This window comes from Pseudomonas sp. GW823-FHT02C02 (assembly GCF_058797635.1).
Genome location: NZ_JBXAJV010000002.1, coordinates 1 through 115,343 on the forward strand (window position 1 = coordinate 1; position 115,343 = coordinate 115,343).

Annotated in this window: 75 protein-coding genes, 1 rRNA gene and 3 pseudogenes (1 of these 79 running past the window's edge); 45 read left to right on the forward strand and 34 right to left on the reverse strand. The window is 61.3% G+C overall.

All coding sequences use genetic code 11. The features are described 5' to 3' along the window. Positions 1–205 precede the first annotated feature (205 nt). Positions 206–321 (forward strand): 5S ribosomal RNA (gene rrf / locus AC1ROI_RS02865). A gap of 111 nt (positions 322–432) precedes the next feature. Here the strand turns inward: rrf and AC1ROI_RS02870 are convergent. Further along, positions 433–1,356: a TIGR03571 family LLM class oxidoreductase gene (locus AC1ROI_RS02870; RefSeq protein ID WP_077748924.1), complete on the reverse strand. Its 924-nt coding sequence runs from the start codon at positions 1,354–1,356 to the stop codon at positions 433–435. 274 nt (positions 1,357–1,630) lie between these two features. Between AC1ROI_RS02870 and mrdA the strand changes: the two genes are divergently transcribed. After that, positions 1,631–3,523 carry a penicillin-binding protein 2 gene (gene mrdA, locus AC1ROI_RS02875; protein WP_077748923.1) on the forward strand — a complete coding sequence of 631 codons (1,893 nt, stop codon included), beginning with the start codon at positions 1,631–1,633 and terminating at the stop codon, positions 3,521–3,523. A 12-nt stretch (positions 3,524–3,535) separates the two neighbouring features. Here mrdA and AC1ROI_RS02880 read toward each other — a convergent pair. Next, positions 3,536–3,673 (reverse strand): annotated as a pseudogene (locus AC1ROI_RS02880) (LysR family transcriptional regulator); the annotation flags it as partial. On the opposite strand from AC1ROI_RS02880, the pseudogene AC1ROI_RS02885 reads away from it, so the two are divergent. From AC1ROI_RS02885 to qhpG, 5 genes and pseudogenes are all read left to right on the forward strand, one after another. Then, a pseudogene (locus AC1ROI_RS02885) lies at positions 3,672–3,878 on the forward strand (histone deacetylase family protein); the annotation flags it as partial. The pseudogenes AC1ROI_RS02880 and AC1ROI_RS02885 overlap by 2 nt on opposite strands. Positions 3,879–4,124: 246 nt before the next feature. Further along, entirely contained in the window at positions 4,125–6,029 is a 1,905-nt protein-coding gene (locus tag AC1ROI_RS02890; protein ID WP_102595847.1) for a sigma-54-dependent Fis family transcriptional regulator, read from the forward strand. Further along, a complete protein-coding gene (locus tag AC1ROI_RS02895) occupies positions 6,029–7,747 on the forward strand; it encodes an ABC transporter ATP-binding protein (RefSeq protein WP_010458394.1) in 1,719 nt (572 codons plus the stop codon). The genes AC1ROI_RS02890 and AC1ROI_RS02895 overlap by 1 nt, the downstream gene beginning before the upstream one ends. Continuing rightward, positions 7,737–8,414 (forward strand): subtilisin-like serine protease QhpE, encoded by a 678-nt coding sequence (gene qhpE, locus AC1ROI_RS02900; protein WP_010458395.1) that lies wholly within the window; start codon positions 7,737–7,739, stop codon positions 8,412–8,414. The genes AC1ROI_RS02895 and qhpE overlap by 11 nt, the downstream gene beginning before the upstream one ends. After that, positions 8,411–9,700 carry a flavin-dependent monooxygenase QhpG gene (qhpG, locus tag AC1ROI_RS02905; RefSeq protein WP_102599739.1) on the forward strand — a complete coding sequence of 430 codons (1,290 nt, stop codon included), beginning with the start codon at positions 8,411–8,413 and terminating at the stop codon, positions 9,698–9,700. Before qhpE ends, qhpG begins: the two co-directional genes overlap by 4 nt. A gap of 50 nt (positions 9,701–9,750) precedes the next feature. On the opposite strand, the gene AC1ROI_RS02910 is transcribed toward qhpG, so the two are convergent. Further along, on the reverse strand, positions 9,751–11,241 hold the full coding sequence (locus tag AC1ROI_RS02910) for an aldehyde dehydrogenase family protein (protein WP_102599738.1): 1,491 nt from the start codon (positions 11,239–11,241) through the stop codon (positions 9,751–9,753). 274 nt (positions 11,242–11,515) lie between these two features. Between AC1ROI_RS02910 and AC1ROI_RS02915 the strand changes: the two genes are divergently transcribed. Further along, a complete protein-coding gene (locus AC1ROI_RS02915) occupies positions 11,516–11,770 on the forward strand; it encodes a DUF1652 domain-containing protein (protein ID WP_010458398.1) in 255 nt (84 codons plus the stop codon). Positions 11,771–11,816: 46 nt separating this feature from the next. Here the strand turns inward: AC1ROI_RS02915 and AC1ROI_RS02920 are convergent, their stop codons facing one another. Continuing rightward, positions 11,817–12,173, reverse strand: a complete 357-nt coding sequence (locus AC1ROI_RS02920; protein WP_083374665.1) for a hypothetical protein — start codon at positions 12,171–12,173, stop codon at positions 11,817–11,819. Between the two features lie 345 nt (positions 12,174–12,518). On the opposite strand from AC1ROI_RS02920, the gene peaA reads away from it, so the two are divergent. The 4 genes from peaA to peaD all read left to right on the forward strand — a co-directional run bounded on the left by peaA (position 12,519) and on the right by peaD (position 17,079). Then, the gene (peaA, locus tag AC1ROI_RS02925) at positions 12,519–14,099 is read left to right on the forward strand and encodes a quinohemoprotein amine dehydrogenase subunit alpha (RefSeq protein WP_102595772.1); all 1,581 of its coding nucleotides are present in this window, start codon (positions 12,519–12,521) and stop codon (positions 14,097–14,099) included. Positions 14,100–14,180: 81 nt separating this feature from the next. Beyond that, positions 14,181–15,611 carry a quinohemoprotein amine dehydrogenase maturation protein gene (gene peaB / locus AC1ROI_RS02930; RefSeq protein ID WP_102595773.1) on the forward strand — a complete coding sequence of 477 codons (1,431 nt, stop codon included), beginning with the start codon at positions 14,181–14,183 and terminating at the stop codon, positions 15,609–15,611. A gap of 1 nt (position 15,612) precedes the next feature. Beyond that, a complete protein-coding gene (qhpC, locus tag AC1ROI_RS02935) occupies positions 15,613–15,936 on the forward strand; it encodes a quinohemoprotein amine dehydrogenase subunit gamma (protein ID WP_008027961.1) in 324 nt (107 codons plus the stop codon). Between the two features lie 24 nt (positions 15,937–15,960). Further along, complete coding sequence (gene peaD / locus AC1ROI_RS02940) at positions 15,961–17,079, forward strand: quinohemoprotein amine dehydrogenase subunit beta (protein ID WP_102595774.1); 1,119 nt, start codon at positions 15,961–15,963, stop codon at positions 17,077–17,079. Positions 17,080–17,214: 135 nt separating this feature from the next. On the opposite strand, the gene AC1ROI_RS02945 is transcribed toward peaD, so the two are convergent. Next, a complete protein-coding gene (locus tag AC1ROI_RS02945) occupies positions 17,215–17,616 on the reverse strand; it encodes a lysozyme inhibitor LprI family protein (protein ID WP_077748915.1) in 402 nt (133 codons plus the stop codon). 273 nt (positions 17,617–17,889) lie between these two features. Here AC1ROI_RS02945 and AC1ROI_RS02950 point away from each other — a divergent pair, with 273 nt between their 5' ends. Together AC1ROI_RS02950 and AC1ROI_RS02955 are read left to right on the forward strand one after the other, a co-directional pair. After that, the gene (locus tag AC1ROI_RS02950; RefSeq protein ID WP_077748914.1) at positions 17,890–18,378 is read left to right on the forward strand and encodes an SRPBCC family protein; all 489 of its coding nucleotides are present in this window, start codon (positions 17,890–17,892) and stop codon (positions 18,376–18,378) included. A 7-nt stretch (positions 18,379–18,385) separates the two neighbouring features. Further along, positions 18,386–19,186, forward strand: a complete 801-nt coding sequence (locus AC1ROI_RS02955; RefSeq protein ID WP_102595775.1) for an aminoglycoside phosphotransferase family protein — start codon at positions 18,386–18,388, stop codon at positions 19,184–19,186. 468 nt (positions 19,187–19,654) lie between these two features. On the opposite strand, the gene inhA is transcribed toward AC1ROI_RS02955, so the two are convergent. Beyond that, positions 19,655–20,332: an isonitrile hydratase gene (gene inhA / locus AC1ROI_RS02960; RefSeq protein WP_077748912.1), complete on the reverse strand. Its 678-nt coding sequence runs from the start codon at positions 20,330–20,332 to the stop codon at positions 19,655–19,657. A gap of 88 nt (positions 20,333–20,420) precedes the next feature. Between inhA and AC1ROI_RS02965 the strand changes: the two genes are divergently transcribed. After that, the gene (locus tag AC1ROI_RS02965) at positions 20,421–21,404 is read left to right on the forward strand and encodes a GlxA family transcriptional regulator (RefSeq protein WP_010458421.1); all 984 of its coding nucleotides are present in this window, start codon (positions 20,421–20,423) and stop codon (positions 21,402–21,404) included. Here the strand turns inward: AC1ROI_RS02965 and AC1ROI_RS02970 are convergent. The 4 genes from AC1ROI_RS02970 to AC1ROI_RS02985 form a co-directional block, all read right to left on the reverse strand. Beyond that, positions 21,373–22,275 (reverse strand): alpha/beta fold hydrolase, encoded by a 903-nt coding sequence (locus AC1ROI_RS02970; RefSeq protein WP_102595776.1) that lies wholly within the window; start codon positions 22,273–22,275, stop codon positions 21,373–21,375. The genes AC1ROI_RS02965 and AC1ROI_RS02970 overlap by 32 nt on opposite strands. A 58-nt stretch (positions 22,276–22,333) precedes the next feature. Then, entirely contained in the window at positions 22,334–22,723 is a 390-nt protein-coding gene (locus AC1ROI_RS02975; protein WP_102595777.1) for a hypothetical protein, read from the reverse strand. Positions 22,724–23,049: 326 nt separating this feature from the next. Continuing rightward, positions 23,050–24,876: a glycoside hydrolase family 15 protein gene (locus AC1ROI_RS02980; RefSeq protein ID WP_102595307.1), complete on the reverse strand. Its 1,827-nt coding sequence runs from the start codon at positions 24,874–24,876 to the stop codon at positions 23,050–23,052. Beyond that, the gene (locus AC1ROI_RS02985; RefSeq protein WP_102595306.1) at positions 24,869–25,657 is read right to left on the reverse strand and encodes a glucose 1-dehydrogenase; all 789 of its coding nucleotides are present in this window, start codon (positions 25,655–25,657) and stop codon (positions 24,869–24,871) included. Before AC1ROI_RS02985 ends, AC1ROI_RS02980 begins: the two co-directional genes overlap by 8 nt. Positions 25,658–25,889: 232 nt before the next feature. Between AC1ROI_RS02985 and AC1ROI_RS02990 the strand changes: the two genes are divergently transcribed. From AC1ROI_RS02990 to AC1ROI_RS03010, 5 genes are all read left to right on the forward strand, one after another. Next, entirely contained in the window at positions 25,890–27,062 is a 1,173-nt protein-coding gene (locus tag AC1ROI_RS02990) for an MFS transporter (RefSeq protein ID WP_083374656.1), read from the forward strand. Between the two features lie 206 nt (positions 27,063–27,268). Continuing rightward, the gene (locus AC1ROI_RS02995) at positions 27,269–28,003 is read left to right on the forward strand and encodes a thioesterase II family protein (protein ID WP_102595305.1); all 735 of its coding nucleotides are present in this window, start codon (positions 27,269–27,271) and stop codon (positions 28,001–28,003) included. A gap of 189 nt (positions 28,004–28,192) precedes the next feature. Then, positions 28,193–39,160 carry a non-ribosomal peptide synthetase gene (locus AC1ROI_RS03000; RefSeq protein ID WP_102595304.1) on the forward strand — a complete coding sequence of 3,656 codons (10,968 nt, stop codon included), beginning with the start codon at positions 28,193–28,195 and terminating at the stop codon, positions 39,158–39,160. Beyond that, the gene (locus tag AC1ROI_RS03005; protein ID WP_102595303.1) at positions 39,160–50,922 is read left to right on the forward strand and encodes a non-ribosomal peptide synthetase; all 11,763 of its coding nucleotides are present in this window, start codon (positions 39,160–39,162) and stop codon (positions 50,920–50,922) included. The genes AC1ROI_RS03000 and AC1ROI_RS03005 overlap by 1 nt, the downstream gene beginning before the upstream one ends. 128 nt (positions 50,923–51,050) lie before the next feature. Next, positions 51,051–52,007, forward strand: coding sequence for an alpha/beta hydrolase (locus tag AC1ROI_RS03010; protein WP_102595302.1), 957 nt, complete (start codon positions 51,051–51,053; stop codon positions 52,005–52,007). 257 nt (positions 52,008–52,264) lie between these two features. Here the strand turns inward: AC1ROI_RS03010 and AC1ROI_RS03015 are convergent, their stop codons facing one another. From AC1ROI_RS03015 to pvdM, 5 genes are all read right to left on the reverse strand, one after another. Continuing rightward, positions 52,265–54,730, reverse strand: a complete 2,466-nt coding sequence (locus AC1ROI_RS03015; protein WP_102595301.1) for a TonB-dependent siderophore receptor — start codon at positions 54,728–54,730, stop codon at positions 52,265–52,267. A 260-nt stretch (positions 54,731–54,990) separates the two neighbouring features. Continuing rightward, entirely contained in the window at positions 54,991–56,640 is a 1,650-nt protein-coding gene (locus AC1ROI_RS03020) for a cyclic peptide export ABC transporter (protein ID WP_083374651.1), read from the reverse strand. Between the two features lie 234 nt (positions 56,641–56,874). Then, complete coding sequence (pvdO, locus tag AC1ROI_RS03025) at positions 56,875–57,753, reverse strand: dihydropyoverdine dehydrogenase (protein ID WP_077748900.1); 879 nt, start codon at positions 57,751–57,753, stop codon at positions 56,875–56,877. A 137-nt stretch (positions 57,754–57,890) separates the two neighbouring features. After that, positions 57,891–59,171 (reverse strand): pyoverdine-tailoring periplasmic protein PvdN, encoded by a 1,281-nt coding sequence (gene pvdN, locus AC1ROI_RS03030; RefSeq protein WP_102594637.1) that lies wholly within the window; start codon positions 59,169–59,171, stop codon positions 57,891–57,893. A gap of 30 nt (positions 59,172–59,201) precedes the next feature. After that, positions 59,202–60,551 (reverse strand): pyoverdine-tailoring dipeptidase-like protein PvdM, encoded by a 1,350-nt coding sequence (pvdM, locus tag AC1ROI_RS03035; protein ID WP_010458449.1) that lies wholly within the window; start codon positions 60,549–60,551, stop codon positions 59,202–59,204. 242 nt (positions 60,552–60,793) lie between these two features. On the opposite strand from pvdM, the gene pvdP reads away from it, so the two are divergent. Continuing rightward, positions 60,794–62,422, forward strand: a complete 1,629-nt coding sequence (gene pvdP / locus AC1ROI_RS03040) for a pyoverdine maturation tyrosinase PvdP (protein ID WP_102594636.1) — start codon at positions 60,794–60,796, stop codon at positions 62,420–62,422. Positions 62,423–62,527: 105 nt separating this feature from the next. Here pvdP and AC1ROI_RS03045 read toward each other — a convergent pair whose 3' ends face one another. The 3 genes from AC1ROI_RS03045 to AC1ROI_RS03055 are packed head-to-tail and all read right to left on the reverse strand — an operon-like array spanning position 62,528 to position 67,076. Further along, positions 62,528–63,922, reverse strand: a complete 1,395-nt coding sequence (locus AC1ROI_RS03045; protein WP_102594635.1) for an efflux transporter outer membrane subunit — start codon at positions 63,920–63,922, stop codon at positions 62,528–62,530. 7 nt (positions 63,923–63,929) lie between these two features. Continuing rightward, positions 63,930–65,903, reverse strand: coding sequence for a MacB family efflux pump subunit (locus AC1ROI_RS03050; RefSeq protein ID WP_102594634.1), 1,974 nt, complete (start codon positions 65,901–65,903; stop codon positions 63,930–63,932). Beyond that, positions 65,904–67,076, reverse strand: coding sequence for an efflux RND transporter periplasmic adaptor subunit (locus AC1ROI_RS03055; protein WP_102594633.1), 1,173 nt, complete (start codon positions 67,074–67,076; stop codon positions 65,904–65,906). 321 nt (positions 67,077–67,397) lie between these two features. On the opposite strand from AC1ROI_RS03055, the gene AC1ROI_RS03060 reads away from it, so the two are divergent. The 6 genes and pseudogenes from AC1ROI_RS03060 (at position 67,398) to AC1ROI_RS03085 (ending at position 74,484) form a co-directional block, all read left to right on the forward strand. After that, positions 67,398–67,880: a sigma-70 family RNA polymerase sigma factor gene (locus AC1ROI_RS03060; RefSeq protein WP_042932216.1), complete on the forward strand. Its 483-nt coding sequence runs from the start codon at positions 67,398–67,400 to the stop codon at positions 67,878–67,880. Between the two features lie 122 nt (positions 67,881–68,002). Next, complete coding sequence (locus tag AC1ROI_RS03065; RefSeq protein ID WP_077748894.1) at positions 68,003–69,340, forward strand: lysine N(6)-hydroxylase/L-ornithine N(5)-oxygenase family protein; 1,338 nt, start codon at positions 68,003–68,005, stop codon at positions 69,338–69,340. 378 nt (positions 69,341–69,718) lie between these two features. Further along, positions 69,719–69,988, forward strand: a pseudogene (locus tag AC1ROI_RS03070) (hypothetical protein); the annotation flags it as partial. Between the two features lie 103 nt (positions 69,989–70,091). Then, a complete protein-coding gene (locus AC1ROI_RS03075) occupies positions 70,092–70,502 on the forward strand; it encodes a hypothetical protein (protein ID WP_010458467.1) in 411 nt (136 codons plus the stop codon). A gap of 142 nt (positions 70,503–70,644) precedes the next feature. Next, a complete protein-coding gene (locus AC1ROI_RS03080) occupies positions 70,645–71,265 on the forward strand; it encodes a response regulator transcription factor (RefSeq protein ID WP_042932214.1) in 621 nt (206 codons plus the stop codon). A gap of 36 nt (positions 71,266–71,301) precedes the next feature. Further along, a complete protein-coding gene (locus AC1ROI_RS03085; RefSeq protein ID WP_219734239.1) occupies positions 71,302–74,484 on the forward strand; it encodes a response regulator in 3,183 nt (1,060 codons plus the stop codon). A 3-nt stretch (positions 74,485–74,487) separates the two neighbouring features. On the opposite strand, the gene dkgB is transcribed toward AC1ROI_RS03085, so the two are convergent. Then, positions 74,488–75,291, reverse strand: a complete 804-nt coding sequence (dkgB, locus tag AC1ROI_RS03090) for a 2,5-didehydrogluconate reductase DkgB (RefSeq protein WP_102594630.1) — start codon at positions 75,289–75,291, stop codon at positions 74,488–74,490. A gap of 233 nt (positions 75,292–75,524) precedes the next feature. Then, on the reverse strand, positions 75,525–76,064 hold the full coding sequence (locus tag AC1ROI_RS03095; RefSeq protein WP_102594629.1) for a PaaI family thioesterase: 540 nt from the start codon (positions 76,062–76,064) through the stop codon (positions 75,525–75,527). 262 nt (positions 76,065–76,326) lie between these two features. On the opposite strand from AC1ROI_RS03095, the gene AC1ROI_RS03100 reads away from it, so the two are divergent. From AC1ROI_RS03100 to AC1ROI_RS03110, 3 genes are all read left to right on the forward strand, one after another. Then, a complete protein-coding gene (locus AC1ROI_RS03100) occupies positions 76,327–77,193 on the forward strand; it encodes a pirin family protein (protein ID WP_102594628.1) in 867 nt (288 codons plus the stop codon). A 201-nt stretch (positions 77,194–77,394) separates the two neighbouring features. After that, positions 77,395–78,837: a mechanosensitive ion channel domain-containing protein gene (locus AC1ROI_RS03105; RefSeq protein ID WP_102594627.1), complete on the forward strand. Its 1,443-nt coding sequence runs from the start codon at positions 77,395–77,397 to the stop codon at positions 78,835–78,837. A 173-nt stretch (positions 78,838–79,010) separates the two neighbouring features. After that, positions 79,011–79,451, forward strand: coding sequence for a carboxymuconolactone decarboxylase family protein (locus AC1ROI_RS03110; protein ID WP_077748887.1), 441 nt, complete (start codon positions 79,011–79,013; stop codon positions 79,449–79,451). On the opposite strand, the gene AC1ROI_RS03115 is transcribed toward AC1ROI_RS03110, so the two are convergent. Next, positions 79,452–81,050: a DHA2 family efflux MFS transporter permease subunit gene (locus AC1ROI_RS03115; RefSeq protein ID WP_102594626.1), complete on the reverse strand. Its 1,599-nt coding sequence runs from the start codon at positions 81,048–81,050 to the stop codon at positions 79,452–79,454. After that, the gene (locus AC1ROI_RS03120) at positions 81,047–82,168 is read right to left on the reverse strand and encodes an HlyD family secretion protein (protein WP_102594625.1); all 1,122 of its coding nucleotides are present in this window, start codon (positions 82,166–82,168) and stop codon (positions 81,047–81,049) included. The genes AC1ROI_RS03115 and AC1ROI_RS03120 overlap by 4 nt, the downstream gene beginning before the upstream one ends. 252 nt (positions 82,169–82,420) lie before the next feature. Between AC1ROI_RS03120 and AC1ROI_RS03125 the strand changes: the two genes are divergently transcribed. Further along, the gene (locus AC1ROI_RS03125; protein ID WP_102594624.1) at positions 82,421–84,148 is read left to right on the forward strand and encodes a ShlB/FhaC/HecB family hemolysin secretion/activation protein; all 1,728 of its coding nucleotides are present in this window, start codon (positions 82,421–82,423) and stop codon (positions 84,146–84,148) included. 105 nt (positions 84,149–84,253) lie between these two features. Next, positions 84,254–88,765 (forward strand): hemagglutinin repeat-containing protein, encoded by a 4,512-nt coding sequence (locus tag AC1ROI_RS03130; RefSeq protein ID WP_102594623.1) that lies wholly within the window; start codon positions 84,254–84,256, stop codon positions 88,763–88,765. 49 nt (positions 88,766–88,814) lie between these two features. On the opposite strand, the gene AC1ROI_RS03135 is transcribed toward AC1ROI_RS03130, so the two are convergent. The 6 genes from AC1ROI_RS03135 to AC1ROI_RS03160 form a co-directional block, all read right to left on the reverse strand. Continuing rightward, positions 88,815–89,576 carry an SDR family NAD(P)-dependent oxidoreductase gene (locus AC1ROI_RS03135; RefSeq protein WP_010458484.1) on the reverse strand — a complete coding sequence of 254 codons (762 nt, stop codon included), beginning with the start codon at positions 89,574–89,576 and terminating at the stop codon, positions 88,815–88,817. Positions 89,577–89,579: 3 nt separating this feature from the next. Continuing rightward, positions 89,580–90,401 carry an ABC transporter permease gene (locus AC1ROI_RS03140; RefSeq protein ID WP_010458485.1) on the reverse strand — a complete coding sequence of 274 codons (822 nt, stop codon included), beginning with the start codon at positions 90,399–90,401 and terminating at the stop codon, positions 89,580–89,582. A 10-nt stretch (positions 90,402–90,411) separates the two neighbouring features. Then, positions 90,412–91,677, reverse strand: a complete 1,266-nt coding sequence (locus tag AC1ROI_RS03145; RefSeq protein WP_010458486.1) for an ABC transporter permease — start codon at positions 91,675–91,677, stop codon at positions 90,412–90,414. Between the two features lie 72 nt (positions 91,678–91,749). Further along, entirely contained in the window at positions 91,750–92,790 is a 1,041-nt protein-coding gene (locus tag AC1ROI_RS03150; protein ID WP_010458487.1) for an ABC transporter substrate-binding protein, read from the reverse strand. A 170-nt stretch (positions 92,791–92,960) separates the two neighbouring features. Next, a complete protein-coding gene (locus AC1ROI_RS03155; RefSeq protein ID WP_010458488.1) occupies positions 92,961–94,067 on the reverse strand; it encodes an ABC transporter ATP-binding protein in 1,107 nt (368 codons plus the stop codon). Then, positions 94,064–95,452 (reverse strand): aminotransferase, encoded by a 1,389-nt coding sequence (locus tag AC1ROI_RS03160; RefSeq protein ID WP_010458490.1) that lies wholly within the window; start codon positions 95,450–95,452, stop codon positions 94,064–94,066. The genes AC1ROI_RS03155 and AC1ROI_RS03160 overlap by 4 nt, the downstream gene beginning before the upstream one ends. A gap of 193 nt (positions 95,453–95,645) precedes the next feature. Between AC1ROI_RS03160 and AC1ROI_RS03165 the strand changes: the two genes are divergently transcribed. The 4 genes from AC1ROI_RS03165 to AC1ROI_RS03180 all read left to right on the forward strand — a co-directional run bounded on the left by AC1ROI_RS03165 (position 95,646) and on the right by AC1ROI_RS03180 (position 99,649). Then, positions 95,646–96,533 (forward strand): transketolase, encoded by an 888-nt coding sequence (locus tag AC1ROI_RS03165; protein WP_010458491.1) that lies wholly within the window; start codon positions 95,646–95,648, stop codon positions 96,531–96,533. Further along, on the forward strand, positions 96,530–97,528 hold the full coding sequence (locus AC1ROI_RS03170) for a transketolase family protein (RefSeq protein ID WP_010458493.1): 999 nt from the start codon (positions 96,530–96,532) through the stop codon (positions 97,526–97,528). Before AC1ROI_RS03165 ends, AC1ROI_RS03170 begins: the two co-directional genes overlap by 4 nt. After that, entirely contained in the window at positions 97,518–98,810 is a 1,293-nt protein-coding gene (locus tag AC1ROI_RS03175) for an aspartate aminotransferase family protein (protein ID WP_010458495.1), read from the forward strand. Before AC1ROI_RS03170 ends, AC1ROI_RS03175 begins: the two co-directional genes overlap by 11 nt. 170 nt (positions 98,811–98,980) lie before the next feature. Next, complete coding sequence (locus AC1ROI_RS03180) at positions 98,981–99,649, forward strand: GntR family transcriptional regulator (RefSeq protein WP_010458497.1); 669 nt, start codon at positions 98,981–98,983, stop codon at positions 99,647–99,649. A 196-nt stretch (positions 99,650–99,845) separates the two neighbouring features. Here the strand turns inward: AC1ROI_RS03180 and AC1ROI_RS03185 are convergent, their stop codons facing one another. Continuing rightward, positions 99,846–101,027, reverse strand: coding sequence for an acetyl-CoA C-acyltransferase family protein (locus tag AC1ROI_RS03185; RefSeq protein WP_077748879.1), 1,182 nt, complete (start codon positions 101,025–101,027; stop codon positions 99,846–99,848). Beyond that, positions 101,024–101,806, reverse strand: coding sequence for an enoyl-CoA hydratase (locus tag AC1ROI_RS03190; protein WP_010458500.1), 783 nt, complete (start codon positions 101,804–101,806; stop codon positions 101,024–101,026). Before AC1ROI_RS03190 ends, AC1ROI_RS03185 begins: the two co-directional genes overlap by 4 nt. Positions 101,807–102,034: 228 nt before the next feature. Here AC1ROI_RS03190 and AC1ROI_RS03195 point away from each other — a divergent pair, with 228 nt between their 5' ends. Genes AC1ROI_RS03195 through AC1ROI_RS03205 form a run of 3 tightly spaced genes read left to right on the forward strand, consistent with a single transcriptional unit; the run spans position 102,035 to position 105,478 of the window. Next, entirely contained in the window at positions 102,035–103,138 is a 1,104-nt protein-coding gene (locus AC1ROI_RS03195; protein ID WP_102594621.1) for a polyamine ABC transporter substrate-binding protein, read from the forward strand. 31 nt (positions 103,139–103,169) lie between these two features. Continuing rightward, positions 103,170–104,588, forward strand: a complete 1,419-nt coding sequence (locus tag AC1ROI_RS03200; RefSeq protein ID WP_083374635.1) for an aminotransferase — start codon at positions 103,170–103,172, stop codon at positions 104,586–104,588. Positions 104,589–104,641: 53 nt separating this feature from the next. Next, entirely contained in the window at positions 104,642–105,478 is an 837-nt protein-coding gene (locus AC1ROI_RS03205) for a helix-turn-helix transcriptional regulator (protein ID WP_371857860.1), read from the forward strand. A gap of 73 nt (positions 105,479–105,551) precedes the next feature. Here the strand turns inward: AC1ROI_RS03205 and AC1ROI_RS03210 are convergent, their stop codons facing one another. Further along, positions 105,552–105,764: a hypothetical protein gene (locus tag AC1ROI_RS03210; protein ID WP_083374633.1), complete on the reverse strand. Its 213-nt coding sequence runs from the start codon at positions 105,762–105,764 to the stop codon at positions 105,552–105,554. 179 nt (positions 105,765–105,943) lie between these two features. On the opposite strand from AC1ROI_RS03210, the gene AC1ROI_RS03215 reads away from it, so the two are divergent. From AC1ROI_RS03215 to AC1ROI_RS03240, 6 genes are all read left to right on the forward strand, one after another. Beyond that, complete coding sequence (locus AC1ROI_RS03215) at positions 105,944–106,504, forward strand: hypothetical protein (protein ID WP_083374632.1); 561 nt, start codon at positions 105,944–105,946, stop codon at positions 106,502–106,504. Between the two features lie 421 nt (positions 106,505–106,925). After that, on the forward strand, positions 106,926–107,279 hold the full coding sequence (locus tag AC1ROI_RS03220; RefSeq protein WP_256580142.1) for a DUF6124 family protein: 354 nt from the start codon (positions 106,926–106,928) through the stop codon (positions 107,277–107,279). A gap of 279 nt (positions 107,280–107,558) precedes the next feature. Next, a complete protein-coding gene (gene srmL / locus AC1ROI_RS03225) occupies positions 107,559–108,710 on the forward strand; it encodes a PheS-related mystery ligase SrmL (protein ID WP_083374631.1) in 1,152 nt (383 codons plus the stop codon). Positions 108,711–108,952: 242 nt separating this feature from the next. Further along, on the forward strand, positions 108,953–109,453 hold the full coding sequence (locus tag AC1ROI_RS03230; RefSeq protein WP_010458519.1) for a sigma-70 family RNA polymerase sigma factor: 501 nt from the start codon (positions 108,953–108,955) through the stop codon (positions 109,451–109,453). A gap of 40 nt (positions 109,454–109,493) precedes the next feature. Continuing rightward, complete coding sequence (locus tag AC1ROI_RS03235) at positions 109,494–110,468, forward strand: FecR family protein (protein WP_102594619.1); 975 nt, start codon at positions 109,494–109,496, stop codon at positions 110,466–110,468. A 108-nt stretch (positions 110,469–110,576) separates the two neighbouring features. Then, the gene (locus AC1ROI_RS03240; protein ID WP_102594638.1) at positions 110,577–113,000 is read left to right on the forward strand and encodes a TonB-dependent siderophore receptor; all 2,424 of its coding nucleotides are present in this window, start codon (positions 110,577–110,579) and stop codon (positions 112,998–113,000) included. 86 nt (positions 113,001–113,086) lie between these two features. Here the strand turns inward: AC1ROI_RS03240 and AC1ROI_RS03245 are convergent, their stop codons facing one another. From AC1ROI_RS03245 to AC1ROI_RS03255, 3 genes are all read right to left on the reverse strand, one after another. After that, on the reverse strand, positions 113,087–114,238 hold the full coding sequence (locus tag AC1ROI_RS03245) for an MFS transporter (protein WP_083374629.1): 1,152 nt from the start codon (positions 114,236–114,238) through the stop codon (positions 113,087–113,089). A gap of 235 nt (positions 114,239–114,473) precedes the next feature. After that, on the reverse strand, positions 114,474–115,130 hold the full coding sequence (locus AC1ROI_RS03250; RefSeq protein ID WP_102594618.1) for a carboxymuconolactone decarboxylase family protein: 657 nt from the start codon (positions 115,128–115,130) through the stop codon (positions 114,474–114,476). 33 nt (positions 115,131–115,163) lie between these two features. Beyond that, positions 115,164–115,343: the end of a carbohydrate-binding module family 20 domain-containing protein gene (locus tag AC1ROI_RS03255; RefSeq protein WP_158243829.1), read on the reverse strand. The gene runs 330 nt beyond the window's last position; the window shows 180 of its 510 coding nt (coding positions 331–510); the start codon falls outside the window, past its right edge; it ends in the stop codon at positions 115,164–115,166.

Below are 115,343 nucleotides of genomic sequence, written 5' to 3' on the forward strand. Positions count from 1 at the left end.
TGAGGCGTTGAGCTAACCAATACTAATTGCCCGTGAGGCTTGACCATATAACACCCAAGCAATTTGCTGACCTGAAAGGGCACCAGATTGCGGTGTGTGAAGACGAAATGAACCGAAAGTTCGATTGTTCACAAACACCGAGATCTATCACATACCCATTCGCTGGAGCGTGCGCCGTAAGGCAAGCGACCTGGCTACCGAATTTCTTGACGACCATAGAGCATTGGAACCACCTGATCCCATCCCGAACTCAGCAGTGAAACGATGCATCGCCGATGGTAGTGTGGGGTTTCCCCATGTGAGAGTAGGTCATCGTCAAGATTAAATTCCGAAACCCCTATCTGCGTATGCAGGTAGGGGTTTTGTTTTGTCCGCAGGAAAGTGGCGTGACAAAAAAGGATAGCCGACGGGCTATCCCAGCTTTCAGCATCGTTAGTGAAACTTCGGCAGAACGTATTCAGCTATCTCTTCAATAACCTCTGCCACAGGGCGTTCGCTACGACGCATGTGCAAGCCGACATGCTGCACACCAGCCTCACGTAACGCCTGAAGCTCATCAATCAAGGCCAGCCGTCCACAACTGCCACCGAAGCGCACACGTCGCATGGGGGTATGAGGATTAGCAGTCAGGTCCAAGTGTACGAAGCTGATATAAGGCTTATCGCCTCCAACTTCCCGCCACAGCCCCACTCGACGTCGGTGCTCATCCGGCGTACCAGGGTAGGCGAGCCAACCATCCATGTGCTCACCAATCCAGGCCGGTGATTGTTGACCAAGACCTGCAACCAGCAGTGGCATAGGCTGATCTCGCTCCGGCAACAGGCGAGCGCCCTCAGGTAAACGACCTTCTCCCTGGCTGCGGATCAATTCAACCGTATCGCGAAAGATCTCCCCGCGCTGATCGTAATCCACCCCAAACAACGGATACTCCATCGGCCGGTCACCACTGGCCACCCCAAGGAGCAGACGCCCGTCACTCAGTTCATCAACACTGTTGGCGGCCTTGAGCGTTAGCCAAGGCTGACGCAATGGCAGCACAACCGCTGCTGTACCGAGCATGATGTTCTCCGTAATCCCGGCCAAATACCCAAGGTAAGAAAAGGTCTCAAAGACCTGTGCAGCGTCGCCAAAGTTGGGGTCGTAAACCGGCACATCACGTACCCAAAGTGCGCGAAAACCGGCGTTGTCAGCCAAACGTGCCATCGCCGCGTGCTGCTTCAAGTCGGGGACACCAAAAGGCCGATCCTGAGCGATCCGCAGCCGCTGTCCATCATTGGACCAATCGTTATCCAGCGGCAGTTCCAGTCCGATGGAAAATCCATTCGAGCCGAGTAATCGTTGAAATCGTGGATGCATGAAAAGACTCCAAAACAACAAAATGGAATGACATGCACCCAGTATCTACAGGCTCATCTACAAGAAAAATGCATGAATCGGAATATCAATCTTGAGCAAAACGCACGAGTCAAAGAAAAAGCCGACCGTCGTTTTGACCCTCAAGGACAACCATTCGAGAAAATCCCACTAAAGTGACTGCACAGTTTTTGGTATGGTGCAGCTCGTTTTTTAACGGATTGATTTGCAGGCCTAAGGATCGCCCTCCTTTTTTAGTCATAGAGCCGCTACAGAAATGCCCGAACCGATACCCATCAAGGACCACGAAAAAGAGACGCGTCTGGTCAACAAGCGGCTGATCGCCTGCGCCTTATTCGTCGCCGCCATTTCCTGCGCACTTGTGGTGCGCATGTATGTCCTGCAAGTGGTCGAATACGACTATCACTCGACAATCTCCGAAAACAACCGCGTCCATGTCCTGCCGATCACCCCGACCCGCGGGCTGATCTACGACCGCAACGGCGTAGTCCTCGCGGATAACCGTCCCAGTTTCAACCTCACCATCACCCGCGAACGCGCCTCCGATGTCAAAGGGGAGCTCGATGAGGTGGTCAACCTCCTGCACTTGCCAGCCGAAGACCGGACACTGTTCGACAAGGCCATGAAACAGGCGCGCCACCCGTTCGTGCCGGTTACTCTGTTCTACGAACTCAGTGAACAGCAAATCGCGGTTCTCGCGGTCAATGAGTTCCGTCTGCCGGGGATCGATGTCGAGCCCCAGTTCGTGCGCCATTACCCGTTTGGCGCACACTTTGCGCACTCGATCGGTTACGTTGGTCGTATCAACGAAAAAGAATCCAAAGCCCTCGACACGGTGGAGTATCGCGGCACCCAATCCATCGGCAAGACCGGCATTGAAAAATTCTACGAGTCGCAATTGCACGGCCAGGTGGGTTACGAAGAAGTCGAAACCAATGCCCAGGGCCGCGTACTGCGAGTGCTCAAGCACACCGATCCGATCCCCGGCAAAAACATTGTCCTGAGCCTGGACGTCAAACTTCAAGAAGCGGCCGAGGAAGCCTTGGGTGATCGTCGTGGTTCGGTGGTGGCGCTCGATCCATCGACCGGTGAAGTGCTGGCCATGGTCAGCAAGCCCAGTTTCGACCCGAACCTGTTCGTCACCGGCATCAGCTTCAAGGAATACGCGGCGCTGCACGACTCCATCGATCGGCCGCTGTTCAACCGCGTTCTGCGCGGCCTCTACGCGCCAGGTTCGACCATCAAACCCGAGGTGGCCATTGCCGGCCTCGATGCTGGCGTCGTCACCCCTCAGACCCGTGTCTTTGACCCCGGTTATTACCAGCTCCCGGACTTTGATCACAAATACCGTAACTGGAACCACAGCGGCGACGGCTGGGTCGACATGGACGCGGCGATCATGCGCTCCAACGACACCTACTTCTATGACCTGGCCCACAAGCTGGGCATCGATCGCCTGCACGACTACATGGCCATGTTCGGCCTCGGCGAAAAAGTCTCGCTGGACATGTTCGAAGAGTCTGCCGGCTTGATGCCGTCGCAAGCGTGGAAGCGCGCTACGCGCCGTCAGGCCTGGTTTCCGGGCGAAACCGTGATCCTTGGCATCGGCCAGGGTTATATGCAGGTCACGCCGCTACAGCTGGCCCAGGCCACCGCGCTGATTGCCAACAAAGGTGTGTGGAACCGACCGCACTTGGCAAAGACCGTGGATGGCGTAGCGCCGGTGGACGAGCACCCTATGCCGAACATCCTGCTCAAGGATCCGCGTGACTGGGAGCAGGTCAACCATGGCATGCAGATGGTGATGCACGACGCCCGCGGGATTGCCAGAGCCGCCGCGCAGGGCGCTCAGTACCGCATTGCCGGCAAGAGTGGTACCGCGCAAGTCGTCGCGATCAAGCAAGGCGAGCGCTACAACCGGGCGAAAACCCTGGAGCGCAACCGCGACAATGCCTTGTTCGTCGGCTTCGCCCCGGCCGAGCACCCGAAGATCGTCATCTCGGTGATGATTGAAAACGGTGAGGCCGGTGGTCGCGTCGCCGGCCCTGTGGTGCGGCAGATCATGGACGCCTGGTTACTCGATCAGGACGGCCATCTAAAGCCGCAATACGCCACGCCGAGCAAAGCTCCGGGCGACCCTCACGTCTAAGCGCTCAAAGCTTCACAGCACAGGCTCACGAATACTGAGCATGTGCTGGAAGCTTTCGAGGAAGACCGTTTCGGCCTGACTCATCTTCTGCTCGCGGGTCCACAACAGCTGAATATCGAAACCCACCATCCCATCCTCCGGCGGCCATCTGGTGCTGTCCCTGGGGTTCGATATTTTCGAACTGGACCCGCAGAGCAAAGTGGCAGTGACCCGTGAAGGGTTCGCGGTGTTGGGCGAACGGATTCGTAGCCTTGGGTTGCCGTGTCTGATTGTGCAGGAGGGCGGGTATCACCTGGAGAGTCTTGAGGACAATGCCCGGGCGTTTTTTGTGAATGCCGAGGTGTGGCAGCTCTGAGATCATTGGGGCCAGGTACGTCGCCTTCGCGGGCAAGCCTCGCTCCTACAGGTTATTTGCCTGGGGGGAAATTTTGGTTCGCCTCAACCCTGTAGGAGCGAGGCTTGCCCGCGAAGAACGATGACTCGGTCCACCTGACAGAACGCAAGTGCTGTAAGGCACTTGCCATCGCCCTGACGTTAACGTAAAGATTGCGGCAGGGCGCTGAACTTGAAAGGCGCAAAGCGGACCGATCCGGAGCGCTTGATGACGCTAATAAAAACACCTTCTCCCAAGCTGCACCTCGAAGCCCGGCTGGCCCGGGAAAAACTCCATCTGGAGGGCGAAGTCCCCGATGGTGTTCTGCGGGCAGAAATCGATGCGTCGTGGCGGCGCAGCCTCAGCCATGGCGTGCATTTCAACGCCAAGCACGAACTGGCGCTGGAATCGAGCGCCAGCCTCGACGTGCTGTTGGCAAGCAATCGCCTGCTGATCGACGCCGCATTACCGGCCATCGACTACCTGGCTGAACGCCAAGGCAAGGAAGGCCTGATCATCCTCGCCAACTCCGACGCCACCATCCTCGCCGTCGAAGGACGCGCCGACCGCCTCAAGGGCAGCGGCCTGCAAGACATCACCCTGGGCGCCTGCTGGAGCGAAGCCGCTCGTGGTACCAACGCACTGGGCACCGCACTGGTGGAAGCCCGGCCGACGATGATTGATTGCGGCGAGCATTACCTCGATCGTCTAAGCGATTTCTCCTGCACATCGGTGCCGATCCATTGCCCCCAAGGCGACATCCTCGGCGTCCTTGACCTGACCCGCGAAGGCCCCCTCGGCCGCGTTCATGACAGCACCGCGTTGCTGGCCATGGCCGTCAGCCAGATCGAAAGCCGCGTGTTCAACGCCAGTTACCCGGACGAAATCGTCCTCGCGTTCCACAGCCGTCGGCAATACCTTGAATCCCCTTGGCAGGGCCTGCTGGCGGTGAGTCTCGGCGGACAGATCCTGGCGGTCAGCGCGCAAGCCTGTCAGTTGCTGCGTGCCGAGCGTTCGGCCCTGGTCGGTCGGCGTTGCGAAGAGTTTCTCGGTGTCGATGGCCTGCAATTGCTGTCCCGTCTACATCAAGGTGGCGTCGGCAGTTTGCAGACCGCCAAAGGCGAGTTCTTCTACAAAACCCTGCGGGCGCCGCAACGTTCCATCAACGTCAGCACACCGCCGCGCAGCCCCGCGAAAACCGCCAAGCCACAACCGGATCTCGAATCCCTGGCCGGCAGTAACGTGCGTTATGCCCGGGCCTTGCGCATGGCCCGTCAAGGGCTGGCTAATGAATTGCCGGTGTTGCTGCTCGGTGAAACCGGCACCGGTAAAGAAGTCATCGCCCGTGCGCTGCACATGGCCGGAACCCGCTGTGACAAACCTTTCGTTGCGGTGAACTGCGCGGCAATCCCTGAAGGCCTGATCGAGTCGGAACTGTTCGGCTACCGCGAAGGCGCCTTCACCGGCTCCCGTCGTGGCGGCATGATCGGACGACTGCAACAGGCCCACGGCGGCACCTTGTTCCTCGACGAAATCGGTGACATGCCGCTGGCCTTGCAGGCCCGTCTGCTGCGGGTGTTGCAGGACCGTAAAGTGGCGCCGCTGGGCGCGGGCGAAGAACAAGACATCGATGTCGCGCTGATCTGCGCCACCCACCGAGACCTCAAGCGTCTGGTCGAAGAAAAGCACTTCCGTGAAGACCTGTTCTACCGGGTCAACGGCATCAGCGTGATGCTCCCGGCCCTGCGCGAGCGCGAGGATTTCAGCAGTTTGGTTGCTCGTCTGCTGGCCAAACTTGATGCCCCGACGATGGTCCTGCATGACGATCTGAGCCGCTTGCTCGACGGCTACCATTGGCCGGGCAACATTCGCCAACTGGAAATGGTCCTGCGCACCGCGCTGGCCATGCGCGAACCCGGGGACACGGTGCTCACCCTCGACCACCTGCCCGACAGCATGCTCGACGAACTGACCGCGACTGAACGCCCGGCATCGGGCAGCATTCGCGAAAACGAACTGGAGCTGATCCGCCAGGCCCTGGACAGCCATCAGGGCAACGTCTCGGCCGCCGCCGACGCCTTGGGCATCAGCCGCGCGACCCTGTATCGCAAGCTCAAACAGTTGCGTTCGTGATGCAGCGCTTGATCGTTCGGCTGATCGACAGCCAGAACCCCGAAGCCCTGCAAGCGGCGTTGCGTTGGCTCTACAGTTTTGTGCGCCCGCATCGATTGGCGATTGCCGGGCTGCTCGGCTTGTCGGTCTGCGCTTCGTCGCTGGTGCTGGTGCAGCCGTGGCTGACCAAACTATTGATCGACGATGGCTTGCTGGCGAAAAACTTCCCGATGCTGGTGTTGATTGCCGGATTGATGATTCTCGCCGGGCTGCTTGGCACGGCGCTGTCGGGGATCAATCGCTACCTGCACACGCGACTGTCCGGGCGGATTCTGTTCTCGCTGCGCGACGACCTTTATCGACATCTGCAAACCCTGTCACCGAGCTTCTATGGACAGCGGCGTATCGGTGATCTGATGTCGCGCCTGGATGGCGACGTCGCGGAGATCCAGCGCTTCGCTGTGGATTCGCTGTTCTCGGCGGTATCGAGCGTGGTTGGCCTGGTGGTGGCGGTGGCGATGCTGCTGACCCTGTCGTGGAAACTTTCACTGCTGGCATTGGTGCTGATTCCCCTCGACATCCTCTGGCTGCGCTGGATGCGGCGCAAAGTCGAGCGCGATGTACGGCAGTTGCGCGAGCGCTCGGCGGACATGTCCTCGTTCATGGTCGAGACCTTGCCGGTGATGAAATTCATCCAGTCTGCCGGCCAGCAACAACGCGAATCGCGCCGTCTGGAGTCGCTTGGTCAAGGCTATATGAGCCAGCTGCTGCGCCTGCAAGTCACCGAGTTTTTTACCCAGGCGGTGCCCGGCACGCTGACGTCATTGTCCCGGGCCTGTGCGTTTTTGATTGGCGGTTATTGGGTGGTGCAGGGGACCTGGCAACTGGGCGCGCTGATCGCGTTTTCCACGTACCTGGGGATGGCGGTCGGACCGGTTCAGAGCCTGCTCGGGCTCTATGTCGCGATTCAGCGGATGACCGTCAGCCTCGGCCGGGTCATGGAACTGCGCGGTGAAGAACCGACCGTGCTAACACCGGTTGAACCCAAGCCGATGCCGACCTCTGGCGAGTTGCGTTTCGACGACGTGCACTTCAGCCATCCCGGTCGTCCGACGACCTTGCGCGGCATCGAAGCGCGAATTCCCTATGGCTTGAAAGTCGCCCTGAGCGGCGGCTCCGGCGTCGGTAAATCAACGCTGATCGATCTGCTGCAACGCCATCACGATCCGCAAGCTGGCCGGGTGCTGCTGGGCGAGGTCGATCTGCGTGAACTGGACCTGTTCCAGCTGCGTCGGCGGATAGCCGTGGTCAGTCAGGACATCGTACTGTTTCGCGGCAGCCTGGCCGACAACCTCGCTTACGCGGTGCCGGACGCCAGCCGTGAAGCGATTGCCGAAGTCGCAAGGCTGGCGCAACTCGACAGCCTGATCGAATCGTTGCCCGAAGGTCTCGACAGTCCGTTGGGCGAACGCGGCCAGCAGTTGTCCGGCGGGCAGAAACAGCGGATCGCCATCGCCCGGGCGTTGTTGCAGGATCCGCTGATTCTGGTGTTGGATGAAGCGACCTCGGCGGTGGATGAAGCCACCGAGCGCGAAGTCATCGAGGCCATCGACCGACTGTTTGCCGGGCGCACGCGGATCCTGATCAGCCATCGTCCTTCCACGCTGGCTGATGCTGATGTGCGTTTTGAATTGCTCGACGGCGTACTCATTTCAAAAGCGGTGCTGCATGAAGCCTGAGCTAAGGATTGGCGTGGTCGACAGCGGACATTCGGCGGCGCAACGGGTGCAGGTGATCGCCGGACGGCGTTTTTCACTGCTGGAGGATGGCCTGGCCGAAAGCGACTTGCGTGACGACCCGCTGGGCCACGGCAGCGCGGTGATCGAAGCCATCGGGCGGCGAGCCCCTGCGGCGGTGTTTTGCGTGGGGCAGGTGTTCGACCAGCGCGGCGTCACCAGCGCCTTGCAGATTGCCAGCGCTATCGACTGGCTGGTGGCGCAGGATGTTCGCTTGATTAATTTGAGCCTTGGATTACGCCAGGATCGCAGCCTGTTGCGCGAAGCCTGCGCAGCGGCGGTGGCGCGGGGCATTTTGTTGTGTGCCTCCAGCCCGGCCCAGGGCGAGGGTGTGTATCCGGCGAATTATCCACAGGTGCTGCGCGTCACCGGCGATGCGCGTTGTGCCGAGCATGAATGGTCGTGGCTCAACAGTGCCCAGGCCGATTTCGCGGCGTGCGTGCATGGGACCTATCCGGGACAGTCCGGTGCGAGCCTTGGGTGTGCGGCGTTGAGCGGACATATTGCGAGTTTCCTGGTTGCCCATCCCGATGCGAGTAACGAGCACGTCATCGAGTGGCTGCGCGAGAACGCCCGCTATCGCGGCCCTGAACGGCGCTTCGGCGCATGATTGTGATTCTTGGCGCTGGACCCGCCGGGGCGGCAGTCGCCCTGGGTTTGCGGCGACTCGGTTATGCGGTGACCCTGGTCAGCGAGTGGCGCCGGTTTGCGGCACTGGAAGGCGTTTCGCTTCGGGTACTGGAGGCCTTGCGCGGCGCGGGCCTGCAGCAGGCGTTGGCGGATGCGGCGTTGCCCTCCCAGCGGCAGGTGTCGTGGAACGGTCAGCAACATGCGCAGAACATCGAATTTCTGTTGGATCGCCCGAGTTTCGACCGAGGTTTGCGCGAAGACCTGCGTCTGGCAGGTGTTGAGCTGATCGAAGGGCGGGTGCTGAGCGTTCAGGCCTCGGGGGTGGGGCATCGGGTCGAGATTGAAGGGCGCGAGGCGCTGTTTGCGGATTTTCTGGTAGAGGCCCGCGGACGCCAGGCGCCCGCACTGGGCAAAGGCCTGCGCGGGCCGGAGACGGTCAGCCTGCTCAATCGTTGGCAAGGCACGCCGGGCAGCACCGCCAGCGCGGTGGAAAGCCTTGAGGACGGCTGGGCGTGGATGGCGCGGCGGGCCGACGGTCAGTGTTATTGGCAATGGACGGTGGACGTGGCCAGCGCGCAATTGCCAGGCAAGGCGACGTTGCCGGATTACTGCCGCGCACGGCGTCAGGGTTCGGCATGGGCGCGTGAGTTTTTCGGTGTCGGGCCTGAGACCGATCTCCAACTGCATGCGCGCAGCAGCACGGCGATTTTGAGTCCGCAGGTCTGTGGTGATCACTGGATCCGGGTCGGCGATGCCGCGATGGCGGTGGATCCGCTGTCGGGCAATGGCATTTTCCAGTCCTTGTCTTCAGCGTTACAGGCGCCCACGGTGATCAACACGTTAGTGCGTAAACCGGAACGGGCGGCGCTGGCCCAACGGTTTCATCAGCAGCGGGTGGAGCAGCTGTTTTTGCGCTTTGCGCGGATCGGTCGCGACTTTTACGCCGATGAGCAGAGGTGGCTGGAGCAGCCGTTCTGGCAGGCACGGCGGCAGTGGCCGGATGCTGAAGTTGCCCATGCCGAGGCGGATTTTGCGGCGTTGAGGATTGAGCGGGCGCCGGTGTTGAAAGATGGGTTTGTCGATGAAGCCGAGGTGGTGATCACGGCGGATCAGCCGCTGGGGATCTGGCATGTGCAGGGGGTTGAACTGGCGCCGTTGGTGCGGCGGTTGCGGACCGAACCGGCCGAGCAGGTGCTGGCGGGGTTGACGGTGGAGCAGGGGCGGATGGTTCGGAGTTGGTTACTGTCGCAAGGCTTCAAACCCTAACCGACCGTTCCCGCGCAGAGCGTGAGAACGATCAGCGAAGAACGGCGCTATTACAACTTGATCAACACCGACTTCAACTCGGTGTAATGCTCAATCGCCGCATACCCCATCTCCCGCCCGACCCCGGACATTTTGTACCCGCCAAACGGCAGCGCTGGATCGAGCGCGCTGTGGCAGTTGACCCACACCGACCCCGATTTGATTCGCGGAATCATCCGGTGTACCGCCGCCAGGTCGTTCGACCAGATACTCGCGCCCAGCCCATAAGGACTGTCATTGGCCATGCGCAACGCATCGGCTTCATCATCGAACGGAATCGCCACCAGCACCGGGCCGAAGATCTCCTCCTGCACCAGCGAGTGCTTCTGATCGACATCGACAATCACCGTCGGCTTGACGAAAAAACCTGGCCCGAACTGCTCGCCGCCGCAGGCGATGGTCGCGCCACTTTCCCGGCCTTTTTCGATGTACCCGTACACCCGTTCCTGCTGGCGAGCGGAAATCAGCGGCCCCATCTCGACGCTTGGGTCCAGACCGTTGCCGAGTTTCATGGCGTTGGCGATGTCGGCGATGTCCGCCACCACATTGTCGAAATGCTTGCGCTGCACATACAGCCTGGAACCGGCGCAGCACACCTGGCCCTGATTGAAGAAAATTGCGCTGGCGGCCCCGGCTGCGGCGGTTTTCAGGTCGGCGTCGGCCATGACGATGGTCGGTGATTTGCCGCCCAGTTCAAGCGTGACACGGGTCATGGACTCCATGGCGATCTTGCCGATCTGCTTGCCCACGGCGGTGGAGCCGGTGAAGGTCAGCTTGTCCACCAGAGGGTTGTGGGTCAGCGCGGAGCCAGCGGTGATGCCGGTGCCGGTGACCACGTTGAACACGCCCTCGGGGTACCCGGCTTCCAGCACCAGTTCGGCCAGTTTCAGCGCGGTCAGCGGGGTTTCGTCGGCGGGTTTGAGCACCACGGTGCAGCCGGTGGCCAGGGCCGGGCCGAGTTTCCAGCAGGCCAGCAGCAGCGGGAAGTTCCAGGCAACGATGGCGCCCACTACACCTACCGCTTCGCGGCGGATGAAACTGTGGAACTGATCGTTGGGCATCAGCGGCAACGACACTTCAACGCTCGAGCCTTCGATCTTGGTCGCCCAGCCCGCCATGTAGCGCAGGAAGTCGATGGATAACTGCACGTCCATCACCTGGGCCACCGCTGCGCTTTTGCCGTTGTTCAGGCATTCCAGTTGCGCCAGCAGTTCGGCGTCGCGTTCCATCAGGTCGGCGAGTTTCCACAACAGGTTCTGCCGCTCCCGTGGGCGGGTGCGGGTCCAGGGCGAATCATCGAAGGCCTGACGAGCGGCCAGCACGGCGCGGTCGACGTCCTCGGGCGTTGCCCTTGGCACGACGCACAGCACTTCACCGGTGGCCGGGTTGTGCAGGGGCATGGTCTTGCCGTCGGCGGCCTCGACCCAGTCACCGCCGATAAGCATGCGCGGGGCGCGCTGGATGAACGCCGAGGTGGCGGGAAGCAAATAAGGGAGGGGCATGGCGAGACCTCTTGTTGTTCGTGAGAACGGAGGCTTTCGCAATGGCTGTGCCAAGTGCCAAGAAAGGCAGGTACGCCCTTGGTCGGCGGGGTTTTGGCGGCTCATGGGAACAGCGGACACAGAGGGGGTTGTTGCAAATTGCGACAACTATGAGACGACGAGCGACCTGCTGCGACCTTGAGACACCCACTTTAGGAGACTAGAATTTTCTGGCTCGGTGGATGAAGCGATGGTCCGTTCATCCGGCCAACCATCTGGCGTGAGGGAGGTAACGATGTTCCTTTCAACCCTGGAAATTCAAAACATCATTGAACACAGTATGTTGCCCGCTGTGTGCACATGCGTCATGGAGGCAGACCAGTCCCTGACGATCCGGGTCTGTGACTGCATGACAGGAAAAGTGGAACTGATCGCCACTAACGTCCCCATATGGAACTTGAACAGTCCCCATGACATTGCTGTACTTGTGGCGGATATTCAGCAAAAAATCGAGGCTCACAAAAACATTTCCTCGACATTGGCCAGTTGAGCCGGCGTCCCCCCGCAACACGCAAGTGCTGCGGGGAAATGGGAGATCAGGAATGGATCTTCCGAGAAATCTCTTCAAACGTGGCGCCATCTACGGCAGCCAACAGCTTTTTGTCATCATTGAGCGTCGCCAGAAAGGTCACTTCGGTCTCCTTGCCGGCCAACATGAACCCGGCGAGGGCGCCGATAGGGCCCAGCAACATCGCGCCCGCCACGCCGAAGCCGATGGCGTCCTTGATGTTGTTGATCGATTCCTGGTTAGCGACTTCCACACGCTTGAACGCTGAGAGCGGGAGGGTGATGCCGGGCCACGGGTGAAGCGACGTTCTAAGGGTAAAAACGCCGTCTCTGTACTCTCCATCACCCTGCAGAAAGTCCCCCGCCAGGACAGTGATGCTTGCCATTTTGTTTTCCCCTGACTGGCAATCGGTGAATCACCATTTCGCACCCGCCTGCAATGGCCGTCAATCGTCGGGCGATGAACTGTTCCGGCCGGGGCATCTATGCTTGTCTCAGGTTGCAACACCTGTCGCGATATTAGACGCAGGCGAACCCGCCCAGCCTCGATTCGCGGGCCTTGTCTTCGTGTAAGTGCTTGATAAGAAAGGCTGTCGTCAAGCTGGCACGCTCCGTGTATTGCTCATTGCAGACGTTTCTCTTGCCTCCGTCAGCGGTGCGCCGCCGGCGGCAGAAACCATAAAAACGATAAGCCACAAAAATAAGAAAGCACTGTGCGAGGTTCGACGTTGATGAAGAGAAGACTCCGATCAGGCCTGAGCGCCAGTCTGCTGGCCGTGGCCGCGTGTGTGGCGCTGCATTCGCCATACAGCCTGGCAGCCCGCGACGCCCAGACCATCCTCAAGGAAACCTGTCAGGGCTGTCACACCCCCGAAGCTGACAATGCCCTGAGCCGCATCAGCCACCAGCGAAAAACCCCGGAAGGCTGGCTGATGAGCATCGCCCGGATGCAGACCATGCACGGTTTGCAGATCAGCGATGACGACCGCCGCACTCTGGTCAAATACCTGGCCGACACCCAAGGCCTGGCGCCGAGTGAAACCGATGGCGTGCGCTATGCGCTGGAGCGCCGACTCAATACCGTCGAGAAGTTCGACGACCAGACCAGCCAGATGTGCGGCCGCTGCCACTCCGGTGCGCGGGTTGCCCTGCAACGGCGTCCGGCCCAGGAATGGGAGCGCCTGGTGAACTTCCACCTCGGCCAATGGCCGTCACTGGAATACCAGGCGCTGTCTCGTGACCGCGACTGGTTCGACCTGGCTCGAAAAGACATGGTGCCGCTGTTGGCCAAGCGCTACCCGCTGGACAACCCGGCCTGGAAAAAATGGCTGAGCAGCGCACCGAAAGCCGAAGCGCTGGTCGGCGACTGGAGCTTCAGCGGCCACTTGCCGGGTAAAGGCGAACTGGCCGGCATGATGAGCGTCACCGCCGATGGCAGCGACACCTTCAAGGTCGGCGTCAAAGGCCAATACGCCGACGGCAGCCCGTTCAATGGCGAGGGCAGCGCGATTCTCTACACCGGTTACGAATGGCGCGGCAACGTGACCATCGACGGCGTGACCATGCGCCAGGTGTTCGCGGCCCAGGGCAATGCCATGCAGGGGCGGATGTTCGAGGCCGAGCACGATGAGCGCGGTCTGGACTTCGTCGCCACCAAACACGGCAGCAGTCGTTTGCTGGCGGTGCAGCCGGGTTATCTGAAGGCAGGTACCGAAACTGAAGTGACCCTGATCGGCAGCGGTCTCACCGGTAAACCGAACTTCGGCAAAGGCGTGGACGTGGTGGAAGTCGTCGAGCAAAGCCCTGATCGCATCAAGGTCAAACTCAAGGCGGCCGGCAACGCCCAGCCGGGGCTGCGCAACGTCACCGTTGGCACGCTGAAAGGCCCGACCCTGTCGGTCTACAGCAAGATCAACCAAGTCAAAGTCGTGCCCGAGTTCTCGGTGGCACGGATCGGCGAGGGCGGTGGTTCGACGCCGAAAGTCCAGGGCCGGTTCGATGCCGAAGCCTGGGGCAAGGGTGCAGATGGCAAGCCGTATCGCATCGGCGTGTTCCCGGCGCAGTGGTCGGTCGAAGCCTTCGACGATCGCGCCAAGGAAGACGAAGACGTCAAGTTCGCCGGCACCATGCAGGCCGACAGCGGCGTGTTCACACCGGGCGATGCCGGGCCGAACCCGCAACGCAAGATGTCCACCAACAATGCCGGCAACCTCAAGGTGATCGCCGCCGTCGACGACGCAGGGAAATCCCTGACCGGCGAAGGCCACATGATCGTCACCGTGCAACGCTGGAACAATCCACCCATTCCATGAGTTCGCTGATCCCTAAGGCTTCAGACACTTTTTCGGAATGACCGCAGGCCCCGTCAACCGGGGTTTGCACAGGAGGTTGCAATGGGCGCTATTTTGAATCTGGTCGAACGGAACCTGCACGAAGTGCACGTCGATGCCGACCGCATGCTGTTTCATATCCCCAGCAGTTCGCTGTTCGCCAGCGATGAGCTGACGGGCACCATCATCGATACCTTGCGCGGTCCCGGCTGTTCGTCGGAGGACCTGATCCAGCTCCTGGCCTCGCGTTTCAACGGCGAGGAAATCACTGAGACCCTGCGCGAGCTGATGTCCCTGGAACTGGTCAGCGACGGCTCGCCGCTGACCCCGGACATCGGCACCAAACGGGTCGAGCGCACGGCGATCAATACCGTGGTGCTCAACGTCAACACCGGCTGCAATCTGAGCTGCACCTACTGCTACAAGGAAGACCTCGACAAGCCCTCGGCCGGCAAGAAAATGGACGTCGAAACAGCCGTCGCGTCGGTGGAAATGCTGCTGCGCGAATCGCCGGATGAAGAGCGCTTCACCGTGGTGTTTTTCGGTGGCGAGCCGCTGAGTAATCGCAAGCTGATCGAGTACATGGTCGACTATTGCGAGAAGCGCTTCCGCGAGGCCGGCAAGTTCGTCGAGTTCGTCATGACCACCAACGCGACGCTGCTCACTGAAGAGACCGTGGACTACCTGAATGCCCACCGTTTCGGCTTGTCAGTCAGTATCGACGGACCGAAAACCGTGCACGACCGCAACCGCATCACCGTGGGCGGGCAGGGCACTTACGACGTGGTACGGCGCAAGGCCGAGATGCTGTTGTCGCGCTACAACAGCCGTCCGGTGGGTGCCCGGGTCACGTTGACCACCGGCGTCACCGACGTCGAAACCATCTGGGATCACCTGTTCAACGAACTGGGTTTTGCCGAGGTCGGCTTTGCCCCGGTGACCTCCGGCGACATCAGCACCTTCAACCTGTCCAGCGACGAGCTGATCGAAGTCTTCGCCAGCATGAAGAGACTTGGTCGGCGTTACCTGGAAGCGGCTCTGGAACACCGCAACATCGGTTTCTCCAATCTGCACCAGCTGATCACCGACATCCACGAAGGTCACAAAAAAGCCCTGCCTTGCGGCGCGGGCCTGAAGATGCTGGCAGTGGATCACAAGGGCGAACTGAACCTGTGTCATCGCTTTACCGGGTCGAGCCTGCCGACCTTCGGCAACGTCCACAGCGGTGTGAAACAGGTGGAGTTGAATGACTTCCTGTCCCAGCGCCTGGACCGTACCAACACCGGCTGCGAAGACTGCCAGATCCGCAACCTGTGCTCCGGCGGCTGCTACCACGAGAGTTACGCCCGGTACGGCGACCCGACCCACCCGACCTATCACTACTGCGAACTGATGCGTGACTGGGTCGACTTCGGCATCGAGGTCTACACCCGGATCATGGCCCACAACCCTGCGTTTATCAGCAGCTACATCACTCCGCGCAAGGCTCACTGATATGAAACATCTCAAGGCAATCAATAACAAAGCGTTGAAACTGGATGAGGCCGCGGCCGAAAACCGTATCGAAGAAGTGGTGGCGATGAGCTCTGTCGCGGGCTGTGCCTCGACCACTGACCCGGGTTGGGAAATCGATGCGTTTGGCGGGGTGTCGTCGCTGTGCCAGCCGATGGAAGCCGACCTGTATGGCTGCTCCGACCCTTGCTGGTGGCCGGCCCAGGTGCCCGACATGATGAGCACCTACCCGGACTGGAACAAGGATGCCCAGGCGTCCAACGACAACTGGCGCAACCTCGGCACTGTCTTCCCGAAAGACAAGTGATCGGACATGAAGAAGGATTCCAGCATGCATCGCATTAAAGCCTGCGGCCTGGCCGCGTTCGCCGTCCTGAGCGTCTGTTCAATCAACGTTCTGGCCGATGAAAACACTGCACTACAAGCGGGTCACGAGTACATGGTGACCACCAATTACCCGAACAACCTGCACGTGCTCGACCTGGCGACGGACACCTTGTTCAAGACCTGCAAGATGCCGGACGCCTTCGGTCCGGGCACTGTGCAGTTATCGCCGGATCGCAAGACCGCTTACGTGCTGAACAATCACTACGCGGATGTCTATGGCGTCGAGCTGGACAGCTGCAAGCAAGTGTTCCACGCCAGCATCACCCAGAAACCTGGGGAGAAAGCGAAGTCGATGTTCGCCTTTACCCTCAGCCACGACGGCAAGGAACTGTTTGCCATCGCCAACCCGACGTTGATGCTCAACGACCGCTACGAAGTGCAACAGCCGCGGCTCGATGTCTATGCCACCGACGCCGGCCTGGACGCCAAACCCCTGCGCAGTTTCCCGGCGCCACGGCAGCTGACCATCATGCAGAGCGGTGACGACGGCACGCTGTACGTGGCGGGGGCGGATGTCTACAAGGTCGACGTGAAGACCGGCAAGTTCGACGTGCTGATCCCCAGCCGTCACTGGAAACGGGCGAACTACAGCGCGCCGGACGTGCTTTACGTGTGGAACCAGCAGACCTATCGCCATGATTTCTCGCTGCTCTACACCGCCGCGAAATTCAAGGATAAGAAACAGGATCCGGCCACCGCTGAATACCTCTACGGGCTGTTCAGCATCGACCTGAAAACCGGCAAGACCGAAACCACCGACTTCGGCCCTCTGACGGAAATCTACTTCAGCGGCATGCGTTCGCCCAAGGATCCGAACCTGATGTTCGGCGTGCTCAACCGCCTGGCCAAGTACGACATCAAGGAGAAGAAAATGCTCCAGGCGGCAACGCTGGATCATTCCTACTACTGCATTTCCTTCAACAAGGACGGCAGCAAGATCTACCTGGCGGGGACGTTTAATGATGTGGCGATCTTTGATCCGGAAAGCATGAAACAGATCGGCAACATCAAGTTGCCGGGGGGGGATATGGCGATCACGACGGCGCAGATATTTGTCCGGTAACGTGTGGCGTCTGAACTGACACCTTCGCGGGCAAGCCTCGCTCCTACACGGTCGCCTCGCACCCAATAGTGCGATCACTGCGAACCTGTAGGCGTGAGGCTTGCCCGCGAAGAGGCCCTCAGCGTCACCGAAGTGTTACACCCCAGGTACCGGGCAACCCATATCCCCTTCCTGACACTTCAGATAATTCTTGAAAGTCTCCACCCGCGCCTTGGTCAATTCAGTCACGCAGTTGCTGTAGATCAGCGGATACACACTCCCGCCTTCCACCCCGGCACTCGCGAACTTGCACTCGGCATCCCGAAACGCAATCCACGAACGCTGTGCCCCGAGCAGCAGCTTTTTGCTGTCCGGGTTGCTCTTCAAGCGCTGGGTGATCTGCTGGTAAAGCGCATTCAACTCTTTGTCCGCCGCCTTGTGCTGCTGCGCCGCGCATTGATTCATCGTGGCCTGGTCGGTGGCGTTGTCACAGTCCGCCGCGTGGGCGACGGTGGTGAACAGCAAAGGGGTCAGGGCCAGGAGGAAGCGTGGGTGCATAGTGATTCTCGCTGTGATGGGTAAACGTTGAGATGCAGTGTAGCGAAGAGGGTGGTCAACCAATAACGAAGTCAGGTGTAACCTCTTTAGCCAAGGGGCTTGCCTGCGTCAACGGTCCGCGTACTGTGCCAGGCATTCGTCTGCGAGCCAGAACTTCCCACTGGAAATGCAGCCGAATATTTCAGACATGCTTGATAACAACGCCCCCTTGATACAACTTTAAGGTTGGTCTTGTGGTCTTACAGGCCTACTGTTCAGTACAGGAGGTGACTTATGAACCCAGCATCAGATCGCATCGAAAGGAAAATCCTGCTCAAAGTACCGCGCTCGCAGGTGTGGCGCGTGCTGGCCAATGCCGAGGCCTTCGGGCAGTGGTTTGGCGTGGCGCTGGAGGGCAAGCGCTTTGTCGCCGGTGAATGGACGCAGGGGCAGATTACTTACCCGGGTTATGAGTACCTGCTGTGGAATGTGCTGGTGGAGCGGGTCGAGCCGGAGCGGGTGTTTTCGTTTCGCTGGCATCCCTATGCGGTGGAGCCGGACACCGATTATTCCCAGGAACCCACCACGCTGGTGAAGTTCGAGCTCGAAGACATGGATGAGGGCACGTTGCTGAAGGTCACCGAGTCCGGTTTTGATCACATCCCGCAGACGCGCAGGCTCAAGGCGTTCCGTATGGACAGCCGTGGCTGGGATGAGCAGATGAGCAATATCGAAGAATTTCTGAAAACCGGCGCCAAGGCTCGCGAGCGTCAGGAAGAGTAAAGGCTGCATGTTTGAAACCTGGTTGAAACGCTGGGCCCTGGTGCCGGACGGCGAACCGATCATCACGCCCGGCAGTCGTTTGCTGCCGGTACGGATGGGTGATTTGCCGGCCATGTTGAAGGTCGCCGTCGATGCCGAGGAAAAGTTCGGCAATCTGCTGATGACCTGGTGGAACGGCGAGGGCGCCGCACGGGTTTACGCTCATCATGGCGATGCGTTGGTGCTGGAACGTGCCGAGGGCGATCGATCGCTGATGCACATGGCGCTCAACGGCCAGGATGACGAGGCCAGCCGGATACTGTGCACAACGCTGGCTCGTTTACACGCCCCGCGTTCATCATCGCCGCCGCCCCTGATTCCCTTATGGTCATGGTTCGCTTCCTTGCGCATGGCCGCCGAACAGCAGGGCGGCACTTACTTGCTCAGTCTGAAAGCCGCCGAAGCGCTGCTCGCCGAGCCGCAGGATGTGGTGGTTTTGCACGGCGATATGCATCACGACAATGTTCTGGATTTCGGCCCGCGAGGCTGGCTCGCTATCGATCCGAAGCGGGTGATCGGCGAGCGCGGGTTCGACTACGCCAACTTGATCTGCAATCCCGATTTGCCGACGGCTAATGATCCGCAGCGCTTCAAAAAACAGATCGAGGTCGTGGCCCAGGCCGCGGGGCTGGAGCGTCAACGGCTGCTGCAATGGGTGTTGGCGTTTGCCGGGTTGTCGGCGGCCTGGTTTCTCGAGGATAAGGATGATCTTGCGGCGCAAGGACAGCTGCAGGCCGCTGAACTCGCGGCTTTCATGCTGATTGGCTGACGCGTCTAAGGGTTTTCGGAAGGGCGGGTATAGCGAATGTCTTACACGCGATGGTAGCTATGTCGTCTATTGCACATTGGATCCGAAGCGTAATCTAGCCTCATCAACTGAAGCACAGGAAGTGCTCCAGGATCACGGATGATCGACCATTAGCAAGGATTCGCTGCCGACAGGGAGTCGATATGGTCTTGGGAAAACCCGCTTCGGCGGGTTTTTTTTCGCCTTTTGAAAACTGTAGTGTTCGTGTGGATTTTTGATCTTATGGTCAAAGGCTTACACCTGCTGACGGGTATGTCGTCTTTTGGTGCTTCACCATTGCGCTTATTCTGGATCCATCAACTGAAGCACAGGGAGTGCTCAGGATCAGGGATGATCGACCATTGGCCAGGATGGCTGCCGACAGGATGTCGAAAATGGTCTTGAGAAACCCGCCGAAGCGGGTTTTTTTTCGCCTGTCGAAAAGTACTGCTACAGCCTGGCCGCCGCCCGTCCAGTGATCTGCGCCCTTTGCTGCAGGGATGGCGCCGCCCGCCGATGCGCTTCTGCCAATACGCTCGGCGGCGCTGTTTCAGGGCTGCCGGACTGGAACGGCGGTGCCGGGGCGTATTCCAGCTGCAACTGCACCAGCTCGGCCGTGTCCTTATCGAACAACTCGGCCGCCAGGGTCAGGGCAAAATCGATCCCTGCGGTAATCCCGCCACCGGTCAGCAGATTGCCGTCACGCACGACGCGATCCTTCACCGGTATTGCCCCCAAAGGCCCCAGCAATTCGTGATAAGCCCAGTGCGTGGTCGCGCGTTTGCCTTTCAGCAGACCGGCCGCGCCGAGCACCAGCGCGCCGGTGCACACCGACGTGACATAACGCGCGTTAGCCGCTTGGGCCTTGATAAACGCCAATGTCTGCTCATCCTCCATCAACGGCCCGACGCCGCTGCCCCCGGGAATGCAGATCACATCGAGTGGCGGGCAATCATCGAAGGTCGTGGTCGGCTTCAGCACCAGCCCGGTGCTCGAAGTAACCGGCACCAGGTCCTTCCAGATCAGATGCACCTTCACGTCCGGCAGCGAGGCCAGCACGTCGTAAGGGCCGGTGAGGTCCAGTTGTTGAACCTGTGGAAACAACAGAAAACCGATCTGCAACGTCATGGTGTTTTCTCATGAGGTGGGTGGACGGCTTCACTTTAGGCTCGTAGGATCTGGCGTATACGCCAATAACCCCACGAATTACGCCAATATGCCAAAAACCATTCATGTGCTCGCGTTCGCCAATGTGCAATTGCTCGACGTCACCGGGCCGTTGCAGGTGTTTGCGTCGGCCAACGACATCGCCCGTCAACAAGGCTTGCCGGCGCCCTACGCGCCGACGGTAATTGCCAACGGTGGCGGGGTGGTGATGTCGTCGGCGGGGCTGGCGCTGTTAGCCGAGCCGTTGCCCGAGCAAGGCAGCGACACCTTGATCATCGCCGGTGGTTGGGGTGTCTACGCGGCGGCGGAGGATGAATCGCTGGTGGCCTGGGTGCGTGAACAGGCGACGGCGTGTCGGCGGGTTTCATCGGTGTGTACCGGGGCGTTCTTGCTGGCGGCCAGTGGTTGGCTTGACGGTCGGCGTGTGGTGACTCACTGGACCCGTTGCGAGCAATTGGCGCAGAAACATCCCCGGTTACGGGTCGAGCCCAACCCGATCTTTATCAATGACGGCCCGGTCTGGACCTCGGCCGGCGTTACGGCCGGCATCGATCTATCATTGGCGATGGTCGAAGAGGATCTCGGTCGCACCATGGCCCTGGACGTCGCTCGGCAACTAGTGGTGTTCCTCAAGCGCCCGGGCGGTCAGTCGCAGTTCAGTGTGACCTTGTCTCTGCAAAAGGAAGGCAGCCGGTTCGACGAACTTCATGCCTGGATCAGCGAAAATCTCACCATGGACCTGGGCATTCCGACACTCGCCTTGCAGGCCGGCATGAGCGAACGCAGCTTCGTTCGCCATTACCGCGCCGACACCGGCCAGACGCCGGCGCGGGCCATCGAGCTGATCCGGGTCGAGACCGCGCGACGCTTGCTCAGTGATACCGGTCTGCCGATCAAACGGGTGGCGGTGCAGTGCGGGTTCGGCAGTGAAGAAACGCTTCGTCGCAGTTTTCTGCGGGCCATGGGCGTAACGCCGCAAGCCTATCGCGAGCGGTTTTCTGTCAGCGCTGAAGCAGATCCAGTAATGCCTTGAGCGTCGCTTCGGGTGCTTCTTCGGGAATGTTGTGGCCGACGCCCGCCAGCACTCGCCGCTCATAAAACCCAGAGAAATGTTCAATGTCCTCATCAATCTCCTCGGCCGGTCCGACGCCATCGTCGGCACCACACAGGGAAATCGTCGGGACGCTGATCGACGGTTGCCGGGTCAGCGCTTCTTCCATCCACGCCAGTGCCGGGTCCCCTGGCGCGTACATGAAGCGGTGACGGTACGAGTGAATCACCACCTCGACGAAATCCGGGTTGTCGAAGGCCGGCGCGCTCAGTGGGTAGCGCTCAGGGCCTCTGGCCCAGGTTGGTGACCATAATTTCCAGAGCAATTCGCACAAGTCCCGGCGATTTTTCGTCAGGCCCTCGACACCGCGCGGGGTGTGAAAGTAATACTGATACCAGAGGCGATGCTCGGTTTCCGGGGCCTGTGGCTGGGTGGAGCCGGGAATATTCTGCAGGTTGTAGCCATCGCCCGTCACCAGACAGCGAACCCGCTCCGGCCAAAGCGCCGCGACGATGCACGCCGCCCGACCGCCCCAGTCGTAGCCGCAAAGGGCGGCCTTCGGGATGGCCAGCGCGTCCATCAAGTCCAGCAGATCCTGGGCGAGGGCGGCTTGCTGGCCGGAGCGCAGGGTGTCGGGGCTGTTGAAGCGGGTCGGGCCGTAGCCGCGCAGGTACGGAACGATAACGCGGTAGCCCCGAGCGGCGAGGGCCGGGGCGATTTCGTCGTAGCCGCGTGGGGAATAAGGGAAGCCGTGAAGGAGGAGGATCGGGTCGCCGGCGGCAGGGCCGTGTTCTTCGTAGGCGACCGTCAACGTCGGGGTCTTGATGTTCTGGATCAACGCTTCAGTGTTCATCGGACACTCCAGAGGTGTTTGTCAGACGGAGGATGCAAAGAGACCAGGTTCCGCCAACTCAGACTTCGACTTCCGCGACCTGATTGAAGTACTTCGACCGGTCCGGCGTAAACGTCACCACCATCCTCGTCCGCGAACACGTCAGAGGCCGCTCTTCACTCAGATCAACATCCAGATCCTCCCCACGCAAACCCTGCCACTGGGCCAGGTATTTGAGGGATCCGTACTTTTCGAGTTTCTTCAGGCTGCGGCTGACGCCACCTTTCCAGCCCAGCACCGGCAGTTCGCCGGCAAGGCAGCGTTGGGCGAGTTCGGGGAAACGGGCGGCGCGTTGGCGGCCGATTTCCCAGCATTTGATGAGGCCTTTGTCGGGGGCCTCCCACAGTTCATCGCGGTTCAGGCCTGAACGCAGAGGGGTGTCGATGGGGCGGTGGATACGCTGGCTCATTCTGGTTCCTTGAATTCGGGTTTTATCGGGCAGCTCCGCTGCACCCGTTGACGGTCGATGGTAGGGGGGGATGTAACGGCTGGCAACAAACGTTTTCGGGGTGGCGGAATGAGCGGTTTCGGGTGATTGGGCAGGTTCGTTTAATGGTTGTAGGAGCCTGGACCCTACCGCTCACTTTTTTCGCCGGTATTCAGCCAGTCCCGAGCGATGGCTGATGACTTCTTCGCGAGCAGGCTCGCTCCCACAGGTTTGGTGTCGTTCACAAATAGCGTGTTTGACACAAATTCTGTGGGAGCGAGCCTGCTCGCGATAGGGGCAACGCGAACTCAAGGCTGCCAGTAATTTTTCTCCCCACTCAATTTCCGATCCAGAAAGCTGGCCGCGCTGATCAGCGCCAGGTGCGTCAACGCTTGCGGCGTGTTGCCCAGGTGTCGCCCATGGCTGTCGAACTCTTCGGCGTATAAGCCCAGCGGGTTGGCGTACCTGAGCAATTGTTCAAACTCCAGGTGCGCCTTTTCCACCTGGCCTGCCCGGGCCAGGCATTCGACGTACCAGAATGAACACGCAGCAAAGGCGCCTTCGGTGCCGCTGAGGCCGTCGATCTGGCTGTCTTCGTTGCGATAGCGGTAGACCATGCCGTCGCGCACCAGGGTTTTCTGAATGGCTTCGAGGGTCGATAACCAGCGCGGATCCTTGGCGCTGACGAAGCGCACCAGCGGCATCAGCAACATCGAACCATCCAGCGTGGTGCCGCCGATGTGCTGCACGAAATGCCCGCGTTCTTCGTTCCAGAAGTTGTCCCAGATGTCGGCGTAGATCGCTTGACGGGTCTGGTCCCAACGGGAAAAAGGCGCGGGCAGGGAGCGTTTGGAGGCGAGTCGAATGGCCCGGTCCAGGGCCACCCAGCACATCAGTCGCGAGTGCAGGAAGTGATGCTGTTCGCCGCGCATTTCCCAGATGCCCACATCCTCTTGCTGCCAGGTTTCACAGACTTGATCCACGACGCCCACGGCGTGTTTCCAGCCTTCATGGGAGATCGCGTCGCCGTATTTGTTGACCAGGTACACCGCGTCCATCAGCTCGCCGAAGATGTCGAGCTGGACCTGGTCATACGCTTGATTGCCAATGCGCACCGGCGTCGCGCCGCCATGGCCGGACAGATGCGAGAGCTCGGTTTCCGGCAGTTCCTGGCGCCCGTCGATGGCGTAGAGGATGTTGAGTTTCATCGGTTTGCCGTGGCAATCGCTGACCCGCCCGCGCAGCCAGCGCATGTAGTCGTTGGCTTCCTGAACAAAGCCCAGGCGCATGAACGCGTAGACGGTGAACGAGGCGTCGCGGATCCAGGTGTAGCGGTAGTCCCAGTTGCGTTCGCCGCCGGGTGTTTCCGGCAGGCCGAACGTGGCGGCAGCGAGGATCGCGCCGTGTTTGCGCGAGGTCAGCAGCTTCAGGGCCAGGGCTGAGCGGTTGACCATTTCCCGCCAGCGACCACGGTAGTTGGACTGACCGCTCCAGTCGCGCCAGAACTTCAGCGTGCGTTCCAGGCACAACCCGGCCGCGCCTTTGTTGAAACGCGGGTCGTCGATGCCGCCGAGCAGGAATTCCGCGCTCTGATCCTGTTTGAGGGTGAATTCAGCGACGGCCGCGTTGCCGTCGATACGCAAGGTCTGATCCGATGCCAGGCGCAGAGAGGGCTGATCATCGGCCTCGAATGCCACGTCTTTGGCATCCATGCGTGCGTGGGTCCTGGCGCGAGCGTAGTCATGCCGCACGGCGCAGCGCATGTGAAACGTTGCCTGGCCGCTGACCACCCGGACCCGGCGCATCAGCACCGGCAGATCATCTTCGCTGTCGCCGATGGGCAGCAGGTCGGTGACTTCGACCACGGCGCACTCGCTCAGCCAGCGGGTTTGCAGCACGTTGGTGTCGGGCAGGTAAATCTGTTCGCGGCGCGCATCAGGCAAGTCCGGCGATAGCTGGAAAATGCCTGCCTCGGGCGTGTCCAGCAGCGAGCAGAAGATCGACGGGCTGTCGAATTCCGGCCAGCAGAAAAAGTCGACGCTGCCCTTGTCATTGACCAGCGCCGCGCTGCGCATGTCGCCGATGATGCCGTGGGCGTCGATGTTGCTTTGTCGCTCGGGATGATGATCAGCCATTGCCGCGAAACTCCGGATAGAGGCTCATGCCGCCGTCGATGAACAGAGTGGTGCCGACGATGTAGTCCGACGCATCGGAGGCGAGGAAGACCACCGCGTTGGCGATGTCCTCGACTTCACCGACCCGGCCGTAAGGGATGAGTTTGAGCAGTTGCTCCTCGTTGGCATCGCGATTGATGTCTGTACGAATCGCCCCCGGTGCGATGCCATTGATGCGGATGCGCTGGTGGCTGACTTCCTGGGCGAGGGTTTGCATCAGCATGTCGACGCCGCCCTTGGACGCGGCGTAATTGACGTGGCCGGCCCAGGGAATGCGCTGGTGCACCGAGCTCATATGAATAATCTTGCCGGCGGCCCGGGACACGCCTTCGCGAATACCCTGACGGTTGAAAATACGCAGGGCGGCGCGGGCGCAGAGGAACTGTCCGGTGAGGTTGACGCCGATCACCTGGTTCCAGTCGGCGAGGGTCATGTCCACCGCCTTGGCGTCTTTTTGCATACCCGAATTGGCCACCAGGATGTCCAGCGAACCGAATGCCTCCAGGGTTTGCGCGAACAGCCGTTCGACGTCTTCTTCTTTGGAAACGTCGGCACCGATGGCGATAGCCCGACCGCCTTCAGCGTTGATCTGCCGGGCCAGTTCTTCGGCGGGTTCAGCCTGGGAATGGTAGTTGATCACCACCGTGGCCCCGGCGGCGGCCAATGCCTTGGCGGCGCCTGCGCCGATGCCTGAGCTGGCACCGGTGATGAGGGCGACTTGTTGGTCGAGGGAAATCTGCATCAGTGTGAGCGCCTTGAGTGTGAGGGCTTAATTAGCTGACTGACGGGGGCTGGCGAGAGTTCACGTCGAACCATGAAAGTTTCGTCACCTGACCGCATGACACCTGATCGTTCCCACGCCGAGCGGCGGGAACGATCAACGTGTGAGGCCTTCACATTCAACCAACAATTGCCTGCTTTCCCCTCGGTTCGCCTTATGGCAACTTGCTCGCCCTGACTGAGACTCGCACCCCATGACCAACCCCTACCGCGACCTGTTCAAAGCCCCTGGCAGCCGAGCGTTCGTGCTGGCCGGGATGATCGCGCGCATGCCCATTTCCATGACCGGCATCGGCCTGATCACCATGCTCTCGCAACTGCAAGGCGGCTACGGTCTGGCCGGTGCGGTGGCGGCGACGTTTGCTCTGGCCACGGCGTTTTGTGCGCCGCAAGTCTCGCGGCTGGTGGATCGCTTTGGTCAAGGCCGGGTTCTGCCGGTTTCGGCGTTGATCGGTGGTGGGGCGTTGTTGCTGGTGTTGCTTTGCACCCGCTTGCAGGCGCCGATCTGGACGTTGTTTGTGTTCGCCGCGCTGGCCGGTTGCATGCCGAGCATGTCGGCGATGGTCCGTGCGCGCTGGACCGAGGTGTATCGCGGCCAGCCGGAGCTGCAAACCGCTTATGCGCTGGAATCAGTGCTGGACGAAGTCTGCTTCATTGTCGGGCCGCCGCTGTCGGTGGGGTTGTGCGTGGTGGCGTTTCCCGAGGCCGGTCCGTTGGCGGCGTTGCTGATGCTGGCGATCGGGGTGACGGCGTTTGTCCTGCAACGGGACACCGAGCCGGCGGTGCATCCCCATGAAGAACACCATCAGGGCTCGATTATCCGTTCGCTCGACATTCAATTGCTGATGCTGTTGATGGTCGCCATGGGCACCATCGTTGGCGTGGTGGATGTGGTCAGCGTGGCCTTCGCCCAGCAGCAGGGCCAGCCGGCAGCAGCGAGCATTGTGTTGTCGGTGTATGCCATTGGTTCCTGCCTGGCGGGATTGGCGTTCGGGGTGTTGCGCTCGAAAGTGCCGCTGCCGCGATTGTTCTTGTATGGCGGGGTGGCGACGGCGGTTACCACGCTGCCGTTGCTGCTGGCGACGAACATTCTCGGGCTGTCGCTGGCGGTGTTTGTCGCCGGTCTGTTCTTTGCGCCGACGCTGATTGTGGCAATGGCGTTGGTGGAGCGCATCGTGCCGCCAGCCAAACTGACTGAAGGCCTGACCTGGCTGGTCACCGGGTTGAGTATTGGCGTGGCAATCGGTGCGGCCGGTTCGGGTTGGCTGATCGATGCATTTGGGGCCCGTAGTGGATTCTGGCTGGCAATTGCTGCCGGTGCGGTGATTCTCGGTTCCGCAGTCCAAAGCTATCGCCACCTGAGATAAGCGAAACACAGAACCTGTGGCGAGGGAGCTCGCTCCCGCTGGGTCGTGAAGCGGCCCCAAAAAACCCGTTTTACGACTGCTGCGCAGCCGAGCGGGAGCAAGCGCCCTCGCCACGATGTCAGTGTTCGGCACTTCTACAACCTTGGGACTAATTCAAGGTCGGCCTCATCCGTTCCCTTGATAGACAACTTTTCGAGGTAAGCCCGGTGACCCAGCTGACATTGCTGTGCCTGCCCTATTCAGGCGCGAGCGCCATGGTCTATAGCCGCTGGCGGCGCAAGCTGCCGGAATGGCTCACGCTGCAGCCGGTGGAACTGCCGGGGCGTGGCGCACGGTATGGCGAGCCGTTGCACACCGACATGCGACGCCTGGCGCTGCAACTCGCCCAGGAACAAAAAGCCACGCTCAAGGCGCCATACGCATTGTTCGGTCATAGCCTGGGCGCGTTGCTGGCCTGTGAAATGGCCCATGCGTTTCGCTCGCTGGGGTGCCCGGAGCCAGTGGCGCTGTTCGCCTCGGGCACGGCTGCACCCACCATGCGGGCCGACTACGATCGCGGCTTCGCCCAGCCCAGGACCGATGCCGAATTGATCGATCAACTGCGCGCCCTCAATGGCACCAGCGAAGAAGTGCTGGCCAATAAAGAGCTGATGAGCCTGACACTGCCGGTCCTGCGCGCGGACTTCCTGCTGTGCGGGCGCTTCGAACCGCAGCAGCGTCCCTTGCTCAAGTGCCCGGTGCATGTGCTCGGTGGCAAGGATGATCGGGCCACCACCGAGCAGTTGATCGGCTGGAGCAAGGAAACCCACGGTAGTTTTTCGGTGGACATGCTCGCGGGCGGGCACTTCTTTATCCATGAGCACGAAGCCAAGGTGTTGCGGGTGATCAAGGATCAGCTTGAGGTTCACCATCGGCGGCACGCCATGGCTGCCAGCGCCTGACGCAATCCCGGGCGTCACTCAATCCCTGTGGGAGCAAGCTCGCTCCCACAATGATTCTTATCCCTCTGACACCCCGTGTTTTACCTCCTGCCTGATACTTGTTCTCATTCGCTAATTTTTCCGGTCTGCATTCGTTTTATAGGGACGACGTGCCTTTGTGCTTCCCGCCACTGATCCGGATGCTTAGAAATGAATGCTGAAGACTCCTTGAAACTTGCTCGCCGGTTTATCGGGTTGCCCCTGGAAAAGCGCCAGATGTTCCTTGCGGCCTTGCAAAAGGAAGGCGTTGATTTCGCCCGGTTCCCCATTCCAGCCGGCGTCGACGCCGAAGATCGCCAGGCGCTGTCGTATGCCCAGCAACGCATGTGGTTTCTCTGGCAACTGGACCCACAAAGCGGCGCCTACAACCTGCCCGGTGCGGTGCGCCTGACCGGGCGTTTGAGCCTGCCGGCGCTGGAGCAAGCCTTCGCCAGCCTGGTGGCGCGTCACGAAACCCTGCGCACGGTGTTCCAGCGCCAGGCTGACGACACGTTGCTGCAAGTGCCGGCCAGCGCGCCGCTGGTCATCGATCATGTGGATTTCAGCGCCTTGCCAGCCACGGAGCGCGAAGTGGCAGTTGCCAAGGCAGCCGAGCAGCAATCGGTGTTGCCGTTTGATCTGTCAGTCGGCCCGCTGCTGCGCGTCACCTTGCTCAAGCTCGCCGAGCAGGAACACGTCCTGCTGCTGACCCTGCACCACATCGTGTCCGATGGCTGGTCGATGAACGTGCTGATCGACGAATTCATCCGCTGCTACGACGCCTTTGAGGCGGGCACGCAACCGCAAGTCGCGCCATTGCCGATCCAGTACAGCGACTACGCATTGTGGCAACGCCGCTGGCTCGAGGCGGGCGAACAGGCGCGTCAACTCGACTACTGGCAAGCGCAACTGGGTGATGAGCACCCGGTGCTGGAGTTGCCCACCGATCACCCGCGCCCGGCGATGCCGAGCTATCGCGGCACCCGTTACGAGTTTGCGGTCGACCCGCAACTGGCCGAGCAACTGCGGGCCACGGCGCAGAAACACAGCGTCACCCTGTTCATGCTGTTGCTCGGCGCCTTCAACGCGCTGCTGCATCGCTATACCGGGCAGACCGACATCCGCGTCGGCGTGCCGATTGCCAACCGTAACCGCGCCGAGATCGAAGGCCTGATCGGCTTCTTCGTCAACACCCAGGTGTTGCGCACGAAGCTCGATGGTCAGACCCGCGTCGACGAGTTGCTGCGCGCCATCAAGGAAACCGCCCTTGGCGCCCAGGCCCATCAGGACCTGCCATTCGAGCGCCTGGTCGAGGCGCTGAAACTGGAACGCAGCCTCAGCCACACGCCGCTGTTCCAGGTGATGTACAACCACCAGCCGCAGGTCGCGGACATTTCCACGGTCAGCACCGCCTCCGGCCTGGCGCTGGGCGTAATCGAGTGGGAAGGGCGCACCACGCAGTTCGACCTGACCCTCGATACTTACGAAAAGGGTGGCAAGCTGCACGCGGCGCTGACCTACGCCAACGACCTGTTCGACGCCGCGACCATCGCGCGCATGGCGCAGCACTGGACGCACCTGCTGCAGGGCATCGTCAGCGATTCACAGCAGCGCATCAGCGATTTGCCGCTGCTGGAAAGCACTGAATACCAGCGCATCGTGCATGACTGGAATCGCGCTGACGAAAGCTTCGCGCAGGATTTGTGCATTCATGAACTGATCAGCCAGCAAGTCGCGGCTAGCCCGGACGCGTTGGCGGTGACCTTCACCACCCAGCATCTGACCTACGCCGAACTCGACGCTCAGGCCAATCGCCTGGCCCACCGGCTGATCGAACTGGGTGTCGGCCCGGAAGTCCGGGTCGGCGTGGCGATGCAGCGTTCCGACAACTTGCTGGTCGCGCTGCTTGCCGTCCTCAAGGCCGGTGGCGCCTACGTGCCACTGGACCCGGATTACCCGGCCGAACGCGTCGCCTACATGCTCGAAGACAGCCGCGCCCTGGTGCTGCTGACCGAGCATTCGGTCGCCGCGACATTGGCCGTGGCAGCCGATACCCAGGTGTTGCTGATGGACGATATGACCTGGGCCGCTTACCCGAGCAGCGCGCCGGTCACCCGCGTCACGCCGGACAACCTGGCCTACGTGATTTACACCTCCGGCTCCACCGGAAAACCCAAGGGCGTGGCCATCGCCCATCGCAACGTGCTGGCGCTGATCGACTGGTCTAAATCGGTGTACAGCCGCGAAGACATCCAGGGCGTGCTGGCCTCGACCTCGGTGTGCTTCGACCTGTCGGTATGGGAATTGTTTGTGACCCTGGCCAACGGCGGCTCGGTGATCATCGCCCGCAACGCCCTGGAGTTGCCGCAGCTGCCGGCCCGGGATCAGGTGCGCCTGATCAACACCGTGCCGTCGGCAATCAACGCCTTGCAGCGCGACGGACAGATCCCGCCGAGCGTGCGCATCATCAACCTCGCCGGCGAGCCGCTGAAGCAGAGCCTGGTGGACGCGTTGTATGAGCAGTCGACCGTCGCACACGTCTACGATCTGTACGGGCCGTCGGAGGACACCACCTATTCGACCTGGACCCGCCGTGCAGCGGGCGGTCGCGCGAACATCGGCCGTCCCCTCAAGCACACCGCCAGCTATTTGCTGGACGCCGACCTGCAGCCGGTGCCCCAAGGCGTGTCCGCCGAGCTATACCTGGCGGGCGCCGGCATCACCCGCGGTTACCTCGCACGCCCAGGCATGACTGCCGAAAAATACGTGCCGAACCCGTTCGCCAGCAACGGCGAGCGCTTGTACCGCACCGGCGACTTGACCCGTTATCAGGTCGACGGTTCGCTGCAATACGTCGGGCGCATCGACCATCAGGTCAAGGTCCGTGGCTTCCGTATCGAGCTGGGCGAAATCGAAGCACGGCTGTTGCAGCAAGCGGACGTGCGCGAACTGGCTGTGTTGGCGCAGGACGGCGTCAACGGGCAGCAACTGGTGGCCTACATCGTGCCGACCGATCCGGCGTTGGTCGATGACGCCGATGCGCAAGCCACCCTGCGTGAAAACCTGAAAGCGGCATTGCGCCAACACCTGCCGGACTACATGGTCCCGGCGTTCCTGCTGTTCCTCGCGCAGCTGCCGCTGACCCCCAACGGCAAACTCGATCGCAAGGCCTTGCCGGCGATTGACGGCGCGCAGCAACAGCGCGAGCACGTCGCACCGCGCACAACGATGGAAAAAGCCCTCGCCGCGATCTGGCAGGACGTGCTGGCCATCGACAACGTCGGCCTTGAAGACAACTTCTTCGAACTGGGCGGCGACTCCATCGTCTCGATGCAAGTGGTCAGCCGTGCGCGCCAGGCCGGGATCGTGTTGAGCCCCAAGGACCTGTTCCAGCACCAGACCGTCCGCAGCCTGGCCCAGGCTGCCCGCAGCGGCGAGCACGCGTTGATCGATCAAGGTCCGGCGACTGGCGCGGTCGCGCTGGCGCCGGTGCAACAGGGGTTCTTCGAGCAAGCAATTCCCGAGCGTCAGCACTGGAACCAATCGCTGTTGCTGGTGCCGCGCGAGGCGTTGAACGTCGAGGCGCTGGACCGCGCGCTTGAGCAGTTGCTGACCCATCACGACAGCTTGCGCCTGCGTTACGAGCAGACCGCTGAAGGCTGGCAACAGGTCTATGCGGCGCCGACCACCGAGTCAGTGTTGTGGCAGCGTCAAGCGCAATCGGTGGAAGACCTCAACGCCTTGTGCGACGAAGCCCAGCGCAGTCTTGATCTGCAAAATGGCCCGTTGATCCGGGCGCTGCTGGTGGCGATGGCGGACGGTTCTCAGCGTTTGCTGCTGGTCATCCATCACCTGGCGGTGGACGGTGTTTCCTGGCGCGTGTTGCTGGACGATCTGCAGCAGTTCTACAGCGGCAGCGCCGTGAAGAGGGTGAAAACCAGCACGTATCAACGCTGGGTCGCCCGTCTGCAAGATCATTTGCCAGCGTTTGAAAACAGCCTCGGTCACTGGCAGGCCCAGCTGCGCGACGCGCCGACCGATTTGCCGTGTGACCGTCCGAACGGCGCGCTGCAAAACCGCTTCGAGCACAAACTCGAAATCAAACTCGACGCCGAGCAAACCCGCAAACTGCTGCAACACGCCCCGGCGGCGTATCGCACCCAGGTCAACGACCTGCTGCTGACCGCACTGGCGCGGGTGGTGTGCCGCTGGAGCGGGCAGGGCAGCACGCTGATTCAGCTCGAAGGCCATGGTCGTGAAGACCTGTTTGACGACATCGACCTGACCCGCACCGTCGGCTGGTTCACCAGCCTGTTCCCGGTCAACCTGATGCCGTCGAGTGACCTCGGTGCGTCGATCAAGACCATCAAGGAGCAACTGCGTGCCGTGCCGGACAAAGGCCTCGGCTACGGCGCGCTGCGTTACCTCGGCGACCCGGCGATGCGCGCCGAACTGGCCGCGTTGCCGCAACCGCGCATCACCTTTAACTACCTCGGGCAGTTCGACCGCCAGTTCGACGACGCCGCGCTGTTCGTGCCGTCCACCGAAGGCAACGGCGTGGCCCAGGATCCGTCGGCGCCGCTGGGCAACTGGCTGACGGTCGAAGGCCAGGTCTACGGTGGCGAGTTGGCGCTGAGCTGGGGTTTCAGTCGCGAGATGTTCAACACCGCGACCATCCAGCGTCTGGCGGACGATTACGCCCAAGAACTCAACGCGCTGATCGAACACTGCTGCGGCGTTGAAGTGCCTCAGGTCACGCCGTCGGATTTCCCGTTGGCACGCATCAGTCAGGTGCAACTCGACGAATTGTCGGTCGCGACCCTTAAAGACCTGTATCCCCTGTCGCCAATGCAGCAGGGCATGCTGTTCCACACGCTGTACGAACCGCAAGTCGGCGCCTACATCAGTCAGTTACGTCTGGACATCCAGGGCCTCGATCCGCAGCGATTCGCTCAGGCCTGGCAAACCGCGCTGGAGCGTCACGACATCCTGCGCAGCCGCTTCCACTGGCAAGGCCTCGACACCGCGCATCAGGCGATTGTCCGCCACGTCGCGTTGCCGCTTGAAGTGCTGGACGCCACCGACACCGATGCGCTGGCCGACGCCGAACGTACCCAAGGTTTTGAATTGGGCAGTGCGCCGCTGTTTCGCTTGAAGCTGGTGCGCATGGGCGCCAATGACTGGCACCTGATCTACACCAGCCACCATATTTTGATGGACGGCTGGAGCAACGCGCAGTTGCTCGCCGAAGTGATCCAGCATTACGCCGCTGGCCAGGCGCTGCCGGCACCGACCGGGCAATACCGTGATTATATGGGCTGGTTGCAGCAGCAATCGGCTGCCGAAGGCGAGCAGTTCTGGAAAGCCGTTTTGGCACCGCTGGAAGCGCCGACCTTGCTGGCCGAAGCCTTGCGCCCGCCAGTGGGCGCCGAGGGCAGCGAGGAATACCGCGTCGCCCTTGATAGCCGCGCCACCCAGCGTCTGATCGAGTTCGCCCGCCAGCAAAAAATCACGCTCAACACCGTGCTGCAAGGGGCGTGGAGCCTGTTGCTGCATCGTTGCACCGGCCAGGATTGCGTGGTGTTTGGGGCCACGGTTGCCGGGCGTTCGGCGCCGTTGCCGGGGATCGAAGCGCAACTCGGGTTGTTTATCAATACGCTGCCGCTGATCTGTGCGATGAAGCCGGATTGCACCGTCAGCCAATGGCTGGACGAGCTGCAAGGGCTGAACCTGGCCATGCGCGAGTTCGAGCACGTGCCGCTTTACGACATTCAGGGCTGGGCGGGGCAGCAGGGGGCGGCGCTGTTCGACAGCCTGCTGGTGTTCGAAAACTTCCCGGTGGCCGAAGCGTTGAAACAGGGCGCACCGGCCGGGTTGTCGTTCGGCAATTTGCACAATCACGAGCGCACCCACTATCCGCTGACGTTGGGCATCGAGCTGGGCGAAGGCCTGAGCCTGGACTTCAGCTACGACGCCGCGCGTTTCAGCGCGGCGCAAGTTGCCGGGTTGTCGGCCAATTTGCAGCACCTGCTGATGCAGCTTGTCACCCAGCCGGACGCCGCACTTGGCGCGCTGGAACTGCTCGACGTCGACGGCAAAAACGCGCTGCTCGCGATCAGCCAACCGCCGACAATCGAGTTGTCCACAACACTTCTGGCCCACGAGCAGATCGCCGCGCAGGCCGCCGCGACCCCGGACGCGCTGGCGTTGCAGGTTGACGGCCAGTCCCTGAGCTACGCGCAATTGAACACCCAGGCCAACCGTCTGGCCCATCGTCTGATGGCCAACGGTGCCGGTCCGGGCAAGCGTGTCGGCCTGGCGCTGCACCGTGGTCCGCAGCTGATCGTCAGCCTGCTGGCGGTGCTCAAAAGTGGCGCCGCCTACGTGCCGCTCGATCCGAAATACCCGAACGAACGTCTGGCCTACATGATCGATGACAGCCGTCTCGACGTGCTGCTGTGCGAATCCGGTCTGCTGGAGGAGGTGCCGGGCGTGCGCCGTCTCAGCCTTGAGGACGGCACCGACTACCCCGACAGCAATCCGCACCACCACGCGGTCGCCGGCGATCTGGCCTACATCATCTATACCTCCGGCTCCACCGGCCAACCCAAAGGCGTGGCCATCGCCCATGCCGCGTTGCGCGAGTTCTGCCAGAGCGCCGCCGACTATTCGGTGCTGTCGGCGTCGGACCGGGTGTTGCAATTCGCGACCTTCAGCTTCGACGGTTTCGTCGAGCAATGTTTCCCGGCGTTGTGTGTCGGCGCGGCGTTGATCATGCGCGGCGATGACGTGTGGGACGCCGGTCGCCTCGCCGCCGAAATCGTCCGGCACGGCGTGACCGTGGCGGACTTGCCGGCCGCTTACTGGTACTTGCTCGCTCGCGAATGCGCGAGCGGCGTGGTCAGCGGTCTCGGTGCTTTGCGCCAGGTCCACGTCGGTGGCGAAGCGATGTCGGTCGAAGGTTTGCGCCTGTGGCATCAGGCCGGATTGAGCCACATGCGACTGCTCAACACCTACGGCCCGACCGAAGCGACCGTGGTGTCCAGCGTGCATGAGTGCAGTCTCGACGATGCCAGCGATGCGTTTGGCATTCCGATTGGTCGTGCCATCGCCGGCCGTGCGCTGTATGTGCTGGATGCGGCGGGTCAGTTGCTGCCGTCCGGCGGTGTCGGCGAACTGTGCATCGGCGCTCCAGCCTGCCTCGCGCAAAGCTACTTCAATCGTCCGGCGCTGACCGCTGAACGTTTCCTGCCGGACCCGTTTGCCCGTGAACCGGGCGCGCGTCTATACCGCAGCGGCGATCTGGCGCGCTACAACGCCCAAGGGCAGCTGGAATACGTCGGCCGCATCGACCATCAAGTGAAGATCCGCGGTTTCCGCATCGAAATGGGCGAGATCGAAGCCTGCCTGCAAGCCCGTGAAGACGTGCGTGAAGCGGCGGTCATCGCCCAGGACGGCATGCTACTGGTGGCGTACATCGTGGCCGGCGATTCGGTGTCGTCCGAAGTTGATTATCTGGAAGGCCTGAAAGCTGCTCTGCATCAATCGCTGCCGGAATACATGGTGCCGAATCACTTGGTCTTGCTGCCGAAGCTACCGCTCAACAACAACGGCAAACTGGATCGCCGAGCCTTGCCGCGTGTTGAAGCTGGCGATGCCCAGCGTGACTTCGTGGCCCCGGTCGAAGGGCTGGAAACGCAACTCGCGCTGATCTGGCAGGACGTGTTGCAGGTCGGGCAAGTTGGCCGCAACGACAACTTCTTCGAACTGGGCGGGCACTCGTTGCTGGTGCTTCAGGTGATCTCGCGGGTGCGGCAGCAGTTGCAGCTCGAACTGTCGGTGAACAGCCTGTTCTCCGCCGCGAACCTGGCGGAATTTGCCGGGCGTGCCGCGCTGGCAAATATCAGCGGTCAACCTTTGCTACAACGTGCCGTGATCGATCAGCCGCAGGTTTTGTCTTATGCCCAACAGCGCCAATGGATTCTCTGGCAACTGGACCCGCAAAGCCCGGCCTACAACATTCCTGCCGCACTGCGCCTCATAGGCCCGCTGAACCGCGAAGCCCTGCGCGAAGCCTTCGCCCGGTTGCAGGACCGTCACCAAACCCTGCGCACGACCTTCGAACAAGATGGTCTGCAGGCACGTCCGGTGCTGCACGACAATCTGGCGTTGCAACTGGAGGAACGCACACTCGATCAGGTGTCGGTCGACACGGCCGTGGCCGAAGAAATCGCCCGTCCGTTCGACCTGCGCAACGGTCCGCTATGGCGCATGTTGCTGCTGCAAGTGAACACCGACGAACACGTGCTGGTCCTCATCGTCCATCACATCGCTGCCGACGGCTGGTCGATGCAGGTCATGGTCGATGAGTTCAGCTCCTTGTATCAGGCGGCTGCCTGCGGGCGCGCCGCCGGTTTGGCTGACTTGCCGGTGAACTACAGCGACTACGCCCGCTGGCAGCGCGACTGGCTGGAAGCGGGCGAGGGTGCACGCCAACTGACGTGGTGGCGTGAGCAACTGGCCGGCAGCCAGGCGCCGCTGGAATTGCCCAGCGAACTGACCCGTCCGGCCCGTCGCAGCGAGCGCGGTGCCAGCCTGATGCTCAACGTGGATCGCGAGTTGCTCGCCGGTTTACGTCAACGTGCCCAGGAACAGCAAGTGACGTTGTTCATGCTGTTGCTGGCGAGTTTCCAGACCTTGCTGCATCGCCAGAGCGGGCAGTCGCGTATCAGCGTTGGCGTGCCGAGCGCCGGTCGTTCGCGTCTCGAAACCGAAGGCCTGATCGGCTTCTTCATCAACACCCAGGTGCTGCGTGCCGAGATCGATGGGCAGCAGCCGTTCAGCACCTTGTTGCAACAGGTCAAACAGGTTGCATTGGGCGCGCAAGCGAATCAGGACTTGCCGTTCGAGCAGCTGGTCGACGCCTTGCAACCGGACCGCAGCCTCAATCACAGCCCGTTGTTCCAGGTGCTCTACAACCATCAGCAGCCGTTGGGCGCGAGTGTCGAACGCACGGTTGCCGACCTGAACGTCGAGCGTCTGCACTGGCAGCAACACACCACGCAATTCGATCTGGTCCTCGATACTCAGGAGCAGGGCGAAGCACTGGATGCCAGCCTGACCTACGCCACGGATGTGTATGACGAAGCGTCGATGCAGCGCCTTGGCGAGCAGTGGCTGAACCTGCTGCGCGCGGTAGTCAGCGATCCGCAGCAACGCGTCGCCGAACTGCCCCTGATTGACGGGTCGCAGCAAGAGGCTTTGGTGCAGCACTGGAACCCCGCATTCCAGGCGCAACCGACGTCGCCGACCTTGCATCAGTTGTTCGAAGCGCAAGCCGCACAACGGCCGAATGCCGTCGCGCTGGTCTACGATGGCGAGCAATTGACCTACGCCGCGCTCAACGCCCAGGCCAACCGCTTGGCGCGCACACTGCGCGAACAAGGCATAGGGCCAGAAGTGCGCGTGGGCATCGCCACCGAGCGGGCGATGCCATTGGTGATCGGCTTGCTGGCGATTCTCAAGGCCGGCGGCGCCTACGTGCCCCTCGACCCGCACTACCCGGCCGAACGCCTGAGCTACATGATCGAAGACAGCGGCATCACGCTGCTACTGACCCAGCAACACTTGATCGACAGTCTGTCGGCCCGAGACGGCGTGCAGATGCTGAGCCTGGAATCGTTGCAGCTGGATGGGGTCAGTGACGCCAACCTGCCAGCGCTGGCGACCCCGGACAACCTCGCCTACGTGATCTACACCTCCGGATCCACCGGTCGTCCTAAAGGCGCATTGCTCAGCCATGGCAACGTCGGGCGTCTGCTCACGGCCACGGCTGGCGAGTTTGGCTTCGGTCCGGACGATGTCTGGACGCTGTTCCATTCCTACGCCTTCGACTTCTCGGTGTGGGAGCTGTTTGGTTCGCTGTGCACCGGCGGGCGTCTGGTGATCGTGCCGTATGACATCAGCCGCGAGCCGCAGCAATTCCATCGCTTGCTCTGTGATGAGGGCGTGACGGTGTTGAACCAGACGCCGAGCGCGTTCCGCCAGTTGTTGCCGATTGCCTGTGCCAGCCCACGAAGCATGGCGTTGCGTCAGGTGATTTTCGGTGGCGAAGCCCTCGAAGTCGCGAGCCTGCGTCCCTGGTTCGAACGCTTCGGCGACCAACAGCCAGCCCTGGTCAACATGTACGGCATCACCGAAACCACGGTGCACGTGACCTACCGTGCGATCCGCCTGGCCGACCTCGACGGCAAGGCCCAAAGCCCGATCGGCCTGCCGATCCGCGACCTGCGCTGGTACTTGCTCGACAGTCAGCTGCATCCGGTGCCGGTGGGTGTGGCGGGCGAGTTGTACATCGCCGGCGCCGGTCTGGCGCGGGGTTATCACGGCCGTTTCGGCCTGACCGCCGAGCGTTTTGTGCCGAGCCCGTTCGAGGCTTCGCAGCGTCTTTATCGCAGCGGCGACCTGGCGCGTCAGCGTGCCGATGGCAGCATCGACTACCTCGGCCGTATCGACCAGCAAGTAAAAATTCGCGGTTTCCGCATCGAATTGGGTGAAATCGAAGCCGCGCTGCTGGCCCAACCGGGCGTGTGCCAAGCGGTGCTGAGCGTGCATGCCGGCGACGGCGGACCGCAGCTGTGCGCCTACGTCGTGGCCGAGCAAACCCCGCATGACCCGATCGCCTGGCGCGACAACCTGCGCACCGCGCTCAAGGTGGATCTGCCGGACTACATGGTGCCGAGCCACTGGTTGCTGCTGGATGCCTTGCCATTGACCGGCAACGGCAAGCTCGACCGCAAGGCGCTGCCGGTGCCCGATGCCCAGGAATGGCAACGGCCGTTCGAAGCCCCCGAGGGCGACCTCGAACAGCAACTGGCCGCGATCTGGGCCGACGTGCTGGGCGTGGTGCAGATAGGCCGACGCGACAACTTCTTTGAATTGGGCGGGCATTCATTGCTCGCGGCCCAAGCCAGTGCCCGTGTGGAACTGGAACTGGGCATCGAGCTGCCGCTGCGCGCGCTGTTCGAATCCACCGACCTTCAGGCTTATGCCGCCATGGCCGGGCAACACGCCCCGGCTGACAACGATGCACGTCTTGATGCGCTTGAGTCGCTTCTCGACGAGATGGAGATCAACTGATGGAACACACCACTGCCCAGCGTATCGCCAGCCGCTTCGCCGGCCTGCCGGCTGATAAGCGCCGCGAGTTTCTGCAACGCATGCAAGAGCAGGGCGTGAGCTTCGGCCAGTTGCCGATTCCGCCGGCTGCCGAGCCGCAAGCAACGTTCGAATTGTCATACGCGCAGCAGCGTCAATGGTTCCTCTGGCAACTTGATCCACACAGTTCGGCGTACAACATTCCGGCCGCGCTGCGTTTGCACGGGCCGCTGAACGTTGCTGCGTTGCAGCAGAGTTTCGATGGGCTGCTGGAGCGGCATCAGAGTTTGCGCAGCCGGTTCGTCGAGGATGACGGGCAAGTGGTACAGACGCTGGCCGAGTTCACCTCGCTGCCCATCGAGCAGATCGACCTGCGTGGCGAACCCCAGGATCAGCGCTTCGATCAGGCGATGAACAGCGTCGAACAGGACATCGCCCGGCCGTTCGATCTGCAACACGGTCCGCTGTTGCGGGTCAGCCTGTTGCAACTCGATGCCGAAGACCACGTGCTGTTGCTGACCTTGCACCATATCGTCACCGATGGCTGGTCGATGGGCGTGCTGGTGGAAGAGTTTTCCCGGCTCTACGCCGCGCATTGCCAAGGTCAGAACACGGTGCTGGAGGCACTGCCGATCCAGTATTCAGACTATGCGATGTGGCAACGCCGCTGGATGGAGGCGGGCGAGCTGGAACGTCAACTCAACTGGTGGCGCGACCGCCTGGGCAGCGAACAACCGCTGCTCGAATTACCGACCGACCGTCCGCGCCCGGCGCAACCGAGCCAGCGCGGTGCGCGTCTGGATTTCGCCCTCGATACCACGTTGGCCAGCGGTCTGATGAGCCTGGCCAAACAGCGCGGTGTCACGCCGTTCATGCTGTTACTGGCGAGCTTCCAGGCCTTGCTCTATCGCTACAGCGGCCAGGCCGACGTGCGTGTCGGTGTGCCGATTGCCAACCGTAATCGCGCGGAAACCCGTGGCTTGATCGGGTTCTTCGTCAACACCCAGGTGATGCGTGCGGAACTGGACGGACGTCTGCCGTTCAGCCAATTGCTCGACCAGACCCGCGCCGCCTCGCTGGACGCCCAGGATTATCAGGACTTGCCGTTCGAGCGTCTGGTGCAGGCGCTGCAAGGTGAACGCAGCCTCAGTCACAGCCCGCTGTTCCAGGTGATGTTCAACCACCAGCAAGCCAAACCCGCGGCGGTCAGCGGCTTGCTCGCCGGCCTGCGCGTCGAGGCATTGAACGCCACGGCGCACACCACCCAGTTCGACCTGCAACTGGACACCCAGGAGGAGGGCGACAAACTGTTCGCCAGCCTGACTTACGCCACCGATCTGTTCGACGCTGAACGCATCGAGCACCTCGCGCGGCACTGGCGCAATTTGTTGGCCGGTGTTCTGGCCAACCCGCAATGCCCGCTCGCCGAATTGCCGTTGCTGGACGCCGATGAGCGTCTGCGCATCCTCGACGAGCTCAACGACACCGCTCAGGCCTATCCGGGCGAAGTCTGCGTGCAGCGCCATTTCGAAGAACGCGTAGTTGAAAACCCAGAGGCGACCGCGCTGGTGTTCCAGGGCCAGTCCCTGAGTTACGCCGAGCTGAACCGGCGCGCCAACCGTTTGGCCCACCACTTGCGTGCCCAGGGTGTCGGCCCGGAAGTACTGGTGGGGATTGCCTGCGACCGTTCGTTTGAAATGGTTGTCGGCCTGCTGGCGATTCTCAAGGCGGGCGGTGCGTATGTGCCGCTGGACCCGGAGTACCCGGTTGATCGCCTGAGCTACATGATCGAAGACAGCGGCATTGCGTTGTTGCTGACCCAGGAATATCTGCTGGCACAACTGCCGACCCCGGACAACGTGCGCACCTTGTGCCTGCACGCCGACACCGATTGGCTGAACGACTTGCCGGGCACTGATCTGCCCAACCTTGCGGTCGCGGAAAACTTCGCTTATGTGATTTACACCTCCGGCTCCACCGGCAAACCCAAGGGGGCCGGTAACCGCCATGTGGCGCTGCATAACCGTCTGGCGTGGATGCAGCAAGCCTACAACTTGCAGCCGAGCGACCGCGTGCTGCAAAAGACGCCGTTCAGTTTCGACGTGTCGGTGTGGGAGTTTTTCTGGCCGCTGATGAAGGGCGCCACCCTGGTGATCGCCGCGCCGGGCGAGCACCGTGATCCGCAACGCCTGGCCGCGTTGATCGTCGAGCAGGCGATCACCACGCTGCACTTCGTGCCGTCGATGCTCTCGGCGTTCATCGCTGCCGACGAAGCGCTGGCCTGCACCTCGTTGCAGCGGATCATTTGCAGCGGTGAAGCGCTGCCGATGGAACTGCAACGCCAGACCTTGCGCAGCCTGCCGCAAGCCAATCTCTACAACCTCTATGGTCCGACCGAAGCGGCCATCGACGTGACCCACTGGACCTGCGTGGAAGAAGGGCGTGACAGCGTGCCGATTGGCCGGCCGATTGCCAACTTGCGCACCTGCATCCTCGATAGCGAACTGCAACCGTTGCCACTGGGCGCGGTGGGCGAGTTGTACCTGGGCGGCGTCGGCCTGGCACGCGGTTACCACCGTCGTGGCGCGCTGACCGCCGAGCGTTTCGTGGTCGACCCGTTTGGCAGCGGCGAGCGTCTGTACCGCACCGGTGACCTGGCGCGCTATCGCGCTGATGGTGCCATCGACTACTGCGGGCGCATCGACCACCAAGTGAAGATTCGCGGTTTGCGCATCGAACTGGGCGAAATCGAAGCGCGCCTGCAAGAGCATGCAGACGTGCAGGAAGCCGTAGTGTTGGCCCTCGATGGCCCGGGCGGCAAGCAGTTGGTCGCGTACATCGTGCCGCAGGACCGAGCCTTGGTCAGCGCCGATGCCGAGCAACAAGGCGCGTGGCGTGAAACCCTGAAAAGCCATTTGCTGGCGAGCCTGCCGGATTACATGGTGCCGGCGCAGACCGTGCTGATCGAGCAAATGCCCGTGAGCCCCAACGGCAAACTCGAGCGCAAACGCCTGCCCGCGCCGACCGCACAGGTCAGCCAACGCGCCTTCGAAGCGCCACGCAGCGAACATGAACAGGTGCTGGCGCAGATCTGGCAGGACGTGCTGGGGGTGGAGCAGGTCGGGCGTCAGGACAATTTCTTTGAACTGGGCGGCGACTCGATCATTTCGATCCAGGTGGTCAGCCGTGCGCGCCGCGCCGGCCTGAGCCTGCAACCCCGCGACCTGTTCCAGCAGCAAACCTTGCAAGCCCTGGCCGCCGTGGTCAAGGAACAGGCCGCCCCGCTGGCGCAGCAAGGGCCGGTGGAAGGTGTGCAAACCCTCACGCCGATCCAGCGCTGGTTCTTCGACGAGCCGATCCCGCAACGCGCGCACTGGAACCAGGCGGTGCTGCTGACGCCACGCGAAACCCTTGAATTGCCACGCCTGCAAGCCGCGCTGCAACGTTTGCTCAAGCAGCATGATGCCCTGCGTCTGCGCTTCAGTCAGGTCGATGGCCAATGGTCGGCGCGTTATGTCGGGGCCGACAGCTGCGATGTGATCGACATGCTCTGGACCGCCCGCGTGGCCAACGATGCTTCGCTGGAATCGGTGTGCGACGAGGCGCAGCGCAGCCTCAGTCTGCAAGACGGTCCGCTGCTGCGCATCGCGTTGATCGCTCAGGCGGATGGTTCGCAGCGGTTGCTGTTGGTGATCCATCACCTGGCGGTGGACGGGGTGTCGTGGCGGGTGTTGCTGGAAGATTTGCAAGCGGCTTATCAAGGGCAAGACCTGCCACCGAAGACCAGCGCTTTCCAGGCCTGGGCCGACAAACTTGACGCCTACGCCCGCTCCGAAGCCGCTGCCAGCGAACTGGACTGGTGGCAAGCGCAGCTGAGCGTCGCCAATGATTCGCTGCCCGCCGCCAATGCCCAAGCCAGTCAGGCCGGGCATCTGCGCCAAGGCGTGAGCATCGGCCTGGACCGCGATCAAACCACCAGGCTGCTGCAACAGGCGCCAGCGATTTACCGCACACAGGTCAACGACCTGCTGCTGACCGCGCTGGCCCGAACCCTCAGCCGCTGGACCGGTGACGCTTCGGCGCTGATTCAACTCGAAGGTCATGGTCGCGAAGAGCTGTTCGACGACATCGACCTGACCCGCACCGTCGGCTGGTTCTCCAGTCTGTTTCCGGTGCGCCTGACGCCGACCGCCGACCTGGCGGGCTCGATCAAGGCCATCAAGCAGCAACTGCGCGAAATCCCCGGAAAAGGCCTGGGCTACGGCCTGCTGCGCTACCTGGGCGATGCCTCGACCCAAGCGGCGTTGGCCGGTTTGCCGCAAGCACGCGTGACGTTCAACTACCTCGGGCAGTTCGACCAGAGCTTCGCCGAAGACGCCCTGTTCACCCCGGCCAAGGAGTCCAGCGGCGCCGCGCAATCGGCGGACGCACCGTTGCCGAACTGGCTGTCGGTGGACGGCCAGGTGTATGGCGGCGAACTGAAACTCGACTGGACCTTCAGCCGCGAATGCTTCGACAAACGTGAAATCGAAGCGCTGGCCGCCGATTACCAACGTGAATTGCTGGCGCTGATCGCCCATTGCCTGAGCGACGGTGCGGGTGGCGTGACCCCGGCGGACTTCCCGCTGGCGCGCCTGACCCAGGCGCAACTCGATGGCTTGCCGGTGCCGCCGGCGCAGATCGAAGACCTGTATCCGCTGTCGCCGATGCAGGCCGGTCTGTTGTTTCACAGCCTCTATGAATCGGCGTCTGGCGCCTACGTCAATCAGCTTAGCGTCCAAGCCCGTGGCCTCGACGCTGAGCGTCTTGGCCGCGCCTGGCAAACGGTGCTCGACACCCATCCGATCCTGCGCAGCAGCTTCCACTTCCCCGACGGTTTCGAAGCGCCGGTGCAAGTGGTCCATCGTCATCTGCAACTGCCGATGACGTGTCTCGACTGGCGTGGCCGCAGCGATCAGGCCGACGCATTGATTGAACTGATCGACAACGAGCGCCTGCAACTCGATTCGACCCGGGCGCCATTGATGCGCCTGACCCTGGTGCGGCTGGACGATGAGCGTCAGCAATTGATCTACACCCACCATCACCTGTTGCTGGATGGCTGGAGTAATTCGCTGCTGCTGAGCGAAGTCTTGCAGCGTTATGCCGGGCAGGATGTGCAGGCGCCGACCGGGCGTTTCGCCGATTACATCGGCTGGCTGCAACGTCAGGATGCCCACGCCGACGAGGTCTTCTGGCGCGAGCAGCTGGCGACCCTCGACAACCCGACGTTACTGGCGCAGAGCCTGGCCCATGGCGACGGTAAAAATCAGTTGGCCGTAGAGTTTGCCGACCATCGCCAGACCTTCGATGTCGCCACCAGCCAGCGTTTCAGCGAGTTTGCCCGTCAGCAAAAAGTCACCCTCAATACCTTGGTGCAAGGCGCCTGGGCTCTGCTGCTGCAACGCTACAGCGGCCAGCGCAGTGTTGCGTTCGGCGCGACTGTGGCGGGGCGGCCGGTGGATTTGCCGGGTGCCGAAAGCCAGCTCGGCCTCTTCATCAACACCTTGCCGGTGATCAGCAGCCCGGACGCGGTGGAAAGCGTCGGCCAGTGGCTGACCCGTTTGCAGGCACAAAACCTCGAACTGCGTGAGCATGAATTCACCGCATTGGGCGACATTCAGCGCTGGGCCGGGCGTGCCGGTGAGCCGCTGTTCGACAGCCTGCTGGTGTTCGAAAACTTCCCGGTGGCCGAAGCGCTGCAACAAGGCGCGCCGGCCGGTTTGAGCTTCTCGGTTCCGCAGAACCATGAACGCACTAACTTCCCGCTGACCCTGGCGGCCACCGCCGAAAGCCAGTTGAGCCTGAACTGGAGTTACCAGTGCGCCCATTTCAGCGGCGAAGCGATTGTTCGGATGAGCGAGCATCTGGCCGCGCTGCTGGCGGCGATGGTCGCCGCGCCAAACGCGGCATTGAGTGAACTGGACCTGCTGACCGCGCCGGAACGCGCGCAACAGTTGGTCGAATGGAACCCGGCATTCACGGCCGCGCAAAACCCGCTCTGTGTGCATCAGTTGATCGAGGCCCAAGCGGTCATCCGCCCGGACGCCACCGCGCTGATCTTCAACGATCTGCAATTGAGCTTCGATCAGCTCAACCGTCGCGCCAACCAATTGGCCCATCGTCTTCGCGCACTGGGCATTGGTCCTGAAGTGCGGGTTGGCCTGGCGATGCAGCGCTCACCGGAAATGATCGTCGGTCTGCTGGCGATCCTCAAGGCCGGCGGCGCCTACGTGCCGCTGGACCCGGCTTACCCGACGGAACGCCTGCGTTACCTGATGGAAGACAGCGGCATTTCGCTGATGATCAGCCAGTCGTGGCTGCGGGAAAAACTGCCGTTGCCCGAAGGCCTGCCGGTGCTGGAAATCGACCGCGAGCCGCTGGCGTCCATGGCGGACACCAACCCGGTCAACCTGACCTGCGGCGAAAATCTCGCGTACCTGATTTACACCTCAGGCTCCACCGGGCGGCCCAAAGGCGTCAGTGTGGCCCACGGTCCGCTGGCCATGCATTGCCTGTCGATCGGTGAGTTGTACGGCATGACCCCGGACGACCGCGAGTTGCAATTCGCCTCGATCAGTTTCGACGGCGCCCACGAACGCTGGCTGACGCCGCTGGTGTTCGGTTCGGCAGTCATGCCCCGCGATGACGAGTTGTGGAGCGTGGAGCGCACCTGCGCCGAGATCGAAAAACACGGCATCACCATTGCCTGTTTTACCCCGACTTATCTGTCGCAGATCGCCGACTTCATGGGCGAAGCGGGGCGTGATTTGCCGATCCGTTCGTACACCCCGTGCGGCGAGGGCATGGCCAAGCACGCGTTCGATGAAGTCCAGCAAGTGCTGCAACCCAAGCGCTTGATCAACGGCTACGGCCCGACCGAGACGGTGATCACGCCACTGATCTGGCTGGCGTACCCGGATACCGAGTTCGACTCGGCGTTCATGCCGATTGGCCGGCCGGTGGGCAACCGCAGCGCCTACATTCTGGACGGCGGCTTGCAGCCGTTGCCAGTTGGCGTCGCGGGCGAGTTGTACCTGGGCGGCGAGGGCGTCGCCCGGGGTTACCATCAACGTCCGGACCTGACCGCTGAACGCTTCGTGCCGGATCCATTCGTGCCGGGTGCGCGTTTGTACCGCAGCGGCGACCTCGCACGGTTCCGCGCCGATGGCGTCGTTGAATACCTCGGCCGTATCGACCAGCAAGTGAAGATTCGCGGGTTCCGTATCGAACTCGGCGAAATCGAAGCCTGCCTGCTGGAACACGAAGGCGTGCGTGAATCGTTCGTGATTGACCGTGAAGGTCCGGTGAGCCGCCAGTTGGTCGGTTACGTGGTGCCCCGCGATCCGCTTGCCGATGAGCAGGCTCTGCGTGAAGCGCTGACGGCTCATCTGCGCAGCCGATTGCCGGCGCACATGTTGCCGGCACACTTGATGTGCCTGGCCGCGTTGCCGCTGACGCCGAACGGTAAGCTTGATCGCCAAGGCCTGCCGGCGCCGGAAGCCACTCGGCAGAACCACGATCACGTGGCCGCCGCAACACCGGCCGAAGTGTTGCTGGTTGAGATCTGGCAGGAACTGCTGGGGCTGGAGTCGGTGGGCGTCACCGAGAACTTCTTTGAGCTGGGCGGTGATTCGATCATTTCGCTGCAAGCGGTGAGCCGTGCCGGGCAGCGTGGGCTGGTGTTCAGTCCGAAGCAGCTGTTCGAGCAGCAGACCATTCGTGCTTTGGCCTCCGTGGCCAGCAGCCGTGAAGCAAGATTGATCGAAGCGCCAAACGTCGAAGCTTTCTCACTGGTGCCGCACATCGACATCGCTGCCCGTGAAGGTCTGCAAGACTTGTATCCGCTGTCGCCGATGCAGCAAGGCATGCTGTTCCATTGCCTGGATTCACCGGAGCTCAACCCCTACGTCAACCAGTTGAGCGTGGCGGTCGACGGCTTGCAGGTGCCGCGTTTCCGCGCGGCCTGGCAGACGCTGGTCGAGCGGCATGAAGTGCTGCGCGCCGCGTTCCGCTGGCGCGATGGCTTGGCCGATCCGCTGCAAGCGGTGTTCGCCGACGTCGAGTTGCCGATCGAAGAACTCGACTGGCGCGACCGCTCCGACACCGAGCAGGCGCTGGGCGAACTGGCCGCAGCGGAACAGGCCAAGGGCTTCGACCTGAGCTGCCCGCCGTTGATGCGTTTCATCCTGGTGCGCCTGGGTGATGACCGTTACCAGATGATCTGGATCTACCATCACCTCTTGCTCGACGGCTGGAGCGCTTCGCGTCTGCTGGGCGACATGCTGCGCCTGTACCACAACGACAGCCTGCCGACCCTGACCGGGCGCTACGCCGACTACATCGCCTGGCTGCAACGCCAGGACGGCGCGCAAGCCGAAGGCTTCTGGCGTGAGCGCCTGGCGCTGCTCGAAGAACCGACCATTCTGGCCAAAGCTTCCGGTGCCGCTGGTTCCGGCCACGGCGTGATGTACAGCCACCTCGACGCCGAGGCGACGCGCAAACTGCACAGCTTCGCCAAGCGTCAACGCGTGACACTGAACACGCTGGTGCAAGGCGCGTGGCTGTTGCTGCTGCAACGCCACAGCGGCCAGCGCAGTGTCGCGTTCGGCGCCACGGTGGCGGGGCGCCCGACCGGGTTGGCCGGTGCGCAGGACATGCTCGGTCTGTTCATCAACACCTTGCCGGTGATTCAGACCCTTGATCCGCAACAGCCGGTGGGCGAGTGGCTGCGCGACTTGCAGGATTACAACCTGATGGTGCGTGACTACGAACACACGCCGTTGTCGGACATTCAGCGCTGGGCCGGGCAGGGTGGCCAGGGTTTGTTCGACAGCATCATCGTGTTCGAAAACCATCCGGTGGACCGCGCCCTGAAAGGCGGTGAGGAAGGCGAGCTGCGCTTTGCCGAAGTCGGCAGTGGCGGGGTGACCAACTTCCCGATGGACTTGATGGTCAGCGCCAACGAAGAAGGCCTGGAAGTTGAGTACCTGTTCCTGCGTGATCGCTTCAGTGACGTGGAAGTCGAGCGGATTCGTGCGCAGTTGGAAGGATTGCTGCGTGCGTTGCCGGAGGATGCTACGCGTCTGCTTGGCAATATTGGCTTGCCTGAGGCGCGTTTGAGTCTGCCGCAGGTGTCAGATGACAGCGCTGATTTGCTTCACGCGTTTAATCAACACGTCAAAGCGCAGCCGCAGAAAATCGCCTTGATCTGCGAAGGTCGGCACGTCAGTTATGCACAGCTTGAGGCGCAGGCCAATGGGTTGGCGCAGCAACTGATCGGTCGCGGCATCGGCCCGGAAAGTCTGGTGGCGGTGGCGTTGCCGCGTTCCGAGCGCACCATCGTTGCGTTCCTCGCGGTGCTTAAAGCAGGGGCGGCGTATCTGCCTTTGGACCTCGCGTACCCGGCCGAGCGGCTGGCATATATGTTGAGCGATTCGGCGGCCAGCCTGTTGCTCTGTGACAGCAATCTGGGGGATCGACTGACCCTGGCCGACAGCCCGCCGCGTCTGCTGCTCGACCAGTTGAGCGTTACCGACCACACTGAATGCCCGGTTTCCCAGCCGTTGCCTGGGCACTTGGCGTATTTGATTTACACCTCCGGTTCCACGGGCCAGCCCAAAGGCGTGGCGGTGGCACGTGGGCCGATTGCCCGGCATTGCCGCGGCATCATCGAGCTCTACGAACTGGCACCGCGCAGCCGTGAGCTGCACTTCATGTCGTTCGCCTTCGACGGTGCGCAGGAGCGTTGGCTGAGTGTGATGTTGGCCGGTGGCAGCCTGGTGATCCGCGAGGACAGTTTATGGACCCCGGAGCAAACCCTCGAAGTGATGCAGCGTCATGGCGTCACCGTCGCCTGCTTCCCGCCGGCCTACTTGCAACAGATGGCCGAAGTGGCCGAACGCCTTGGCAATCCACCGGCGGTCGAGGTGTATTGCTTTGGCGGTGATGCGGTGCCGGAGGCGAGCTTCGAGCAGGTCAAGCGCGCCTTGCGTCCGCAGCGTCTGGTCAACGGTTATGGCCCGACCGAAATCGTGGTCACGCCGCTGTTGTGGCGTGCCGAGGCCAGCGAAACCTGCGACGCGGCCTATGCGCCGATTGGGCGTGGCGTGGCCGGGCGTGGTGTGTATGTGCTGGACGCCGACCTCAATCCGCTGCCGGTCGGTGTCAGCGGCGAGTTGTACCTGGGCGGCGAATGCCTGGCGCGCGGTTACCACCAGCATCCCGGCATGAGCGCCGAGCGTTTCATCCCCGATCCGTTCGAGGCCGGTGGCCGCATGTACCGCACCGGCGACCTGGTGCGCCAGCGCGAATGCGGGTTGATCGACTATCTGGGGCGTCTTGACCAGCAAGTGAAGATCCGTGGTTTCCGCATCGAGCCGGGCGAGATCGAAGCGCGTCTGCGCGAATGTGTTGGGGTGCAGGATGCCGCCGTGGTGGTACACGACACGCCGACCGGCAAGCAATTGGTCGGTTATGTGGTGGCGGCCGGTGCTGTCGGGCTGGATCGTCGCTTGAAATCTGAGCTGCAAGCGCAACTGCCGGACTACATGGTGCCGCCACGGATCCTGGTGCTGGAACGTTTTCCGCTGTCGGCCAACGGCAAGCTCGACCGTCGCGCACTGCCAATGCCTGAATGGGCGCTCGGCGGTTATCGCGCGCCACGCAACGATCTGGAAAAGGCGCTGACCGCGATCTGGCAAGAGGTGCTCGGTGTGCCGCAAGTGGGCATCGACGACAACTTCTTCGAACTGGGCGGCGACTCGTTGCAGGTGCTCAAAGTCATCTCGCGGGTGCGCAGTCAGCCGCAACTGGGCTTCGAGTTGAAGCTGCGGGATCTGATGCAGAAACCGTGCATTGCCGAACTCAGTGGTTATCAGGTGACCGAGCCCACGTCTGCGCCGGACCCTTTGCTGGCGCTGAATGCGCGGATCCCGAATGTGCCGGCGCTGTTTTGCCTGCACGCCGGTTTCGGCACGGTGTTCGACTACGAACCGTTGGCGCGGCGTCTGGAAGGACGGCGCACGGTGTACGGCGTGCAATGCCGCATGCTGCTTGACCCGCACTGGCAGGACGAATCGCTGCTCGCCATGGCGCAAGCCTATGCGCAGCGGATTCGCAGTCAACAGGCCAAAGGACCGTATTACTTGATGGGCTGGTCGTTGGGCGGCGCGTTGACGCAGTTGGTTGCCCACGAATTGGAAGGCCAAGGTGAAACCGTGGCGTTTGCCGGGTTGGTCGACAGCTACGTGGCCGGCACCGCAGAGGCGGGGGACTGGCGCGAGGACCTCGGTGATTTCCTGAAGTTTGTGCTCGGTTTGCCCGCCGATGAGGCTCAGGCGTTGATTGCGCGCAAAGCCGCTGGCTTGAGTGAACGCGAGGGCTCCACCGCCGTGATTGAAGCCGCCTTGCACGGTTCCAATGAACAAGCCGCATTGGGCGCGGGGGAGCTCACGCAGATCTTTGCCACCGGCTCACGCCTCAAGCAACTGGCGCTGGCGCATCGGCAACTGCCGACGATCAAGGCCTCGGCCCATCGTTGGTGGGTGGCCGGGCGCGACGACGAACGTCGGGTGTTCGAGGGCCAGGTCGGCAGTCATGGCGTTGATCGCCTGTTGGCCGGCGGGCACTACGAGCTGTTGCGTGGTGATGAGTTGCTTGATGAGCTTGAGGACTTACTGGAACGCCGTTTGGCCATTGCGTAACTCATTTTCGTAGGAGCGAGGCTTGCCCGCGAACGCGATCTCAAGGACGCCTTCGCGGGCAAGCCTCGCTCCTACAGATCACGGTTTTTCTCGCATTTTTGTACTTGTTTATTTAAAGGATTCGTCCCATGGCCGTATTGCCAGAACTTGAAGCATTTCTCGAACTCGCCGAGTTGGGCCGGATGACCGGTAAAAGTCGCGCGATGCATGAACAGACTCCGCAACAGGCACGGATCGATTTTGAAGCCTCCTCGGGGTTTCTCGATGTGCCGCTGGACAGCGTGGCCTGCGAGGACTTCACCATTGCCGCGCGGGATGGCCACAGTCTGTCGGCAAGGGTGTATCGCGATGGGCAAGCGGTCGACGGCTTGCAGCCGGTGTTGCTGTATTTTCATGGTGGCGGCTATGTGGTCGGCAGCCTCGATTCCCATGATGCGCTGTGCCGGCGACTGGCCTCGCAAGGCGGGTTTGCGTTGTTGACCGTGGATTACCGACTGGCGCCGCAATGGCGTTTCCCGACGCCGGTGCAGGACGCTTGCGATGCGGGCAACTGGCTGGTGCGCGAGGGCGCTGCGCGTGGGCTGGATGCGAACCGGGTGGCGCTGGTCGGTGACAGCGTGGGTGCAACATTGGCCACGGTGTTGTCGATCATGGCAGTGCGTGAACCAGAGGAACTGGCGTTGAAACCCAAGGCCCAGGTGTTGCTGTATCCGGTGACGGATGCGACGACGAAACGCGCCTCGCACCGGGATTTTGCCGAGGGCTATTTGCTGGAGACGCCGACGCTGGACTGGTTCTACGCGCATTACGGGCGCACGCCGGATGACCTGGCGGATTGGCGTTGCTCGCCGTTGCTGGCGGCGGATTTATCAGGCGTGGCACCGGCGCTGGTGTACTTGGCCGGGCATGATCCGCTGCATGATGAAGGGCTGGCGTATGCCGAGCGGTTGCGTGCGGCGGGGAATGAAGTGACATTGCTGGAACAGCCGGGGATGACCCATGACTTCATGCGCATGGCCGGGTTGCTGGGGGAAGTGGAAGGGATTCACTCGGAAGTGGCGGGGTGGGTGCGTTCGCGGATCTGAATTGCCATGAAAAAAACCGCCATGCCTGGATCAGGGGTGGCGGTTTTTTTGTGTCCGGTCCAGGGGATTTCTGGTGGGGCGACAATTGCCTTCGCGGGCAAGCCTCGCTCCTACAGATTGGCGTCGAGTTGTGGCATGGTGCCAACCTGTAGGAGCGAGGCTTGCCCGCGAAGGCGGACTCCCATTCACCACAAAATCCCTGGCCAAAAAAATGCCCGCATCTGACGACACGGGCATTTTTCATTTCAGCTCACGACTCAGAAATCATACTTCGCGGTGACCTGCACGTTACGCGGCTCGCCGTAGAACGTGGTGTCGAAGTTGCCCAGGCCCGTCAGGTAGTTCTTGTCGAAGACGTTGTTGGCATTGACGGTGAAGCTCAGATGGTCGTCGTACTGGTAACGGGTCATCAGGTCCACGAGGGTGTAGCCACCTTGCTTGATCTGGGTGTAGTCGCCCGCGCTGGCGCTGTAGATCTTGCCGTAGAACGCGCTCTGCCAGCTCACGCCGCCACCGACGGTGAACTGGTTCATCACGCCCGGCAGACGGTAGGTGGTGAAGGTACGAACGACGTGTTCAGGACGGGTGGTGGACAGCGGGTAGCCGAAGATCCGTTGCTCGTCCTGGTCACGGGTCCGGGCGTAGGTGTAGCCCGCGGACAGGTTCCAGCCCTCGGCCAGTTCACCGGCCATTTCCAGCTCCACACCCTTGGTGGTCGCGCCGTCGATGGCTTTGTAGATACCTTCGTTGGTGACCGGGTTGGTGCCGATCGATTCAGCGACGTTGTCCTGTTCGATGCGGAAGAAGGCCAGGCTGGCGTTCAGCTTGCCTTCGAAGTAGGCCGCTTTCAGACCGGTCTCGTAGGCGTTGCCTTCAACCGGCTGCAGGGTCGAGCCGTTGGCGTCCTTGTAGATTTGCGGCTGGTAGATATTGGTGTAGCTGGCGTACGCGGAGTACGTGTCGTTGAGGTCGTAAACCACACCGGCATACGGGGTGACGACGCCGTGTTCCTTGTAGCTGGCGTGGGTGTCGGTCTGGTTGGCGCCCGGGTTGTAGTTGTAGTCTTCGTTGTACTTGAAGGTGCTCAGGCGGGTGCCGAGGATGAACGACAGGTCATCGGTCGGGCGCAGGCGCGTGGCCAGGTAAACGCCGTTCTGGCTCTGGGTGCGTTCGTATTTGCCGTTTTTCGGGAATTCCTGTTTCGGCAGTTCGCCGTTCCAGTCATAGATGCTGCCGGGCACTTGGGAGAACGCACTGGTGTCGTAAGTCGAACCGGTCTGGCGCGAGTGGGACGCCATGACACCAGCGACCAGTTCGTGCTCGCGACCGCCCAGGCTGAAGGGGCCGGAGACGTTCACGTCAGCGGTGTTCTGCACGCGATGACCTTCCCAGCGACCCCAGTAAAGGAACATGCCTTCACCGGTGGCGCGATCCGGGTTGCCGCCGCTGGCCGAGGCCAGTTGGGTGTCATGGTCGGTGGTTTTCTGGTCCAGGCTGACTTTGAGTTTCCAGTCATTGGCCAGCGCTTGCTCCAGCGATGCGAAGTAGGTGGTGCTGTCGAAATCACGACGGCTCCAGTCGGCCGCCGGGTTGAAGTGACGCGGGAACTCGGTACGGCCGCCATCGGCGAAGTACGTCGGGTTACCGGTCCACGACGAACCGCGCGGGGTGGCGCTGGATTTGTCGATGCCGAAGGTCAGCAGGGTGTCGTCGGTCAGGTCGGCTTCGAGTACGCCGTAAAACAGGTCTTTCTTCTGGCTGTAGTGATCCAGGTAGGAGTTGGCGTCCTGGTATGTGGTGACGAAGCGACCGCGGACGTTGCCGGAATCGGTCAGCGAACCGGAAATATCACCTTCAGCACGGTACTTGTCCCAGCGGCCGGCGGTGGCGCTGACCGAGGCCTTGAATTCCTTGGTCGGCTTCTTGCGGATCAGGTTGACCGTGGCGGACGGATCGCCGGTGCCGGTCATCAGGCCGGTAGCGCCTTTGATGACTTCGATGTGGTCGAGGCTGGCCGAGTCGTCGCTGTTGTTCGGGTTTTCACCGTACACACCGTCGTAGATAGTGTTGACGCCATCGTACTGGAAGTTGGTGATGGCCTGGCCACGGGCGGAAAACTCGGTACGGTCACTGTCGTACTTCTGTGACGTGATGCCGGGGGTGTTGCGCAGTGCGTCGGCAACGCTGGTGACGCCGCGATCGTCCATCTGCTGGCGGGTGACCACGGTTACCGATTGCGGTGTTTCGCGAAGGGTCAGCGGCAACTTGGTCGCGGTGGTGGTGGCGCCGGTGGTGTAGGAGCCGGTGTCTTCAGTGGTCAGGCCCAGGGCCTGGCCGGAAATCGTGGTCGCGCCCAGTTGCAGGCCCGAACCGCCGCCGGAGACCAGCGTGACGCTGTTGCCGTTGATCTGGAACGAAATGCCGGTGCCTTTGAGCAGGGTACTCAGGGCTTCGGACGGCTCCAGCGAACCTGACACTGCACGGGACTTGATACCCGCCACCTGATCCGGGCTGTAGAGGATCTGCAGGTTGGTCTGCATGCCCAGCTCGGTCAGCGCGTTGGAAAGCGGCTGGACGGCAATGTTCACTTTTACAGGTGCAGCATTGGCCATCGAGCTCCCCAGCAAGGTGGCGGTCAGCAGCACGCTGGTAAACAGGGTGCGATGCAATGTCGGGCGCTGTACGGCCAGCGCGAGAGGTGTGCGGCGTGGTAGAGGTCGCATTACTTACCTGAGCTCCTGAAAAGTGGGGTGCAGAGTTTTTGTTAATAAGAATGATTATTAGACGCGGCGCGAAGCAAAAACCGGAAAGAAAGACGTCAATTAATTTTCAGAAAGAAGAAACCGTGGCGAGGGGTTCGCCCAAATGTCGGCCCGTTAAGAGAAACAACGGTGGGGGCGAGCCTGCTCGCGATAGCGGTATTTCATTCACCATTGAAGGTGACTGATCCACCGCTATCGCGAGCAGCCCCGCTCCCACAGGCTCAGGCCGGTGCCAGCTCGGTGACGACCCGACCGCTCTCCATGCGCACCAACTGGTCGGCCACGTCGAAGTAACGGTCATCGTGGGAGATCACGATGATGGTTTTGCCCAGGCGCTTGAGGTCCGGCAGCAGCTCGGTGTAGAAAATCCGGCGGAAGGTCGGGTCCTGGTCGGCCGCCCATTCATCGAACACTAGCACCGGGCGTTCTTCGAGCCAGGCATTGACCAGCGCCAGGCGCTTGCGCTGGCCGGTGGAAAGGTCGGTGGTGGTGAAATTGCCGTCCTTGACGCTGACCTTGTGCGCGATTTCCAGGCGTTGCAGGTATTTGTTGGCGTCTTCGGGGATGTGCGTGTCGCCCTGGACCACGTCATCGAACAGGTAATAATCAGCGAAGATCGTGGTGAACAACTGGCGATAGTCATCACGATTTTGCGCATCAATCGCCTCGCCGTTGACCCGGATCTCGCCCTGTTGCGGCGTGTACAAACCCAGCAGTAACTTGATCAGCGTGGTCTTGCCGCAACCGTTCTCACCGACAATAAACGTGATGTCGCCTTGCTTGATCGTCAGGTTGACCGGGCCCAACTGGAAGGGTGCAGCGCCTTCGACAGCCGGGAAGGCGAAACGCACATCGGCCAGTTTCAGTTCGTGCACGGCTTGCTTGACGTTGCCCTGATCGCTGAGCAGCAAGTGCGGCTCAGGGGTGGAAAACTGCTCGGACAACTCGGCGATCCGGCGGAAGGCGATCTGCGCACGGCTGACAATCGGCAACGTGCTGATCAAATGCTCCAGCGGGCCTTTCATATACAACAGCACCAGCACGAAGCCGCTCATCACGGTCTTGTCGGCGCTTGGCCAGAAGGATTGCAGCGCCAGCACCAGGCCGATGACCACGAAGAACAGCATCGAGCCGAAGGTCTTGGCGATCACGAAGGTGTTGACCGAGCGCACCTGGGTCTTGCAGATGAAATCGGCTGTCGCCTTGATCCCCGACACGAACATGCGTTGGCGACGCGGACGGTGGATTCGTAGTTCCTTGGCGCCATCGGCAATCGCGTTGTAGTGCTTTTGCAGCTCGTCTTCAGCGTCACGGGCGGCCATGAAACCCTGCACACCCTTGCTCTGGGCATAAGCCTGGATCGCGGTGCCGATCAGGATCGCGGCGACCATGATCAGGAACATCGGCCACGACAGGATGGCCAGGTAACCCATGCAACCGAGGGTCACGGTGAGGGAAATCGCCAGGGGGGCGAAGGCGAAGGCGAAGTCGCTGATGGTATCGACGTCGTGGGTCAGGACCGGAATCAAGCGGTGGCTGCGATAGCGTTCGATCTGCTCGATGGGTGCCGACAGGACTTTTTCACCGAGCTGTTTGCGCAGCCTGGCAATGATGTGCTGGCCGACGTAGTTGGTGCCGATGTCCGAGCAGATCGAGCTCAACAGCGCCAGCAGGCACAGGCCGGCAAACAAGGCGACTACGCCTTGGGTCAGGCCGGTGTCCGAATGCAGGGCGTTATTGATGGTCGCCAGCAGTACCGTGACACTCAAGCCGCCGACCATGCCCAGGAAAATGGACGCGGCGACGATGAGTCGAAACGGTTTCAACAGGGCGAACAACTCGCCGATGGCGCCACGGGGAGGCTGGGTCATGGAAGACAGTTCCTTGGGTATAAAGGCAGATACCCAGTAGAACGTCTGATCGAGGGGTTAATTTACAGGGTCGCCGACTGGCGGCGTTCGCCGGGCATAGCGAAAATACCTGACACCACACTAAACCTTGTGGGAGCGAGCCTGCTCGCGAAAGCGGTGAGTCAGCCGACATCCATGTCGACTGTTAAACAGCCTTCGCGAGCAGGCTCGCTCCCACAGGATCGGGATTATGGTTTAGAGATCACGCACGATACGGAAACCTATCCAGTCGCCACGCTCTTGCGGGTACTGGCTGTTGCGGTTGCCGGAGCGGGAGAACACTGGCGCTTCACCCCAGTCGTTGCCGCGAATGCGCACCGCTTCGCAGTTGGGTTCTACCCAGGCACTGCCATCGGTGGGCGCGCCGACGTAGTTGGGGTGTTCGCAGTCTTCGACCCATTCGTAGACATTGCCGTGCATGTCGTACAGGCCGAACGCATTCGGTGCATAGCTGCCGACCGGCGAGCTGTAGCTGTAACCGTCCGCCGGGCCGTAGGTGTTGGCGTGTTGGCTGATGCTGTATTCCTTGCCTTCATCGAACGGGAAGGGGAACGGACCCTTGGTGCCGCCGCGCGCGGCGTATTCGCGTTGAGCTTCGCTGACCATGTGGTACTTCTGCCCGGTCTTCTTCGAGAGCCAGGCAACGTAGTTCTTCACGTCATCGAAATTCATGCACACCGCCGGCTGACGCGGGCCTTGCGGGTAACGCGGTTTGCTGGCGACGCACTCGCGACCCGGTCGGGTATCGCCATTTGCGATGGTCACGCCACTCTCGCGCACGTAGCTGTCCCATTCACCTGCGGTGACCTGGAAGCGGCTCATGGCGAAGGGTTTGGCGAAGGTCACCTCGTGCATCGGGCTTTCGTCGGGCTCGCGACCGACTTCATCGTCCGGCGTACCCATGGTGAACGTACCGGCGGGCAGCACGACCATTTCCGGGCAATCGCGGCAGTCCTTGAATACTTTGCCGGGTTGCGGGGTGGTGGCCGCCTGGGCGGTGGTTGGCAGCAGACCGGCGAGGAGGGCGGACAAGGCGAGGGCCTTGAGAGGCACGGTTAATAGATCTCGGTTCATTTGTCGTCTCGATTCAAAGAAAACTGGCGTCTCTGTGGCGAGGGAGCTTTGCTCCCGCTTGGCAGCGAAGCGGCCCCAAAGAAAGGGACTGCTGCGCAGTCCAGCGGGAGCAAGCTCCCTCGCCACAAGGGGCCGCATCAGACGGTTTTGCTCAGCAAGGCCATGACGCGGTCGATATGGTTCTCGGTGTTGAGCAGGCCGGGCGCGATGCGGATCACCGGGCCGACGTCGCGGTCCACCGAGTCGCAAACCACGCGGTTTTTCATCAACTGGACGGCGATTTTTTCGCAGTCGCGGTCCTTGACCCGGAAGAAGGTGAACCCGGCCGACAGGTCCGGGCTCCTGGGCGTGACCAATTCAATCTGCGGGTGTTCCAACAGCCGGTTTTTCGCATAGGTATTGAGGGCGTGAATGCGCGCCTGGACCTCGGCCTTGCCCAGTTCCAGGTGCAGCTTGAACGCCTCGTCCAGGGCCCAGCGATGTTCGAAGCTGTGATAACCGCCGGGGGTCATGATCGTCGAGAACGTGGTCGCTTCGGAGAAGGTCGGAATCGTCGGCGTCACATCCTTGAGCTCGGCCGAACGGGCGCAGATGATCCCGGTGCCGCGCGGGCCGAACATCCATTTGTGGGTGCCGGCGATGAAAAAGTCGCAGTGCATGTCTGGGAAGTCGAGCTCTTCGACGCCGAAACCGTGCACGCCATCGACCACATACAGGATGCGGTCCTTTTCCTCACGATTGCGATTGCGCTCCGCCACCAGCTTGCCGATCTCACCAATCGGCAGCTTCACGCCGCTGCCGGACTGCACCCAGGTCATTCCCAGCACGCGGGTCTCAGGGCGAATGCCTTTGGCAATCGAACCCAGCACCTCATCCGCCGACACGGTTTGGCTGTTCTCGAACAGCTTGAGCTTGCGCACCTTGACCCCGTCCTTTTGCTGGCGATAGCCCAGAGCGTAATTGGTGGCGTAGTGTTCGTGCTCGCTGGTGAGGATTTCCTGATCCGGGCGCACATGGATGCCGCCGTAGATCAGCGACAGGCCTTGCGTGGTGCTGCCGGTCAGTGCGATTTGCTCAGGCTTGGCCTTGAGGTAATGACCGGCCCAGACGCGCACCGCGTGCTCGCGTTTTTCGGTTTCGCCCAGGTCCCAATCCATTGCCAGCCCCGGGTTGCGGTCGAGGTTGGCGCGGTGGCGTTCAATCGCCTCACGCACCGGACGTGGGTGGGACGTCACCAGGAAATTGGCGAAGTGCAGGTAGTCCGGATCCTGGTCGAACAATGAACGCAATTGCGCCCATTTGTCCTTGGGCAGCGGCGGTGGATTGGCAGCCAGTGCCGGCAGATTCACGGCAGCACTCAGGGGCAGGCCAGCCGCGAGAATACCGGCCTGCTTGAGGAATGAACGGCGGTTAGTCATGAGCTCGGTTCGCTTTTGCAAAAGAAGACATCAGTTTTTTGCCACCGGTCTGGACGACTTCTGCACCTGGTCCCAGACCCGCAGGAAATTCCCGCCCCAAAGCTTGGCGATATCGGCCTCGCTGTAGCCGCGACTGATCAGCTCGGCCGTCACGTTGCGAGCTTCGCTGACATCCTTCCAGCCCTCCAGACCGCCGCCGTCGTTGAAATCGGAACTGATGCCGACGTGGTCGATACCGATTTTTTTCACCGCGTAATCAATCGCGTCGCCGTAGTCCTTGAGGGTGGCTTTCGGTTCTTCGTCGACGATGGCGTAGAGCTGGCTGGCGTACTCGCCGAAACGTTGTTCGGACCAGACGGTGATCACCGGGTCGCCCGGCATCAGCGCCATCTCCAGGCCTTGCAGCGGTTGCAGGTCGAAGCGTGCGCGCAGGGCGTTGAGTTTGTCTTGGGTGGCCTGGCTCAGCGGGCGGATGTAGGTCGGGAAGCCGACAATCTGCACCACGCCGCCGCTGTTCTTGATCAGCTGCATTTCCTGGTCGCTGAGGTTGCGCGGGATGTCCACCAGGGCGCGCGGTGCCGAGTGCGAGGCGACCATCGGCGTGCGGCTCAACTGGGCGACTTGCTCCAGGGCTTTGGTCGACATCTGCGACACGTCGATGATCACGCCCAGATCGTTGAGACGATGCACCGCTTGTTTGCCGATCTCCGACAGGCCCCCAAGGGCGTCGCGCGAATCATTGAAGAACGGCAGCGGTCGGGACGAATCCGCCCAGGCGTTGTTGCCCACGTAACTGAAACCGAACATGCGCATGCCACGAGCGGCCCACGTGTCCAGCGCGGTCAGGTCGTTGCCCAGCGGGTAGGCGTTGAGCATGCTCATGAAGATCGCGAACTTGCCTTCGCCGTGCAGGCGACGGAAATCGTCCGGGGTGTAGGCAATGGCAACCTGGTTGGGGAAGTCGCGAACCATCGTGCTGATGATTTTGTAGCGGGTTTCCTGCTCGAACCGGGCTTCGTCGACGAAGCCGGCGGTGGGGCGATGCGGGGCGTTGGCGCCGTTCCAGATTTCCGGCCAGCCGAAAATCGTCAGGGCCGCGCCGGACAAGCGACCGCGGCCGGTCTTGACCAGGTCGAATTGCCCGGTGCCGTCCTTGTCCGCTTCATTGCCGGCGGTGCCGAAGTCCAGCGGTACGGTGACGTGGCTGTCGAACGAGAGGATGCGCTCTTGCAACTCATCGGCTTGTTTCATCACCTTGGCCGGGTAGCCTGGATTGTCCTTGAACCAGTAATCCCAGGCCGCATAGCCTGCCCCGGCACTGATCGCCAGGGCCAGCGGCAGGCCGATGTAGAGAGCCTTTTTCGAACGTGGTTTTGTCATTGCCATCTCAGTCAGGTTCGTCGCCCCGGTGCGGGCGCAGGGGCCTTTGCTATCTGGGAAGAACGAGTGGCCCGGTTGGAAATTTAGTGGGACTCATGGCCTCTTCGCGGGCAAGCCTCGCTCCTACGGGTTAATGCAGGACCTGTAGGAACGAGGCTCGCCCGCGAAGCTTTTAAATTTTTGCAGGCAACAAACGTTCTAGCTTGGATAAAGCCTGCTTCATGGCTGACACAGGTAGGGCAATGACGATTTCTCGACGATGGTTCATGGCAGGCCTGGCGCTCACCGGCGCCGCCGTGCCTGCGGCTTTTTATGGGCATCGCGAATGGACGAAACCAGATCCGACGATCACCCCCGGCGAAGCTTCATTCGATGTGGCGGATGTCGCCGGCCAGCAATTGGCGAACACCTTGCGTGGCGTCTGGCAGATTCGTTTCGAAGGGCGTGACGCCGGTATCGAAGGCTTGCCACGGGACGGGCTGGAAGTGTTTCTCGACGTCGGCCATAAAGGTCGCGGCCTGATCGGATTCCTCGACACCGCCCAGCGTTTACGCTCCAGCGATGAGCCGCGCTACCGGGTGCTGGGCGATCTGGCAGAAGCCAAACCGGCCGAGCTGAGCTGGCGGCTGGTCAGTGCCACCGCCGCCAGTGGCACGCCAGATTACGAATTCAGCATGTCGCTGGACGAAGTCTGGGCCGGTTTCGGCAACGCCGGCAGCGGCACCCTCAGTGGCCGGGTGTTGAACCTCGATCGCCCGTTGATGATGACCGCGCAAGACAATCGCTTCATCGCGGTCAAGCGGGTGTTTCCCGAAGCTCGCGAGCGAACCGGTCTCAACGCGCCACTGCTGGCGTGGCTGGTGTCCGCCGAACATCGGCTGTTTCACCAGCTCTGGCATGCCTCCCGGGACAAGTGGCACACCCTCTCCGAAGACAAGCGCAACGCCCTGCGCGGTATCGGCTGGCAGCCCGGCCCGCGGGACAAGGAGCGTGATGCCCGTGGCGCGCGAAAGGATCGCAACGGTTCAGGCGTGGACTTCTTCTTCATGCACCGGCACATGCTGGGCACGGCGCGTTCGATGCAGGATTTGCCGTCATGGCAGCATTTTCCACTGCCGCAGCCGGAACTGGCCCGGGATCGCATCGGTTTCGCCAATTACTGCGACAACCATGACGGCACCGCATTGCCACCGACCTGGCAGGCCGACGACGATGCCGAATATTCGCAATGGGTCAGCGACATCAAGACCGCTGAGACGTATCACAGCAACTTCCAGGTCTGGGAGTCGCGCTATCGGGATCCGCGTTATCTGTCGAAACTCACCCTTGGGCAGTTCGGTTCAGAGGTCGAACTGGGGCTGCACGACTGGCTGCACATGCGCTGGGCGTCGGTGCCGCGTGATCCGTCCAATGGCCAGCCGGTGCCGTTCGCGAGGGATCCGGCGGACTTTTCCGCGCGCTGGTATGCGCCGGAAAACGACTTCCTTGGCGACCCGTTTTCATCCCACGTGAACCCGGTGTTCTGGCATTTTCACGGCTGGATCGACGATCGCCTGGAAGACTGGTTTCGCGCCCACGAGCGTTTTCATCCGGGGGAGGTGAGTCGGCTGGAGGTCAACGGTGTGGCGTGGTTTGCGCCGGGGCGCTGGGTCGAGGTGGCTGATCCGTGGCTGGGGCCGAGCACCCATGGTTGCAGCACGACGCCGGGGTTGCAGATGGGCAAGTCGGTCGAGATGGACCCGGAAACCATGAAACTGGCGTTGCGCATCACCTTTGGTGAAGACGATAAAAAGCTGGCGGACCTGTTCCGCAAAGTGCCGCAGCGGCCTTGGTATGCGCGGCATTTGAAGGCCAGGCCGATTACCAGCTAAATCGATAGACCGGGTTATCGTTCTTCGCGGGCAAGCCTCGCTCCTACAAGGGCATCATGTAGGAGCGAGGCTTGCCCGCGAAGCGGCCCTCACTGGCAACTCAAATCACAGAACCTGCCACCCGCCACCCAGCGCCTTGTACAGCGCAATACTCGCCTGCAACCGCGACAACCGCAGCTGCACATTCAGATCCTGCGCCGCATACAGCGTGCGCTGGGTCTCCAGCACGGTCAGCAAATCCTCGGCCCCGGCCTGATAACGGCTTTGCGCGATATTGAAGGCGGTCTGCGCCTGGCTCAGTTCCTCGCTTTGCCACTGTCGCTGTGCATCCAGCCCGCGAATGCTGTTGAGGGCTTTTTCCACGTCGGCGAAGCCGTTGATGATCGCCCCGCGATAGGTTTCCAGCAGTTCTTCCTGGCGGGCCGTGGCCTTGTCGCGCTCGGCGCCCAAGCGACCATTGTTGAAGATCGGCGCAAGCAATCCGGCGGTGAGGTTGTAGAAAGGACTGCGCAGAATATCTGCCGCCCGGTTCGCCCCCGACCCCAGTTCGGCACTCAACGTCACCTTCGGCAGCATCGCCGCGCGGGCGACGGTGACGTCGGCTTGCGCGGCGGCCAGTTGCGCTTCGGCGCGGGCGATGTCCGGGCGGCGGGTGAGCAGTTCGCTGGGGGCGCCGGCCGCGATGGTCGGCCATGACAGCTGATCAAAGCGCTCCTGACCCAGCGCCAGTTGCTGAACCGGCCGGCCGAGCAGGGCGGCCAGACCGATCAGCGCGTCTTGAGCCTGTTGCTGCACCAGCGGCAACTGCCGTTGTTGCGCGGCCACCAGGCTCTTCTGCTGCGCCAGCTCAAGTGCCGTTGCGGACCCTGAATCGAATCGCGTCTGCACCAGTCTCAATACGTTCTGCGCGTTGGCCAGGTTCAGCTCGGCGATGCGGCTTTGCTCGCGCAGCGACAAGGCCTGCGCGTAGGTGTTGGCGACGCCGCTGAGCAGCGTCAATTCCACGGTGGCCTGATCAAACTCGCTGGCCTGCAAAGCGAATTGCGCGCTGTCACGGGAGGCACGTTGACCGCCCCAGAAATCGATTTCGTAAGTGGCGCTGAGGCTGGCGTTGAAGTAATCGACGGCCTTGTTTTCGCTGTCGGCGTCGAGCTGGCTGTAACCGTTGCCGCGCAGCAGTTTTTGCCGATTGGCGTTGAGGCCAGCCTTGACCTCCGGCAGCAGCGAGCCACCGGCAACCACCGTCTCGGCCTGCGCCTGGCGCACCCGCGCGATGGCAGCGGCCAGGTCGTAACTGCCGACCCGCGCCTGTTCGATCAGTTGATCCAGCTGTGGGCTGCCAAACTGCGTCCACCATTGCAGGTTGTTGCGGGTGGCGTCTTGCATGTGCGGCGATTGCCATGCGTCGGGTGGCTGGAGGCCGCTGTCCGGGCGCTGGGCGGGCGTGCCGCAGGCGCCGAGCAACAGGCAGAGGGTCAGTAAACTCAGTTGCGGCTTCATGGAGAGATCATTCACTGGTAAGGGCCGTGACCGGGTCGAGTCGGGCAGCTTTGCGGGCCGGCATGAAGCCGAAGACAACACCGGTGACCAGGGCGCAGGCGAAGGCGCCGAGCACCGCTATCAAAGAGAACGCGACCGCGACTTCGCTGAGAATCAGCACGCCGCCGACGATCAGCGCCAGGGCAATCCCGGCGAGACCGCCGACCACCGAAAGCATCACCGCTTCCGTCAGGAACTGGCGCAGGATGTCGCGCTGGCGGGCGCCGGTGGCCATGCGGATACCGATCTCCCGCGTGCGCTCGCGCACGGTCATCAGCATGATGTTCATCACCCCGATGCCGCCGACCAGCAGCGAGATGGCGGCAATCGAGCCCAGCATCAATGACAAGGTGTTTTGCGTGCGCGCTTCGGCCTGGATCATCGCGGCGTTGTTGGTCAGTTCGAAATCCTTCTTGCCGTTGTGCAGGCGCAGCATCAATTGCTCGATGGCGATTTCGGTCTCCTTGACCTTGCGTGCGTCGGCAGCGGCGATAGCCACGTATTCGGGATTATGCGTGCCGAACAGCCGCACACTGGCGGCGGAGTAGGGGATGGCGATGCGGTCGTCGCTGTCGGAGTCGCCGGAGCTGGCGCCTTTTTCGGCGAGCACGCCGACCACCTGGAACGGCACGTTTTCGATCAGGATGTACCGGCCGATCGGGTTGGCCACGTCCTTGAGCAACTTGGTCCGCACCTTGTGGCCAATCACTGCCACCGCGGCGGCGTTACGTTCATCGTCCTGGGTGAAATAGCTGCCTTGCACCACCGGCCAGTTGAAGATGGCCGGGAAATTGGTGTCGTTGCCGCCGACGTAGCTCAAGTGGTCGAGGTTGCCGAAACGTACCCCGGCCTCCTGCCCGTTGACCGGCATGATCCGCGTCACCTGCGGCAGGCTTCCCACCGCCGCGACGTCATCCAGGGTGACGATACCCCGCGGCGTTCGCGGGTTGGGTGATGAGCCACTGAGGTAAATGATGTTTGAGCCGAAGGCGCCCATTTGCGCCATGACCTGGCGTTTGCTGCCTTCGCCGACGGCCAGCATGACCACCACCGACGCCACGCCGATGATGATGCCGAGCAGCGTCAGCGCGGTGCGAAAGCGGTTGATCCACATCACCCGCCACGCCGCTTGTACGGCGTCGATCAGTTCGCCTTTCCAGGCCCCGGTCGCTTCGGCGCCTTCGGTCAGGCGCTTGCGCAGATCCACCGCTTGCAGCGCACCGGGGTTGGCCGAGGTTTGTGCTTGAGGGTTGTCCACCGCGCTGTCGCTGATGATCAGCCCGTCGCGGATTTCGATGATGCGCTTGGCCCGGGCCGCGACTTCGCGGTCGTGGGTGATGAGGATGACCACGTGGCCCTGGCTCGCCAGTTCGTCGAGCAGGGTCATGACCTCGGCGCCGCTGTGGCTGTCGAGGGCGCCGGTGGGTTCGTCGGCGAGGATGATGTGGCCGCCGTTCATCAAGGCGCGGGCAATCGACACCCGTTGTTGCTGGCCGCCGGAGAGCTGGTGCGGGCGGTTGCCGGTGCGCGACGCCAAGCCGAGGCGGTCGAGCAGGGCGGCGGCGCGGGCATGGCGTTCGGCGGCGGGCAGGCCTGCGTAGATGGCCGGCATCTCGACGTTTTCCTGGGCCGAGCCGGACGGGATCAGGTGATAACCCTGGAACACAAAGCCAAAGGCTTCGCGGCGCAGCCAGGCCAGCTCGTCGCTGTCGAGGGCGGCGACGTTTTGCCCGGCGAAACGGTATTCGCCCGAGGTCGGGCGGTCGAGGCAACCGAGGATGTTCATCAGCGTCGATTTGCCGGAGCCGGACGCGCCGACAATCGCCACGAATTCCCCGGCATGAATCGACAGGTCGATGCCGCGCAACACGTGAACTTGCGGTGAATCGCCGCCGCCGTAGGCTTTGCGGATGTCCTGCAGGTCGATCAGAGGCGTCTGCATTCAGCCGCCACTCCCGTCGGCCGTGCCGATCAGCAGGTGATCGCCTTCCTGCAAACCGTCGAGGATCTGCACCCGCAGACGATCGCTGATGCCGGTGCGCACGTCGCGCTGCTGGATACTGCCGTTTTCAGCGACGACCTGGGCAATTTGCCTATTCGCTTCAGTGCCGGCCTGCAGCGCCGCGACCGGCGCGGTCAGGGTGTTTTTTGCCTGATCCGAAACGAAGAACACCTGGGTGGTCATTTCCGCCATCAGCGCGTTGTCGGCGTTATCGACGTCCAGCAACACCGTATACAGCACCACGCGCGCGCTGCCGCTTTTGCTCGAACTGGCCGGGCTGCCGCCGCCCTGGCTAGTCTGGTCCAGTGGCTTGGGCGGCACCGGCAGAATCTGCCGCACGGTGCTGCTCCAACGCCGGTTGCCGCTGCTGAGGGTGGTGAACCAGGCGGTCATGCCGGGTTTGACGTGGCCGATGTCGGCTTCCGAAACTTCGGCCCACACCGTCATTGGCGACAACTTGGCGATGCGCAGAATCAAGGGTGTTTGCTGCTGGGCGTTGAGGGTCTGGCCGACCCGGGCGTCGAGGGCGACCACGGTGCCGGCCATCGGTGCGTAAATCCGCGTGTAACCGAGTTCGGCCTGATCGCTGCGCAGGCTGGCCTGGGCCTGACGGATCTGCGCCTGGAACATGTCGATGCGCGCCTGGGTGGCATGCAGTTCGGCCTGGGCGGTTTGCACGTCTTCTTCGCGGGTCGCGCCGCCGGCCTTGAGGTTCTGCTGGCGCTGGAATTTCTGCCGGGCCAGTTCATGCTGGGCTCGTTGTTCCTGGAGCTGCGCCTTGAGGTTCTCGATGGAGAACCGGCCGGCGTCGAGCTTGGCCTGCTGGGTGGACGGATCGATCTCCACCAGCAGCTGGCCTTCCTTGACCACGTCGCCGACCTCCACATGAATCTTCTGGATCTGCCCGGACGCCTGCGCACCCACGTCGACATAACGCCGGGGCTGCAGGGTGCCCAACGCGGTGACGCTGCTTTCAATGTCGCCACGACTGACTTGCACGGTGGCGAATTTATCCCGGCCCGGGGGGATCACTTGCCAGGCGGCGATGGCGATAACGGGGATCAGACAAAGTGCTACAAGCAGGGCGCGTCGGGTCTGTCGGGGACGTTTCATGCAGGGTTCCGGCCAATGGGTATCGGCCCGTCGTTCATCCTGCGCACGAAAAGCGGCGGCAGGCGAACGCTGTCGGGGGGCCGACAGACACGGGGAGCTGTCCTGTAAACGAGGAATGTCGCGGGGAATTTAGGTGCGGACACATACCGTTACAGGTGTAGCGCATGACTATTTATCAGGTAAGTCAAAGCAACACTTTAAATCTATATGAGAATTACTATAAATTACGCGACTCGAACTGCCACTATCTTGCCACTGCCCATTTGTGCGGTCGCGGAAGTGGCTCAAGGATAGAAACCGCATCCTGTGCGGCCGGGAGTCATGTTGGAAAACTACTATCGCGAGCTGGTGTGTTTCCTGAACGCCAGGCTAGGCAACCGTCAGGTGGCCGAAGATGTGGTGCATGACGCTTATCTGCGGGTGCTGGAGCGTTCCAGTGACACGCCGATCGAGCAGCCCCGGGCCTTCCTTTATCGCACCGCGCTGAACCTGGTGATCGACGATCATCGCCGCAATGCCTTGCGCCAGGTTGAATCGCTGGACGTGCTCGACAACGAAGAGCGCTACTTCACCCCGTCCCCGCACAACTGCCTCGATCATGGCCAGCGCCTGGAAATGCTCCAGCGTGCCCTGGCGGAATTGCCGCGGCTGTGTCGCGAAAGTTTTCTGCTGCGCAAGATCGACGGCCTGTCGCACCCGGAAATTGCAGAGCACCTCGGTATCTCGCGCGCGCTGGTGGAGAAGCACATCGTCAATGCCATGAAGCATTGCCGCGTGCGGATGCGACAGTGGGACGCCCATTGATCCCTTCTCTCTAAATTTTTTTTCATTGTCCTCGTTCCTACTCAACAGACGACCTGCTGTCCTGCATCAGGTCACTTAGGCTTATTCCCCTTGTTGAGGGGTTCATCCAGAGGACACTGGAAATGACACAGGCAATTGCATCGCCCATCGTTCACGACCTGATCGGCGTCGGTTTCGGCCCTTCGAACCTGGCGCTGGCCATCGCTCTGCAAGAGCGCGGGCCGAGCCAGGGCGAGCTGGATGTTCTGTTTCTCGACAAGCAGGCGGACTATCGCTGGCACGGCAACACCCTGGTGACCCAGAGCGAGTTGCAGATCTCCTTCCTCAAGGACCTGGTGACCCTGCGCAACCCGACCAGCCCGTATTCGTTCGTTAACTACCTTAAGCATCACGGACGTCTGGTGGACTTCATCAACCTCGGCACCTTCTACCCGTGCCGCATGGAGTACAACGACTACCTGCGCTGGGTCGCCGGCCAGTTTGAAGCCCAGAGCCGCTATGGCGAAGAAGTGCTGACCATCGAGCCGGTGCTGCACAACCAGCAGGTCGAGGCGCTGCGGGTGATCTCTCGCGATACCCAAGGGCAGCAACACGTGCGCACCACCCGTTCGGTGGTGGTCAGTGCTGGCGGTACGCCGCGCATTCCCGAAGCGTTCAAGGCGCTCAAGGATGACGGCCGCGTGTTCCACCACTCGCAGTACCTGGCGCAGATGGCCAAACAGCCTTGCGTGAACAATCAACCGATGAGCATCGCAATCATCGGCGGCGGCCAGAGCGCGGCGGAAGCCTTTATCGATTTGAACGACAGCTTCCCGTCGGTGCAGGTCGACATGATCCTGCGTGGCTCGGCGCTGAAGCCGGCGGATGACAGCCCGTTCGTCAACGAAGTGTTCTCGCCGGAGTTCACCGACCTGGTGTTCCAGCAGGCGAGCAGCGAGCGTGAGCGTCTGGTCAACGAGTACCACAACACCAACTATTCGGTGGTGGACATTGACCTGATCGAACGCATCTATGGCATCTTCTATCGCCAGAAAGTCTCGGGTATCGCGCGTCACACCTTCCGTACGCTGACCACCATCGAAAAAGCCACCGCCACCGAGCGCGGCATCGAGCTGGCGGTGCGCAACAATGCCACCGGTGAAGTCTCGGTTCGTCTGTACGATGCCGTGGTATTGGCCACCGGCTACGAGCGCCAGATGCACCGCAAACTGCTGGCGCCGCTGGAGCAATACCTGGGTGATTTCGAGGTGGATCGCAACTACAAGCTGATCACCGACGAGCGCTGCAAGGCCGGCATCTATATGCAGGGCTTCTGCCAGGCGAGCCACGGTTTGAGCGACACGCTGTTGTCGATCCTGCCGATACGCGCGGATGAGATTGCCGGGTCGTTGTATGACCATGGCAAGCACCGTGGGCATAGCCGGTCGGTGGTGGATTTGTTGTTGGCCACTGCCAGTTAAATTTTCTGTGTCTGTTGACCCGTCATCGCGAGCAGGCTCGCTCCCACAATGGACCTGTGTCTGCAGGCCTGATGCGGGAGCGAGCCTGCTCGCGATGGGCCCTGAAGAACACCACAAATATTGAAAGCTGAACCCTTCCTGAAGAACCCCGCAATTCCCCCACCCGCCGCCGTTCCTTCGTTTACTCTCCAGAAATCGGGGCGTAAGCATCGCGCGTTTTCATCAATAGCGGAGACCCTCAGTGGGGACTTGTTCGAGTGACAGTAGTCGGCCGGTTTCGATAACCGGCACCTTCCCGGCAAGATAACGCGCAGCCTGTTGCCGTTGTCTCGCCGATAAGCGAGCAGCGGAAATCCCGATCGCGGCCAGCCCTGGACCTGGTACGTATTCGACGCCAATACCCCGGTCCATCAAACGCTCTTCCAGTCTGGCTGGTTCGTGGTCGGGCTGCTGACCCAGACCTTGATCGTGCACATGATCCGCACGCCGAAAATCCCGTTCCTGCAAAGCCGCGCAGCCATGCCGTTGATGGTCATGACCGGGATCATCATGTCCGTGGGGATATTCCTGCCGCTGATTCTGCTGGCGTACATGGGGCTGACTCAGGCGGTGAAGGGTTTCTACATTCGGCGGTTTGGATGGCAGTAATGGCCGGAAACTGCGGTTTTTTAGGAAAAGTCCTACAGAAACATCTGTGCGCCTCCCGTAGCCTCGCCGCTTCAAAAATCAGCTATTCACACATGAGGCTACGATGCCGAATAAAGCCTTGCGCATCTTGATCGCCGACGAGCAACACTTTCACCGGATGCTGATCGAGCGGCTGTTCAATCAGCTCGATTATTACCGCGTGGCGCCGGTGCAGGACCTTGCTTCAATGCTGACCCTGGTCGAGTACGGTTGCGAGCCGTTCGACCTGGTGGTCGTCAATGCCGCGCTGGCGGCAGGCGAACTGGATTTGCTCAGCTATTTTCTCGATAACCGGCAGGTTCGCCACGCACTGATTTTCGACGGCCAACGGGCACAGTTGCCGACGATCCCGGCCCACTCGCAACCCAGGGTTCAGGTGAGTCACGCGGCGCTGCCTGATCTGCGTTGTATTCAGACGTTGCTGGCGATCATTGATCCATCGTCGCAGGAGCGTAATCAGCGGTACGCCGGGTGATTGCCGCATACCGTTCGTCGGTACTGTCATTTCTGACAGGTAGATTCTGCCTTTCTCCCATGCAACAGTCCTGGCGCAGCCGTTGCGTCTGCCCCGGCGTTATCCGACGGGCATTCGTTGAGTTTTTGCACAGGGAGTTGCCATGAAGAGAGCGATGATTGTGGACGATCATCCGGTGGTTCGCGCCGCAGTGAAACTTGTACTTGGGCGGGAAGGCTTCAAGCAGATTCATGAGGCGGCCAGCGTTGGGGAAGCGTTGACCACACTCCGTGAGCAACAAGTGGATCTGCTGATCCTGGATCTGGTGATGCCCGGCGGCAACGGCCTGGACCTGCTGGAGCGAATCAAGGCCTGCGACTGGAAATGCGTAGTGCTGGTGTTCACCTCGCTCGATCCACTGTTTTTCCAGGAGCGGTGCATGCGCGGCGGCGCGTTGGCGTATGTCTCAAAAAACAACAGCCTGGAGCAATTGCAAAAGGCTGTGCACGCGTTGATGGCGGGCTACACCTACTTTTCGCAGTTGCTGTCCAGACCGATGAACCCGCTGCAACACAGCGAAAAAAAGTTGATCGATACACTGTCCAACCGCGAGTTGACCATCTTGCAATACCTTGCCCGAGGCTTTTCCAACAAAGCGATCGCCGAAGCCATGAACCTGAGCCACAAAACCGTCAGCACCTACAAAACACGCTTGGTCATAAAACTGGGGGTTGTGGCGGCAGTGCATCTGCGGGACTTCGCCATACGCAATAACCTGATCTGAGTGCGCCTGACCGTGCGTGTATGGCTGCTGCGCCTCATGTTGTGTCTCGTGCCGGCGGTATCGGCTTCCGCCGGCGAGCCTGAGCGCTTGCAGTTGCTGGGGCGTTCCACGGTGGAGGGCTACGCGGTCGATCTGGATGAACAAGACCGGCAATGGCTGCGCAACAAGCGTGTGTTGCGCCTCGGGGTGAGCGGGCCGGACTACCCGCCGTTCGAAGTGACGCGCAATCACGACGAGCTGGAAGGCATCACCGCCGATTACGCCATACTCGTTGCGCAACTGCTGAACATACAGATCGAAGTGCTGCGTTATGTCACCCGAGAAGCGGCCATGGAGGCGCTTAGATTCGGCGAACTGGATCTGCTGGGCACTTCGAACAACTTTGAACTGGCCGACCCCGAGCTGATCCTGTCCAGCGCTTATGCTGAAGACCAGCCGATGCTGGTCACCCGACGGGACGAGCACATGCCCGTGGATCTGGCGGGTAAGCGCATTGCCATGGCCGATGATTACCTGCCGGCGCAGACCGTTGAATCGTTCTATCCCCAGGCCAGCCTGCAACGTTATCCTTCGACGCTCGATGCGCTCGGGGCGGTGGCGTATGGGCAGGTTGACGTATCCCTCGTAGACATCTTCAGCGCCAATTACCTGATCAACAATAACTACCTCAATGACATTCAACTGATGGGGCCGGCCAGCCTCGACGCTAACCCGTTCGGCTTCGCGCTGGCTCGGGACAACCTGGCGCTGAAGGACCTCATCGACAAGGCGCTGGTGGCGATCCCCATGGAGCAGCGCTTGATCATCGAGCAGCGCTGGAGCGCCGGCAGGGCGAAAGTGGCGGGACAGCAACGCGTGGATCTGAGTGAGAGTGAACAGCGCTGGCTGGATCAGCATCCGACGGTCAATGTGGGGGTTGTGGAGAATTTTGCGCCCTTGACGTTCTACGATCCCGAGGGCCGATTCAGCGGGTTGGCGGCGCAAATGCTGACGCTCATCAGCCAGCGCAGCGGTTTGAATTTCAACGTGTTGCGAGGCCAATCCCTGGACCAGCAGATCCAGCGACTCAAGGCCGGCGAGATTGACATCTTGCCCGCCATCATTCCCACGACCGAAGGCGTATCCGGGCTGCACTTTACCCGGTCCTATGCAGTCAATCCCTACACGCTGGTCAGTGCGACCACCTCCGGTAGTCCACAGACGCTGGGCGATCTGGCCGGTAAGCGCCTGGCGATTTATCCCCGTCACCCCATGCGCGCGTTCATTCAGGCACGGTCACCGCAAGTGCAGATGGTGGACGTACAAAACCCGGCCGAAGGTCTGGAGTCGGTGGCGAAGGGACAGGCCGATGCCGCGCTCAGTTCGTTGTTCATGACCCGTTACCTGATTGACCGGTATTACCAGGGACGTTTACGCATCAGCAGTACCGTGGGCGATGAACCGGCGCGCATCTCGATGGCAACCGGCCGTGATGAATCGGTGTTGAACTCGATTTTGAACAAGGCCTTGCTGAGCATTTCGCCCGAGGAAATGGACGATCTGGTCGCCCGCTGGAGCAGTGATGCGGTGGTCGATGACAGTTATTGGCTGCGCCATCGGCAAGCTATTTTGCAGGGGTTTGCGGCGGCCGGGGCGTTGTTGTTGCTGGCCTTGGGATGGATCGCCTGGCAGCGTCGGCAAATTCGCCAACGCCAGCAGTGGCTGCAGCAGTTGCAGCAGGCCAAGGACGTTGCGGACGATGCCAACCGTGCCAAAACCACTTTTTTGGCAACCATGAGCCATGAAATCCGCACACCGATGAGTGCCCTGATCGGGTTTTTGGAAATGGCCTGGAAGCGGGCAGAAGAGGGCGTTGCCGATCGCCGATCCCTTGAGGTCGCCGCTACGGCTGCTCAGCAGTTGCTGGCGTTGATCGGCGACATTCTGGATATCGCGCGCATTGAGTCAGGGCGTTTATCGCTGACGCCCGAACGTGCCAATCTGCGTGATCTGGTGGCGTCGATCTGCCGGGTCTTTGAAGGACTTGCCCGGGAAAGGCACTTGGCGTGGCGCGTCGATCTGGACCCGCGCAGCGACCGTGAGGTGCTGATCGACCCCACGCGCTTCAAGCAGGTGCTGTCCAACCTGTTGAGCAACGCGATCAAGTTCACCCGTGAGGGTGAGGTGAGTTTGACGTTAAGTGTGGTGTCCGGATTGTCAGGGCATCTGGGGGTCAATGTGCGCATTGAAGACACCGGCATCGGCATCAGCGCAGCTGACCAGAAACGCTTGTTCAGTCCGTTCGTTCAGGCCGGAAACAGCCAGCAATCCGCGAGCATGGGGTCCGGGCTGGGGTTGGTGATCAGTCAGGCGTTGTGCGAAATGATGGGGGGGCGGCTGGTGCTGCGCAGCGTCCTTGGCCAAGGCTCGCAAGTCGACATCAGCCTTTCGCTGATGGCGTTGAAGCCGTTACCACCCTGTGCATCAGTCGACAGCGGATCACCGATACCCACGCGGCCACTGACCATTCTGGTGGTTGACGATTACCCGGCCAATCGCCTGTTGCTCTCAAGCCAGCTGAGCTACCTGGGGCATCGCGTGATGGAGGCCGAAGAGGGCGAGCGAGGGCTGGAACTGTGGCGTACACACGAGTTTGATGTGGTCATCACTGACTGCAATATGCCGAAGCTCAGCGGTTATGAATTGACCGGTGAGATACGCGATGAAGAGCGCGCATATGGCCTGCTGCCGACGCTGATCCTGGGTTTTACCGCCAATGCGCAGCCTGAGGAAAAGGTCCGGTGCCTGGAAGCGGGCATGGACGATTGTCTGTTCAAGCCGATTCGGCTGGCGGATCTGAGTAGTTGGTTGGCCGACCGGTTTGCAGAGACGACGAACGAACAACCCCCATCATCCGAGATCGATTTGAGCGAGCTGGAGCAATACGTCGGGGAAGACCGGACGTTGATCAATCAATTGCTGCGTGAACTGGCAATAACCAATCGCAACGACCGCGAACATCTGCTTCAAGCACACGCCGACAACAATCTCCCGGGGCTGCGAGACCTGGCGCACCGTATCAAGGGCGGTGCGCGCATGGTCCGGGCCCAACGGTTGATCGAAAGGTGCAAGGCGCTGGAACGCGCCTGCGCCGAAGGTCGTGCGGCATCGATCGACGAAGCCGTCGATCAATTGCAGGACGCCATGCGAAGTCTCGATCAGAGCCTTGAGACAGGCTGACACTTAATCCCAGTGCGGCGCGATACCTTTGGGGCTGGTCAATCGATGGCCGCGATCCAGGCTGGCGATCAACGCCATGTCGGTTTCGCTCAACTGCAGGTCATAGGCTTTCAGATTGCTTTGCAGGTTGGCGCGTTTGGTGGAAGAGGGGATAACCGCGTACCCCGACTGCATGGCCCAGGCCAGCGTGACTTGGGCCGGGGTAGCCTGAAGACGAGCGGCGATCTGCTGGATGACCGGGTCTTTCAACACTTCGCCGTAGGCCAGGGTCATGTAGGACGTGATCTGGATGCCCTGGCGCCGGGCAAACTCAACGACCTTGCGGTTCTGCAGGTACGGGTGCAGCTCGATCTGGTTGGTCGCGATGTTCTCGGCACCGACCGCTGCAATCGCTTTTTGCATCAGCTCGACGGTGAAGTTGGAGACGCCGATCTGCCGGGTCAGGCCCAGTCGCTTGGCTTCGAGCAAGGCGCCCATGAACTCTTCGACCGGCACTTGATCGTCCGGGGACGGCCAGTGGATCAGCGTCAGGTCCAGGTAATCGGTCTGCAGTTTGCGCAGGCTCTCTTTGAGGCTGTCGATCAACCGGTCTTTGGCGAAATTGGCGATCCAGATTTTACTGGTGATGAACAATTCTTCACGGGCGATACCGCTGGCGGCAATGGCCTCGCCGACCTCGGCTTCGTTTTCGTAGATTTGCGCGGTGTCGATTACTCGGTAACCCAGCGCGAGGCCGGTGCTCACCGAATCGATGACTACTTGGCCTTGCAAACGAAAGGTACCAAGACCGAAGGCGGGAATAGACATCAATGACTCCAAGGGTTGCAGTGGGAATGGACAGGAGTATCCCCGGCTGCCTCCCTGGGAAAAACCGCTGGATGGGCAAAGCAATGTTTACCGCAAGTCATGAATCGGGGGGCCGCCTGGAGGATTGAGGGTGTCTGGTCTGCCGTCTTCGCGGGCAAGCCTCGCTCCTACAGGGCGGCGTTGCGTTTGTAGGCGCGAGCCTGCTCGCGATGGCCACAACTCGGTCTCGGAATTTACCCCCGAGCCTCAAGAATCATGCAAGTCGTCGACCCCGTCGCATACAACCGCCCATCCACATCATAAATCCGCCCCTCGGCCAGGGCGGTGGAGCGGCCCAGATGCACAATTTTCCCTTCGGCCCGGACCGGTCCGCTGGCGCCGGTCAACGCCCGGACGTAGCTGATGCGCAAGTCCAGCGTCGTATACCCGTGGCCTTTCTTGAGCTGTGTATGAATCGCGCAGCCCATGCACGAATCCAGCAAGGTCGCCGCGTAGCCGCCATGCACGCTGCCCAGCGGGTTGTAGTGCCGCGAATCCGGCGTGCCCTGGAAAATGAACAGCCCGGCCGACCATTCGATGGGGATGAAATCCATCAAGGCGCCGATGGGCGGTGAAGGCAGTGCTCCGTCGCCGATACCCTGGAAAAACTCGGCGGGTGACAGCGCGCTGACCTCAGCCATGGACAGGCTGCCCGGTCCGGCCAGACGCGAGCGCATGACCTGTTCCTGGGCGATCCATTGGGCGAGGGTGGCGTCGCGGGTGGGGCTTTGCATGATGAGTTCCTCGAACGAGAGCGGATATTATGGTTGTAATCTCGATCGATATTATGTCTGAAATAAAAACTCCGCCAGCCCCGCGTGTCGAGTCGTCACACGCTATCGCCCAGGCGCAATTCCTCGCCGATTACCGGCCCTGTTGAAACCTTTGCCATCGTTCTCCAGATAGAACGCTCAGGCTGATTTTTGCCGTCTAGTGGATTGAAGCGTTCGGTCTTAAGCTGAGTCCATTGCGTCAAACAACGAATTTGGAGGCAGGATGAAAAACATCATCGGTATTTACACCAGCCCGCACACCCACTGGGTCGGCGACGGTTTCCCGGTTCGCACACTGTTTTCCTATGACAACCTGGCCAAACACATCAGCCCATTTTTGCTGCTCGATCATGCTGGCCCCGCCGAATTCACCCCGACCACCGAGCGTCGTGGCGTGGGTCAGCATCCGCACCGCGGTTTCGAAACCGTGACCATCGTTTACAAGGGCGAAGTGGAGCACCGCGACTCCACCGGCAGCGGCGGCAGGATTGGCCCCGGCGATGTGCAATGGATGACCGCGGCGTCGGGGATTCTCCACGAGGAATTTCACTCCGAAGAGTTCGCCAGGACCGGCGGCACCCTGGAAATGGTGCAGCTGTGGGTCAACCTGCCGGCCAGGGACAAAATGGCCGATGCCGGTTACCAGACGATTCTCGATGGCGACATCCCGAACCTCCCGCTCAAGGACAAGGCTGGCAGCTTGCGCTTGATCGCGGGCGAGTTTGAGGGGCACACCGGTCCGGCGCGCACGTTCACGCCGATCGACGTCTGGGACCTGCGCCTCAACGGCGGCAAGTTGTTGACCCTCGACCTGCATGAAGGCCGTAACACCGCGCTGGTGGTGTTGCGCGGCACGGTTGAGGTCAACGGCCTGGAACTTATGCGCGAAGGGCAGTTGGCGTTGTTCGAACGCGATGGCCATCAGCTCAGCCTGGAAGCCAATGATGACGCCGTGGTGTTGCTGCTCAGCGGCGACCCGATCGACGAACCGATTGTCGGTCATGGCCCGTTCGTGATGAACAGCGAGCAAGAGATTCATCAGGCCTTTGCTGACTTCCAGTCGGGCCGTTTCGGCCAGATGAGCGGTTGAGCTCATTGTCTTGACGCTGGGCTGTGCCAACACTCATCCCTGTGGGAGCGAGCTTGCTCGCGAATGCGGTAGGACAGCCACCGACTCAGTGACTGTCTGACCGCCATCGCGAGCAGGCTCGCTTCCACAGTTTTTTGAGGTGTTATCAGATCCGCATTTACTCCTACACTGTGCCCATCCGTACATGGCTGGAGTTGTTTGATGCTGTCACTGCTTACCAATCACCCCTTGATCAGCGCGCTGGTCCTGATCCTGATTGATCTCGGCTTGTGGCGCTTGATCAGTGCCAACGGCAGCAACTGGAAACTGGTCGTGCGGCTGGTGATTTTTGCGCTGTTCAGCGTCTTGTTGTTCAACGAAGGCATGAACCCGCTGGAGCCGGCACCCTGGGCCGATAACGTACCGCTGCACCTGGCGGCCACGGGGTTGCAGATCGGCTGGTGGCTGTTCGGCGCGCGCACCCTGACGGTGTTGATCGGTGCAGTGATGATGCAACGGGTCGGGCACACGGGGCGGTTGCTGCAGGATCTGCTCGGTGCGGTGATCTTTATGATCGCCGTCATCGCCGCCCTGGCCTATGTGCTCGAACTGCCGGTCAAAGGCGTGCTCGCGACCTCCGGTGCGTTGGCGATCATCGTCGGCCTGGCCTTGCAAAGCACCCTCAGCGACGTGTTCTCCGGGATCGTCCTCAACACCACCAAACCCTATCAACTGGATGACTGGATCTCCATCGACGGCACCGAAGGCCGGGTCACCGACATCGATTGGCGCGCCACGCGCCTGCAAACGTCCCAGGGCAGCATGGTGGTGATTCCCAACTCGCTGGCGGCCAAGGCCAAGATCATCAATTTCAGCCGGCCGAGCGATATGTTCGGCGTCTCGATCAGCCTGCAACTGAGCCCGCACGCGCGCCCGCAAACGGTGCTCGACGCGTTGGAGCGGGCGATGCAGGGTTGCCGTTATCTGCTGAGCAAACCGGCGCCAAGTGTGGCGTTGAAAGGCTCCAGCGCCAGTGGCGTGGAGTACGAAATCAGTGGCTTCGTGGTCTCCATGGATCAGAAACGCATGGTGCGCAATCTGCTGTTCGACCTGGCGTACCGGCACTTGCAGGCATCTGGTGTCAGCCTGTTGTCGAGCGTCGAGTCCAACGCGCCTGCCGTCCTGTCACGGCCACGGGCGTTGCTGGACAGTTCGAACATTTTCTCGACCCTGCGTCAGGAAGAGAAAGACACCTTCAGCCAGAACATGACCCTGCAAACCTTCCGCGCCGGTGACATGATCCTGCCGGCGGGTGAGGTCAGCGATCACCTGTTCATCATCGAATCGGGTGTGGTCTCGGTGCAGTTGAGCCGGGGCGGGGTCAAGTTCGAATCCGGGCGCATGGGCCCGGGCGAGGTGATCGGCGAGGGCGGGATTTTGTCCGATACCGCGCTGCCGGCGGAGTTCAGCGCCAAGACCGCCTGCAGCTTGTATCGCATCGAGAAGGACTACCTCAAACCGTGCCTGGATGCGCGTCATGACATCAGCGAAGCGATGACGGCGTTGCTGGATTTCCGCTTGCACAAGGCGCAGGCCCTGACCCAGGAAGTGCCGAAGGTGGTGGAGAAGAAAGGGTTTTTGCGCTGGTTACGCAGTCGGGCGTAGGGATCTTCGGGGATGAGCACTGCGCGGTTCGTGAGCAGGCAAACCGCGTTTCAGCTCGCCAATCCATCATCGGCACATCCAATGGCCTCCTTGACTTTGGTGATATTGGTTATTTGTGAGAGGGGTGTGGGGGATTAACTTGGCTCCACCCCCATTTGCTATTGGAGTCCACCATGAAACCTCGCCTCGATTTCTACACCGCGTCCCCTGACGCACTCAAAGCCATGATCGCGCTGGAAGGCGCGGTTTCGAAGCTGCCGCTGGAAAAGACCCTGATCGAACTGGTCAAGCTGCGCACCTCGCAAATCAACGGCTGCGCCTTCTGCCTGGACATGCACAGCGCCGATGCGCGCAAGGGCGGTGAAGACGAGCGCCGTCTGTACACATTGTCGGCCTGGCGTGAAACGCCGTTCTTCACCCCGCGTGAACGTGCGGCGCTGGCGTGGACCGAGTCCCTGACGCTGCTGAGCCAGACTCACGCGCCGGATGAGGACTACGAACTGGCGGCGTCCGAGTTCAGCCCGAAGGAATTGGTCGACCTGACCGTGGCCATTACCACCATCAACGCCTGGAATCGCCTGGCGGTGGGTTTCCGCAAAATGCCTCAAGCCTGATCAATGAGCGTCTGCTGACGGCGCGGCCGGTGGCTGCACCTTGCGCATCAAGGGCACCATCGCCGTGGCAATGATGAAGCACACCATAATCATCAGAAAGGCGTCGCCGTAGGTCTGGGTCTGGGCTTCGCGGTAGGTCAGCAGCCAGAGTTGATGCAGGCTGGCGGTGACGCCGGCGTCGCCGCTCTGGCCGAGGGCTGCGAAGTTATTGCCGACCTGGGACAGCCATTGGTTCAGCGCTTCGTTGGTGCTGTTGAGGTTTTCCGCCAACCGGGTGAAGTGCAGGTTGGTGCGGTCGTTGAGGATGGTCGCACACGCGGCAATGCCGATGGCGCCCCCCAGGTTTCGCATCAGGTTGAACAGCCCCGAGGCATGTTTGAGCCGTGCCGGCGCCAGTCCGCCGAGGGTTAATGTCACCGCTGGCGGCACGGCCAGTTGCTGGGCGATTCCGCGCAAGGCTTGCGGCAGCATCAGTTCTTTGGCCCCCCAGTCATGGGTGATCGGGCTGAAATCCCACATCGACAGCGCGAACAGACCAAGGCCGCTCATCATGATCCAGCGCAGGTCGATGCGATTGGCCAGAAAGGCGTACAGCGGAATCGCCATGATCTGGAACACTCCGGTGGAGAAAACTGCCAGACCAATGTCCAGCGCACCGTAGCCGCGCACCCGGCCGAGGAACAGCGGCGTCAGGTAAATGGTGGCAAACAGACCGATCCCGGTGACGAACGAGAAGAAACAACCGAGGGCGAAGTTGCGGTCCTTCAAGGCGCGCAAATCGACGATCGGGTTCGCCACATGCAAGGTTCGCCCGATGAAAGCCAGGCCGGCCAGGCCACTGATCCATGCCGTGGTCAAAATTGTGCTGTCGCTGAACCAGTTCCAGCGCGGACCTTCTTCGAGGGTGTATTCCAGGCAACCGAGAAACAGCGCCATGAACACCATGCTCAAGTAGTCGGCGCCCTTGAGCAGCGACAGTTCCGGCTGGTCGATTTTCACCAGCATCGGCACCGCCACCGCGACGAAAATCCCCGGCACCAGGTTGATGTAGAACAGCCAGTGCCAGGATGAAATGTCGGTGATCCAGCCACCAATCACCGGCCCCAGGGTCGGTGCCAGCGAAGCCACTGCGCCGATGGTCGCGGCCGCGATCACCCGTTGTTTGCCGGTGAAGAAAAAGAACGCGGTGGTGAATACCAGCGGGATCATCGAACCACCGAGAAAGCCTTGCAGGGCACGGAAGGCGATCATGCTCTGGATGTTCCAGGCCGCGCCGCAGAGCAGGCTGGCCAAGGTGAATCCCACCGCAGAAGCGCAAAACAGCCAGCGCGTCGAGAACACACGCGACAGCCAGCCCGACAGCGGGATCACGATGATTTCGGCAATCAGGTAACTGGTTTGCACCCACGCCGTTTCATCGGTGCCGGCCGAGAGTCCGCCGCCGATGTCACGCAGCGAAGCGGAGACGATCTGGATATCCAGCAGCGCGATGAACATGCCGATACACATGGAGGCAAAGGCGAAAACCTTGGTCGCCGTCGCCGTCGCCATGTTCGCGGCATTGAACGGTTGCGCGGGGGCGGCGAGGGCGCGGCTCATGGCGCGCGGGCCACGGCCGGGGTTGCAGGTTCCTTGCGAGTGTCCACTTCGGCGGTGACCGACAGGCCCGGACGCAGGTGGCCGAGCACGCCATCGGCTGGATCAAGCACGATGCGCACCGGCACCCGCTGAACGATTTTAGTGAAGTTGCCGGTGGCGTTTTCCGGCGGCAGCACGCTGAACTGTGAGCCACTGGCCGGCGCGAGGCTGTCCAGATGACCATGAAACGCCTGCCCGGAAAGCACGTCGGCATGAATGATCACCCGCTGCCCCGGATTCATGCGCGCCAGTTGATCTTCCTTGAAGTTGGCATCGACCCACAGACCACTGGACGGTACCACCGACAGCAGTTGCGAACCGGCCTGGGCATAAGCGCCGACCCGCGCCCGACGATTGCCGATTACGCCGTCCACTGGGGCCTTCAGTTCGGTGTAATCCACGTTCAGTTGCGCCAGATCACGTTCGGCGTGGGCCTGCATCAGCGCGGCACGGGCCTGCTGCTTTTGCGTTGCGATCACGTTGAGCTGCCGCTGCGCCGCCAGCAGTTCGGCCTGGGCCCTCGAACTGAGGGCCTGAGCCGTTTTGAACGTCGCGTCGGCGCGTTGGGCGCTTTCCACCGAGACCGCATTACTGCCAACCAGTTTTTTGTAGCGCGCATTGTCGTCCCGTGAGCGAGCGGTTTCGGCGCCGGCGGCATCGATGCCGGCGCGGGCCTGGCCGATCACCGCGTGTTGCAGTTGTTCGGTGGCGTCGAGGTTGGCCAGCAACGCTTCTTCGGCGGCCACCGCGCCGTCAGCCCTGGCCAGGTTGGCGCGGTAGTCACGGGCGTCGAGGCGGATCAGCACGTCGCCGGCCTTGACCTTCTGATTGTCGGTGACCAGCACTTCTTCGATGTACCCCGCGACTTTCGGGCCGATCACTGTCACGTCGCCGCCGATATAGGCATCGTCGGTTTCTTCAATGAAACGCCCGGTGGTCCACCAATGCGTCGCGTACAACCCGGCAAACACCAGGGCAGCGATGGCCGCCGTCAGCAAGATCAACCGTTTGAGCAGGGGAGACTTGGGTGTGCTCACCGGGACAGCGACGTCGGGTTCGAGGCTGGGCATGCTGGTCATTGAGTAAATACCTATGGGAAGCGGGTCTTTATTACGCATGTAATATGACGTAGGTAATATTTTGTGGCAAATGATTTCTGTTGCCAGTCGTCAGGGCGATGACAGCGGGAACGAACAGGAACGACAAGGAAACCAATTGTTTAAGAAATGTAAGCGTTGTAGGACGCGTCTTGCATTTGCGTAGGAACGATCTGACTATCACTCGCATTGATGGGGTGGCATTAAGCCATTTGATGATGACAGGGATGTTGAGTGCCGTATTCGTTTCGCGTTGTGCCTCGCCGTTGTTGCTCGCCTTGCACGCTGTTGTTGGCTTCGTTGTTGAGCCTGAGTGCTTCTGCACTCCAGGCGGCAGAGCCCTCCGCCCCAGGCCAGGAAGTGTTGCGCCAGCAACAACAGCAACAGCGCGATCTGCAACAGCTGCAACTGGAGCAGCGTCGCCGGCAACTGGAGCGCGGCAGCTTTGGTCCTGCGCCGGTCGCGCCGGCCGTCCCCGCCAGTGTGCCCGCCGATGAACGCTGCTGGCCCCTAAGTGGCACGCGTGTCGGTGGCGTCACCCTGATCAGCAGCAAGACCCTCGGCGAGCGGATCAAGCCGCAACTGTCGTCGTGCATGGGCGTCGGCCAGATCAACCATCTGCTGGCGACCATTACCGGCCTGTATGTGGACGCGGGGTACATCGCCAGTCGGCCGTACCTGCGCAGCGCTCCGGTCGCCGGGCAATCGCTGGATATCGTGGTCGATGAAGGTTACGTCGAGTCCATCGAACTGGCCGACCAGCGCCTGCCGGTGTCCCTCGGTGGCGCGTTCCCCGGAATGCTCGGCAAGCCGCTGTACCTGCGCGATCTTGAGCAAGGCCTGGATCAGTTGAACCGCTTGCGTTCGCTTGACCTGACGGCCGACATAGCCCCCGGCTCGCAGCCCGGCGCCTCGCGGATCATCCTGCGTTCGCGCACCAGCGGCCAGTCTCGCTGGGCGTTGGGGTTGGGCGTCGACAACCTCGGCAGCGCCAGCACCGGGCGTGATCGCGACACCCTGAGCCTGAGCCTCGACAGTCCGCTGGAGCTCAATGACGCCCTCAACGTGAGTGCCAGTGACACCCTCAATCGCGGTGATCGCTACAGCCGCAACGCCAGCGTTTACTACGCCATTCCCTACGGTTACTGGACCTACAGCGTATTCGCCAGCCATGCCGAATACCGCGCGCCGTTCAAGCTCAGCACCCTGAAATTCCACAGCAGCGGCATCACCGACCAGCTCAGCGTGCGCGCCGACCGGGTGTTGTGGCGCGATCAGAGCCATCAGTTCAGCGCCAACCTGCAACTGGCCCACAAGGACGTCGACAGTTATCTGGAGAACATTCGCCTCGGTATCCAGAGCCCGACCCTGACCGTGGTCGAAGCCGGTTTGAACCTGTTCTGGCTCAACAGCGCCGTGTGGAACCTGGACGTCAATTACGCCCAGGGCCTGCGCTGGTTCGGTGCCGATGACGATGCCCAGCGCCAGGTCAACGACCTGCCCAAGGCGCAGTTTCGCAAGTACCGCGCCGGTCTCAGCCAATGGCGAAACGGCCAGTTTGGTCAGCAGACATGGCAGTGGCAAAGCCAGTTGAACATTCAGTACAGCCCCGATCCGCTGCCGGCCATCGAACAACTGCTCGGCACCGATGATTCCGCCGTGCGCGGTTACCGGGTCAACAGTGCGTCCGGTGCCAGCGGCGCGATCTGGCGCAACACCTTGCGCCTGCCGTTGCGCAGCGATTGGCCGGTGCAAGTCACCCCGCGCCTGGGGCTGGACAACGGCTGGATCAAGGCCGACCACGGCACCCAGGGGCAACGCCTGAGCGGGGCCAGCGCCGGGGTCAACCTGAGCTGGAAAAACCTGCAAGTGGACGTCGATTACCAACGCAGCCTCAACACCCCCAGCGGTTTAAGGCATGAGCCAGAAACCTGGCTGATGCGCGTGGGGGTGCAGATATGACCACCGACTCACCCGACACACATTCAGCCGTCGGACCTGTGCGCGACAGCCTCGGCAATCATCCCAACGCGCAACGTGATGCCGCACTTTTATTGAGAGGTTCCTATGCCTGAACAAACATTTGCGTTCCATCTTTCCCCTCGGGGAAAACTGCGCTGGGCGATTGCCAGCCTGTTCCTGATTGCCCATCTGCCAAACGCCCTCGCGGGTGGCGTGGTGGTCGCACCGGGCCCCGGCGGCACCGCACAACTGCAAACCCAGGGCGGCGTGCCGATCGTCAACATCGTTGCGCCCAACGGCTCGGGCCTGTCGCATAACCAGTTCCTCGATTACAACGTCGATCGCCAGGGCCTGGTGTTGAACAACGCCTTGCAGGCCGGGCAATCCCAACTCGCCGGGCAACTGGCCGCCAACCCGCAGCTCCAGGGCCAGGCCGCGAGCGTGATCCTCAACGAAGTGGTCAGCCGCAACGCCTCGGCCATCAACGGCGCCCAGGAAATCTTCGGCCGCGCCGCCGATTATGTGTTGGCCAACCCCAACGGCATCTCGGTGAACGGCGGCAGTTTCATCAACACACCGAACGCCAATCTCGTGGTCGGCCGTCCCGAATTGAACGACGGCAAGCTGCAAGCCCTGAGCACCCGTGAGGCCACCGGGACGTTGCAGATTCAGGGCGCGGGCCTGCAAAACCGTGAGGGCTCGATCAACCTGATCGCCCCGCGCATCGACAGCCAGGGCAGCCTCAACGCTCGGGATCAACTGAACCTCACCGTCGGCCGCAATCAGGTGGATTACGCCTCGGGCCAGGTGAAAACCGTGGACCCGGCCGGCAACACCACCGACCACCGCATCGACGCCAGCCTGTTTGGCGCCATGCAAGCGGGGCGCATCAACATCGTCAGCACCGCTGAGGGCGCCGGCGTGCGGGTCGGGCCGGTGCAGGTCGCGGGTCGCGAGGGCGTGCAGATTCGCTCGGCAGGGGATTTGAGCATCAGTGGCCAAGCCGTTCCCGACAGCCTCGAAGTGGTCCGGGCAGGCGTTCGCAGCAGCCAGGGTGACGTCCGCTTGCACAGCGGCAAGGACCTGACCCTGGCCGCCGCCGACGTCAGTGGCCGCGACGTCAAACTCGACGCCGGACGCAACTTGACCTTGAGCACCGTCGAAAGCCGCCGTCTCCAGGAGAAGCGCGAAAACTGGAACAACAGCACCATCGGCATCACCTGGGAAACCTACGATCGCACGCAGACCGACAGCGATTCACGCCAGCACGGCAGCCAGATTCTCGCCAGCCGCGACGCGCACTTGTCGTCCGCGGGTGACACTGAACTGAAAGCGGCCAAGATCAAAGCGGCAAACAATCTGAGCGTGCAAAGCGGCGGCGATTTACGCCTGAGCGCCGCCACCGAAAGCCACACCCAGACCGATCAGGGCAACCACCGCAAACACTTGTGGAAAGCCGATTGGAACACCAGCAGCGAAGAGCAGCGCAGCATCACCAGCCACTTGGAGGGCGGCAACATCGCCCTGCAGACCGCCGCGTTATTGCGTTCCGAAGGGGCTGAGTTGAGCAGCGCCGCTGACATCCACCTCGCGGGCAAACAGGTGGAAATCACCAGTGCGAGCCGCACTCAGCGCACCAGCGACAACCGTTACTCGGGCGATCTGGTGGGCGGCGGTTTCTTTGGCAAGACCGGCGACGCCGATCAGGGCAAGACCCAGAACCAGGGCAGCAAAATCAACGCGGCCGGCAAGTTGATCGTCAAGGCGGACGACGTGCGGATCAGCGGCAGCCAGGTGCGCGGCGGTACCGAATCGAGCGTCATCAGCGACAAGGGTTCGCTGGTGATCGATGGCGTACAGGACACTTCTCACACCAACAGCCACGACAAGGACAGCAAGTTCTTCGGCATCACCAAGGACGAAACCCGGCAGAACGCCAAGGACAGCAGCACGGTGCGCAGCGAGCTGACCTCGGACAGCAACCTTGGGCTCAAGAGCGCCAAGGACATTGAGGTGGCCGGTTCCACGGTCAAGGCTGGCGGCAACCTGAGTGCTGACGCGGCGGGGGATGTGAAGGTGCATTCCGCGCAAGACACTCGCGACAGCAGCACAACCACCGAGACGCGTGGCTTCGATGCCTACGCCAGGGAAAACAGTCCGGACGCCGGGCAGTATCGTGCCGGTGTGCATTACGAAGGCAAGCAGAAAACCGTGACCGGCAACGACATCAAGCAGCAGGGCTCAAGCCTCAGCGGCGGCACTGTGCAACTGGCGGCGGGCGGCGACCTGACGCTCAAAGGCTCCGAGGTCAACGCCACACACGGCGACGCGACGCTGACCGGCAAGAACGTCTCGCTGCTGGCCGAGCAGAACAGCCACAGCACCTCGACGGATAAAACCGGCACCAGCGGCGGCTTCTACTACACCGGCGGCCTCGACCGCGCCGGCAGTGGCATCGATTTCGCGCACACCTCCTCGCAAGACACCACTGGCACAACCACCGCGCAAACCAGCAGCGTGCAGAGCAGCGGCAACCTGAACATCAACACCGGCAAACTGACCACCGAAGGCGCGCGTCTGGATGCCGGCAAAGGCCTGAATGTCGCTGCCGTCGAGGTAGACAATCGCGCTGCGCACAACACCGACAGCAGCACCCACAAAGACAGCAACTGGTCAGCGGACATCGGCGCCAACGTCGAGTACAAGGACATCGCCCGGCCGATCGCCGGAGCGGTCAAGGATGTGCTGGCCGGCAAGGTGCCGGACAAGGATGCGCTGGCCAACCTCGGTCAACCCAACGTCGGCATCGGCGTTGCGATCGGTCATCAGAACGCCAGCCATACCGAGCAAACCAGCACCGCCGTGGTCAGCCAGTTCAAGGGCGGCACCGTGGAGATGAACGTGGCCGGGACGTTGCAGGACCAGGGCACTCAGTACCAAGCGAGCACGGGCAAGGTCAACATCAACGCCGATACCTTGGTGGCGACCGCCGCGAATAACACCCACCGCAGGACCGATCAGGCGCTGGACGCCAAGGCTGATGTGCGGGTCTACACCAAGACCGGTGAGGACGTGAACGTCGCCGGCAGCGGTGCGGGTGGCAGCAGCCAGACGCGCAAGGACACGTCCACTGCTGTCGTCGGCAGCTATGCCGGCAGCAAAGGGGTGACCATCAATCTGCGTGGCGATGGCCAGTTCGAAGGCAGCCATTTCGATGGCGGGCAGGGCGGTGTCTCGATCAAGACCGGCGGTGACCTGGCGCTGAATCAGGCCACTGACCGCCAGAGCAACGACACCTCCAGCCTACGCGGCAACGGCTCGTTGAACGTCGGCACTGCACCGGGCACCAACGGCACCAATGTCGATCTGGGTGCGGGTTTCCAGCTCGATCACACCGGCAAACAAACCCGGGACAGCCAGGCGCAGGTGTCGAGTATTCAGGGTAAAGGTCCGGTGCTGTTGAGCAGCGGTGGCGATCAGATCCTGCAAGGGACGAAGGTCGACACGCGGGGCGGCATTGACCTGAAGGCTGGCGGCCAACTCGATCTGCAAGCGGCAACCGACACCCACACCGCGACCGGCAGCAACCTCGGCGGCGGCCTCAAGGTGGGCGGCAGCAAAACCAGCACGGAGATAAGTGCTGACCAGGGCGGCAACGTGAGCGGCAATTTCAACATCGGTCGGGTCAACGAAACGACACGGACTTTGACCGGTGGACAGCTCAACAGCCAGGGCAACATCGCCCTCGGTGGTGACGCGATCCACCTGCAAGGCACCCAGGTCAGCGCCCCGAGCGTCAGCCTCGATGCGCAGAGCGGCGGCATCCTCCAGGCGTCGGCCGAGTCCACACAGAACCGCACAAACTGGAATGTGGCACTGAATGCCGGCGGCAACCTGAGCAACAGCACACCGGTCGTCGCGGATGAAAAGCACGTCGCCACAAGTGATCACGGCTTCAATGCCGGGGCCAAGGTCGGCGTGGATTACCTGCAAGGCACGATCCAGCAGAACAGCCAGATCAAGGCTGACAACGTGGTGTTGAACAGCGTGGGTGATACTCGTCTGGCGGGTGCGCGGATTGATGCGACGACCGTCAGCGGCAAGGTCGGCGGTGACCTGAGCGTGGAAAGTCGCCAGGACAGCCAGACTAGCGCCAAGGTTGATGTTGACCTCGGCCTGACAGGCAAGAAGGTTGCACCAGCCGACAAGGACAAAGTGGCCGAGAACACCAAACCGGGCGGGACTGACTACAAGCCGACACTGAAACTAGATGGCGGTTACGCGCATAAGGACAGCGTCGGCCAGGCTTCCGGTATCAGTGGCAGCCAGGGTGTAAGTCTAAAGGTGGGCGGCGCCACGCAACTGAGCGGTGCACGGATTGCATCGACTGACGGCCGCGTGGGGCTCGGTGGTTCCAAAGTCACCACTGCCACCGTGAGCAACCGTGATTACGGGATCAACGCCGGTCTGGATTTGCCTGAAAAGGCAGAAGGTGAAGCCGGTAAACCGGTCGTTACAACCCCGGGTGAGCACAGCATCAAACTCGGTCCGGTCACCCTGGGCGGTCATTACGACAGCCAATCGTTACAAGCTGGGATCGACGAGAAAAATATCTAGGCTCCGCCTTCCCTGTGGGAGCGAGCACGCTCGCTTCCCCATTTGATTGTTAGCGGGAAACTTGCGGTGCGTGACTCGGAGGGGTTCTCAGCCCTGCCGTTTCACCACCGTCCACCGTCAACACCGTACCGTTGACGTAGCTGGACGCTGGCGACAGCAACCAGCAAATCGCCTGGGCCACTTCTTCGGGCGCGGCCAGGCGGCCTACGGGAATCCTTGCGGTCAGGGCAGCCAGACGAGGTGCGTCCTTCATGATCGCGTCCATCATGCGCGTGGCGATCTGACCGGGGCACACCGCGTTGAACCGTACGCTTGCGCCATATTCCAGGGCCAGCGCCTGCGTCATGCCAATCAAGGCCGCCTTGCTGGCGCAGTAAGTGGCCAGTCCCTCTTCGCCGGTCTTGCCGGCGATCGACGACACATTCACCACCGCTCCATGACCCGCCTGCAAGCCGGGCAAGGCGTGCTTGATGAAGAAAAATGCCGAGCGGGTGTTGACCTCGAACATCGTGTCCCATTCCAGTTGTGAGGTCTGTGTGAGCGCCTTGCGCCCGGCCATGCCGGCGTTGTTGACCAGACCTTGCAAGGAGCCGTTACCCAGTTCCAGTGCGCGGTAGACGACGCGTTGACAGTCGGCCTCTTGCCGCACGTCGCCCGCCACGAACGTGCTGCCCGGCAGGCGCTGGGACAGCTGCTCTCCCGCATCGACGTCACGTCCAGTGAACACCACTGACATGCCCTGGCCGATTAACTGCTCTACGGTGACGGCACCGATGCCCTGGGTGCCGCCGGTCACGATGTACATGCTCATAGGTTATTGCTCCTTGAGTTGGCGGGCGTTGCGTTGTGCTCGCAAGGTCAGCCAGGTAGTGGTCATCAGCCCGACAATGCCCACCAGTAGCAACAATGTCGACATGGCGAGAATCGAGGGGTCGATGGTGTCGCGTATGCCATCGAACATTTGCCGGGGCAAGGTCCGTTGGCTGGGGCCGCCGATGAACAGCACCACGACGATTTCGTCGAACGATGTCATGAAGGCGAAGAGTGCGCCCGATATCACACCAGGTGCGATGATTGGCAAAGCAATACCCGCGAAGGCCCGCACAGGTGAGGCGCCGGACATGGCGGCGGCCTTGAGCAAGGTCATGTCGAAACCCTGCAGGCTGGCGGCAACACTGATCAGGACGAAAGGCGTGGCCAGGACGGTGTGGGCCAGAATCAGACCGAACAAAGTACCTGTCAGGCCCAGTTTGCCGAAGAGAAAATACATGCCCAGCCCGGAGATCACAGGTGGGAAAATCATCGGTGAAATCAGCAGGCCGAGCATTCCGCTGGCGGCTGGCAGGTTGCGGCGTGCAAAGGCCAGCGCGGCCAGCGTTCCGAGCAATGTCGCCAGCAGTGTCGAGGCGATGCCGACCCACAGGCTGTTGCTCAGCGCTTGCATCCAGGGACCGCTGGTGAATACCCGTTCATACCATTGCAGGGAGAGTCCCGGGAGCGGGTAGGAGAGGAACGTGCCACTGCTGAATGAAATCGGTACCACCGCCAACAGTGGTGCGATCATGAAAATGCTCATCAATAGACCGAACAACACATGAGCCTTGCGGGCGAGGTAAGCCTGTATGAAATGGTTCATGGGAGCTCCTTCAGCGCAGGCCGGCAATCTGGCGAATACCCACCAGGCGCGCGGCCAGCAGGTAAATGACCATGACACAGGAAATCAGCACCAGCCCGAGTGCCGAGGCCATGCCCCAATTGACGGTGGTGTTGGTATAGAACGCAATGAAATAGCCAAGCATCTGTTCGCGGGCACTGCCCACCAGGGTCGGCGTCACGTAGTAACCCGCCGCGACGATGAACGTGAGCAGGGTGCCGGAACCGATCCCCGTCAAGGTCAGGGGCAAGTAGACCTGCATGAACCCGCGTATGGGATGAGCGCCGAGTGAGGCTGAGGCGCGCATGAAATGGGGCGGGATATTTTTCATCACGTTGTACAGCGGCAGCACGCTGAACGGCAGCAGGATGTGCACCATCACGATGTACACACCCGACAGGTTGAAAATCATCGGCAGCGGGTGATCGATCAGGCCGAAGCGCAGCAGTAACGTGTTGACGATGCCTTTGTCCTGCAGTACCACGATCCAGGCCGTGGTTCGTGCCAGCAACGAGGTCCAGAACGGCAGCATGACCGCCAGAAACAGCAAGACTTGCAGGGCCGGTGAAGCCTTGACCATCAACGCGGCAAACGGAAAGCCCAGCAACAGACACAACAGCGAGACTATCAGGGCGATTTTCAGGGTCTTGAAGGTCAAGTCCAGGTACACCCGCTGGCTTTCTTCGACCGGCGCGACACCTTGATCCGTTTGCTTCAAGTCCAGGGCGGCCAGCAGGTAATACGGCGTATAGGCCGGGGACGCGCGGCGAAAGTCCTCCCACACCTGTGGTGAAATCCAGCGTTCATCGATGGCGGCCAAACGCTCTCGGGCGCTCTGGCTTTCCGGGTTCGCCAGCGGCGTTCTGTAGGTCCGTGCGGTGTTCATGACCAGGAAGCGATAACCACTGTTCTCGTAGTTGAGGCGTCGTGCCGCCTCACCAATGACTGCATTGCTCGGGGCGTTGATAAAGTCTTGCTCGAGCGCATCGAACACCCGGTCAGTTGGCAGCGCCGTTGAATCCTTCGCCGGCTCGTCGACCATCGTCCTGATGGCCGTGGGGAACGCTTGTAGCAGTTCGGGATTGCTGACGGCCCGGTAGAACATCATGCCGATCGGCAGAGCGAAGAAAACACAGGTGTAAGCCAGCAGCGGCAAGAGCAGCAGCATCGAAACCCAGCGCTTGCGGCGACTGGATTGATAATGGGCGACGGCCAGCGTGTCGACGCAAGCCGGTGCATCTATTGAGGAAACGGACATAGTGAAACCCACCTTGATAAAACCATACTCGAACCGCGCCTCCGTCATCGGCGGCGCGGTCTTGAGGCCTGTTTACTGTGCGACCCAGCGGGTAAACCGGTTCATCAGGTCTTCCTCGTAGTTGACCCAGAACGGTGTATCGAGCAGCAGGGCATCTTTCATGTTGGCCGGGGCGTTGGGCAACGCGCTGGCCGTCTTCTCATCCATGGCCGCTATGGCCTTGCTGTTGACAATGCCGTAAGGAATCGCGTGGGCGAAATCGCTTTGGGCCTTGGCACCGAGGATGTAGTCGAGGAGTTGATAACTGGCGGTTTTGTTCGGGGTGTTCTTGATGATGGTCCAGTAGTCCATGCTGTACAGCTGTTGCTGCCAGATCAGTGGAAAATGGTTTCCCTGTTGATTGGCGATGGCGATCCGGCCGTTGTAGGCGGCACTCACGGCGATGTTACCGGCGGCCAGCCATTCCAGCGGCTGAGCGCCGGTTTCCCACCATTGGATGTAGGGTTTGATTTGGTCCAGTTTGGCAAATGCACGGTTCTGTCCCGCCGGGGTCGCCAGCAATTTATAGACGTCGGCCGGTGCGACACCGTCGGCCATCAAGGCAATTTCCAGGGTCATGCGTGCCTGTTTACGCAAGCCGCGTTTGCCTGGCCATTTCTGGACGTTCCAGAAATCAGCCCAGCTTTTCGGGCCGTCGGCGCCAAATTTTTTCGGGTCGTAGGTCATCACTTCGGACCAAACAAACGCCCCCACACCGCACTCCGAAAAGGCCTCGGGATTAACCTCGGGCGCATTCTTCAATTGTTTGTGATCCAGGTCTTCGAGCAGGCCCTGTTCGCAGGCCAATTCCATTTCGTTCTGGTCCATCTGCACCAGGTCCCACGTGGGATTACCTGACTCGACCATCGCTTTCTGTTTCGCCAGGCCGCCGCCGTAGCTGTCTTGAACCACCGGTTTGGCGCTTTGCGCGGCAAACGGTTTGAACCAGGCCTTGTCGAAAGCCTCCTGCGTGGCGCCACCGAAACCGACCACCGTCAGGTCGCGGGCCTGGGCGAGGGGGCCGGTCAGTGCCAGCGTGAGTACAAGGGCCAAGCGTGTTGAATGTGAGTGCATGGTGCAACTCTCCTGCTGAAGGAAAAGCAAATAGGGATTAGCGGGTGTACCGGCAGGAAAGCGGCTCAGGTCGAGTGATCGAAACTGTGCATAGTGATGACCTTCTTATTGTTGTGGGTGTGGTGTGTTTCGGTGGTGACAAGGGTTTTGGGTCAGGCGCGGAGCGGTGCTCAACCCTGCGCGAAAACCCGCGCGTCTTCGGGGCGCCAGCTAAAACCGATGCGCTGACCGTTGTTCAAGCCCTTGATGGCCTCATCGTTGGCGGTTTTCACAATCAGCGTGTCGTCGTTGTCCAGTTTCAAGTGAATGCGCAGGTGATCGCCCAGGTAGACACGGTCGGCCAGAGTTGCCTGATAGCTGTTCTGATTGATCGGGGACAGTCGGATGTTCTCCGGACGGATCAGCAGCTCGACTTTTTTCGAGGCGCCGATTGGCATCGTCACGCCCATGCCACGGGCCTCGAAACCAGCGTCAAGTGCGACCTCGACCTCATGCCCATGGCGTGCAACGAGACTCCCGCGCAATACATTGTTTTCACCGATAAACGTGGCCACGTAAGCGTTTTCAGGATGCTCGTACAGCGAAACCGGATCGCCGATCTGGGCAATATCACCTTGATGAAACACGGCTACCCGGTCGGACATGGTCAAGGCTTCGCCCTGATCGTGGGTCACGTACACCACCGTGACGCCGAGTCTTCGATGCAACTGTTTGATTTCGTACTGCATGTGCTCGCGCAGGTTCTTGTCGAGAGCGCCGAGCGGTTCGTCCATCAGGATGACCTGTGGCTCGAATACCATGGCGCGGGCAAGGGCGACGCGTTGCTGCTGGCCGCCGGACAACTCCGTGGGGCGCCGTTGCTGCATGTCATGCAACTGGACCATCTCGATCGCACGCTTGACCTTGCTCTGCACCTCGATGCGATTGAGTCCGCGCATTTTCAATGGATAAGCCAGGTTCTCGGCCACGGTCATGTGCGGAAACAGCGCGTAGTTCTGGAATACCATGCCCATGCCGCGTCGGTGTGCCGGGACGTTCTGGATCGGTTTGCCCATCATGCGGATTTCGCCGCGGGTCGGGGTTTCGAAGCCGGCAAGCATCATCAGCGTGGTGGTCTTGCCCGATCCGGACGCACCGAGCAGCGTCAGGAATTCTCCTTGCGCGATGGAGAGATTCAGGTCCTTGATGATCAGCGTCTTGCCGTCATAACTCTTTTGCACATGGTTGAGGTCGATCAACGCACCGGATGAGTCGAGGGAATGGGCGAGGCTATTCATGAGCAGTGTCCCGTGGCGTGATTGACGTCGTTCAGCGCGTCCGTCAGGCGGCTGACCAGTTCGCGCAGCTGTGTCGGTTCAATAATGAAAGGTGGCGCCAGGGCGATTGAATCGCCCATGTTGCGCACGATCAGGCCGTGCTTGCGTGCCGCCAGTTCGACCTGCGCGCCGATCGCCACCTGCGCCGAAAACGAGCGTCGCGATGACTTGTCAGCCACCAGTTCCAGACCCGCAACCAGCCCGATGCCGCGGATTTCGCCAACCAGAGGGTGGTCGAACAGTGGCGCCAGTTCGCCGTGCAGAACCTCACCCAACTGGCGGGTGCGGGCAGGGATGTCCAGCTCCTGGTAGATGGATAGCGTCTCAAGGGCGACGGCGGCGGCCACCGGGTGCCCGGAGTAGGTGAAGCCATGTCCGAAGCCGTTCAGTTGCTGGCTCTGTTCTTCAAGCACTCGGTAGACCGGGCCGCTGACCACGGTGCAGGAAATTGGCTGATAGCCCGCCGAAAGGCTTTTGGCGCAAGCCATCATGTCGGGTGCAAAGCCCATCGTCTGATGGCCGAACCACTGACCGGTACGACCAAAGCCACAAATGATTTCGTCGGCCAGCATCAGAATGTCGTAACGGGCCAGCAGTGCCTGTACCGCGGAAAAATAGCCGGATGGCGGGACGATCACGCCGCCGGCTCCCATGACAGGTTCGCTGATGAAGGCAGCGATGGTGTCTGCTCCTTCAGCCTCGATGCGTCGCTGCAAGTCGGCGACCAAGCGTTCGCAGAAGGCGGCCTCAGACTCACCGGGCAAGCCATTACGGTAGTAATGGGGGCACTCGACATGAATCACCTGGTCCAGCGGCAAGCCGAATGCAGCGTGCATGTTTGGCAACCCGGACAGCGTCGCCCCCATCACCGTGGAGCCATGAAAACCTTTCTGGTGGGCGATGATTTTGCGCTTGTGCGTATTGCCCCGCGCCCGGTGCCAGGCCCAGGCCATTTTGATCATCGAGTCGTTGGCTTCCGAGCCCGAACAGGCAAAAAACACTCTCGCATCCGGTAGTGGCGCGAGGGTGGCGATGCGTTCGGCTAGGCGTGCCGTCACCGCTGGAACCCGATGATTGAAGGTGTGGTAGTAGGGCAGCACGTCGAACTGGCGTTGTGCGGCGTCGGCCAGTCGACGATTGGAAAACCCCAGACTGGCACACCAGAGACCGGACATTCCTTCAATGTATCGCTGTCCGTGTTCGTCGATGACGTGGATGCCATCTCCGCGTTCGATGACCATCGGGCCTTGTTGTTGATGGCGCCGCAGGTTGGTCTGCGAGTGCAGGTGAAAGCGTTGATCTGCCTGGGCCAGAACGCTGGCTGCGGGGGTGTTTTCGTGCGGCACGAGTGGCATCTCCGAGAGCTGAAATCAATATAACTTATAAGATCGCAAAATTCGGCCTAGTCTGGCCGGGGCATTCCTGCCTGTTGGAAAAAATAACGCCAACGGCTTGTTGTTGCAATATATATCTTATAAGTTGTAAGAAGGAGGCCGTGAGAGCGGTCGCCTTTCTAACAACCATTCAGGAAATGCAGCCATGTCGATAGCCGCTCCACCCCCCATTCCCGTTCCGGTCGAGGACCTGAGTCCCGGGCACATCGCCCACCTCAAAGAGCGCGCGCTGTTTGTACGCCTGGAAACCGTGCGCCTGATTTCCATCGCCAAGGTGGGGCACTACACCTCGGTGTTTTCCTGTGCTGAAATTTTCTCGGCGCTGTATTACGACGCCATGCGCTTGCGCCACGGCGAGCCCAAGTGGCCAGGTCGTGATCGCTTCTTGATGGGCAAGGGACATGCCGCAGTGGGGCTGTATCCGTTACTGGCGGACTGGGGCTTTTTCGACAAGGCGCTGCTCGACGGCTATACGCGCCTGGGTAATCCGTTAGGTGATCACCCGGATATGCGCAAGGTCGCGGGGGTCGATTTCAGTTCCGGTTCCATTGGTCATGCATTGTCCGGCGGACTGGGCATGGCGTTGGGTGGACGGCTGCAGAACAATCCGTTCGATGTATATGTGCTGCTTGGCGACGGCGAAATGCATGAAGGCCAGGTCTGGGAAGCGGCAATGGCGGCTGCGCATTACAAAACATCGAACCTGATCGCGATCATCGACCGAAACGGTTACCAGCTCGACGGCAAGGTCGACGACATCATCGGAATTGAACCGCTGGGCGACAAATGGCGCGCTTTCGGCTGGGACGTGCATGAGGTCGACGGGCATGACGTCGCCGCCGTGGCTCGTCTGTTGCGCCAGCTGAAAGCCGATACGCAACGCGAAAAGCCAGTCTGCGTGATCGCCTTGACCGTCAAGGGCAAAGGCGTCGAGTACATGGAAACCGAGCCCGGCTGGCATCTTGGCTGGTTGGCCGAGGAAGACGAATTGCTCGCTATCGAAGAAATCAAATCCAAAGGAGGTGTGCAATGAGCTCGCCCGTCAGCGCCGATACCTGGCAGTACCGGCAGATCAACGCTCGCGCCCCCGGCCTGAACTATTTGTCTGATGCGTTGATCGACCTGGTTGACGCCGGTCACAAGATCGCCGTCGGCACCGCTGACCTCCAGTACTCCAACGGCTTGAGTCGCTTCGCTCAGCGCCACCCCGAACTGTTTATCCAGTTCGGTATCTCCGAGCAAAACATGGTCACCGCGGCGGCGGGCATTGCCACCACCGGGAGCATGCCGTTTGTGGCGACATTCGCTTCATTCCTGGCCTTGCTCTGCTGCGAGCAGATTCGCATGGATGTGGCCTACAGCGCACTTCCGGTGCGGCTGATCGGACACCATTCGGGAATCAGCCTCGGTTTCTATGGCACCTCGCATCACGCCACCGAAGACCTGGCAATCACCCGCAGCATCGCTGATCTGACGGTCGTCGCACCCGCCGATGGCCCACAGTTGGCGGCGGCGATACGTGCCTCGATCAACCATTCGCAACCGATTTACTTCCGTATTGGTCGGGGCCAGGAACCTAACGTTTACCCCGATGACGTGGTGTTCGAGTTTGGCAAAGCCATCGTTCATGAGCGGGGTAGTGACCTGACCCTGATCGCCACCGGCAGCATGCTTCACCCGACGCTGGAAGCCGCGCAGGCCTTGCGCGCCAGTGGTTTATCGGTCGGGGTGATCGATATGCACACCATCAAACCGCTGGATCGTGATGCGGTGCTGCATGCGGCGGGCGAAAGCGGGTTGTTGATGACCGTCGAAGAACACAACGTGCTGGGAGGGCTGGGCGGTGCTGTGGCGGAAGTGCTGGCCGACACGGGTCAAGGGACGCGTTTGCGGCGTCACGGGATCGAAGATGAATACAGCCTCATTGCCCCGCCGACCCATCTCTATCGCCATTACCGGCTGGATGCCGTGGGTATTGAAGCCGTTGCCCGGGAGGCACTTGCCCCAGGAGTCGATCATGTTGCTTGACGCCAATCAGTCCTTGCATGAACGGGCTCGGCAGGTGTTGCCGGGCGGCCATCTGAGCCCGAGCCGCAAACTCGGTCAGCCTTATGCGTTTGTTCGTGCAGAAGGTCCGTATCTGTACGACGCCAACGGCGACCGTCATACCGATTTCCACTGTGGTTTCGGCGCGCATGTGCTCGGGCACGGCAATCAGGCGATTCGTCAAAAGGTTGCACACGTCAGCGAACGCCTTGACCTGATCGGCGCCGGCATTACCGATCTGGAAGTCGAGACGGCGCAAGCGCTGGTCGAGTGCATTCCCTGCGCCGAGCAGGTCGCGTTTTGCAACAGCGGCTCCGAAGCGACTTATCACGCCTTGCGCCTGGCGCGGGCCGTCACCGGCGCCAAACGGATCATAAAATTCCAGGGCGGATATCACGGCTGGCACGACTATGTGGCGATGAACGGCCAGACATCCCGTGAGCGCATGGACAGTTTCGACCCGATGTCTGACGGTATTCTGCTGGATGCCGCGCAGTACACGATCATCCTTCCGTATAACGATGCCGAGGCGGTGGAGCGTTACCTCAAGTCCAATCCGGGGGAGGTCGCGGCGATCATCGTCGAACCGATTGCCCACAACATGGGCTCGGTGACGGCATCGACGGCATTTCTGCGGGCGCTTCGGCAATTGACCGTCGAGCACGGCGTGATTCTGATTTTCGATGAGGTCATCACCGGCTTTCGTCATGCGCTGGGCGGCTATCAGTCGATCGTCGGCGTGACACCGGATCTGGCAACCTTCGGCAAGGCGGCTTCATCAGGTTATCCCGTGGGCTTGGTCGCCGGCCGTCGGGATCTGTTGGAGCGCGTAGGGCAGTCGGGCGACCGGGGCGTGTTCATGGGCGGAACGTTCAATGGAACGCCATCGACGCTGGCGGCGGTGCTGGCGACCATCGAGGAGCTTTCTCGCGAAGGCGTCTACGAACGCCTGTTCGCCATGGGCGACTATTTGCGCGGGCAGCTCGACGGCATTATCCAGCGGCTGGGCATTCCCGCTCAAAGTGCCGGATATGGGTCGGTCTGGCTGATGTACTTTTTCGAGGGGCCGTACAGCCAGTACCGTGATTTGTTGCGCAACGATGACGCGCTGGACCTGGCGTTTCGCAAGCGTTTGATCGAGCAGCGGATGATTTTTCAGCCATTACCCCTCAAGCGCCTGTACCTGTCGACCTCGCATACCACAAAGATTCTCGATGAAAGCCTCGACGTCATCGAAAACGCCCTCAAGGCGCTGATTCGCTAGGCCGAGCAACGGAGAGCGGCACGCGCAGTGCCGCTCTTTCTGCATATGATTCCCAAACCGCTGTAGAGCGAGGTTGAGTGTTACTTATAGGATATAAGACAATGTATTTCAGATTTTTGGCGCAACCCCGACAGGCTGCGCAATAAAAAGCATTATCCAGGAGTTCGACCGTGCAGATTCAACCGCTGGAACAAGGCAACCTGTCCGCCCGCGCCTATTACGCCATTCGCGAAGGACTGATCGCCGGCAACTTCCGGCCCGGCGAGCGGCTGGTCATGCAAGACCTGGCCGACAAGCTTGGCACCAGCGTCACCCCAGTCCGCGAAGCCTGCCTGAGGCTGGTCAGCGAGCGCGGTCTCGAGTTGCGTTCGGGCCGTTTTGCCATGGTTCCGGAGCTGACCATGAGCCGGTATTTGGAGGTGCGCACGATCCGCATCGCACTGGAAGGCCTGGCCGCTGAGCTCGCCACGCGCAACGTTACGCCGCAGGACCTGACTCGGCTGGAAGAACTGCATGCCAGTTTTCAACAAGCCGACCAAGCCAACGACGGTCCGCAAGCAATGCATTTCAACCGTGAGTTCCACTTCACGGTCTACCGGTTGGCGGCAATGGACATGCTGACTGCCCAGATCGAAGGGTTGTGGGTTTCCATGGGGCCGATCCTCAATCTGTTTTACACCAAGGGGCATAACACCTACATCGGTGCCGACGAGCATCTGGTACTGATCGAAGCCCTGCGCGAGAAAAAGCCGGCCAAGGCGCGCAAGGCCATTGCTGAAGACATCATGCGCGGTGGTGTCAGCATCATCGGCTTCATTACCGAAAGCGAAGGCAAGTAATCCGAGATTGAAGTAGATAACCCACCAGTTCCTCGATACGGACCTGGGGAATGTTGGCCGCACGGCACGGCGACGTGTTCTGGGAGTTAATCCAGGGCGTGGGGAAGGGGCGGGATTGATGGATTGCGACCAGTTGCCGAAGGAAATCATCAAGCAGCAGCGATGCCCGGCGTTGCACCGGACATCGCGCTAACACTCAAACTCGCTCAAAAATCGCCGCAATCCCCTGGCCACCGCCAATGCACATGGTCACCAACGCATATCGTCCGTTGATGCGCTGCAGTTCGTGAATGGCTTTGGTGGCAATCATTGCGCCGGTCGCGCCCACTGGGTGACCGAGGGAAATACCCGAGCCATTCGGGTTGACCTTGGCCGGGTCTAGGTCCAGTTCCTGGCTGACCGCACAGGCCTGGGCGGCGAAGGCGATGTTGGCTTCGATCACGTCCAGGTCAGCCACGGTCAGGCCTGCGCGTTTGAGTGCCAGGCGTGTAGCGGGAATCGGGCCCAGGCCCATCAGTTCTGGCTCAACACCGGCGTGGGCATAGCTGACCAGGCGAGCGAGCGGGCGCAGGTTGTTGACCTGCACCGCGCTGCCGGTGGCCATGACCAGTGCCGCAGCGCCGTCGTTCAGGCCCGAGGCATTGCCGGCCGTGACTGAACCGTCCTTCTTGAACGCCGGCTTCATCTGCGCGAGTTGTTCCAGGGAAGTGGAACGCGGGTGTTCGTCGATGCTGAACAGCGTCGTTTCCTTGCGGCCACGGATTTCGACCGCTGCGATCTGCTCACTGAAGTAGCCATTGGCGATGGCGAACGCCGCGCGTTTTTGATCTTCCAGGGCTAGGGCGTCTTGCATGTCGCGGGTGATGCCGTTGCGCTCGGCGATGTTTTCGGCGGTGATGCCCATATGGATGCCATGGAACGGGTCATGCAGGATGCCCAGCATGTAGTCGATGGCCTGGACGTTGCCCATGCGCGCGCCCCAACGAGCGGACGGCATCAGGTACGGGCCGCGGCTCATGGACTCGGCACCGGCGCCGATGGCAATCTCGGCGTCGCCCAGCAGCAAGGTCTGGGCCGCGCTGATGATGGCTTGCAGGCCGGAACCGCAGAGGCGGTTGACGTTGTAGGCGGGGGTTTCCTTGGGGATACCGGCGTTCATCGCGGCGACCCGGGAAATGTACGCGTCGCGGGTCTCGGTCGGGATCACGTTGCCCATCACCAGATGGCCGATTTGCGCCGGGTCCACGCCGGAGCGCTCCAGGGCGGCCTTGACGGCCGTGGTCGCCAGATCGGCCAGCGGGACATCTTTGAGCGAGCCACCAAAGGAGCCGATGGCGGTGCGTGCGGCGCTGACAACAAATACGTCTGGGGTGTTCATGAAGGCTTTCCTGTAGATGGGTTCTTTTCAGTGCTGCGATTAACCAGTGCGTTCAACGCTGCCTGCGCTTCAGGGGTGGTCAGGCGCTTGATGAACAGCAAGTTCTCCTGGCGAATGGTGGCTTGCAGTTCCGGCATGGACGTCTGCTTGAGCAGTTGCCGGGTCTGACGCAGGGATTCCTGGGGGAGCGCCAGCAGGCGACGAGCCATGCGCTCGGCGGCCGCCAGGCACTGTGGCCCGTCGTCGAACAGTTCGTTGGCCAATCCACACGCGACGGCGGCGGCACCGTCCAGGCTGTCGCCCCACAGCAGCAAGCGCGCCGCCCGGGCATGACCGAGCAGGCGCGGCAGCAGCAGGCTGGCGCCGAACTCCGGGCACAGGCCCAGGTTCACGAACGGCATGCGCAACCGGGCATTGCGCGTGACCAGCACCTGATCGCAATGCAGCAGCAGGGTGGTGCCGATGCCGATGGCCGCTCCGCAGACCGCCGCGATCAACGGTTTTTGCAGGTGGATCACCACGCGCATCAGGCGAAACGCCGGGCTATCCAGATCGGTCGGCGGATGCTGGAGAAAATCCGCCAGGTCGTTGCCACTGGTAAAGCAGGTGTCGCCACCGGTGACAATGATCACGCCGATTTCAGCGTCTTCATCAGCGGCCAGCAACAGATCGGCCAGCTGCGTGTACATGCGATTATTCAGCGCGTTGAGCTTGTCGGGGCGGTCAAAGGTGAGCGTCAGTACACCTTCGTTTCGTTCTTGTTTGATCAGGTCGTTCATGTACGTACCCTGGGTGATCGCTATGAACGGCACTCTAAGCGCGGGACCGGCGCCGGATCTATGACAAAACCAGTCAACGAAACTGCCGCTTTTTGCCATGTCGGCCGTCGCGAGCGCCACAAACCGGCCCACACACCCATTCGGGGTATGGCGCGGTTGGCTGAATCGACCAATAGTGGATTCATCCGCTCATCCAGATCGGAACTCGCTTGATAAGGTGAATTTGCTATGCGCAAGGCCTTCTTGGTGATGCTTGGTGCGTTGATTGTGCCGCTGTCGGCAGCCGTCCACGGCGCCGAAGTGGACGATAGCCACACGCTGCGGCTGTATAACTGGGCGGATTACATTGGCGAAAAAACCATTGCCGACTTTCAGAAAGCCACCGGCATCCGGGTGATCTACGACACCTTTGATGCCTATGAAACGGTTCAGGCCAAGTTGCTCACCGGTCACTCCGGCTATGACCTGGTGGTGTTGAACGCTTCCCTCGCACCACCGCTGATCAAAGCCAAAGTGTTCCAGCCGCTCGATAAAAAGTTGCTGCCAGGCTGGGCCAACCTGGACCCGAAAGTCTTGCAGGACTTGCAGGGGTTCGATGCCGGCACGCTGTACTCGGCGCCCTATACCTGGGGCAGCAATGGCATCACGTACAACGTCGACAAAATCAAGGAGCGCATGCCGGACGCGCCGATTGGCTCGTTGGCGATGATCTTCGACCCTAAAATCGTCTCGCGCTTCGCCGATTGCGGCGTGACCCTGGTCGATGCGCCCACTGAAGTCATTCCACTGGCGCTGAAGTACCTGGGGCGCGACCCGCGAAGCGCCGCGCCGGAGGACCTCAAGGCCGCCCAGGATTTGCTGCTGTCGGTCAGGCCGTACATCCGCAAGTTCGACTCGGTCAACTACCTGACCAGCCTGCCCAATGGCGATGTGTGCATGGCCATGACCTGGTCCGGCGATTACGCGACCGCCATGGCTCGCGCCGAAGAAGCCAAACTGAAGATCAAGCTGGCCTATTTCATTCCCAAGGAAGGTTCGCTGATCTGGTTCGACAACTTGTACATCCCCGCCGATGCGCCCCACGTGGCCAACGCCCACACGTTCCTCGATTACTTGATGCAGCCACAAGTCATGGCCGACGTGACGGACTTCATTCACTACGCCAACAGCAACGCGGCGGCCACACCGTTAGTGCACGCCGATGTGCGCAACAACCCGGCGATTTATCCCGATGACGAAACCCGCCAGCGGCTGTTTCCGCAGAAAACCCAGGATGCAAAAGAGATTCGTGCCATGACCCGCGTCTGGAGCACGGTGAAGAGCGGGATTTGATCGTTTACCCATTTTGGTTTGAGGTTTTTGTATGGCTACTCCAACTCAGAAAATGCTGTCGAGCGTTGATAACGCCCATTTGCTCAAAGCTGATAAAGCCCACTACATGCACGGCTATCACATGTTCGACGAACACGCCGAACAGGGTGCGCTGAACATTGTGGCCGGTGACGGCGCTTATATTTACGACACCCAGGGCAACCGCTTTCTCGATGCGGTGGGCGGCATGTGGTGCACGAACATTGGGTTGGGCCGAGAGGAAATGGCGCTGGCGATTGCCGACCAGGTCCGGCAACTGGCGTACTCGAACCCGTTTTCCGACATGTCGAATAACGTCGCCATCCAGTTGTGCGAGAAACTCGCCAGCCTTGCCCCCGGTGACCTCGATCACGTGTTCCTGACCACCGGCGGCTCCACCGCCGTGGACACCGCTTACCGGTTGATTCAGTACTATCAGAACTGCCGTGGCAAACCGGAAAAGAAGCACGTCATCGCCCGTTTCAACGCGTATCACGGCTCGACCACACTGACCATGTCGATCGGCAACAAGGCCGCCGACCGTGTGCCGGAATTCGATTACGCCAACGACAAGATTCACCACGTCTCCAACCCAAATCCTTACCGGGCGCCGGATGGCATGGACGAGCCGCAGTTTCTCGAGTTTCTGATCAAGGAGTTCGAAGACAAGATCCTGTCCATCGGCGCAGACAAGGTCGCGGGCTTTTTTGCCGAGCCGATCATGGGCTCCGGCGGCGTGATCATTCCGCCCAAGGGTTACCTGAAACGCATGTGGGAAGTCTGCCAGCGCTACGACATTCTGTTTGTCGCCGACGAGGTGGTGACGTCGTTCGGGCGCCTGGGCAAGTTCTTCGCCTCGTATGAGGTGTTCGATGTTCAGCCGGACATCATCACCACGGCCAAGGGGCTGACGTCGGCTTACTTGCCGTTGGGCGCGTGCATTTTTTCCGACCGTATCTGGAAAGTGATTGCCGAGCCCGGCAAGGGCCGTTGCTTCACCCACGGCTTCACCTACAGCGGCCACCCGGTCTGCTGCACGGCGGCACTGAAAAACATCGAGATCATCGAGCGTGAACACCTGCTGGAGCATGTCGACGTGGTCGGCGCGTATCTGGAACAGCGTCTGGCCACACTCAGCGACTTGCCGCTGGTGGGCGATGTGCGCTGCCAGAAATTCATGGCCTGCGTGGAGTTCGTGGCCGATAAACGCACCAAGGCGTTGTTCGCCGACGAGATCAACATCGGCGAGATGATTCACTCCAGGGCGCAGGCCCGGGGGCTGCTGGTGCGGCCGATCATGCACCTCAATGTCATGTCGCCGCCGCTGATCCTGTCTTGCGCTCAAGTGGATGAAATCGTCGAGACCCTGCGGGTGTGCATTCTTGAAGTGGCGGGCGAACTTGAGCAGAACGGCCTGTATTTCGGCCAATGAGTTCGTCGAATCCGCGGTTATCAGGTGCCGGTTCACCCGCTAGACTGCGGGGCATGAGCAAACCAAACGATGACACATTGATCGCCTTGCCCTTCGGCGCCTTGCATAAATGGCACGGCGAAATGCGCCAGGCCTTCGCCCATATCGATGAGCCCGACGCGCTGAGCTTTTTGGCGTCGGCCTTCGGGCATCTGGTGGCTATCGAATCGGTGATGATCAGCCTGGAACACAAGGACCGCCCGCCACAATTGTTGTATCAGCGGGGCATCCCGGAAAAATACCGGGAGTCGATCATCGACCGCTATTTTTCCGGGGGCTACCTGCTCGACCCGTTTTGCCTGGCGGTGGAGCAGGGGCTGGCCGAAGGGTTTTATCACCTGGAGGACATTGCCCCGGACAACTTCTTCGACAGTGAGTACTACAAGACTTACTACTTGAAGGCCGGGAGTTCGGAGGACAGTTTTTACATTGTCGATACCGGCCATGACACCCAGGTGTCGGTGAGCCTGTTTCAAGGCTTCGGCGGGGAAAGTCTGCGGCTTGAACAGCTGAACCTGCTGCGGGCGGTTGAGCCGCTGGTGCGCGAATTCATCCGCGAGTTCAGCTGCCGGGGCTTGCAGCTCAGCGCCGTCAATGAGGGCGTGCGTGACGATCTCAAACAACGTGTGCAGTCCGCCTTCGAGCAGTTCGGCTGCGACTTGCTGACCGAGCGCGAGCGGGAAGTGGCGCACATGGTGCTGCGGGGGCACTCGGTGAAATCCACGGCCAGCCAGATGAGCATCTCGCCGGAGACGGTGCGCATGCACCGCAAGAACCTTTATCTGAAGTTGAACATCGGTTCACAGTCGGAATTGTTTGCGCTGTTTATCGAGTGGCTGCGCAAGCACTGATCCAACCGCCAGCCGCTCCCACAAGGCATCACCATAGAAGACGGGATGAGCAATTAGCTGGGTCTTCGAACCACTACGGATCTGACTTTTTATCTACCTGGGGAGCCAAGGGGCTATCCAGCACCCAATGCATTTTCTGAAAGGCTTTGCGCTCGCGCGCGACCGCAGCGTCCCATTCATCCCCGAACGCTTTGCCCGAGCGGACCAGCTCCATGACCGCCGCCGTTGCGGCGGTCAGTTCGAGGCGGGCCTGGCGCAGGTCTTCGTTGAACTTCTCAATCGTCATCCATGCACTCTGAAAGTCGTTGCAGGCGTTTGTATGACCGGGAAGCAGATTTTTTCGGCCAGATTTGAGGGTCGATTGGTCGCAAGTCATCGAGGTTCAACTAGAATTTTAGACGTCGGAAGGCAGGTTGCAGCCGCGCTCAAACAACAAAAACAGTGCAAAACAAGGGGCATCCAACCTTGAAAATTTCAGCCCTCTGCGCTACCGGGAGCCTGTTGGTTTCGACTGCGGTGTCTGCCACCGGGATTATTCCTGTCCTCGACCTGGACTTCACACGACCGGCTGTCGAGACCCTGAAAAAAATCGGCATCAATGACGCGTGCATTATTGCCGCCTCCAACCCTGCAGCGTTCACCTACTGCCGGGAAGGGTCATCAACGCTCTGGAAGTATCAGGCGCTCGATCTGGAGCAACAGGCGTCGATCCTTAAAGGCGAACAGCGACCCGCCACGGATTTCGGGCGAATCACCGTGGTGGAAGTTGACAGTGCCGCCTGCCTGGAAGACACCCCTGCGCCTTTGATCAAGCCGGCTATTACTCGCGGGTTAGCCTTGGGCGTGATCTTGCTGTTTTTGTTGATCGGCTTTCGATACACCTACCGGGCGATCATGCCCCTCCGCGATGACCACAAAGTGCTGTCGGACGCGTCCTTGCAACGATTGACCGGATACTTGCCGGCAAAGGCGCTGGGAGCGTTTGGTATTGCCGCTGCCGTGACGCTGGTTTACTGCTTCTGGTGACATCACCGGTAACAGCGTTCGTCCGACAACTCGATCAACTGTGGGAGTGAGTCTGCTGCCTGTTTGGAGTACATGTTTAAAGGCGTTTAAGGTTACTTCCTGAAAGCTACAGCGCCTTGCGCCATTGCCTACGACTACGCCAGAATCCGCCGGCTTGTGCGCTTTTGACCCCGTCGGTAACTTGATCCCCGTCACTGATTCCCAGTGATCGGGTTTAGTAGCCCGAAGGTTTGAAGGCTGCACAAGCGTCTGTCAGACAGGTGTTCCAATGCCTGTCCCTGATGGTGGCTGTGCGCAGGGCGCCCTCGGGCGCGCCGGCTTTGCCTTCTTTCCCCGGTCTACTAACCTGCGTACAGCCGCCACCCCTTGTATTAGTAGCGAGGTGTAGCTGCCCATTAAGGAAGAAAGGCATAGGTGCAAAGTGACTCCAAACCCGCCAGACACTGATCCGGCATCCCTCTACGAATCACTCGATTCCAAAAAACTCCACGAAGCCGCCGAACGCGCCCTCGACCATTACCTCAACCCCGCCGCCCTCAAAATCCCGGTCATTCGAAAACCGAGCACCATGTTCATGATTGCACCGGACATCAAAGACGAAGACCTGCTGGCGCACACCTGCGAATCACTGGCCTCGGCCAGCGTCATGACCGCCGATTTCGCGGCCTTCCTGGAAGGACCGCATCGGCATACGGCGCTGGGGATCCAGCAGATCATCATGCAAGCGGAACTGGCGGTGAACCGGATGATGGATAACGTCGACGTGCCCCAGTAAGCAGCGTAATACCGCGTCGTCGTTCTTCGCGAGCAGGCTCACTCCCACATTAAACCGCGTCCGCCCGGACAACTCGGTCAACTGTGGGAGTGAGCCTGCTCGCGGTGGCATCACCTCGGTCTCAAGTGAGCCGATATCTACACATCAACTCATGCAGGGTTTGCACGTCCTTGAAGTAAGACTGTGCTGTCAGCTCCTTCTGATTTTTCCTGTTCGTCGGCTATACACACCAACGGCTGTGTACCTTGTCGGCAAGGACTCAATTTTGAGAGAAACAGCATGGAAACGTCTTCAAGGAAAACCGTTACGGACAGCGTTCTGGAACAGGCCCTGTTAATGGTTGATCTAACCGAATCAAACAATCCCGACCATTCCGTCCGGCTCCTGCTAACTGAAATACTCCAAGGACTTGCCGAAAAAGGTTGGCCTCAGGCTCAACTGCAAACGGGGCCGCGAATTGTCTCCGCCGAGGAAAATTACGGATTACTCGGCTATGACCCGGCAGAGGTCACGCTAGGGAGTGAGCACACCCGTTGGGTCGATGAATACTCGCTGTTGAGAACACAAACCACCAGCCAGATTCCGGCCGCGCTTCAGCGAGCGGCTCAAGTGCGGCAACCGGGGCAAACGATCTTGCTGGCCGCGCCGGGTATAACTTTCCGTCGTGATAGCCGGGATCGTTGGCATTGCGCGGAGCCACATCAGATGGATGTCTGGGTATTGGGTGATCCGGAGCTGTCGACGCATGAACAGCTGTTGCGTCTGGTCGGCGACATCCTCAAGTCTGCTGTTCCTGAAAAATCCTGGGTCTACAGCGACAGTCCGCATCACTACACGGAGGGTGGAATCGAAGTGAATGTGGTGAATGACGGTGCTCCGGTTGAAGTACTGGAGTGCGGCCGTATAGCGAGGTCTTTGTTGGAGCGCTTGAAGATTGATCCGCAGCGTCATGGAGGGTTGGCGCTTGGGATGGGGCTGGATCGGCTGACGATGTTGCGCAAAGGTATCCCGGATATTCGCTTGCTGCGAGATCAGAACGTGCGAGTGCAGGCGCAGATGCATGATCTGAATCCATGGGCCCCGGTATCACGTTTGCCATCGATTGCTCGTGACATTTCGTTGGCGGTTACGCCCGGGCTGAGCGAGGAGGTGTTGACCGAGAGAATGCTGCAGGCGGCGGGTGACTGTTCTGACTGGATCGAGGAGATGCAGATCAAGGGGCGTTGGGCATTCTCGGATTTACCCGCGCAGGCGATTGAACGGCTCGGGCTGCTGCCGGGCCAGGAAAATGTGCTATTGCGCGTGGTGCTGCGTGATTGTTCGCGATCGATCACTACTGCTGAGGCGAACGCTTTGTATGCGGACATTCAGGCGGCGATGCATGAAGGAGCGCCGGGGGCTGGTTATCGAATGGATCTGCCAAAAGCCTAAAACTAACCTACCCGCGTATTCATTGATGCGTCGCGTCATCGTTCTTCGCGAGCAGGCTCGCTCCCACATTAAACCGCGTCCGTCCGGACCACTCGGTCAACGGTGGGAGCCTGCTCGCCATAGTAGTCTTTCAGGCGACATCATTCCTGGGTGACTAACGGCAAACCTGGCGATGTGGAATCCATTGCTTCCCATTAATAGGAAGCATTACTATTCACGCCCCGTCTCCACAGCACACCGCAATGACCCCCAAGTTGCCCCGCAGACACGGCTTTTTCGAGCATTACGAAGAGTTGGTTGGCACCTGGACCCGTCGCCTGAGAAATCGTCAGCAGGCCGAGGACCTGGCGCACGACACCTTCGTGCGGGTGCTTGAGTCCGATTCGTCGGCGGTGGAACAACCTCGGGCCTATTTGCACCAGACCGCGCGCAATATCGCGGTGGATGGTTATCGGCGTGAGGACCGGCGGGGCGCCATGGAGTCGGAGGCGGTTGATCACAGTGGGTCTTCGTCCGGCGACCCGGAGCATTTCATGCAGGCGATCCAGTTGGCTGATTCCATCGAACGGGCGCTCTGCGAGCTGCCGGTCAACTGCCGAAAAGTTTTTGTCTGGCAGAAGATCGAAGGCCTGACCCAGGCGGAAATCGCCGAACGCCTGGGTCTGTCCAAGAACATGGTGGAAAAGTATATGATCCGCACCTTGCGGCATCTGCGCGACCGCCTCGACGGACTGCACCCATGATCGGCCGCGCTTTCTCATCCCCAGCCAAACAGGAACTTCCATGATGGATACTCGTGATTGTGCGTGCGGGCAAACAACGGTGCGCGACGATGCGGTGCGCTGGTTTGTGCGTTTGCAGGAACCGGCCGTGGACGTCGAAGCGTATCGGCGTTTCGAAGCCTGGCTGGCTGAACATCCCCAACATCGCGACGAATTCCAGGTGCTGCAGGGCTTATGGACGGCCGCCGATCTGCTGCCCGCCAAGCGTCTGCAAGCCCTGTGCGAAACGCCGCCGGCACGTCGCAAGCGTCAGCCGCTGGTGCGTTATGCGGTGGCGGCCAGTGTGCTGGCCGTGGCGCTCGGCTTGGGGTTGTTCAGCGGGTTGAATCACCCGACGACCTACACGGCCGACTATTCCACGGCCTTGGGCGAGCGTCGTCATGTGGCGTTGCCCGACGGTTCGGTGATCGACCTGAACAGTCGCAGCCGCGTGCAGGTGCGCTATGAAAAAGACCGGCGCGGCATCGAGCTGATGGAAGGCGAAGCCCTGTTCAGCGTCGAGCATGACAGCCGCCGGCCGTTCGTGGTCGAGGCGGGTAGCGGCAAGGTGACGGTCACCGGCACGCGTTTCGATGTGCGCCGGGACCTGACCGAAACCCGGGTCGCGGTGGAGCAGGGCACGGTCAAGGTTCAGGGGCAGGGACCTGATGTGATCAGCCTCACCGCCGGCCTCGGCACTCGTGTCGATGCCAAAGGCGTGGTTGCCGCCGCTTATGCGGTCAATCCGGCGGAACTGACCGCGTGGCGCAGCGGCAAACTGGTGTTCAACAACGCCAGCCTTGCCGATGTCGCCGCAGAAGTCTCGCGCTACCGCGAGAAGCCGCTGACGGTCGGCAACGACAAAGTGGGCAATCTGCGCCTTACCAGCGTGTTCAAAGCAGACAACACCGACGCGCTGCTCAAGGCCTTGCCGAGCATCCTTCCGGTGGGCGTGCGGACCCTCGATGACGGCAGTCAGGAAATAATTTCCAATTAATTTCCAAACCGATTCAGGTTTTTTTTGAGTTCTTCGTCTTCTTGTCCAACTGCAACTGGTTTGCATTAACAGCCGCACACTCTTGCGATCTACAGGACAATGTTCGACGTGAAGAAAACCACCGCTAAAAACAATAAGTCACCTTGGCTGCGGCTTGCGCTCGCGCTGGCCGTCAGTGCCGCGCTTCCCCAGGCATTTGCCGCCGACGGCATTCATATTCCCGCGCAACCGTTGGGCCAGGCCTTGAGTGAGCTGGGTCAGCAAACGTCGTTGCAGGTTTTCTTCAGTCCTGAGCTGGTGGCCGGCAAACAGGCCCCCGCCGTCGACGGCGACCTCTCGCCGGAACAGGCCTTGCGCCAATTGCTGCAAGGCAGCGGCCTGCAATACCAGATCGATCAAGGCTCGGTGACCCTGATGCCGGCGCCGACTTCCGCAACGGCCGGCCCGATCGAGCTGGGCATGACCGACATCAAAGTGGTCGGCGACTGGCTCGGCGATGCCGACGCTGCGGTGGTGCAGAACCATCCCGGCGCACGTACCGTGATCCGCCGCGAAGCGATGGTCGAGCAGGGCGCCATGAACGTCGGCGACGTATTGAAGCGCGTGCCCGGCGTGCAAGTGCAGGACGCCAACGGCACCGGCGGCAGCGACATTTCCCTGAACGTCGGCGTGCGCGGCCTGACCTCGCGCCTGTCGCCACGCTCCACCGTGCTGATCGACGGCATACCGGCAGCCTTCGCGCCCTACGGCCAGCCGCAACTGTCCATGGCGCCGATTTCCTCCGGCAACCTCGACAGCATCGACGTGGTGCGCGGCGCCGGTTCCGTGCGGTATGGACCGCAGAACGTCGGTGGCGTGATCAACTTCGTGACGCGCGCGATCCCGGAAAAAGCCACCGGTGAAATCGGCACCACCCTGGAAACCTCCCGGCACGGCGGCTGGAAGCACATCGACACCGCATTCCTCGGCGGCACCGCCGACAATGGCATCGGCATGGCGCTGTTGTATTCCGGCGTGAACGGCAACGGTTATCGCGAGCGCAACAACGGCAATGACATCGATGACGTGATGCTCAAGACGCACTGGGCGCCCACCGATGTCGACGATTTCAGCCTCAACTTTCACTACTACGACGCCAGCGCCGACATGCCCGGCGGCCTGACCCAGGCACAGTACGACGCCAATCCGTTTCAGTCCGACCGCAATAACGACAACTTCAGCGGGCGCCGCAAGGATGTCTCGTTCAAGTGGACGCGGCAGCTCGATGATCGCACTCAGGCCGAAGTGCTGACGTACTACACCGACAGCTTCCGTGGCAGCAATATAGCGGCTCGCAATCAGCAAACCCTGGGCTCGTTCCCGCGCACGTATTACACCTTCGGTATAGAACCGCGGGTGTCCCGTGTGTTTGACGTCGGCCCGACCACCCAGGAAGTCAGTGTCGGTTATCGCTACCTCAAGGAGGGCATGCACGAGCAGGCGAGCCGCCTGGCGCTGGTCAACAACGAGCCAGTGATTCGTCCTGGTTCGGACGGCCATGTGTACCAGGATCGTACCGGCGGCACTGAAGCCAACTCGGTGTACGTCGACAACAAGATCGACGTCGGTAACTGGACGATTACGCCCGGCATCCGCTTCGAACACATCAGCACCGACTGGCACGACCGCGCCGTGCTCGACACCGCCGGCAGACGTGTACCGGAGAAAAACCGCAGCATCGAAAGCAACGAGCCACTGCCTGCCCTGAGCGTGATGTATCACCTGTCGGAGGAGTGGAAGCTGTTCGCCAACTACGAAACCTCGTTCGGCAGTCTGCAGTATTTCCAGCTGGGTCAGGGGGGCACGGGGGATGAACCCGCCAATGGCCTGGAGCCGGAAAAGGCCAAGACTTATGAAGTCGGCACGCGCTACAACAATGAGGTGTGGGGCGGTGAGTTGACGGCGTTCTACATCGACTTCGATAAAGAGTTGCAATACATCAGCAATGACGCGGGCTGGACCAACCTCGGCGCGACCACGCACCAGGGCATCGAGGCGTCGGTGCACTACAACATGGCGGCACTGGACCCACGGCTCGACGGCCTGACCGCCAACGCCGGGTTCACTTACACCCGCGCCGTGTATGAAGGTGAAATTCCAGGCTTCAAGGGCCGTGACCTGCCGTTCTATTCGCGCCAGGTGGCGACCGCCGGCCTGCGTTACGACATCAACCGCTGGACCTACAACCTCGACGCGTTTGCCCAGTCCAAGCAGCGCTCACCGGGCGTTGCGGTGAACGCCGATGGCAGCTTCACCAACAACTACATCACCGAAGGCTCTGCTGATGGTCAGTACGGCGACATTCCGGGCTACGTAACCTGGAACGTGCGCGGTGGGTATGACTTCGGCGCGCAGTTGTCGAATCTGAAGCTCGGGGCCGGGGTAAAAAACATCTTCGACAAGCAGTACTTCACCCGCTCCAGCGACAACAACTCGGGGATGTACGTCGGTGCACCACGCACGTTCTTTGTGCAGGCCAGCGTCGGGTTCTGATAGCCCGAGTCGCCTTCATTCGCGGGCAAGCCTCGCTCTTACAGGGATCACCGAACCTGTAGGAGCGAGGCTTGCCCGCGAAGCTTTCAAACCTTCAACACTTTCCCGCCAATGGCTACCGCCACCAGCAACACCGCCATCAACCCGAAGGCAAAACTCAAGCTGCTGCCATGGGCGATAAAGCCGATCACTGCCGGGCCCGCGAGAATTCCCGCGTAGCCCAATGTGGTAATGGCCGGCACTGCAATGTGCTCAGGCATGACCGTCTGTTTCCCGACCGCGGTGTACAGCACCGGCACGATGTTCGAGCAGCCCGCACCCAATAACGCATACCCGACCAGTGCCGCCTCCCAGGCCGGCGCAAACGTCGCCAATGCCAAACCCGCCGCCGCCATCAGGCCGCCGAACACCATCACCCGCGTCGCGCCCAGGCGTCGGACAATCCGGTCCCCGGTCAGCCGTCCGGCGGTCATGGTCAGCGCAAACGCGGCGTAACCGAGCCCCGCATACGCCGTGTCAATCCCGCGTTCCTGCGCCAGGAACACCGCGCTCCAGTCGAGCGCCGCGCCTTCGGCCAGGAACACGATGAAACACATGCCGCCAATAAACAGCACGATGCCATGGGGCACGGCAAACGCCGGTCCCGAGCTTTCGCTGCCGTAAGGCAACAGGTGCGGCGCGGCTTTGAGCAAGGCCAGCACAAGAACCACGATCACCACCGCCATCGCCCCCAACGGCGACAGACCCAAGCCGAGCAGGGCGCTGACACCCGCCGCGCCGACAATCCCGCCGAGGCTGAACATCCCGTGAAACCCCGACATCATGTTCTTGCCGCTGGCCCGCTCGACGATCACCGCTTGCAGGTTCACCGTCGAGTCCACCGTGCCCAGGCCCGCGCCGAACATGAACAGCGTGGCGATCAATGCCGGTATTGACGACACGGTGGCCAACAACGGCAACGCCGCGCAAATCAACAACGTCCCCCCGGTTGCCACCCGACGGCAGCCGAAACGCGTGGCGAGCAGGCCAGCTATCGGCATCGCCAGAATCGAGCCCACCCCCAGGCACAACAGCAACAACCCGAGCGTCCCTTCGTCGAGCCCGGCCCGTGCCTTGGCATAAGGCACCAGCGGCGCCCAGGCGGCGATGCCAAGACCGGCAATGAAAAAGGCGATGCGGGTGGACATCTGCTCCAGGCGTCCGGGAACAAATGAGGCTTGGGTATTGAGGCTGGTCATATCGATCCTTGGCAAAAAAACGTCGCACTCCCAAAGGGACAGTGACTGACCCATAGGGTTCGGTCAGCGTCCACAGCGGTTTGCGGTCAGGCAGGGCGACATCCTTGCATAGCCTGACCCTCTGTCGCGAGCGCAGGCCGCGAGTTAATCGCCTGTGCAGGCGACAACGTATGGATTCTGAAGGTTTGCAGCGGTATTTTCCGACGCACTGACTGTGGTCACGAACGGTTGTCGATCAACGAGCAATAAAACGTGTCACCGAGACGATCTGCGTTCCTTGCACTTGAATGTGCAAGAGCGCGGCAGGAAGGGAGGGCTCGTCGTCGAAACATTCAACAATGACGGTGCCGGCTGTTGTCGCCTGGATCGAAAGGCGCAGCGAGCGGCGTAACAGGCGTTTGATCGCAGCACTCAGGGGGACGGCTGATTTGCCATTGCGCACTTGCTCACAAAACGCCAGCGCTACCTCGCGCGGTGTGGGGGGAGGCGGCGAAACAATTGCGGCTTCGTCAAACAGTCGATTGAGCTGATCGGCCGCAGCCACCGCTCTCGGAAAACCGGCGAAGGCTGAAGCCTGCAGCAATATTCCCGTCAGTTCTGCCGGTGCGAGCCCCGAGGCCAGCCCCGTCTTGAAATGCACACTCAACGGTGGCCCGACCATGCCCGCCGCGACAATCGCAGCAAACGACACCGCTTCACGCAGACGAGGATCCAAGTCAGAACGGTCATGCAAATAACCGTAAACAACACCCACCGCCAGTTCGCCCAGGGCCGGAACCGTTCTGAACAGTGCTTCCAGGCGAGTTGCGCCGTCAGGAACCAGGTCGATGAAGGATTTCCGGCCCTCGCTGTATAGCGTTTCCATGGGAGAGATCGGGTATCGGCTGCTCATGTCGTGCCCTCTTTTCAGACCTGCAACGCCAATCTAGAAGGTGCCTCTTGTCTCGCTCTCGGTGCCGCTGGTGAAGCTGACGTTTGGTCCTGGCTGCCAACGCACGGCGTGCGACGCGTCGTTATTGCGCTCGATGCATTTCCACAGGATGTCTTGATCCGCCGGCACATCAATCGAACCGTTCCATTGGTTCTGCGCAGGTCTGTGGGCCAA

Excerpts from the sequence above, each read along its gene's own strand:
- AC1ROI_RS03115 (WP_102594626.1), bottom strand. The coding sequence starts at position 81,050 with ATGAGCCGCGCCCTCGCCGCCCCCGCGCAACCGTTCAATGCCGCGAAC.
- AC1ROI_RS03155 (WP_010458488.1), bottom strand. The coding sequence starts at position 94,067 with ATGAATAGCCTCGCCCATTCCCTCGACTCATCCGGTGCGTTGATCGAC.
- AC1ROI_RS03190 (WP_010458500.1), bottom strand. The coding sequence starts at position 101,806 with ATGAACGACCTGATCAAACAAGAACGAAACGAAGGTGTACTGACGCTC.
- AC1ROI_RS02950 (WP_077748914.1), top strand. The coding sequence starts at position 17,890 with ATGAACCCAGCATCAGATCGCATCGAAAGGAAAATCCTGCTCAAAGTA.
- AC1ROI_RS03235 (WP_102594619.1), top strand. The coding sequence starts at position 109,494 with ATGATGGATACTCGTGATTGTGCGTGCGGGCAAACAACGGTGCGCGAC.
- qhpC (WP_008027961.1), top strand. The coding sequence starts at position 15,613 with ATGAAACATCTCAAGGCAATCAATAACAAAGCGTTGAAACTGGATGAG.
- AC1ROI_RS03065 (WP_077748894.1), top strand. The coding sequence starts at position 68,003 with ATGACACAGGCAATTGCATCGCCCATCGTTCACGACCTGATCGGCGTC.
- AC1ROI_RS03080 (WP_042932214.1), top strand. The coding sequence starts at position 70,645 with ATGAAGAGAGCGATGATTGTGGACGATCATCCGGTGGTTCGCGCCGCA.
- AC1ROI_RS03185 (WP_077748879.1), bottom strand. The coding sequence starts at position 101,027 with ATGAACACCCCAGACGTATTTGTTGTCAGCGCCGCACGCACCGCCATC.
- AC1ROI_RS03195 (WP_102594621.1), top strand. The coding sequence starts at position 102,035 with ATGCGCAAGGCCTTCTTGGTGATGCTTGGTGCGTTGATTGTGCCGCTG.
- AC1ROI_RS03060 (WP_042932216.1), top strand. The coding sequence starts at position 67,398 with ATGTTGGAAAACTACTATCGCGAGCTGGTGTGTTTCCTGAACGCCAGG.
- dkgB (WP_102594630.1), bottom strand. The coding sequence starts at position 75,291 with ATGTCTATTCCCGCCTTCGGTCTTGGTACCTTTCGTTTGCAAGGCCAA.
- AC1ROI_RS03200 (WP_083374635.1), top strand. The coding sequence starts at position 103,170 with ATGGCTACTCCAACTCAGAAAATGCTGTCGAGCGTTGATAACGCCCAT.
- AC1ROI_RS03175 (WP_010458495.1), top strand. The coding sequence starts at position 97,518 with ATGTTGCTTGACGCCAATCAGTCCTTGCATGAACGGGCTCGGCAGGTG.
- AC1ROI_RS02955 (WP_102595775.1), top strand. The coding sequence starts at position 18,386 with ATGTTTGAAACCTGGTTGAAACGCTGGGCCCTGGTGCCGGACGGCGAA.
- peaD (WP_102595774.1), top strand. The coding sequence starts at position 15,961 with ATGCATCGCATTAAAGCCTGCGGCCTGGCCGCGTTCGCCGTCCTGAGC.
- AC1ROI_RS03140 (WP_010458485.1), bottom strand. The coding sequence starts at position 90,401 with ATGAACCATTTCATACAGGCTTACCTCGCCCGCAAGGCTCATGTGTTG.
- AC1ROI_RS03205 (WP_371857860.1), top strand. The coding sequence starts at position 104,642 with ATGAGCAAACCAAACGATGACACATTGATCGCCTTGCCCTTCGGCGCC.
- AC1ROI_RS03050 (WP_102594634.1), bottom strand. The coding sequence starts at position 65,903 with ATGCAGACGCCTCTGATCGACCTGCAGGACATCCGCAAAGCCTACGGC.
- AC1ROI_RS02990 (WP_083374656.1), top strand. The coding sequence starts at position 25,890 with ATGACCAACCCCTACCGCGACCTGTTCAAAGCCCCTGGCAGCCGAGCG.
- AC1ROI_RS02985 (WP_102595306.1), bottom strand. The coding sequence starts at position 25,657 with ATGCAGATTTCCCTCGACCAACAAGTCGCCCTCATCACCGGTGCCAGC.
- AC1ROI_RS03245 (WP_083374629.1), bottom strand. The coding sequence starts at position 114,238 with ATGACCAGCCTCAATACCCAAGCCTCATTTGTTCCCGGACGCCTGGAG.
- AC1ROI_RS03210 (WP_083374633.1), bottom strand. The coding sequence starts at position 105,764 with ATGACGATTGAGAAGTTCAACGAAGACCTGCGCCAGGCCCGCCTCGAA.
- AC1ROI_RS02975 (WP_102595777.1), bottom strand. The coding sequence starts at position 22,723 with ATGAGCCAGCGTATCCACCGCCCCATCGACACCCCTCTGCGTTCAGGC.
- pvdO (WP_077748900.1), bottom strand. The coding sequence starts at position 57,753 with ATGAACCGAGATCTATTAACCGTGCCTCTCAAGGCCCTCGCCTTGTCC.
- AC1ROI_RS02920 (WP_083374665.1), bottom strand. The coding sequence starts at position 12,173 with ATGGCAAGCATCACTGTCCTGGCGGGGGACTTTCTGCAGGGTGATGGA.
- AC1ROI_RS03250 (WP_102594618.1), bottom strand. The coding sequence starts at position 115,130 with ATGAGCAGCCGATACCCGATCTCTCCCATGGAAACGCTATACAGCGAG.
- AC1ROI_RS02895 (WP_010458394.1), top strand. The coding sequence starts at position 6,029 with ATGCAGCGCTTGATCGTTCGGCTGATCGACAGCCAGAACCCCGAAGCC.
- AC1ROI_RS03230 (WP_010458519.1), top strand. The coding sequence starts at position 108,953 with ATGACCCCCAAGTTGCCCCGCAGACACGGCTTTTTCGAGCATTACGAA.
- AC1ROI_RS02945 (WP_077748915.1), bottom strand. The coding sequence starts at position 17,616 with ATGCACCCACGCTTCCTCCTGGCCCTGACCCCTTTGCTGTTCACCACC.
- AC1ROI_RS03150 (WP_010458487.1), bottom strand. The coding sequence starts at position 92,790 with ATGCACTCACATTCAACACGCTTGGCCCTTGTACTCACGCTGGCACTG.
- AC1ROI_RS03010 (WP_102595302.1), top strand. The coding sequence starts at position 51,051 with ATGGCCGTATTGCCAGAACTTGAAGCATTTCTCGAACTCGCCGAGTTG.
- AC1ROI_RS03085 (WP_219734239.1), top strand. The coding sequence starts at position 71,302 with ATGTTGTGTCTCGTGCCGGCGGTATCGGCTTCCGCCGGCGAGCCTGAG.
- AC1ROI_RS03055 (WP_102594633.1), bottom strand. The coding sequence starts at position 67,076 with ATGAAACGTCCCCGACAGACCCGACGCGCCCTGCTTGTAGCACTTTGT.
- AC1ROI_RS03145 (WP_010458486.1), bottom strand. The coding sequence starts at position 91,677 with ATGTCCGTTTCCTCAATAGATGCACCGGCTTGCGTCGACACGCTGGCC.
- AC1ROI_RS03000 (WP_102595304.1), top strand. The coding sequence starts at position 28,193 with ATGAATGCTGAAGACTCCTTGAAACTTGCTCGCCGGTTTATCGGGTTG.
- AC1ROI_RS02870 (WP_077748924.1), bottom strand. The coding sequence starts at position 1,356 with ATGCATCCACGATTTCAACGATTACTCGGCTCGAATGGATTTTCCATC.
- AC1ROI_RS02890 (WP_102595847.1), top strand. The coding sequence starts at position 4,125 with ATGACGCTAATAAAAACACCTTCTCCCAAGCTGCACCTCGAAGCCCGG.
- AC1ROI_RS02970 (WP_102595776.1), bottom strand. The coding sequence starts at position 22,275 with ATGAACACTGAAGCGTTGATCCAGAACATCAAGACCCCGACGTTGACG.
- AC1ROI_RS03100 (WP_102594628.1), top strand. The coding sequence starts at position 76,327 with ATGAAAAACATCATCGGTATTTACACCAGCCCGCACACCCACTGGGTC.
- peaA (WP_102595772.1), top strand. The coding sequence starts at position 12,519 with ATGAAGAGAAGACTCCGATCAGGCCTGAGCGCCAGTCTGCTGGCCGTG.
- AC1ROI_RS03165 (WP_010458491.1), top strand. The coding sequence starts at position 95,646 with ATGTCGATAGCCGCTCCACCCCCCATTCCCGTTCCGGTCGAGGACCTG.
- srmL (WP_083374631.1), top strand. The coding sequence starts at position 107,559 with ATGGAAACGTCTTCAAGGAAAACCGTTACGGACAGCGTTCTGGAACAG.
- AC1ROI_RS03075 (WP_010458467.1), top strand. The coding sequence starts at position 70,092 with ATGCCGAATAAAGCCTTGCGCATCTTGATCGCCGACGAGCAACACTTT.
- AC1ROI_RS03095 (WP_102594629.1), bottom strand. The coding sequence starts at position 76,064 with ATGCAAAGCCCCACCCGCGACGCCACCCTCGCCCAATGGATCGCCCAG.
- qhpG (WP_102599739.1), top strand. The coding sequence starts at position 8,411 with ATGATTGTGATTCTTGGCGCTGGACCCGCCGGGGCGGCAGTCGCCCTG.
- AC1ROI_RS02965 (WP_010458421.1), top strand. The coding sequence starts at position 20,421 with ATGCCAAAAACCATTCATGTGCTCGCGTTCGCCAATGTGCAATTGCTC.
- AC1ROI_RS02980 (WP_102595307.1), bottom strand. The coding sequence starts at position 24,876 with ATGGCTGATCATCATCCCGAGCGACAAAGCAACATCGACGCCCACGGC.
- AC1ROI_RS03130 (WP_102594623.1), top strand. The coding sequence starts at position 84,254 with ATGCCTGAACAAACATTTGCGTTCCATCTTTCCCCTCGGGGAAAACTG.
- AC1ROI_RS03005 (WP_102595303.1), top strand. The coding sequence starts at position 39,160 with ATGGAACACACCACTGCCCAGCGTATCGCCAGCCGCTTCGCCGGCCTG.
- peaB (WP_102595773.1), top strand. The coding sequence starts at position 14,181 with ATGGGCGCTATTTTGAATCTGGTCGAACGGAACCTGCACGAAGTGCAC.
- AC1ROI_RS03015 (WP_102595301.1), bottom strand. The coding sequence starts at position 54,730 with ATGCGACCTCTACCACGCCGCACACCTCTCGCGCTGGCCGTACAGCGC.
- AC1ROI_RS03170 (WP_010458493.1), top strand. The coding sequence starts at position 96,530 with ATGAGCTCGCCCGTCAGCGCCGATACCTGGCAGTACCGGCAGATCAAC.
- mrdA (WP_077748923.1), top strand. The coding sequence starts at position 1,631 with ATGCCCGAACCGATACCCATCAAGGACCACGAAAAAGAGACGCGTCTG.
- pvdN (WP_102594637.1), bottom strand. The coding sequence starts at position 59,171 with ATGACTAACCGCCGTTCATTCCTCAAGCAGGCCGGTATTCTCGCGGCT.
- inhA (WP_077748912.1), bottom strand. The coding sequence starts at position 20,332 with ATGACGTTGCAGATCGGTTTTCTGTTGTTTCCACAGGTTCAACAACTG.
- pvdP (WP_102594636.1), top strand. The coding sequence starts at position 60,794 with ATGACGATTTCTCGACGATGGTTCATGGCAGGCCTGGCGCTCACCGGC.
- AC1ROI_RS03120 (WP_102594625.1), bottom strand. The coding sequence starts at position 82,168 with ATGACCAGCATGCCCAGCCTCGAACCCGACGTCGCTGTCCCGGTGAGC.
- AC1ROI_RS03135 (WP_010458484.1), bottom strand. The coding sequence starts at position 89,576 with ATGAGCATGTACATCGTGACCGGCGGCACCCAGGGCATCGGTGCCGTC.
- AC1ROI_RS03105 (WP_102594627.1), top strand. The coding sequence starts at position 77,395 with ATGCTGTCACTGCTTACCAATCACCCCTTGATCAGCGCGCTGGTCCTG.
- AC1ROI_RS03110 (WP_077748887.1), top strand. The coding sequence starts at position 79,011 with ATGAAACCTCGCCTCGATTTCTACACCGCGTCCCCTGACGCACTCAAA.
- qhpE (WP_010458395.1), top strand. The coding sequence starts at position 7,737 with ATGAAGCCTGAGCTAAGGATTGGCGTGGTCGACAGCGGACATTCGGCG.
- pvdM (WP_010458449.1), bottom strand. The coding sequence starts at position 60,551 with ATGACAAAACCACGTTCGAAAAAGGCTCTCTACATCGGCCTGCCGCTG.
- AC1ROI_RS03020 (WP_083374651.1), bottom strand. The coding sequence starts at position 56,640 with ATGACCCAGCCTCCCCGTGGCGCCATCGGCGAGTTGTTCGCCCTGTTG.
- AC1ROI_RS03045 (WP_102594635.1), bottom strand. The coding sequence starts at position 63,922 with ATGAAGCCGCAACTGAGTTTACTGACCCTCTGCCTGTTGCTCGGCGCC.
- AC1ROI_RS02910 (WP_102599738.1), bottom strand. The coding sequence starts at position 11,241 with ATGCCCCTCCCTTATTTGCTTCCCGCCACCTCGGCGTTCATCCAGCGC.
- AC1ROI_RS02915 (WP_010458398.1), top strand. The coding sequence starts at position 11,516 with ATGTTCCTTTCAACCCTGGAAATTCAAAACATCATTGAACACAGTATG.